79 protein-coding genes and 8 pseudogenes are annotated in these 95,511 nt (G+C 62.5%); 38 read left to right on the top strand and 49 right to left on the bottom strand.

The annotated features are described in order from the left end of the window. From ACQKQA_RS09420 to ACQKQA_RS09365, 12 genes and pseudogenes are all read right to left on the bottom strand, one after another. Positions 1–85, bottom strand: a pseudogene (locus tag ACQKQA_RS09420) (hypothetical protein); the annotation flags it as partial. Between the two features lie 2 nt (positions 86–87). Then, positions 88–267 (bottom strand): annotated as a pseudogene (locus tag ACQKQA_RS09415) (CDP-glucose 4,6-dehydratase); the annotation flags it as partial. Next, on the bottom strand, positions 249–1,022 hold the full coding sequence (rfbF, locus tag ACQKQA_RS09410; RefSeq protein WP_427555907.1) for a glucose-1-phosphate cytidylyltransferase: 774 nt from the start codon (positions 1,020–1,022) through the stop codon (positions 249–251). The gene rfbF and the pseudogene ACQKQA_RS09415, both read right to left, overlap by 19 nt. 305 nt (positions 1,023–1,327) lie before the next feature. Continuing rightward, positions 1,328–4,900 (bottom strand): glycosyltransferase, encoded by a 3,573-nt coding sequence (locus ACQKQA_RS09405; protein ID WP_427555904.1) that lies wholly within the window; start codon positions 4,898–4,900, stop codon positions 1,328–1,330. A 118-nt stretch (positions 4,901–5,018) separates the two neighbouring features. After that, entirely contained in the window at positions 5,019–6,590 is a 1,572-nt protein-coding gene (locus ACQKQA_RS09400; protein WP_427555901.1) for a flagellar hook-associated protein 3, read from the bottom strand. A 13-nt stretch (positions 6,591–6,603) separates the two neighbouring features. Continuing rightward, positions 6,604–8,655: a flagellar hook-associated protein FlgK gene (flgK, locus tag ACQKQA_RS09395; protein ID WP_427555898.1), complete on the bottom strand. Its 2,052-nt coding sequence runs from the start codon at positions 8,653–8,655 to the stop codon at positions 6,604–6,606. A gap of 10 nt (positions 8,656–8,665) precedes the next feature. Next, positions 8,666–9,946, bottom strand: coding sequence for a flagellar assembly peptidoglycan hydrolase FlgJ (flgJ, locus tag ACQKQA_RS09390; protein ID WP_427555895.1), 1,281 nt, complete (start codon positions 9,944–9,946; stop codon positions 8,666–8,668). A gap of 10 nt (positions 9,947–9,956) precedes the next feature. Continuing rightward, entirely contained in the window at positions 9,957–11,045 is a 1,089-nt protein-coding gene (locus ACQKQA_RS09385) for a flagellar basal body P-ring protein FlgI (RefSeq protein WP_427555921.1), read from the bottom strand. A gap of 27 nt (positions 11,046–11,072) precedes the next feature. Further along, on the bottom strand, positions 11,073–11,768 hold the full coding sequence (gene flgH, locus ACQKQA_RS09380; RefSeq protein ID WP_427555892.1) for a flagellar basal body L-ring protein FlgH: 696 nt from the start codon (positions 11,766–11,768) through the stop codon (positions 11,073–11,075). A 52-nt stretch (positions 11,769–11,820) separates the two neighbouring features. Then, positions 11,821–12,606: a flagellar basal-body rod protein FlgG gene (gene flgG / locus ACQKQA_RS09375; protein ID WP_427555889.1), complete on the bottom strand. Its 786-nt coding sequence runs from the start codon at positions 12,604–12,606 to the stop codon at positions 11,821–11,823. A 45-nt stretch (positions 12,607–12,651) separates the two neighbouring features. After that, positions 12,652–13,389: a flagellar basal body rod protein FlgF gene (locus ACQKQA_RS09370; protein ID WP_427555886.1), complete on the bottom strand. Its 738-nt coding sequence runs from the start codon at positions 13,387–13,389 to the stop codon at positions 12,652–12,654. A 322-nt stretch (positions 13,390–13,711) separates the two neighbouring features. After that, positions 13,712–15,277, bottom strand: coding sequence for a sigma-54-dependent transcriptional regulator (locus tag ACQKQA_RS09365; protein ID WP_427555883.1), 1,566 nt, complete (start codon positions 15,275–15,277; stop codon positions 13,712–13,714). A gap of 306 nt (positions 15,278–15,583) precedes the next feature. Between ACQKQA_RS09365 and phhA the strand changes: the two genes are divergently transcribed. The 3 genes from phhA (at position 15,584) to ACQKQA_RS09350 (ending at position 17,997) form a co-directional block, all read left to right on the top strand. After that, positions 15,584–16,375: a phenylalanine 4-monooxygenase gene (gene phhA, locus ACQKQA_RS09360; protein WP_427555880.1), complete on the top strand. Its 792-nt coding sequence runs from the start codon at positions 15,584–15,586 to the stop codon at positions 16,373–16,375. Positions 16,376–16,444: 69 nt separating this feature from the next. Next, on the top strand, positions 16,445–16,801 hold the full coding sequence (locus ACQKQA_RS09355; RefSeq protein ID WP_007930096.1) for a 4a-hydroxytetrahydrobiopterin dehydratase: 357 nt from the start codon (positions 16,445–16,447) through the stop codon (positions 16,799–16,801). Continuing rightward, entirely contained in the window at positions 16,801–17,997 is a 1,197-nt protein-coding gene (locus ACQKQA_RS09350; protein WP_427555876.1) for an amino acid aminotransferase, read from the top strand. Before ACQKQA_RS09355 ends, ACQKQA_RS09350 begins: the two co-directional genes overlap by 1 nt. Positions 17,998–18,103: 106 nt before the next feature. Here ACQKQA_RS09350 and ACQKQA_RS09345 read toward each other — a convergent pair whose 3' ends face one another. Together ACQKQA_RS09345 and ACQKQA_RS09340 are read right to left on the bottom strand one after the other, a co-directional pair. Further along, on the bottom strand, positions 18,104–18,874 hold the full coding sequence (locus ACQKQA_RS09345; RefSeq protein ID WP_427555874.1) for an anti-sigma factor family protein: 771 nt from the start codon (positions 18,872–18,874) through the stop codon (positions 18,104–18,106). Further along, a complete protein-coding gene (locus tag ACQKQA_RS09340; RefSeq protein WP_427555871.1) occupies positions 18,871–19,380 on the bottom strand; it encodes a sigma-70 family RNA polymerase sigma factor in 510 nt (169 codons plus the stop codon). The genes ACQKQA_RS09345 and ACQKQA_RS09340 overlap by 4 nt, the downstream gene beginning before the upstream one ends. A gap of 151 nt (positions 19,381–19,531) precedes the next feature. On the opposite strand from ACQKQA_RS09340, the gene ACQKQA_RS09335 reads away from it, so the two are divergent. The 5 genes from ACQKQA_RS09335 to ACQKQA_RS09315 all read left to right on the top strand — a co-directional run bounded on the left by ACQKQA_RS09335 (position 19,532) and on the right by ACQKQA_RS09315 (position 22,741). Beyond that, entirely contained in the window at positions 19,532–20,503 is a 972-nt protein-coding gene (locus ACQKQA_RS09335; RefSeq protein WP_427555868.1) for a metallophosphoesterase family protein, read from the top strand. Positions 20,504–20,514: 11 nt separating this feature from the next. Further along, complete coding sequence (locus ACQKQA_RS09330) at positions 20,515–20,832, top strand: cupredoxin domain-containing protein (protein ID WP_427555866.1); 318 nt, start codon at positions 20,515–20,517, stop codon at positions 20,830–20,832. A gap of 199 nt (positions 20,833–21,031) precedes the next feature. Next, on the top strand, positions 21,032–21,163 hold the full coding sequence (locus ACQKQA_RS09325; RefSeq protein WP_427555863.1) for a hypothetical protein: 132 nt from the start codon (positions 21,032–21,034) through the stop codon (positions 21,161–21,163). An 81-nt stretch (positions 21,164–21,244) separates the two neighbouring features. Further along, positions 21,245–21,427, top strand: coding sequence for a hypothetical protein (locus ACQKQA_RS09320; protein WP_427555860.1), 183 nt, complete (start codon positions 21,245–21,247; stop codon positions 21,425–21,427). Between the two features lie 114 nt (positions 21,428–21,541). Further along, positions 21,542–22,741 carry an MFS transporter gene (locus ACQKQA_RS09315; RefSeq protein ID WP_427555858.1) on the top strand — a complete coding sequence of 400 codons (1,200 nt, stop codon included), beginning with the start codon at positions 21,542–21,544 and terminating at the stop codon, positions 22,739–22,741. Positions 22,742–22,744: 3 nt separating this feature from the next. On the opposite strand, the gene arfB is transcribed toward ACQKQA_RS09315, so the two are convergent. Then, a complete protein-coding gene (gene arfB, locus ACQKQA_RS09310) occupies positions 22,745–23,158 on the bottom strand; it encodes an alternative ribosome rescue aminoacyl-tRNA hydrolase ArfB (RefSeq protein WP_427555855.1) in 414 nt (137 codons plus the stop codon). 105 nt (positions 23,159–23,263) lie between these two features. Continuing rightward, a complete protein-coding gene (locus ACQKQA_RS09305) occupies positions 23,264–24,685 on the bottom strand; it encodes an amino acid permease (protein WP_427555852.1) in 1,422 nt (473 codons plus the stop codon). Between the two features lie 1,030 nt (positions 24,686–25,715). Between ACQKQA_RS09305 and ACQKQA_RS09300 the strand changes: the two genes are divergently transcribed. Both ACQKQA_RS09300 and ACQKQA_RS09295 read left to right on the top strand, forming a co-directional pair. Then, positions 25,716–25,856: a hypothetical protein gene (locus tag ACQKQA_RS09300; RefSeq protein ID WP_156162045.1), complete on the top strand. Its 141-nt coding sequence runs from the start codon at positions 25,716–25,718 to the stop codon at positions 25,854–25,856. A gap of 70 nt (positions 25,857–25,926) precedes the next feature. Continuing rightward, a complete protein-coding gene (locus ACQKQA_RS09295) occupies positions 25,927–26,886 on the top strand; it encodes a leucyl aminopeptidase (protein WP_427555849.1) in 960 nt (319 codons plus the stop codon). Between the two features lie 67 nt (positions 26,887–26,953). Here ACQKQA_RS09295 and rluB read toward each other — a convergent pair whose 3' ends face one another. From rluB to ACQKQA_RS09270, 5 genes are all read right to left on the bottom strand, one after another. Then, complete coding sequence (gene rluB / locus ACQKQA_RS09290) at positions 26,954–28,165, bottom strand: 23S rRNA pseudouridine(2605) synthase RluB (RefSeq protein ID WP_427555847.1); 1,212 nt, start codon at positions 28,163–28,165, stop codon at positions 26,954–26,956. Positions 28,166–28,347: 182 nt separating this feature from the next. Further along, complete coding sequence (scpB, locus tag ACQKQA_RS09285; protein ID WP_427555844.1) at positions 28,348–29,358, bottom strand: SMC-Scp complex subunit ScpB; 1,011 nt, start codon at positions 29,356–29,358, stop codon at positions 28,348–28,350. A gap of 12 nt (positions 29,359–29,370) precedes the next feature. Further along, the gene (locus tag ACQKQA_RS09280; protein ID WP_427555919.1) at positions 29,371–30,069 is read right to left on the bottom strand and encodes a segregation and condensation protein A; all 699 of its coding nucleotides are present in this window, start codon (positions 30,067–30,069) and stop codon (positions 29,371–29,373) included. A 120-nt stretch (positions 30,070–30,189) separates the two neighbouring features. Next, complete coding sequence (locus ACQKQA_RS09275) at positions 30,190–30,819, bottom strand: L-threonylcarbamoyladenylate synthase (protein WP_427555841.1); 630 nt, start codon at positions 30,817–30,819, stop codon at positions 30,190–30,192. A gap of 13 nt (positions 30,820–30,832) precedes the next feature. Then, a complete protein-coding gene (locus tag ACQKQA_RS09270; RefSeq protein WP_427555838.1) occupies positions 30,833–31,696 on the bottom strand; it encodes a PHP domain-containing protein in 864 nt (287 codons plus the stop codon). Positions 31,697–31,783: 87 nt separating this feature from the next. Between ACQKQA_RS09270 and ACQKQA_RS09265 the strand changes: the two genes are divergently transcribed. The 6 genes from ACQKQA_RS09265 to ACQKQA_RS09240 all read left to right on the top strand — a co-directional run bounded on the left by ACQKQA_RS09265 (position 31,784) and on the right by ACQKQA_RS09240 (position 35,947). Continuing rightward, on the top strand, positions 31,784–32,380 hold the full coding sequence (locus ACQKQA_RS09265; protein WP_427555836.1) for a septation protein A: 597 nt from the start codon (positions 31,784–31,786) through the stop codon (positions 32,378–32,380). 1 nt (position 32,381) lies between these two features. Beyond that, positions 32,382–32,681: a YciI family protein gene (locus tag ACQKQA_RS09260; RefSeq protein ID WP_427555833.1), complete on the top strand. Its 300-nt coding sequence runs from the start codon at positions 32,382–32,384 to the stop codon at positions 32,679–32,681. Positions 32,682–32,791: 110 nt separating this feature from the next. Beyond that, positions 32,792–33,202: a translation initiation factor 2 gene (locus tag ACQKQA_RS09255; protein ID WP_427555830.1), complete on the top strand. Its 411-nt coding sequence runs from the start codon at positions 32,792–32,794 to the stop codon at positions 33,200–33,202. Positions 33,203–33,209: 7 nt separating this feature from the next. Beyond that, on the top strand, positions 33,210–33,887 hold the full coding sequence (locus ACQKQA_RS09250; RefSeq protein WP_427555827.1) for a response regulator transcription factor: 678 nt from the start codon (positions 33,210–33,212) through the stop codon (positions 33,885–33,887). A gap of 217 nt (positions 33,888–34,104) precedes the next feature. Continuing rightward, complete coding sequence (locus ACQKQA_RS09245; protein WP_427555824.1) at positions 34,105–34,542, top strand: Spy/CpxP family protein refolding chaperone; 438 nt, start codon at positions 34,105–34,107, stop codon at positions 34,540–34,542. A 64-nt stretch (positions 34,543–34,606) separates the two neighbouring features. Next, positions 34,607–35,947: an ATP-binding protein gene (locus tag ACQKQA_RS09240; protein ID WP_427555821.1), complete on the top strand. Its 1,341-nt coding sequence runs from the start codon at positions 34,607–34,609 to the stop codon at positions 35,945–35,947. 58 nt (positions 35,948–36,005) lie between these two features. Here ACQKQA_RS09240 and ACQKQA_RS09235 read toward each other — a convergent pair whose 3' ends face one another. Continuing rightward, positions 36,006–36,572 carry a nitroreductase family protein gene (locus tag ACQKQA_RS09235; protein WP_427555818.1) on the bottom strand — a complete coding sequence of 189 codons (567 nt, stop codon included), beginning with the start codon at positions 36,570–36,572 and terminating at the stop codon, positions 36,006–36,008. A gap of 121 nt (positions 36,573–36,693) precedes the next feature. Between ACQKQA_RS09235 and ACQKQA_RS09230 the strand changes: the two genes are divergently transcribed. Further along, a complete protein-coding gene (locus ACQKQA_RS09230; RefSeq protein WP_427555816.1) occupies positions 36,694–38,148 on the top strand; it encodes a TrkH family potassium uptake protein in 1,455 nt (484 codons plus the stop codon). On the opposite strand, the gene ACQKQA_RS09225 is transcribed toward ACQKQA_RS09230, so the two are convergent. After that, positions 38,105–39,166: an AraC family transcriptional regulator gene (locus ACQKQA_RS09225; protein WP_427555813.1), complete on the bottom strand. Its 1,062-nt coding sequence runs from the start codon at positions 39,164–39,166 to the stop codon at positions 38,105–38,107. The two genes, ACQKQA_RS09230 and ACQKQA_RS09225, sit on opposite strands and share 44 nt — an antisense overlap. Before the next feature lie 161 nt (positions 39,167–39,327). Between ACQKQA_RS09225 and ACQKQA_RS09220 the strand changes: the two genes are divergently transcribed. Both ACQKQA_RS09220 and ACQKQA_RS09215 read left to right on the top strand, forming a co-directional pair. Then, complete coding sequence (locus ACQKQA_RS09220; protein WP_427555810.1) at positions 39,328–39,639, top strand: Mpo1-like protein; 312 nt, start codon at positions 39,328–39,330, stop codon at positions 39,637–39,639. Between the two features lie 114 nt (positions 39,640–39,753). Further along, the gene (locus ACQKQA_RS09215) at positions 39,754–40,344 is read left to right on the top strand and encodes an HD domain-containing protein (protein ID WP_427555806.1); all 591 of its coding nucleotides are present in this window, start codon (positions 39,754–39,756) and stop codon (positions 40,342–40,344) included. A 102-nt stretch (positions 40,345–40,446) separates the two neighbouring features. Here the strand turns inward: ACQKQA_RS09215 and ACQKQA_RS09210 are convergent, their stop codons facing one another. Next, complete coding sequence (locus tag ACQKQA_RS09210) at positions 40,447–41,268, bottom strand: UDP-2,3-diacylglucosamine diphosphatase (protein WP_427555803.1); 822 nt, start codon at positions 41,266–41,268, stop codon at positions 40,447–40,449. Positions 41,269–41,399: 131 nt separating this feature from the next. On the opposite strand from ACQKQA_RS09210, the gene ACQKQA_RS09205 reads away from it, so the two are divergent. Beyond that, positions 41,400–42,155 carry an AraC family transcriptional regulator gene (locus ACQKQA_RS09205; protein ID WP_427555801.1) on the top strand — a complete coding sequence of 252 codons (756 nt, stop codon included), beginning with the start codon at positions 41,400–41,402 and terminating at the stop codon, positions 42,153–42,155. A 94-nt stretch (positions 42,156–42,249) separates the two neighbouring features. Next, the gene (locus ACQKQA_RS09200; protein ID WP_427555798.1) at positions 42,250–43,140 is read left to right on the top strand and encodes a DMT family transporter; all 891 of its coding nucleotides are present in this window, start codon (positions 42,250–42,252) and stop codon (positions 43,138–43,140) included. On the opposite strand, the gene ACQKQA_RS09195 is transcribed toward ACQKQA_RS09200, so the two are convergent. After that, on the bottom strand, positions 43,134–43,421 hold the full coding sequence (locus tag ACQKQA_RS09195) for a SelT/SelW/SelH family protein (RefSeq protein ID WP_427555795.1): 288 nt from the start codon (positions 43,419–43,421) through the stop codon (positions 43,134–43,136). The two genes, ACQKQA_RS09200 and ACQKQA_RS09195, sit on opposite strands and share 7 nt — an antisense overlap. 71 nt (positions 43,422–43,492) lie before the next feature. Between ACQKQA_RS09195 and ACQKQA_RS09190 the strand changes: the two genes are divergently transcribed. Beyond that, on the top strand, positions 43,493–45,682 hold the full coding sequence (locus ACQKQA_RS09190) for a patatin-like phospholipase family protein (protein WP_427555792.1): 2,190 nt from the start codon (positions 43,493–43,495) through the stop codon (positions 45,680–45,682). Here ACQKQA_RS09190 and ACQKQA_RS09185 read toward each other — a convergent pair. From ACQKQA_RS09185 to recQ, 3 genes are all read right to left on the bottom strand, one after another. After that, positions 45,660–46,883 (bottom strand): type IV pilus assembly protein FimV, encoded by a 1,224-nt coding sequence (locus tag ACQKQA_RS09185; protein ID WP_427555789.1) that lies wholly within the window; start codon positions 46,881–46,883, stop codon positions 45,660–45,662. The genes ACQKQA_RS09190 and ACQKQA_RS09185 overlap by 23 nt on opposite strands. Positions 46,884–47,012: 129 nt before the next feature. Next, positions 47,013–47,447 carry a MarR family transcriptional regulator gene (locus ACQKQA_RS09180; protein WP_092303228.1) on the bottom strand — a complete coding sequence of 145 codons (435 nt, stop codon included), beginning with the start codon at positions 47,445–47,447 and terminating at the stop codon, positions 47,013–47,015. Between the two features lie 123 nt (positions 47,448–47,570). Beyond that, a complete protein-coding gene (gene recQ / locus ACQKQA_RS09175) occupies positions 47,571–49,697 on the bottom strand; it encodes a DNA helicase RecQ (protein WP_427555786.1) in 2,127 nt (708 codons plus the stop codon). A 276-nt stretch (positions 49,698–49,973) separates the two neighbouring features. Here recQ and ACQKQA_RS09170 point away from each other — a divergent pair, with 276 nt between their 5' ends. The 4 genes from ACQKQA_RS09170 (at position 49,974) to ACQKQA_RS09155 (ending at position 54,815) form a co-directional block, all read left to right on the top strand. Further along, a complete protein-coding gene (locus ACQKQA_RS09170; protein WP_427555783.1) occupies positions 49,974–50,561 on the top strand; it encodes a UPF0149 family protein in 588 nt (195 codons plus the stop codon). A gap of 10 nt (positions 50,562–50,571) precedes the next feature. Beyond that, the gene (locus ACQKQA_RS09165; RefSeq protein WP_427555781.1) at positions 50,572–50,967 is read left to right on the top strand and encodes a YbaN family protein; all 396 of its coding nucleotides are present in this window, start codon (positions 50,572–50,574) and stop codon (positions 50,965–50,967) included. 181 nt (positions 50,968–51,148) lie between these two features. Continuing rightward, the gene (locus ACQKQA_RS09160; protein WP_427555779.1) at positions 51,149–53,089 is read left to right on the top strand and encodes a bifunctional diguanylate cyclase/phosphodiesterase; all 1,941 of its coding nucleotides are present in this window, start codon (positions 51,149–51,151) and stop codon (positions 53,087–53,089) included. A gap of 367 nt (positions 53,090–53,456) precedes the next feature. Continuing rightward, complete coding sequence (locus tag ACQKQA_RS09155) at positions 53,457–54,815, top strand: TolC family outer membrane protein (protein ID WP_427555776.1); 1,359 nt, start codon at positions 53,457–53,459, stop codon at positions 54,813–54,815. 139 nt (positions 54,816–54,954) lie between these two features. On the opposite strand, the gene ACQKQA_RS09150 is transcribed toward ACQKQA_RS09155, so the two are convergent. Together ACQKQA_RS09150 and ACQKQA_RS09145 are read right to left on the bottom strand one after the other, a co-directional pair. Beyond that, entirely contained in the window at positions 54,955–55,572 is a 618-nt protein-coding gene (locus ACQKQA_RS09150; RefSeq protein ID WP_427555916.1) for a tRNA-uridine aminocarboxypropyltransferase, read from the bottom strand. A 22-nt stretch (positions 55,573–55,594) separates the two neighbouring features. After that, entirely contained in the window at positions 55,595–56,488 is an 894-nt protein-coding gene (locus ACQKQA_RS09145) for a LysR family transcriptional regulator (RefSeq protein ID WP_009047635.1), read from the bottom strand. Between the two features lie 372 nt (positions 56,489–56,860). Here ACQKQA_RS09145 and speB point away from each other — a divergent pair, with 372 nt between their 5' ends. The 5 genes and pseudogenes from speB to ACQKQA_RS09120 all read left to right on the top strand — a co-directional run bounded on the left by speB (position 56,861) and on the right by ACQKQA_RS09120 (position 60,880). Then, positions 56,861–57,811: an agmatinase gene (gene speB / locus ACQKQA_RS09140; protein ID WP_427555773.1), complete on the top strand. Its 951-nt coding sequence runs from the start codon at positions 56,861–56,863 to the stop codon at positions 57,809–57,811. Positions 57,812–57,825: 14 nt separating this feature from the next. Further along, positions 57,826–58,019: pseudogene (locus ACQKQA_RS09135) on the top strand (DUF4440 domain-containing protein); the annotation flags it as partial. A 346-nt stretch (positions 58,020–58,365) separates the two neighbouring features. Continuing rightward, entirely contained in the window at positions 58,366–59,745 is a 1,380-nt protein-coding gene (locus tag ACQKQA_RS09130; RefSeq protein WP_427555770.1) for a sodium:solute symporter, read from the top strand. 85 nt (positions 59,746–59,830) lie between these two features. Next, positions 59,831–60,556: an MBL fold metallo-hydrolase gene (locus ACQKQA_RS09125; protein WP_427555768.1), complete on the top strand. Its 726-nt coding sequence runs from the start codon at positions 59,831–59,833 to the stop codon at positions 60,554–60,556. Positions 60,557–60,628: 72 nt separating this feature from the next. Further along, the gene (locus ACQKQA_RS09120; RefSeq protein WP_427555766.1) at positions 60,629–60,880 is read left to right on the top strand and encodes an acyl carrier protein; all 252 of its coding nucleotides are present in this window, start codon (positions 60,629–60,631) and stop codon (positions 60,878–60,880) included. A gap of 130 nt (positions 60,881–61,010) precedes the next feature. On the opposite strand, the gene ACQKQA_RS09115 is transcribed toward ACQKQA_RS09120, so the two are convergent. The 3 genes from ACQKQA_RS09115 to ACQKQA_RS09105 all read right to left on the bottom strand — a co-directional run bounded on the left by ACQKQA_RS09115 (position 61,011) and on the right by ACQKQA_RS09105 (position 63,257). Beyond that, a complete protein-coding gene (locus ACQKQA_RS09115; RefSeq protein WP_009042667.1) occupies positions 61,011–61,139 on the bottom strand; it encodes a PA1414 family protein in 129 nt (42 codons plus the stop codon). A 197-nt stretch (positions 61,140–61,336) separates the two neighbouring features. Next, positions 61,337–62,260: a DMT family transporter gene (locus ACQKQA_RS09110; RefSeq protein ID WP_427555763.1), complete on the bottom strand. Its 924-nt coding sequence runs from the start codon at positions 62,258–62,260 to the stop codon at positions 61,337–61,339. A gap of 160 nt (positions 62,261–62,420) precedes the next feature. Then, the gene (locus tag ACQKQA_RS09105) at positions 62,421–63,257 is read right to left on the bottom strand and encodes a CvfB family protein (RefSeq protein ID WP_427555760.1); all 837 of its coding nucleotides are present in this window, start codon (positions 63,255–63,257) and stop codon (positions 62,421–62,423) included. A gap of 342 nt (positions 63,258–63,599) precedes the next feature. On the opposite strand from ACQKQA_RS09105, the gene ACQKQA_RS09100 reads away from it, so the two are divergent. The 4 genes from ACQKQA_RS09100 (at position 63,600) to ACQKQA_RS09085 (ending at position 66,907) form a co-directional block, all read left to right on the top strand. Next, positions 63,600–63,788 (top strand): hypothetical protein, encoded by a 189-nt coding sequence (locus ACQKQA_RS09100; protein ID WP_427555757.1) that lies wholly within the window; start codon positions 63,600–63,602, stop codon positions 63,786–63,788. A gap of 279 nt (positions 63,789–64,067) precedes the next feature. Further along, entirely contained in the window at positions 64,068–64,937 is an 870-nt protein-coding gene (locus tag ACQKQA_RS09095) for a DUF6279 family lipoprotein (RefSeq protein WP_427555754.1), read from the top strand. 178 nt (positions 64,938–65,115) lie between these two features. Continuing rightward, positions 65,116–65,853: a DUF899 domain-containing protein gene (locus ACQKQA_RS09090; protein ID WP_427555752.1), complete on the top strand. Its 738-nt coding sequence runs from the start codon at positions 65,116–65,118 to the stop codon at positions 65,851–65,853. 106 nt (positions 65,854–65,959) lie between these two features. After that, positions 65,960–66,907 carry an AraC family transcriptional regulator gene (locus tag ACQKQA_RS09085; protein ID WP_427555749.1) on the top strand — a complete coding sequence of 316 codons (948 nt, stop codon included), beginning with the start codon at positions 65,960–65,962 and terminating at the stop codon, positions 66,905–66,907. A 70-nt stretch (positions 66,908–66,977) separates the two neighbouring features. Here the strand turns inward: ACQKQA_RS09085 and ACQKQA_RS09080 are convergent, their stop codons facing one another. The 6 genes and pseudogenes from ACQKQA_RS09080 to ACQKQA_RS09055 all read right to left on the bottom strand — a co-directional run bounded on the left by ACQKQA_RS09080 (position 66,978) and on the right by ACQKQA_RS09055 (position 72,429). Further along, positions 66,978–68,345, bottom strand: a complete 1,368-nt coding sequence (locus ACQKQA_RS09080; RefSeq protein WP_427555747.1) for a hypothetical protein — start codon at positions 68,343–68,345, stop codon at positions 66,978–66,980. Beyond that, positions 68,345–69,769, bottom strand: a complete 1,425-nt coding sequence (locus ACQKQA_RS09075; protein WP_427555745.1) for a DUF6384 family protein — start codon at positions 69,767–69,769, stop codon at positions 68,345–68,347. Before ACQKQA_RS09075 ends, ACQKQA_RS09080 begins: the two co-directional genes overlap by 1 nt. 1 nt (position 69,770) lies before the next feature. Then, positions 69,771–70,898, bottom strand: coding sequence for a merozoite surface protein 3b (locus tag ACQKQA_RS09070; protein WP_427555742.1), 1,128 nt, complete (start codon positions 70,896–70,898; stop codon positions 69,771–69,773). A 495-nt stretch (positions 70,899–71,393) separates the two neighbouring features. After that, the gene (locus ACQKQA_RS09065; protein WP_427555740.1) at positions 71,394–71,804 is read right to left on the bottom strand and encodes a contact-dependent growth inhibition system immunity protein; all 411 of its coding nucleotides are present in this window, start codon (positions 71,802–71,804) and stop codon (positions 71,394–71,396) included. A 14-nt stretch (positions 71,805–71,818) separates the two neighbouring features. Then, positions 71,819–72,136: pseudogene (locus ACQKQA_RS09060) on the bottom strand (hypothetical protein); the annotation flags it as partial. Positions 72,137–72,153: 17 nt separating this feature from the next. Next, positions 72,154–72,429 carry a hypothetical protein gene (locus ACQKQA_RS09055; protein WP_427555738.1) on the bottom strand — a complete coding sequence of 92 codons (276 nt, stop codon included), beginning with the start codon at positions 72,427–72,429 and terminating at the stop codon, positions 72,154–72,156. Positions 72,430–73,114: 685 nt separating this feature from the next. On the opposite strand from ACQKQA_RS09055, the gene ACQKQA_RS09050 reads away from it, so the two are divergent. Next, entirely contained in the window at positions 73,115–73,705 is a 591-nt protein-coding gene (locus ACQKQA_RS09050) for a DUF4291 domain-containing protein (RefSeq protein WP_427555735.1), read from the top strand. 699 nt (positions 73,706–74,404) lie between these two features. On the opposite strand, the gene ACQKQA_RS09045 is transcribed toward ACQKQA_RS09050, so the two are convergent. The 4 genes and pseudogenes from ACQKQA_RS09045 to ACQKQA_RS09030 form a co-directional block, all read right to left on the bottom strand. Further along, positions 74,405–74,854 carry an SMI1/KNR4 family protein gene (locus ACQKQA_RS09045; protein ID WP_427555732.1) on the bottom strand — a complete coding sequence of 150 codons (450 nt, stop codon included), beginning with the start codon at positions 74,852–74,854 and terminating at the stop codon, positions 74,405–74,407. A 169-nt stretch (positions 74,855–75,023) separates the two neighbouring features. Continuing rightward, positions 75,024–75,185, bottom strand: a pseudogene (locus ACQKQA_RS09040) (IS3 family transposase); the annotation flags it as partial. 488 nt (positions 75,186–75,673) lie between these two features. Beyond that, positions 75,674–75,955: pseudogene (locus ACQKQA_RS09035) on the bottom strand (hemagglutinin repeat-containing protein); the annotation flags it as partial. A gap of 65 nt (positions 75,956–76,020) precedes the next feature. Then, positions 76,021–76,431 carry a hypothetical protein gene (locus ACQKQA_RS09030; protein WP_427555729.1) on the bottom strand — a complete coding sequence of 137 codons (411 nt, stop codon included), beginning with the start codon at positions 76,429–76,431 and terminating at the stop codon, positions 76,021–76,023. A gap of 549 nt (positions 76,432–76,980) precedes the next feature. Here ACQKQA_RS09030 and ACQKQA_RS09025 point away from each other — a divergent pair. Further along, positions 76,981–77,250, top strand: a complete 270-nt coding sequence (locus ACQKQA_RS09025; protein ID WP_427555726.1) for a hypothetical protein — start codon at positions 76,981–76,983, stop codon at positions 77,248–77,250. Between the two features lie 293 nt (positions 77,251–77,543). Here the strand turns inward: ACQKQA_RS09025 and ACQKQA_RS09020 are convergent, their stop codons facing one another. The 5 genes and pseudogenes from ACQKQA_RS09020 to ACQKQA_RS09000 all read right to left on the bottom strand — a co-directional run bounded on the left by ACQKQA_RS09020 (position 77,544) and on the right by ACQKQA_RS09000 (position 94,549). Continuing rightward, positions 77,544–77,945 (bottom strand): hypothetical protein, encoded by a 402-nt coding sequence (locus ACQKQA_RS09020; protein WP_427555724.1) that lies wholly within the window; start codon positions 77,943–77,945, stop codon positions 77,544–77,546. A gap of 2 nt (positions 77,946–77,947) precedes the next feature. Further along, a complete protein-coding gene (locus ACQKQA_RS09015) occupies positions 77,948–88,258 on the bottom strand; it encodes a hemagglutinin repeat-containing protein (RefSeq protein WP_427555913.1) in 10,311 nt (3,436 codons plus the stop codon). A 315-nt stretch (positions 88,259–88,573) separates the two neighbouring features. Continuing rightward, positions 88,574–91,138, bottom strand: a pseudogene (locus tag ACQKQA_RS09010) (filamentous hemagglutinin N-terminal domain-containing protein); the annotation flags it as partial. Between the two features lie 139 nt (positions 91,139–91,277). Next, positions 91,278–92,999 (bottom strand): ShlB/FhaC/HecB family hemolysin secretion/activation protein, encoded by a 1,722-nt coding sequence (locus tag ACQKQA_RS09005; protein ID WP_427555721.1) that lies wholly within the window; start codon positions 92,997–92,999, stop codon positions 91,278–91,280. 203 nt (positions 93,000–93,202) lie between these two features. Then, on the bottom strand, positions 93,203–94,549 hold the full coding sequence (locus ACQKQA_RS09000) for a DEAD/DEAH box helicase (RefSeq protein ID WP_427555718.1): 1,347 nt from the start codon (positions 94,547–94,549) through the stop codon (positions 93,203–93,205). 192 nt (positions 94,550–94,741) lie between these two features. Here ACQKQA_RS09000 and ACQKQA_RS08995 point away from each other — a divergent pair. Beyond that, a pseudogene (locus tag ACQKQA_RS08995) lies at positions 94,742–95,419 on the top strand (mechanosensitive ion channel domain-containing protein); the annotation flags it as partial. On the opposite strand, the gene ACQKQA_RS08990 reads toward ACQKQA_RS08995, so the two are convergent. After that, complete coding sequence (locus ACQKQA_RS08990; protein WP_427555910.1) at positions 95,415–95,498, bottom strand: hypothetical protein; 84 nt, start codon at positions 95,496–95,498, stop codon at positions 95,415–95,417. The pseudogene ACQKQA_RS08995 and the gene ACQKQA_RS08990 overlap by 5 nt on opposite strands. Positions 95,499–95,511: the final 13 nt, after the last annotated feature.

Below are 95,511 nucleotides of genomic sequence, written 5' to 3'. Positions count from 1 at the left end.
CCTGTTCCAGTTCGAAGCGGCTGGAACGGCGGTCCAGTTCCTTGAGGGCGTTGATGGTGTCGACGATGTAGTCGCAGGTGCGGTCGCGTGAACCCGCGCCAGCTCGAACAGGCTCGGCTCGGTCGACGGATCGAGGGCAAAACCACTGACTTGCGCGCCGAGGCTCTGCAGCCACAGGGTCAGCCAACTGCCCTTGAAACCGGTATGCCCGGTGACCAGGACCCGCTTGCCGCGCCAGAACTCCGGACTCAGTCCCATTGCTTCCATGGGGCCTCCCCGCTTTGCCAGAGCTGCTCCAGGTGGTTCTTGTCCCGCAGGGTGTCCATCGGATGCCAGAAACCGTCGTGCTGAAAGGCATTCAACTGCCCCTGCCGGGCCAGGGTCGACAACGGCTCGGCTTCCCAGACCGTGTCATCGGCGGTCAGCAGCGGCAGCACCTTGGGCGACAGCACGAAGAAACCGCCATTGATCCAGCCGCCGTCGCCGCGGGGCTTTTCGGTGAAACCCAGGACGCTGTCGCCATCGCGCTCCAGGGCGCCGTAGCGGCCAGGCGGCTGCACGGCCGTGACCGTCGCCTGCTTGCCGTGGGCCCGGTGGAAGTCCACCAGCGCGCCGATATTCAGGTCGGATACACCGTCGCCATAGGTAAAGCAGAAGGCCTCTTCGTTCTGCAGATAACGGCCGGCCCGGCGCAGACGCCCGCCGGTCATGGTTTCCTCACCGGTGTCGATCAGGGTCACGCGCCAGGGCTCGCTGTAGTTCTGGTGCACGTCCATGCGGTTTTCCCGCATGTCGAAGGTGACGTCGGAGGTATGCAGGAAGTAGTTGGCGAAGAAGTCCTTGATCGCATACCCCTTGTAGCCCAGGCAGATCACGAAATCGTGAATGCCGTGGGCGGAGTACTGCTTCATGATGTGCCAGAGAATTGGCTTGCCGCCGATCTCGATCATCGGCTTGGGCTTGAGATGGGACTCCTCGCTGATGCGCGTGCCCAGGCCACCCGCCAAAATAACTGCCTTCATCGTCTCCCCTCTTGTTCGTCACAGGGCTCTGCCAAGCTGTACCGAGCTTTTTGCGGGCCTTCTGGATAAAACTTGTGCCTTGGCGGGGCCGCCCCTGTCGGTGGCAGCGCTCGTTTTATGGCGATATTCCGGGGGACTTGCAGGAAACGCGCCAGCTCCTGCCCGCCTGGACCAAGGCTTCGGCGCGCCAGACAAAGCGCAGGCGACACGACGACAGGGCTCTTGAATCGGGAAAAAACGGCGGATAAACGCCATAAAAAAAGCCAGGCATCGCAAGCCTGGCTTTTTTGCTCCGGATGCCGAGGTCAGTCCGGCAACCAGCCCTGCAGCCACTGGTTCAGGTTGTTGCCCCGCAGCATGTAGTCGCGCAGGACTTCCTCGCGCAGCGCATCGCCCATGCGGTAGCTGGCATCGGGGTCGGCCAGGTGCATGCGGATCGCGTCGATCCATTCCCGGGTGCTGTTGCTCACGACCTTGGTACACGGCAGGTAGCCGCGATAAGCCTCGGTGTCGGTGCAGATCACCGGGTAACCGCAAGCCCCGTACTCCAGCAGGCGCAGGTTGCTCTTGCAGTCGTTGAAGATGTGGAACTCCAGCGGTGCCAGGGCCAGATCGAGGTTGAGGCTGGCCAGCTTGAACGGATAGGCCTGCAGGCTGATGACGGAGTGGAACTCATGGACATAAGGCCGCAGTTCGTCCGGACACATGCCAAAGAACACCCACTCCACTTCATGGGCCAGTTCACGCACCACATCGACGATGATTTCCAGGTCGCCGGTGTGGCTGGTGCCGCCGCCCCAGCCCACCCGCGGTTTGCTCGAGGTGCCGCGGCGACTGGTCAGGCTGCCCCAGGGATCGACCGGCAACATGTTCGGCACGATCCGGATATCGCTGTGCATGCTCGACAAGGCGTCGGCCAGCGGTTGCGTGGTGACCACCACCCGATCGCACAGGGCGATGCTCTGGCGCAGCATTTCCTCGGTATTGACCGGCGTGTTGCGTGCGTGGGTGTTTTTCTTCGGCGCGTTGATCACGTAGTCGTCCAGCTCGAATACTCGCAGGGCATTGGAGTACTTTTTCATGCGCTGGATATCGCTCACCGCACCGCCGCTGTAGCGACACTGCAGAATGATCGAATCAGGGGACAGGCGCTCGATCTCCACGCTCGACGGAGACTCGTAGGCGAATCGGCCGAGCAGCCGCCCTTCTGCTTCCAGCGCCGCGAGAGGCGCGGTCACCCGGTAATGGCCCACGGCCGTTCTGGTGACCGGCAACCCCAGCACCAGCGGCAAGGCGCGGGTCGAGAACGGATTCCAGTTATCGCGCAGCCCCACCTCCAGGCTGAAGCTGGAATAACCCAGGCTCAGGGCCGGGTTATAGGCGGGATCACGGGCAACCAGGGGCATCCAGCGGCGATAGAAGGTGTCGTGTTCCCGCTCCTGTCGCTCCAGGGTTCCGGGTTCTTGCGGCGTTTGCTCGGCGGGCGTCAGCACCAGGCTGGCATAAGGCGTCCAGACCACCAGGTAACCGTCGCGGTTGATCCGCAGGCACAGGTCGACGTCACTGAGACCAAGGGAATAGTCGGCCTCGTCCAACTGGCCAACGCTGTCGAAGACTTCCTTGCGCACCATCAGGCAATCGCCGCTGACCGCGCTCCAGCTCTGCACCACCTGCAAGCGCTGCATATAACCGCGAGCACTGGCGGCCTCACCGGAAAACGGCGAACCGGCAGCGCCAGCCAGGCCAAGGATCAGCCCGGCATGCACGATCGAACCGTCGAGGCCGAGCAGGCGCGCACCCACCACCCCCACTTCCGGACGCTGGGCGTGATTGAGCAACTCGTCCAGCCAGTCGCCAGAGCAGATCAAGGCATTGGCACTGAGCAACAGCAGGTACTCGCCGTGGGCCTGCCGCGCCCCATGATTGCGAATCGCCGCGTCAGTGTCGGGGCCGTCGAACGGCACCACCCGCAACATGCCGGCGCCGAGCTGCGCCATGGCGTCCAGCCAGGCAGCCATGGCCGGATCGCGGCTGCCACTGTCGACGATCAGGATTTCGTAATGGTGGTAGGCGGTCTTTTCGATCAGGCTCTCGGTGCAACGCTGCAAGGCCACCAGGGAATCGCCGGCACGGATGATGATCGAGACCAGCGGCCGCTGCGGGTACCGGTAATCGATGCGATTGAGCAGCGGCAGGTCGTCGTGACGGATCCGATGCTCGACACCGATCCGTTCCAGGTGCGCACTGGTCAGCCGGGCATTGCCTTCGATCACCTCGGGCAGCGACAGCCAGTCGGCAAAATTGAACGGGCTCTCGACCTGGATTTCGGCAATGTGCTCGATGGCCTGCGGCCCCGCCTCTTCCACCAGGCGCCACAGCAGGTCCTGGGGCGCCAGTTCGCCGAATGCCGGATCGAAACCACCCAGGGCCAGGAAGCGCTGGCGCTCGAACGCCAGCGTCCGGCCGACATAGGGGTAACCGCGCATCAGGTCGAGGTTGAAGTCGGGCTTGAACACCGGATCGCTCGACTCGCCCTCGACCAATGCCCCTTCGTCGCTGTAGGCGCACAGCGCGCCAGGGGTGACGGCGATGCGTTCGGCGAGGATCAGCAGCGCCGACTCCTTCAGGGTGTCGCCGGCCCGCAGCAGGTAAAACCAGTGGCAGCCTTCCAGTTGCGGCACCAGCCCATTGAGCTGCCGGCCCCATGACTGCTCCAGCGGTAGTTGCAGCACGCGCTCGCGCTCGGCGTCTTGGCCATTGGACAGCACCAGGATCGCCTGGGGCGCATACAACTGCCCTTCCAGGCTGCGCAGGGTCGACTCCAGCGCGACCGCATCGGACTCGGCATCGACAACGATCGGCACGATCTGCGGCTGCGCCGGCCAATTGCCGATCCGCTGCGGCAGGTGGTGCTTCTCGGTCTCGCTGAACTGCCGGATCGCCAGCCATTCCCGGTAGAAGTCGGCGTAGCTTTCGCTCTCGCCGCCGACCCGGCCGTCCACCACTGTATGGCGGTTACCCAGGACCCGGGTCACACACAGCTCCCCCCACTGCCAGGAAGGCTCGACCATTTTCGCCAGGTCGACAGTACGCACCCAGCCTGCGGCCGGCGCCGATTCGCCGCTGCGCGCGGCGAGCATCTGCGCCAGCCAGTCCCATTCGATCTTCGCCGCCCGCTGGATTTCCGGCTGCTTGCTCAAGCGCTCCGGATACAGGCGCTCGGCGCTCAACACCGTATTGAGCAGCGCCAGGTTGCCACGCCGCATCAGGCACACGAACAGCGCCAGGTCCAGCAACGCGACGAAACCCACGCCCTCCTGGGTCAAGGCGGGCAACAGCTCCAGCACATCGGCGCGGCGCATCAGGGTCGAACTGAAATTGCCGAGGAAGTTGCGCGGCGTGCTCTCGAGAATCGCCAGCATGTCGTCGCCCTTGATCATCGCGTCATTGGGCGACAGCCGGGCGTTCTCGACCCGTGGCGGGAGAATGAAGTTGCCGGCGTCGCTCATCACCCGCAGGGCAAAAACCAGGTTGATCTCGGGGTGATCCACCAGCACCTGCGCCTGCTGGGCAATGCTCGGGGCGAACAGTCGGTCATCGTCGCAAAGAATCTTGATCAGCTCGCCGCGAGCCTCTTCGACACCGCGCAGCAGGTTCTTCTGCAAGCCCAGGCGTTGCGGGTTGCGCAGGTAACGCACCGGATGGGGTGGCTCGGCGATGGCGTCGACCGCCTGGCGGATCTCGTCGCCGGCCGAGTCGTCGCAGATGACGATTTCGATCCGCTCCCAGGTCTGGGCGAGCGCACTCTCGAACGCCTGACTGAAGAAGCGCGGATTGAAGGCGGGGATGACGATGCTGACTAGAGGGCGTTGATTCACGGCGCAAAACTCTCGAGCGGCGGACCCGGCCTGGACAGGCACGGGCCCCGGAACCGCTTAATGAAGACGGCTGGGGCTCGATGGTGCGGTCGCTCCCGAGGGAGCGACCGACTCAGACTCAGACCTTGTTGAACAGGCCCAGCTGAGAAATCTTGCTGAAGGCCAGTTGCGAGGCCTGCAGCATGGTCTGTTGCAGGGTCAGGCGGGTCATCACCTCGGCCGGGTCGGAATCGCGGATCGCCGACTGGGTCTGGGTGTTGGCCGTGCTCAGGCTCATGTTGGTTTCGTTCTGGATATCCAGCGCCGAACCCCGGCCGCCGATGTCGCTGACGGCGCTCGCCACCTGGTTGGCGCCGCTGGCCAGGTTGGCCATCCCCGACTGCAACCCGGCGTTGAGTTTCTGGATCGCGATCGGATCGCCATTGGTCGGTGTATTCAGCACACCACGCAGTTGGCTGATGGTGTCGAGGACGTTCTGGGTCTGGTGATTGTTCACCGCAACCGTGTACTGGTCGCCCGCCGCCGGCGTACCGCTGAAGGTGAAATCCACACCCGAGGCGGTCGCCGTGGAGCCGGCCATGGTGCCGGTGGAAACCGGCTTGCTGTTGGCGGTCAACGGCGAGGCGTACAGCTCGTAGTCGGTGGCGCTGGTGAACTTGATGACCGCGCCGCCGCTCGGGAAGCTGGCGTTGTAGGCGCCGCTGTTGCTGACGCTGGCGCCGGTCACCACCGCGGTCGACGGGTTGCCCGGGCTGCGCGAGACGTTGAACGAGTCGGGCTTGGCCGCCAGGGTAAAGCTGTGGCCGGCGATCACCGTGTCAGGGTTGGTATCGCCGGGCTTCAGATTGATGTTCAGGCGCAGGTCGACGCCACGGAAACTGACAGTCTGGGCCTCAGCCCCCTTGCTGGAGCTGAAGGAGCCATTCTGGCTGGCCTCGGAGGTCACGTCGTTGCCGGCGCTGTCAGTGATCTTGAGCTGGGTGCCGCTGAGGAAACTGACGGTGTACGGCTCGCCGCTGCGGAAGGAGCTGTTGTACTTCGGATCCGAAGACACCTGGCCGTTGGACAGCGTGACCCGACCGTCGTCGACCGCCGGCGCGGTCATGCTGACCTGACTGCGGCTGGTGTTGATGGCCTGCTGGAACGCCGCCCAGCCCGTGGTGTTGGTAGCCATGGACATGGTGTCGCCCACCGGCAGGTTCAGCGAGGTCTGGTCGCCGTTGTAGCTGTAGGTGCCGTCGGAATTGCGGGTGAACGGCACGGTATCGCCCTTGGAACCGGCGAAGATGTATTTGCCGTTCTCGTCCTGGGTGTTCATCAGGCTCAACAGCTGCTCTTCGATCTGCCCCAGCTCAGCGGCGTTGGCCTTGCGGTCCGCGTCGGTGTAGCCGGCGTTGCCGGCCCCGGTCGCCAGTTCCTGGGCACGGGCCAGAACGCTGGTGATGCTGGTCAGGACCGATTCGGCCTGGCCCAGGGTCGCCTTGATCGACGTGGTGTTGGACGAGTACTGGCTCAGCATCGAGGCCTGCTGGCCCAGTTGCAGCAGACGCGAAGCGCCCACCGGATCATCGGCCGCGGTGTTGACGCGAGTCAGGAGGCTGGCCTCTTCGCTGCTCTTGACCGCGTTGGCGAAATTCTTCTGATAGTTGGCTGCCGAGGATTCGTAAAACTGGGCGGTAGAAATACGCATGGACTACGACTCCTTAGAGGCTGTTGATCAGGGTGGAGAAGGTTTCCTGCGCAGCCTTGATGATCTGCGAGGAGGCGGTGTAGTACTGCTGGTACTTGACCAGGTTGCCGGTTTCTTCGTCCAGGTTGACCTTGGATAACGAATCCCGCGCGCCCTTGGCATTGGCCAGGATCGTCTCGGTGGCGGCACCGTCGAGCTTGCCTTGGCTGGCCTTGGCGCCCACGCCCTCCACCAGCTTGCCGTAGGCGTCGACCAGGGTGATGCCCTTGCTGGCCGAACCGGTATCCACGGTCTGTTTGTTCTGCAGGGCCGCCAGCGCGTTGCCGTTGCGGTTGTCGATGGAGCCGGCGCCGTTGAACTTGACGTTCAGCCCTTCGCCGTCCTTCGGCGAACCGGCGACGGTCATCTCCACGGTGAAGGTTTTCTGCACCGGCGGAGTCGCGCCGTCGGTGATCGGGTTGCCGCTGGCATCGACCATCTTGATCTGCAGGTTCAGGGTGTTGTTCTGCCCCGGAACGATGGAACCTGTGCCCATCAACGTGCCCTTGGCATCGTAGTACTTGTACCCCTGGCTACCGCTCGCGGGAGCGTCGAAGACCAGCTTGACCGGCACCGAGTTCTTGATCGCGGTCTGCATCTCGGCGTTGGCGGCCGAGTTGTAGATATCCAGGGCCGGCTTGACGGTCGGCAGGCCCGGAATGCTCAGCGAACCGGTGGCACCTGGCAGCACTTCGGCGTTCAGCGGCGCGGCAATGGCCAGGCGCTTGGCGTCGGTCAGCTCGGTCTTGATGCTGGTGGCCGCGTTGCGGGTCGGGGTGATCTTGAAGCTGTCGCCGGCGCTCATCGCCCCGCCATTGAGGCTCAGGGTGAAACCGTCGATCACCGGTGGCGGCGTGGTGGTGGTGCTGAACGCCCCCAGGCTGGTGCCGTCGGAGCGCTTGACGGTGTAGTCGGTGGCGCTGCTGAAGGTTACCTGGTAGTCGTTGATGGTCAGCTTGCCGGTGTCCTTGATGGTCACATTGAGGTTGCCCGAGCCGGCGCTGTTGTTGCCGTTGGCAATGCTGCGCTGACTGATCAGGGCCGCACTGTTGATGTTATTGAACAGCGACGCGCCGAACTCACCGTTCTTGTCGATGCCTTGTCCGAGCTGGCTGTTGACCTGGTCGGCGATCACCAGGGCCACGCGCCCCAGTTCGTTCATCGCCGGGTCCAGCACCTCGTTGCGATAACGCAGCAGGCCGCCGATCTCGCCACCGGTGATCACCGAGGTCACATCGATAGTGCTCGCGCCGCGATTGAGTTGCAGCGAGGAACGGGTCGGGTCGGTCTTGCCGGCGACCACTTCCAGGCTGCTGGAGGTGTTGCCCACGACCAGCGGCTGGCCGCTGCCCAGGTACAGGTCGATGTTCGGGCCGCGCTCGGAGACGTCCACTTTGACGAAGGTCGACAGCTGGCGCAGGGTTTCGTTGCGCGCGTCGAGCAGGTCGTTGGGCATGCCGCCGCCGCTGGAGACTTCGGAAATCTTCTGGTTCAACTGGGCGATGGTGGCCGCCAGCTTGTTGACCTGGTCAGCCATGCTGCTCAGGTTGCCGTTGATACTGGCGTTCTGCTCGTTCAACTGGCTGGAAACGGAATTGAAGCGGTTGCTCAGCGCTTGCGCATCACTGAGCAGCAGCTGCCGCGAGGCGTCGTCGGTCGGCTTGGCGTTGACGTTCTGCATCGAGGCGAAAAACTTGGTCAGCGCGCCGGTGATGCCAGTGCCGTTGTCCGACAGCATCTTGTCCAGCGGGGTGATCTGCCCCAGGTAAGCGGCGGCATCGCTGTTCAGCGAAGTGGTGGTCTGCAGTTGCGCGTCCAGGTAGCTGTTGTACACCCGGCGCACGTCGGCCAGGGTGGTACCGCTGCCGATGAAGACATTGCCGTACTGGTTCGAAGCCTTGGTGCCCTGAACGGTCTGCTGGCGCGAATAACCGGCGGTATCGGCGTTGGCGATGTTGTTACCCGTGGTCATCAACGACGATTGGCTGGCAGACAGCCCCGACATCCCGATATTGAGCAAACTCATGATTCAGACCTTATAAATTCGTGGAAGCGCCCGCCGCAGCGTAGTTCTCGTAGCTCTTCATCTGCTTGGCAATCTGCGAAATCTTGCTTGCGTAGTCCGGGTCGGTTGCATACCCGGCCTTTTGCAACTCGCGTACAAACTGTTCTGGGTTATCGGCCGACTTCAGCACTTCTTGATAGCGATTGTTGCTCTGCAACAGGGTCACCAGGTCGTGGAAGCTGTCCTGATACGAGGCATAGGAGCGGAACTCGGCCGTCTCCTTGACCATCTGGCCATTTCTGAATTCGCTGGTGATCGCCCGGGCCGAATCGCCCTTCCAGTTGCTGCTGGCCTTGATGCCGAACAGGTTGTGACTGCTGCTGCCGTCCTGGGCACGCATGACCGATTTGCCCCAGCCGGTTTCCAGCGCAGCCTGCGCCACCAGATAACGCGGATCGACACCGATGCGGTCGGCGGCCTGCTGCGCCATCGGCAGCATGGTGGCGACGAATTCGTCCGCCGAGCTGAAGGCTTTCTTCGCCGGCGCCAACGGTGGCTGCGCCACGGCGCGACCGTAGATCTGCATGCGCCCGTGGGGCACCGCGGCAAAGCTGCGCGAACTGTTTTTGACCAACGCATCGGTCGCCGCCGTAGTGCGCTCCGGCAAGGCGCTGCGGTTGGTGGTGGCCGCACTGTCGGCCGAGGGTACGATGCCCGCCAGCAAGCGATCGGTCAGCTTGCTCGGCAGGGAGAGACGCCGCTGGTTGAGCAGCGCCATATCGTTGTGGTGACCACCGGCCGGACGTTCCGGCTCCACCACCCGGGACGTCCATAACGGACGCTGGCCATTGACCCGCGACAGTGGACCGCCCAGGGCGACGGTGCCGGCCGCGATGTCGGTCGGCGTCGCGACCTTCTCAGGTTGCGCGACTTTCTCAGGCTGCGCTCCGGGCAAGGCCGAGGCCGCTGCCGCGACAGTCGGCTTGTTCTTCGACATCTGGCGCATCAGCACATCGGCCAGGCCGATGCCTCCGCCCTCGCGGGACATGGAGACCGCCAACTGCTGGTCGTACATTTCCTGGTACTGCTTGGCCGCCGGCGTATTGAGCGGGTTGTCCTTGCCCAGCGCCTCGGTGGCCGAACGCATGGACTTGAGCATCTCGTTGAGAAACAGCGACTCGAACTCCTGCGCCACCTTGCGCATGTTGGCGTCGCTGTTCTTGTCGCCGACCTTGAGCTGGTTAAGCCGGTTGAGGTCCGAGTAGGAACCCGAATCCCCACCGCTGATCAGACCGCTCTTGCGAATATCCATGGCCCCTACCTCAAATCACGATCAGGTCGGCTTGCAGCGCGCCGGCCTGCTTCAAGGCTTCGAGGATCGCCATCAGGTCCCCCGGTGCCGCGCCGACCTGGTTCACCGCACGAACGATCTCGTCGAGGGTGGTGCCCGGGCCAAACTTGAACATCGGCTTGGCTTCCTGCTCGGCGTTGACCCGCGAGCGTGGCACGACCGCGGTCTGGCCATTGGACAACGGGCCCGGCTGGCTGACGATCGGGTCTTCGGTGATGGTCACGGTGAGGCTGCCGTGGGTCACGGCGGCCGGCGAAACCTTGACGTTCTGACCGATGACGATGGTGCCGGTACGAGAGTTGATGATGACCTTGGCCACCGCCTGTCCCGGATCGATTTCCAGGTTCTCGAGGATCGACAGGTAGTCGACGCGCTGGCTCGGATCGAGCGGCGCGGTGACCCGGATCGAACCGCCGTCGATGGCCTGGGCCACGCCCGGGCCGAGCATGTCGTTGATCTTGTCGACGATGCGCTTGGCGGTGGTGAAGTCGGAACGGTTGAGGTTCAGGGTCAGGCTGTTGCCCTGGTTGAAACCGCTCGGTACCGCCCGCTCCACCGAGGCACCGCCCGGAATGCGACCGGCCGACGGAACGTTGACGGTGATCTTCGAACCGTCACGGCCCTCGGCATCGAAACCGCCCACCACCAGGTTGCCCTGAGCGACGGCATAGACGTTGCCGTCGATACCCTTGAGCGGCGTCAGCAGCAAGGTGCCGCCGCGCAGACTCTTGGAGTTACCGATAGAGGACACGGTGACGTCGACCTGCTGCCCCGGTTTGGCGAACGCCGGCAGATCGGCGCTGATCGACACCGCCGCGACGTTCTTCAACTGCACGTTGCCGGAACCTGGCGGCACCTTGATACCGAACTGCGACAGCATGTTGTTGAAGGTCTGCAGGGTGAACGGAGTCTGGGTCGTCTGGTCGCCGGTGCCGTTAAGCCCGACCACCAGGCCGTAGCCGATCAACTGGTTGGAGCGCACGCCGGAAATACTGGCGATGTCCTTCAGCCGTTCGGCTTGAGCGTTGCAGGCCGCCGACAGCAACAGCGCGGCCAGCATGAGGCGTTTGAAATTCAACGTAGCCACCTAGAAAGGGAACAGCGGGCTGAGGAAGAAACGGTCGAACCAGCCCGGCTGGCTCGCATCGGCAAAGGCGCCGGTACCCGAGTAGGTGATGCGTGCGTCGGCAACGCGGGTCGAGGACACCGTGTTGTCGGTGGCGATATCGTCGGCGCGCACCAGACCGGCAATCCGTACCAGCTCGTCGCCGGTGTTGAGGGTCAGCCACTTCTCGCCGCGCACGGCGATGATGCCGTTGGGCAGCACATCGGCCACCGTCACGGTGATCGAACCGGTCAGGCTGTTGCTCTGGCCGGACTTGCTATCGCCCTTGGTCGCGCGATCGCCTTCATAACCGACGTTCAGACTCAGGTCACCATCGCCGAACGGGTTATTGGTATTCGGCGTGCTGCCGAACAGCGACGTCAGGCCAAGGCCGGCCTTGCTGTTCTTGGCCACCTGGGAGTTGGCGTTCTTGCTCGCCTGGGTCCGCTCGTTGAGGGTGATGGTGATGATGTCGCCCACCCGGAACGCCTTGCGGTCGGTGTACAGGTTCTGCTCGAAGCCGGCCTGATAGATCGAGCCGTTGTTGGCGGCGGCCGGCAACGGCGTGCGCGGCAACACCGGAGCGTAATACGGGTCATTGGGCCTCGGCGTCGGGGCGACGCAGCCCGCGAGAACGACGACCCCACTCAGTGCGAGAACGGATACAAAGCGATTCATGACCCTACCTCATGGTGTTGCAGGCGGCCCCAGGGCCGCCCCTAGGACTGGATTACAGATTCTGCGTGACGAACGAGAGCATCTGGTCGGCGGTGGAGATCACCTTGGAGTTCATCTCGTAGGCGCGCTGGGTGGTGATCATGTTGACCATCTCCTCAACGGTGCTGACGTTGGAGGTTTCCAGGGTGTTCTGCAGGGTGGTGCCGAAACCGTTGAGGCCCGGAGTGCCGACCTGTGGCGCGCCGCTGGCCGCGGTTTCCAGGAACAGGTTGTTGCCCGTCGCCTGCAAGCCGGCCGGGTTGATGAAGTCGGCGGTCTGCAGGTTGCCGATCACTTGCGAGGCCGGGTTGCCGACGGTGGTGATCGATACGGTGCCGTCCTGACCCACAGTGAAGGTCTTGGCATCGTTCGGGACCACGATCGCCGGTTCCAGGGCGAAGCCGTTGGCGGTCACGATCTGGCCGTTGGAGTCCAGGTGGAAGGTACCGTCACGGGTATAGGAGGTGGTGCCATCCGGCTGCAGGACCTGGAAGAAACCGCGGCCGTTGATGGCCATGTCCAGCGGCTGCTCGGTGGTCTGCAGGCTGCCGGCGGTGAAATTCTTCTGGGTGCCGACGATGCGCACACCGGTACCCAGTTGCAGGCCCGACGGTAGCTCGCTGTCCTGGGTCGACTGGGCGCCAGGCTGACGCTTGATCTGGTACAGCAGGTCCTGGAACTCGGCGCGGTCACGTTTGAAACCCGTGGTCGACACGTTCGCCAGGTTGTTGGAAATGGTGGTCAGGTTGGTGTCCTGGGCGGACAGACCTGTTTTGGCAACCCACAGAGCCGGAAGCATTCGATTCTCCTCGTGCGCCTGTTTTACGGCGCGACGTACTGGTAATTAGATCTGCAAGACCCGAGCCATGGCCTGGTCGTCTTCTTTGGCGCTATTCATCATCTTGATGTGCAGTTCGAACTGCTTGGAGAGCGCCAGCACCGAGGTCATTTCCTCGACGGCATTGACGTTGCTCGACTCGAGGAACCCCGAGACCAGTTGCACATTGGCGTCGGCCGGTGCCGGCTGGCCGTCCTTGGTATGGATCGAACCGTCCAGCCCCTTGGTCATGTTCTTCAGGTCGGGGTTGACCAGCTTGATGCGGTCCACCTCGGCCATCACCCGCGGGCCTTCGCCCATGGCGCGGATGCTGATGGTGCCGTCTTGGCCGACTTCCACCTGCTGCTCCGGCGGTATGGCGATCGGGCCGCCGTTGCCGATCACCGGCATGCCGTTGCCGGCGCGCAGCACGCCCAGGGCGTCGATATTCAGGCTGCCGGTGCGCACATAGCTTTCACCGCCATCCGGGGTCTGCACCGCGATCCAGCCCTTGCCGCTGACCGCCACATCGAGGTCGCGACCGGTTTCCACCAGGGAGCCCGGGGTGAAATCGGTAGCCGGACGCTCGGACATGGCAAAGGCCCGCGCCGGAAAGCTGTCGCCAAACACCGGCATCGAACGCGCCTGTTCCAGGTCGCGCTGAAAACCGTTGGTGGAGATGTTCGCCAGGTTGTTGGCATGCGCCTTCTGCGCCAGCGCATTCTGGCTGGCACCGGTCATGGCCACATAAAGGTACTTGTCCACAATCTTTCCTCTGCATGTCGGACGTTTGCCGCCCACCGCGGTATTGCTCAGCCATAAGCAATAAGCGCACCAACTTGTTTTTTGGCAGGTCGGAAGCAGGAAATACGGGAACTTGAGGGTGATCGAAGGGAATCCGACGATTGTGTCAAAGACGAAAAACCGGCGCCGATATGCCGCTTACGGCAAGGCTCGACCTCTTTGGCATGGGGCGGCTTCCGTAGCCGCTGCCACAGACTGCGATCTGGCCAAGGCAATGCGCCGCCAGCCTTGCGAGTCCTGCGGACTCGATCGCAGCTTCGCGTTGCTCGGCAGCGGCTACAGTTCAGCTTTCGTCGGCGTTTTTGCCGACTTCGTATTCGCGCAGCTTGTTGGCGATGGTGGTATGGGATACGCCCAGGCGCTTGCCCAGCTGACGGCTGCTGGGGTGTTCGGAATACAGGCGCTCGAGCACGGCCTTTTCAAAGCGCCCGACGATTTCGTCGAGGCCGCCTTCCAGGGAGAAGTCGCCAAGGGGCTGGCGCACGCCGTAGTCCGGCAGGCGGATATGCTCGGCCTTGACCGTACCGCCGTCGCACAGGGACACCGCCTGGAACAGCACGTTCTCCAACTGCCGTACGTTGCCCGGCCAATGGTAATGACTGAGGCGCTCCATGGCCGCCGGCGCCAGTTTCGGCAGCACACAGCCGATCTGCCGGCTGGCCTGGTCGAGGAAGTGCTCCACCAGAGGCGTCAGGCCGTCCAGGCATTCGCGCAGCGGCGGAATATGCAGCGACAGGACATTGAGCCGGTGGTACAGGTCCTGGCGGAACTCGCCGCGGGCGCACAGCTCGGACAGGTCGACCTGGGTCGCGCAGATCACCCGCACGTCCAGGTACACCTCCTCGTCGCTGCCGACCCGGCGGAAGCAGCCGTCCTGCAGAAAGCGCAGGAGCTTGACCTGCAAGCGCGGGCTCATCTCCCCTACCCCATCGAGGAACAGCGTGCCGCCGGCCGTCAGCTCCAGTAACCCGAGCTTGCCTTCGGCCCGCGCCCCTTCGAAAGCCCCCGGGCCGTAGCCGAACAGTTCGGTCTCGGCCATGGACTCCGGCAGGCCCGCGCAGTTGAGCGCCATCAGCGGCGACTGCCCGCGCGGGCTGGCCAGGTGGCAGGCCCGCGCCAGCAACTCCTTGCCGGTGCCGGTCTCGCCCTCGATCAGCAACGGCGCATCCAGCGGCGCCATGCGCCGGGCTTCGCGCACCACCGCGGCCATGACTTTCGAGCTCTGGAAGATGCTGTCGAAGCCGCGCAGCTCTTGCTTGCGCACGTTATAGATGCGCTCGCCGACCCGGTCCGCGCGGTGCAGGGTCAGCACCGCGCCGGCCATGGCCTCGCTGTCGTCGTGCTCCGATTGCAGCGGCGCGATGTCCGCCAGAAACACGTCGCCCTTGACCTTGACCCGCAGGCCGTTGATCCGCGACTTGTTGGCCCGCACCAGCTCCGGCAGGTCGAAGTCCTCGGCATAACGCGACAGCGGGATCCCCGGCACCTCGTCCACCCGCACCCCCAGCAGCTGCGCCGCGGCGCGGTTGGCAGCGACGATGGAACCGCCCATGTCGATGGACAGCACCGGAAACTCCAGCGCCCCGAGCAGGGCATTGAGCTCCATGTGCCGCCGCTCGCTGGGCATCAGCCCGACCCGTTTGACGCCGAACACCCCGGCGATGGATTCGAACTTCGGCCGCAGTGCCTGGAACTGCAGGTTGATCAGGTTCGGACAATGCAGGTAGATGGCGTTGCCGTGCTCGCCGCCCACCTCGCCCCGGGCGACGTTGATGCCGTACTCCACCAGCAGGTTGAGAATGTCGCGCAGGATGCCGATGCGGTTCTGGCAGTGGACTTTGATACGCATATAAGGGAGGCCCGAGACAAATGATGGAGGGCGTGAACGCCAGAAAGCGGCGCTTTTGCCACCCTCTGGCGTGAACTTTCTGCAGTGTGACGCAGATAATCGTCAAGATTATGTGACAGGCGCCGGTCTTTTCAAATCGACTATGCTCAGTATTAGCGGGCTCTCATTGTTTTCGTAACGAATACTTTACGAATTCACCCCCGATTCACCCATTACGTTCACGTCAAGCTGCTGTACAGGCCGGCACCCTGGGTTATCTCTAGTGTCAACTGATAACAAGAACGCAGCCCCTGACAGGAGAGCAGCATGAAGCAGACGCAGTACGTGGCCCGCGAGCCCGATGCGCAAGGTTTTATCCACTACACCGATGAAGAACACGCGGTGTGGAATACCCTGATCACCCGTCAGATGAAAGTGGTCGAAGACCGCGCGTGCCAGGAATACCTGGACGGCATCGAGAAACTCGGCCTGCCCCACGACCGCATCCCGCAGCTGGGCGAAATCAACAAGGTGCTGGGCGAGACCACCGGCTGGCAGGTGGCCCGGGTGCCGGCGCTGATCCCCTTCCAGACCTTTTTCGAATTGCTCGCCAGCAAGCAGTTTCCGGTCGCGACCTTTATCCGCACCCGCGAAGAACTGGACTACCTGCAAGAACCGGACATCTTCCACGAGATCTTTGGCCACTGCCCGCTGCTGACCAACCCCTGGTTCGCCGAATTCACCCACACCTACGGCAAGCTCGGCCTGCAGGCCACCAAGGAAGAACGGGTGTACCTGGCGCGCCTGTACTGGATGACCATCGAGTTCGGCCTGCTGGACACCCCGCAGGGCCAGCGCATCTACGGCGGCGGCATCCTCTCCTCTCCGAAGGAAACCGTCTACAGCCTGTCGGACGTCCCCGAACACCAGGCCTTCGACCCACTGGAAGCGATGCGCACCCCGTACCGCATCGACATCCTGCAACCGGTCTATTTCGTCCTGCCCAACCTCAAGCGCCTGTTCGACCTGGCCCATGAAGACATCATGGCCCTGGTGCACCAGGGCATGCAGTTGGGCCTGCACGCGCCCAAGTTTCCGCCCAAACCCAAGGCGGCCTGAGCGCGTCACCCTCGCTTAGCGTGCATAAAACCCGTAATTTCCAACAAGAATCCACCTCAGGAACCCACCATGACCGCTCTGAACCAAGCCCATTGCGAAGCCTGCCGCGCCGACGCCCCACAGGTCAGCGACGAAGAACTGCCGGTACTGATCAAGCAGATCCCCGACTGGAACATCGAAGTCCGCGATGGCGTCATGCAACTGGAAAAAGTCTTCCTGTTCAAAAACTTCAAATTCGCCCTGGCCTTTACCAACGCAATGGGTGAAATTTCCGAAGCGGAAGGTCATCATCCAGGCCTTCTCACCGAATGGGGCAAGGTCACCGTGACCTGGTGGAGCCACTCCATCAAGGGCCTGCACCGCAACGACTTCATCATGGCCGCTCGCACCGACGAAGTGGCCAAGACCGCAGAAGGACGCAAGTAATGCATTTCGACGCCATAGGCCGAGTACCCGGCGACCCGATTCTTGGCCTGATGGAGGCCTATGCGTCGGACAGCAACCCACGCAAGTTCGACCTCGGCGTCGGTGTCTACAAGGATTCCCAGGGCCTGACGCCGATTCCCCAGGCAGTCAAGCTGGCCGAGCAGCGGCTGGTCGACCGGCAGGCCACCAAGACCTACATCGGCGGTCACGGCGAGCCGGCGTTCGGCAAGGTGATCAACGAGCTGGTGCTGGGCGCCGATTCGAAACTGATCGCCCAGCACCGCGCCGGCGCCACCCAGACCCCGGGCGGCACCGGTGCGCTGCGCCTCGGCGCCGACTTCATCGCCCACTGCCTGCCGGGCCGTGGCGTGTGGTTGAGCAATCCGACCTGGCCGATCCACGAGACCATCTTTGCCACCGCCGGCATCAAGGTCAGCCATTACCCTTACGTCGGCAGCGATAACCGCCTCGACGTCGAGGCCATGCTGGCGACCCTGAACCTGGTACCCAAGGGCGACGTGGTGCTGCTGCATGCCTGCTGCCACAACCCCACCGGTTTCGACCTGAGCCACGACGACTGGCACCGGGTGCTGGACGTGGTGCGCAGCCGTCACCTGCTGCCGCTGATCGACTTCGCCTACCAGGGCTTCGGCGACGGCCTGGAACAGGATGCCTGGGCGGTCCGGCTGTTCGCGGCGGAACTGCCCGAGCTGCTGATCACCAGTTCCTGCTCGAAGAACTTCGGCCTGTACCGCGACCGCACCGGCGCGCTGATCGTCTGCACCCAGGACGCCGACAAGCTGCTGGACGTGCGCAGCCAGCTGGCCCACATCGCCCGCAACCTGTGGTCCACCCCGCCGGATCACGGCGCCGCGGTGGTCGCCACCATCCTCGGCGACCCGGAGTTGAAAAGCCTCTGGGCCGACGAAGTGGAAGCCATGCGCCTGCGCATCGCCCAGTTGCGCTCGGGCCTGGTGGAAGCGCTGCAACCCTTCGGCCTGGCCGAACGTTTCGCCCATATCGGCGTGCAACGCGGGATGTTCTCCTACACCGGCCTGACGCCGGAACAGGTGGGCAAACTGCGCGACCAGCACAGCGTGTACATGGTCAGTTCCGGCCGGGCCAACGTCGCCGGCATCGACGCCACGCGCCTGGACCTGCTGGCCGAAGCCATCGCCGCCGTCTGCAAGGACTGAAGCCGGCCCCCACCGACATACCCGGTATCGGTACCCTTGTGTCGATACCGGGCATGCCTTCATCGAAGCCCATCGGTCAGCTCTCCCTTCCCCCGCCCCTCCCCCTTCAAGGTCCTTTCTGGATCAACCGCCCCAGTGCCTCCAGCTCACCCTGTTCCAGGTCGGAAACCAGGATGAAACGCAGGTGGTTGTGCCGCCAGGCAACCAGGTTGTAGCCCCGCAACGACAGACGCTGCAGCGCCGCATCGGAGTCCGTCGTGGGCAGGATGAACAGGTTGATCAGGTGCCGCGCACGGCCGTAAGTCAGGGCCGCCGCGCTCTGCTGTTGCAGGTAGTCCAGGCGCCCGCCCAACAGCGGATACCCCTGTTCGCTGAAGTCGAAAACCGGCGGGGCAAAGTCCAGCTTGCCAGTGAACCAGGGCTTGACCGTATGCCGGTCCGACGACGCTACATCATTCAGGTGATCGACCATGAGCGAGCGCACATGGCTGGACACCGCCTCCTCCAGCCACGGCCGCTCGCTGGAAGGCGCCGCCAGGTAGAGCACCAGGGAAAGGGCCAGCGCCAGGCTGGAAAAGCCAGGGGCCAGCCAACGCATCCCGCCTCCTCCCAGCAGCCGCTGGAGCAGGCCGGCGCGCGGTGACGCGGGCGCTTGGCCCCCGACCGGCAGGCGCCGAGCCAGGGCCTGCGGCGCCACGTGATAGGGCGTGTGAGCCTTGACCTTGGCGATCAGGCTTCGCGCCTCGGCGTACTCCCGGGCGCATTCGGCACAGTGGCGCAGATGCTCCGCCACCGCGGTGGCCGCACTCACCTCCAGCTCATTGTCGAGATAGCCGTGCAGCCATTCGCGACAAGACTTGCAGCCGATGTCGTTCATGATGGGCAAGACTTCTGCAGTTGCAGCCTGAGCAGCCCCCGGGCCCTGGCCAGACGCGACATCACCGTCCCCAGGGGGATATCGACGATCTTCGCAATATCCTTGTAGGACATGTCTTCCAACTCCTTGAGCACTATCACTTCACGAAAGGCCGGAGCCAACGCCAGCAGCGCCTGCTGCAACTGTTCGGCCTCCTGCCCCTGGATGAGCTGCCATTCCGGCGTTCGCAGATCGGCCAGCAGCGGATCGCCCTCCGGACAGGCCTCGTCGAAAGCCACCGCGCCCTGGCGGGCCGAGGCCTTGAGCCAGTTGTAGCTTTCGTGGCGGACAATGGTCAGGAACCAGGCCTTGGCATTGCCACCGTCGAACCGATGGAGGAACTTCACCGCCCGATAGGCGCTTTCCTGCACCACGTCCTGAGCAGCGCTGTCGTTGTCGGTAAGCCAGCGCGCGAGGTTATAGGCCGCATTCAGATGCGGCAGGAACAGTTCCTCGAATCGCGTCATGGTGGCTCCGTTTCCGTTGCACCCTATAACGGTGAAAGCCGCTGTTTTATTCCCGGAACAAAAACTGTTTTTTTCCGGAATAAAGCGCTGCACCGCACGGTTTTACAAGAGGTGAGACCCATCACTGTAGACCGCTACCGAGGGCGCCCCCATGGATACTCATGTCACACCCCACACCCGCAGCACCGATGAGCCCCAGAACCCCGACCGTCGAACCTTGCTCAAATGCTCGGCCTGGGCCGGCGCCGGAGTCCTCTGGGCCTTGAGCGGGGGCATTCCACGGGCCTTCGCCCTGGACCAGGCAGGCCAGCCAACCGACCGCGCCGCGCTGAACAGCAGTTTGCACTTCGTGCAGATCAGCGACTCGCACATCGGCTTCAACAAAGAGGCCAACCCCGAACCGACCAAGACCCTGCAAGTGGCCATCGACAAGGTGCTTGCCCTGCCCAAGCCACCCTCGCTGATCCTGCACACCGGAGACATCACCCACCTGTCCAAGCCCGAGGAATTCGACACCGCTGCGCAGTTGCTCAAGGGGCTGCCATCGACCGTGCACTACGTGCCCGGCGAGCACGACACCCTCGATGAAGGCGCCGGCCAGCTGTATCTGCAACGCTACGGCAAAGGCACCAAGGGCAACGGCTGGTACAGCTTCGACCAGCAGGGCGTGCACTTCGTCGCCCTGGTGAATGTCTTCAACTTCCAGGCCGGCCACGAGGCCACCCTGGGGGCCGAGCAACTGGCCTGGCTGGCGGACGATCTGCGGGCAGTGAGCGACAGCACGCCGGTCGTGGTCTTCACCCATATCCCCCTGTGGACCATCTACCAGCCCTGGGGCTGGGGCACCGAGGATGGCGACCAGGCCATCGCCCTGTTGCGCCGCTTTGGCTCGGTGACCATCCTCAATGGCCATATCCACCAGGTGATCCAGAAGGTCGAGGGCAACATGACCTTTCACACCGCCCGCGGTACCGCCTATCCACAACCGGCGCCGGGAGCCGCGCCCGCACCTGGCCCGATGACCGTGGCCGCCGACCAGTTGCGCAACTACCTGGGCATCACCGAAGTCCGCGCCAGCCAGGGCGACCACCCGCTGGCCCTGCTCGATTCCACCCTGATCTGAAGGCCCGGGCGATGAAGACTCTCCTGCAATTACTGCTTCTGGGCTGCCTGACGACACCGGCCTGGGCCGCTGACGTGAAGATCGATATCCGCGAGTTCATGTACAGCCCGAAGGATGTACAGGTAACGGCCGGCACCCGCGTCACCTGGGTCAATGACGATCAGATCCCCCACACGGTGGCCGAAACCCACAAGCTGTTCCATTCCGCGGCACTGGACACCAACGACAGCTTTTCCTATGTGTTCGAGACCCCGGGCACCTACGAATATTTTTGTGTCCTGCACCCACAGATGATCGGCAAGATCATCGTCAACCCGTCCACCCCTTAGCGACGCACCACCACGCCGGGCCTGGCCTCGGGAGGCCAGGCTCCGGCAGGGCACGCCACGAAAGATCCGACGACCGTGGGTCGATCGGGGGGAAATTAAAATCTTTCTGTCATTTGTACTGCTGTATCCTGCCCAGGCTTTTTAAAAGCGCGGATCTACCCAGCGATTTAAAAAACAGACTTTGCGAGGAGCAACGAACATGCACGAGATTCCTAATCTCCCCTTCCCGAGCCTGCACGAAACTGAGCAGAAAACCCCGCAACAAGCCGGCGCCCGACAGCCCGAGCCGAAAGAAGCCGCTTCAGGCCGCAAGGCCGACAGCGAAGACTGACCGCAACCCCCAGACCGTGTGGAAAGCGCTCCTCGATGCGCTTTCCACACCGCCTGAAACCCGCTTTCGAGAACCGCCTCCATGACCGACACCTTCAACGAAACCCAGGCCAGTGTGCTGATCGGTACCGCCGAGAAGATGATCGAGATCTGGAGCCGCCTGACGCCGGAAAAACAGGCCGCCCTGCTGGCCCGCTTCGGCACCCAGGAAAACGCCCTGGCCGCCCTGGTCACCACGCAACTGCTGGCACCTGCCCAGGCCTGAGCCCACGGCCGGCAAAAACCTTCAGCAACGCGTCGATTTCCCCACCTGAATCGTTTCAACCCCCGGTATCATAAGCAGCCTATCTATCTCTGCCGCGTCCGTGGACCTTTCCCCATGCCAGATACCCAGCGCCCCTTGGCGGTCACGCTGCAAGTCGTTTCCATCGTCCTGTTCACCTTTATCGGCTACCTGAATATCGGCATTCCCCTGGCCGTGCTGCCGGGCTACGTGCACAGCGAACTGGGCTTCGGCGCGGTGATCGCCGGCCTGGTGATCAGCGTGCAATACCTGGCCACCCTGCTCAGCCGCCCCTATGCCGGGAAGATCATCGACAACCTGGGCAGCAAGCGCGCGGTGATGTACGGCCTGGCCGGCTGCGGCCTGAGCGGTGTGTTCATGCTGCTGTCAGCCTGGCTGCACAGCATGCCGGTGCTGAGCCTGATCAGTCTGCTGACTGGCCGGCTGGTGCTGGGCAGCGCCGAGAGCCTGGTGGGCTCGGGTTCCATCGGCTGGGGCATCGGCCGGGTCGGCGCGCCGAATACCGCCAAGGTGATTTCCTGGAACGGCATCGCCAGCTACGGCGCCCTGGCGGTCGGCGCGCCGCTGGGGGTATGGCTGGTCGGCCGGCTGGGGCTGTGGAGCATGGGAGCGAGCATCATCCTGCTGGCGCTCCTGGGCCTGGCGCTGGCCTGGCCGAAACGGGCGGCGCCGATCGTCGCCGGCGAGCGCCTGCCGTTCATCCATGTGCTGGGACGGGTATTCCCCCACGGTTGCGGCCTGGCCCTGGGCTCGATCGGTTTTGGCACCATCGCCACCTTCATCACCCTGTATTACGCCACCCGGGACTGGTCCAACGCAGTGCTGTGCCTGAGCCTGTTCGGCGCCAGCTTTATCGGCGCGCGCCTGCTGTTCGGCAACCTGATCAACCGCCTCGGCGGCTTTCGCGTGGCGATCGCCTGCCTGTCGGTGGAAACCCTGGGCCTGCTGCTGTTGTGGCTGGCGCCGGATGCCCACTGGGCCCTGGCCGGCGCGGCGCTGAGCGGCTTCGGTTTCTCCCTGGTGTTTCCGGCATTGGGGGTGGAGGCGGTCAACCTGGTCCCGGCCTCCAGCCGCGGCGCGGCAGTGGGCGCCTACTCGCTGTTCATCGACCTGTCGCTGGGGATCACCGGGCCGCTGGCCGGAGCGATCGCCGCCGGTTTCGGCTTTGCCTCGATCTTCCTGTTCGCCGCCCTCGCCGCCTGCGGCGGTCTGCTGCTGAGCCTGTACCTGTACCGCCAGGCGCCGAAATACCGCCAGGAGCGCAGCGAGCGCTAAGCGCTAATAGTCGACCTTGCCGCGCCCGGCCTTGATGCTGCCGCGTTTGGCCTTGGACTCCAGGCGCCGGGTCTTCGAGCCCAGGGTCGGCTTGGTCGGCCGGCGCTTCTTGAGCACCTGGGTGGCGCCGCGGATCAGTTCCGCCAAACGCTCCAGGGCATCGGCGCGATTCTGTTCCTGGGTCCGGTATTGCTGGGCCTTGATGACGACCACCCCGTCGCTGGTAATGCGACTGTCGCGCAGCGCCAGCAGCCGCTCCTTGTAGAACTCGGGCAAGGATGACGCCGGAATGTCGAAGCGCAGGTGCACCGCACTGGAGACCTTGTTGACGTTCTGCCCACCCGCGCCCTGGGCGCGGATGGCGGTCCATTCGATCTCGGCATCCGGCAGATGCACGTTGTTGGAAATCACCAGCATGGAAAAGGAATCCGCTTTCAGGGCGTTCAGGATACCGCGAATGGCGGATTTCCAGCGCCCACAAAAAACCCGGCCGAGGCCGGGTTTGTCGTTACTGCGCGGTTGTCACTTCACTGCAGCGCTGGCCGCCTGCAGGCCCTGCTGCGCGCTGCGCTTGTTCTTGATGCCGTAGCAGACCCACATGAAGGCGACCCACACCGGAATCGCGTACACCGAGATCTGGATGCCCGGGATCATCAGCATGATGCCGAGGATGAACACCACGAACGCCAGGCAGATGTAGTTGCCGTAGGGGTACCACAGCGCCTTGAACAGCGGGGTCTGCCGGGTGCGGTTCATGTGCTGGCGGAACTTGAAGTGCGAGTAGCTGATCATCGCCCAGTTGATCACCAGGGTCGCCACCACCAGGGACATCAGCAGCTCCAGCGCGTGCTGCGGGATCAGGTAGTTGAGCAGCACCGCAACGAAGGTCACCAGGGCCGAGGCCAGGATCGACATCACCGGCACGCCGCGCTTGTCGATCTTCGCCAGGACTTTCGGCGCGTCGCCCTGCTCGGCCATGCCCAGCAGCATGCGGCTGTTGCAGTAGGTACCGCTGTTGTACACCGACAAGGCCGCGGTCAGGACCACGAAGTTGAGGATGTGCGCCGCGGTGCCGCTGCCCAGCATCGAGAACACCTGGACGAACGGGCTGCCGCTGTAGGCGTCGCCGGAAGCGTTCAGGGTTTCCAGCAGGCTGTTCCATGGGGTCAGGGACAGCAGTACCACCAAGGCGCCGATGTAGAAAATCAGGATGCGGTAGATCACCTGGTTGATGGCCTTGGGAATCACGGTTTTCGGCTTGTCGGCTTCGGCCGCGGTGAACCCGAGCATCTCCAGGCCACCGAAGGAGAACATGATGATCGCCATGGCCATCACCAGGCCGCTGACGCCATTGGGGAAGAATCCGCCGTGTTCCCACAGGTTGCTCAGCGACGCCTGCGGGCCGCCGTGACCGCTGACCAGCAGGTAGCTGCCCAGGGCGATCATGCCGACGATGGCCACCACCTTGATGATCGCGAACCAGAACTCGGCTTCACCGAAGACTTTGACGTTGGCCAGGTTGATCAGGTTGATCAGTACGAAGAAACCCGCGGCCGAGGCCCAGGTCGGCACGTCCGGCCACCAGTAGTGCACGTACTTGCCGACCGCGGTCAGCTCCGACATGCCCACCAGGATGTACAGGATCCAGCAGTTCCAGCCCGACAGGAAACCGGCGAAGCCGCCCCAGTACTTGTGCGCGAAATGGCTGAAGGAGCCGGCCACCGGCTCTTCGACGATCATCTCGCCGAGCTGGCGCATGATCATGAAGGCGATGAAGCCGCAGATGGCATAGCCGAGGATCATCGACGGACCGGCCGACTTGAGGACGCCGGCGGAGCCCAGGAACAATCCGGTACCGATCGCGCCGCCCAGGGCGATCAGTTGAATATGGCGATTCTTCAGGCCGCGTTTCAGCTCGCCTGAATGCGAGTTTTGTCCACTCATGAAAAGGGTCTCACGCAAGGTTTGATGATGTTCGATAGACGTTGCAGCCGATGGCCGGCTTAAGCAGCGCGGATCAAACCCCAGCGCAGGCACCAGGAGTTCAGCCTTTGTTTAACGGTCATGCGTCACCTGTTTGTTTTTATCTGTGACGAAATCGAACCCACCACGCTTGTGGCGCGGCGGAGTGAACAAGGCGGATAGCCTTGAGATTCTTGGCCTTAGGAAGTGTTCCGAGCCTTCGGAGCCGGGGCTCGCCATGCATCGAAACCCGTCGTTGGGGCGCAAAGTGCGCGGATACGCAGTTGGGTCACAGTTAAAACGCCGCGCATTGTACACCCCTGACTCCCTGCCGCCAGACGCGGCTTATCAGCGCGTCGGGAGCCGGAATCGCACGGGGCCTGCTCGATGCTCGGCATCGGCGGCGGGATTCGGGACAGACCCGTCGGGGTCGTCGACGAAGGCGCGACAGGGATCGCCCTTCGGTGAGAGTCGGTTGAGGTGAGTCACGGCGTTCATTGCGCCTCCTTCTTGTTATTCACCTGCACATAGGCATGGGCTGCATGACACCCGCCTTGAGCCCGCGGAACAAGCGGCTTGCGCCGAGGAAACCAGTGCGATCGCAGCGGTGCCGGCAGGTTTTTCTTACAGCTTTGGGCGAGGGTCGATTCCATGACCTGAACCGGCGTTTTCCGTCAGTATTTCCTTACAATGTGTAACGTATTTTTTCCACGCCAGATCAGCGCCATCGGTGACTGAGAATTGACGGACAGCGGTTTTTTTCCTGTCTCATCGCTCAGCTTTTTGTTTTTTCTTGATAATTTTTCCGCACAAAAACAGAACAAAAAGTTCAATAAAAATAATTCAATTATTTTTTTGCATTTCAAAAAACCCTGGTCTAGGTTTCCAGCCACTTGTCAGGCCACCCGCCGGCAAGCCGAACGACTCGGGCCTTCCGGCAATACACACTCCCCGCGGAATGTCCGGGCCGTCCTACAGACTGCTTTATCCGAAATAGTCATCTAGGAGATTCATGATGCAAGCACTGGAAAAAGACTTGGACACTGAACTGCAACTGGACGATTGGTTTGAAGCGGCGACCCACGAGGCCGCGGTGGAAATGATGCAGGCCGACGCGGTCGTACCGTTCGGCACGGCGATGTGGCCTCTGTAACAAGGGCCAACAGGCAGGAGCGACCCGGCGGTCGCCCCTGCCGCCATTCGCTGTCCGTCAGGGAGGATCCATGGACAACACCGCTGCCATCCGCCATTTCCTGTACTACCTCGAACATCACCCGGCCCTGGTCGGCAACCCGTCCGCCAAGGTCCTGATCGGCCACACTGCCGAATACGCCGCCACCAGCGCCGCCATCATCGAGCAGGCCGGTGCGCCCTTTCACTTCGAAGCCCTGCGCCTGGATCTGGAACCGACCCCGGTGCTGACCCAGGCCATCGACGACTGCGATCTGTATATCTTCTTCTACGACTCCTCGACCCTCTCGCCGCCCCGCCCCCAAGGCCCGGTCTTTATCCAGGCGCTGCAAGGGGTGATGGCCGAGCACTGGAAGAAGTCGCTGCTGTTCAAGGACTACGGCGACTACTTCTACGACACCTTCAGCGTCGAGCCGCAACGCATCGCCGAGCTCAATGCGACCCTGATCCGCCACATGTCCGAAGCCACCACATTGAGCTTTCGCGACGACCACGGTTCGTACTTCGAAACGCCGCTCGACAGCATCAAGAAGTGGACCAACATCAACGGCGTGGGCAACTACGACCTGGCGCCCGGAGAAGTGGCCAGCCACAGCGAGGCGATCAATGGCCGGGTGAAATTCGTCGGCACCTTCCTCGGCACCATCCCCTTCGCCCGCAAGTACGGTGTGCTGCAATCGCCGCTGGAGCTGTGGATCGAGAACTCCACCATCAGCCGCATCGCCACCGACGTGCCGGGGCTGGAGGAGGACTTCAACAAGTACCTGGATGCCAACCCGTCCAACCGGCGCATCGAGGAACTGGGTATCGGCACCAACGAAGGGGTGAAAGACCTGTATGCGCGCAACTCGGGCTTCGAGGAGCGCCATTGCGGCCTGCACCTGGGGCTGGGCGGCGGCGCCAAGGGCAGCCATCACCTGGACCTGATCTTCGCCAGCGGGGTGCTGGCGCTGGATGACAAGCCGGTGTTCGATGGCCGGTTCGTGTTCTAGCACTGCTGTCAGGGTCAAAAAAAACGCCAACCCTGAGGTTGGCGTTTTGGTTTTTCCGGCTCAGCCCTTACTCAGGCTTGCGGCGACCGAAGCCCGGACGCTGGCCGGAACCGGCCGGCGCGCCGCGGCGCTTGCCCGACGGTGCATCCTTGTCGACCAGGACGATGTCCGGACGCTTGGATTTCGGCGCTGGCTTGGCTGGGCGCTTGGTGTCGCTCGGACGCTCCGCTACCGGCGTGCCACGGCCCGACTCGTTGCGGCCGGCCGCCGGGCGCGGTGCCCGTGGCGCGCGCTCGCCATCCTGGCGGGCCGGCTTGCGGCCTGGACGCTCGCCGTCGATCTGCGGCTCGCGCGCCGGGCGTGGAGCACCGGCGGCAGGCGCGCCATGGGCGGGACGCAGGGTACGCACGCGCTCGCTCTTGCCCACCGGACGCGAGGACTTGCGCTGCAGACGCTCCAGCTTGTCCTTGCTCTTGGCGTTCAACTGCGGCATCGCCACCGGGGTCAGGCCGACCTCGGCGCTGAGGATGTCCACTTCGTACTGGCTCATTTCGCGCCAGCGGCCCATCGGCAGGTCGGAGTTGAGGAACACCGGACCGAAACGCACACGCTTCAGGCGGCTGACCACCAGGCCCTGGGATTCCCACAGGCGACGTACTTCACGGTTACGGCCTTCCATCACCACGCAGTGGTACCAGTGGTTGAAACCTTCGCCACCGGGCGCCTGCTGGATGTCGGTGAACTTGGCCGGGCCGTCTTCGAGCATCACGCCGGCTTTCAGGCGCTCGATCATCTCGTCGTCGACTTCGCCGCGCACACGCACCGCGTACTCGCGGTCCATCTCGTAGGACGGGTGCATCAAGCGGTTGGCCAGTTCACCGTCGGTGGTGAACATCAGCAGGCCAGTGGTGTTGATGTCGAGGCGACCGATGTTGATCCAGCGGCCTTCTTTCGGACGCGGCAGCTTGTCGAACACGGTCGGACGGCCTTCCGGGTCGTCGCGGGTGCAGATTTCGCCGTCGGGCTTGTTGTACATGATCACGCGGCGGACCGATTCGGACGCCTCTTCGCGCTTGATCACCTTGCCATCGATGGAAATGGCGTCATGCAGGTCGACGCGCAGGCCAAGGGTGGCCGCAACGCCATTGACCTTGATCCGGCCCTGGCTGATCCAGGACTCCACGTCGCGGCGCGAGCCGACGCCGATACGAGCGAGGACTTTCTGCAGCTTTTCGCCTGCTGGACGGATTTCCTGGTGGTCTTGCTGATCTTCACTCATCTGGGCACCTCCCGGTGTGTCGATTCAGGCTCGAGCAGCCTGAACGCTGGTAAAAACAGGTCTTGTGGCGAAGGGATCGCCAAAGGGTCGCGAATCATACGCTCATGGCACCGGTTGCGCATCACAGACTAGCCGATAAGTGTCGGCCTGCCGGTTTTTCCGCCGGCCGGTGACAGCTCGGACTAGTCGTCCTGCCACTGGCGTCTTTCGTTCTCGATGGCCTCGGCCAGCGCCAGGGCTTCGGCTTCTTCGTCGCTCAGCTCCGGAGCCGGCGGTTCCAGGGCCGCCACCGCGGCCAACAGCTTGGCCCGGGCTTCGGCGACGCGGAGCACATCGTCTTCGGGGGCCTGCTCATGATCGTCGCCAGCAGCCGTTTCCGGCGCGGCGCCATGTTCATGCTCGGCTTCGGCTTCGGCTTCGATCATGAAGTCCGCCTGGGCGCCTGCGACAAGATCGGCGTCGGGCGCATCGGGCGCGCCATCGCGATGCAGGTCATCGAAATCGGTCTTGATGCCCTCCTCCATCGAATCCAGCTCCAGCAGCAAGGTGTGGAAACTGGTCTCTTCCTTGGGCTCTTCCGGCTCGGCGCTGGCGTCGGCCAGGGCTTGCAGGCTGGCGGGCACCGGCGCGTCGTCGAAGTCCAGGGCCGGCTCGGTTTCGATCTCCCGCAACTCGGCCAGGGTCGGCAGCTCGTCGAGGCTCTTGAGGTTGAAGTGATCGAGAAACGCCTTGGTGGTGGCGAACATCGCCGGCTTGCCCGGCACGTCCCGGTAACCGACCACCCGGATCCACTCGCGCTCCAGCAGGGTCTTGACGATCTGGCTGTTGACCGCCACGCCCCGCACATCCTCGATCTCGCCACGGGTGATCGGCTGGCGGTAGGCAATCAGTGCCAGGGTTTCCAGCATCGCCCGGGAGTAACGCTGGGGCCGCTCTTCCCACAGGCGGCCGACCCAGGGCGCGAACTTTTCCCGCACCTGCAGGCGATAACCGGAGGCCACTTCCTTGAGTTCGAAGGCCCGCCCCTCGCAGGATTTGCCGAGGATCGTCAGCGCTTTCTTGAACACCGCCGGGTCCGGCCGCTCGCCCTCCTCGAAGAGTTCGTACAGGCGTTCCATGGATTGCGGCTTTCCCGAGGCCAACAGAAAGGCTTCAAGCAGTGGCGCCAGCTCGCGAGGTTCGGTCAGATTCATTGTTTTTGCTCGTTATTCGGCTCGCGCCCGCACATGGATAGCCGCGAAAGGCTCATTCTGCACCAGCTCGACCAGGGATTCCTTGACCAGCTCGAGGACCGCCATGAAGGTCACCACCACCCCCAGGCGCCCCTCCTCCGCGGTGAACAGCTCGACAAAAGGCACGAAGCCACCGCCCTTGAGACGCTCCAGCACATCGCTCATGCGCTCGCGGGTCGACAGCGCCTCGCGGCTGACCTGGTGGCTTTCGAACATGTCGGCACGGCGCAGCACCTCGGCCATGGACATCAGCACCTCTTCCAGGGCCACATCCGGCAGCAGCTTGCGCGCTCGGGCTTCCGGGGCGTCGAGCCTGGGCACTATCACGTCGCGGCCGACCCGGCTCAGCTCGTCGATGCCTTCGGCGGCGGCCTTGAAGCGCTCGTACTCCTGCAGGCGCCGGATCAGTTCGGCGCGGGGGTCTTCTTCGTCCTCTTCCACCTCGGCCGAGCGCGGCAACAGCATGCGCGACTTGATCTCGGCGAGCATGGCCGCCATCACCAGGTATTCGGCGGCCAGCTCCAGGCGCACCGACTGCATCAGCTCGACATAACCCATGTACTGACGGGTGATTTCCGCCACCGGGATGTCGAGGATGTCGATGTTCTGCTTGCGGATCAGGTACAGCAGCAGGTCCAGCGGGCCTTCGAAGGCTTCGAGATAGACTTCCAGGGCATCCGGCGGGATATACAGGTCCAGCGGCATTTCCATGACCGCCTGGCCGTACACCATCGCGAAGGGCAGTTCCTGTTGCGCGCCGGCCTGGTCGTCGACGTGTTCTACTGCGGACATCTAGGCCTCGGCCATGAAGGGGGTCGGGTCGCCGCAGCCGACGCGGATCACTTCCGGCTCGCCATCGGCCAGGTTGATCACGGTGGAGGCCTCGATACCGCCAAAGCCGCCGTCGATGATCAGGTCGACCTGATGCTCGAGCAGTTGGCGCATTTCATAAGGGTCGTTCATCGGCTCGGTTTCGCCGGGCATGATCAGGCTGACGCTCATCAGCGGTTCGCCGAGTTCGGCCAGCAGCGCCAGGGCGATCGGATGGCTCGGCACCCGCAGGCCGATGGTGCGCTTCTTCGGGTGCAGCAACAGCCGCGGGACTTCGCGGGTGGCGTTGAGAATGAAGGTATAGGGCCCCGGCAGGTGGGCCTTGAGCAAGCGAAAGGTGCCGGTATCGATCTTGGCGAACAGGCCCAGCTGCGACAGGTCGCTGCAGATCAGCGCGAAGTTGTGCTTGTCGTCCAGCTGTCGCAGGCGCCGCACGCGCTCGACCGCGCTCTTGTCGCCGATCTGGCAGCCAATGGCGTAGGACGAGTCGGTCGGGTAGATCACCACGCCACCTGCGCGGATGATTTCGACAGCCTGTTTGATCAGGCGCGGTTGCGGGTTTTCCGGATGAATCTGGAAAAATTGACTCACATTCTCTACCTGTTCAGACGGCGGCAATAATTGGGTCATGCTTGAACCGACACCAAAGCGGCGGCAGATCCTCCGGAACAGGGCGATACTCACCTATCTCGGACCAGCCTCCTGGACCATGAAAATCACTGCCGGCACTCACCAGCAGACCGAACTCCCGGGCAAGGATCGCCAGGCTGCCCACCTGTTCGGCGGGCTGATGACCGTTGACCACCTCGATGGCCTGGCCACCCGCTTGAATATAGTCGGCAATCAGCCGGCGACGTTTGCTGCGGGTGAAATCGTAGTGCCAGGGATGGGCCAGGCTGACCCAGGCGCCCGCCGCGCGCAGCGTCCCGACGGTTTCCTCGAGGGTCGGCCAGTGCTGCTTGACGTCACCCAGCTTGCCGGCCCCCAGCCACTTGCGAAACGCTTCGGCGCGGTCCTTCACGAAACCGGCGCGCACCAGGTAATCGGCGAAATGCGGCCGGGCCGGCGCATTGCCGCTGTCGCCCAGTTCCCGCTGGATCGCCCGGGCCCCTTCGAGGGCGCCCGGCATGCCTTTGAGGGCGAGCTTGCGGCCTATCTCTTCGGACCGCAGCCAGCGGCCGTCGTGCAGCTTTTCGATGGCCTCGACCAATGGCGGCGCATCGACGTCGAAACCGTAACCCAGCACATGAATGGTCGCCCCACCCCAGGTGCAGGACAACTCGACGCCATTGACCAGTTGCATGCCCAGTTCCTGCGCCGCGAGGCGTGCCTCGGCAAGGCCTTCCAGGGTGTCGTGGTCGGTCAGGGCCAGGACTCGCACGCCGTTCTCGTAGGCACGCGCAACCAGAGCCGCAGGCGCCAGGGCGCCGTCGGAGGCCGTGCTGTGGCAGTGCAAATCGACATTCACGGGACTGTTGAACCTCAAGTCAGCTGGCGCTTTCGCTGCCATGGATGTTTGTTATTATGCCGGCACATCCTGCTTCTGGCTGCCACTGTGAAACAATTCATCGACTTCATCCCGCTGTTCCTGTTCTTCATCGTCTACAAAATCGATCCCCGAGTCGTCGACATTGCCGGTCAGCAACTGACCGTAGGCGGTATCTACAGCGCCACCGCGGTGTTGATCGTCAGTTCCCTGGTGGTATACGGCGCGCTGTTCATTTCCCAGCGCAAGCTGGAAAAAAGCCAGTGGCTGACCCTGGTCGCCTGCCTGGTCTTCGGCAGCCTGACCCTGGCCTTCCACAGCGAAACCTTCCTCAAATGGAAGGCCCCGGTGGTCAACTGGCTGTTCGCCCTGGCCTTTATCGGCAGCCACTTCATCGGCGACCGCCTGCTGATCAAACGCATCATGGGCCATGCGCTGACCCTGCCGGAGCCGGTCTGGACCCGCCTGAACATCGCCTGGATCGCCTTCTTCCTGTTCTGCGGCGCCGCCAACCTGTTCGTCGCCTTCACCTTCCAGAGCATCTGGGTCGACTTCAAGGTCTTCGGCAGCCTGGGCATGACCGTGCTGTTCCTGGTCGGACAGGGCATCTACCTGTCGCGCCATCTCCACGACACCGAACCCACCACTCCGAAAACCGAGGACTGACATGCTTTACGCAATCATTGCCACAGACGTCGCCAACTCCCTGGAAAAACGCCTGGCCGCGCGCCCGGCGCACCTGGAGCGGTTGCAGCGGCTCAAGGATGAAGGTCGCGTGGTCCTGGCCGGGCCGCACCCCGCCGTCGACAGCAATGACCCGGGCGCCGCCGGCTTCACCGGCAGCCTGATCGTCGCCGAGTTCGACTCGCTGGGCGCCGCCCAAGCCTGGGCCGATGCCGACCCCTTCGTCGCCGCCGGCGTCTATGCCAGCGTCGTGGTCAAGCCGTTCAAGCAAGTCCTGCCGTAAATCCTCTCCCGCGCGGTGAACCTTATCGGTCCGCCGCGCTCTCAATCGCTCATTATTCTCGTTTGACTGCCGACAACTTGCCCAACACTCGATTGGAATCAGGAGTTCCGATGCGCCAAGGTTCGTTGTGCCTGTTGTTGGTCATGTTATCCATCGGGGCGCCTGCCTCAGCCGAAGAAACCGCGGAGACCGGGCATTCGACCCCCTTCTCCCTGAGCGCCGGCAGCCAGATCAGCGAATTGCAGCAGCGCCTCAAGGACAGCGAGCGCCAGCGCGAAGAGCTGAGCCGGCAACTGCAGAGCGCCGACGGCGAGCGGGAAAGCGCCCAGCTGAGCCGCCTGCGCCAGGAGAACCAGCGTCTCAAGCTGCAACTGCGCGAAGCCCAGGCCAGTGGCGTGCCACGCCTGCTGACCGATCAGCAGCAGTGGTTCGTCACCGGCGCCGGGGTAGCGCTATTGGCCCTGCTCTGCGGTATCTTCGCCAGTGGCGGGCATAGAAAGCGTCGACAATGGCTAAATTGAGTGATTCATGAGCGACCTGTTACTGATTGACGATGACCAGGAGCTGTGCGAGCTCCTGACCAGCTGGCTGGGCCAGGAAGGTTTTCAGGTACGGGCCTGCCACGATGGCTTGAGCGCCCGCCGCGCCCTGGCGGAACACGCGCCGGCCGCGGTGGTGCTGGACGTGATGCTGCCCGACGGCAGCGGCCTGGAACTGCTCAAGCAACTGCGCAGCGAGCACCCGGACCTGCCGGTGCTGATGCTCTCGGCCCGCGGCGAACCCCTGGACCGCATCCTCGGCCTGGAACTGGGCGCCGACGACTACCTGGCCAAACCCTGCGACCCCCGGGAACTTACGGCCCGCCTGCGCGCCGTACTGCGCCGCAGCCACCCGGCCGCAGTGTCCAGCCAGATGGAGCTGGGCGACCTGTGCTTCAGCCCGGTCCGTGGCGTGGTCAGCATCGACGAACAGGACATCACCCTCACCGTCTCCGAAAGCCGCCTGCTCGAAGCCCTGCTCAAGCAACCGGGCGAGCCGCTGGACAAGCAGGAACTGGCGCAGATCGCCCTGGGCCGCAAGCTGACCCTGTACGACCGCAGCCTGGACATGCACGTCAGCAACCTGCGCAAGAAGATCGGCCCGCACCCCGACGGCCGCCCGCGCATCGTCGCCCTGCGCAGCCGCGGTTACTACTACAGCCTCTGAACACGCCCCCGCTCCGGTCGCCGCTGCCGCCGGCCCTCCGAAGATCCCCGCGACCGCGCCGGTCGTTCGCCGGCTCGGCCGCGGCTAGCGGGCTTATGTCAGTTTCGCCAAAAAACCTCTTTACCCAAGCTTTACGCTTCACTGACCGCCGCTGACCTTGATCTGCGTAACCTGCACTCATCCGGAACTGACCGGGAACGAGACAAGGAGATACACCATGCGCAAGACCCTGATCGCTCTGATGTTCGCCGCCGCACTGCCGACCGTGGCCATGGCCATGCCCGAAGGCGCAGGTCCCATGGGGCCGATGGATGGCCCGCACCACAGCGAACACATGCGTGGCAAAGGCCCTTACAGCCAGCTGGACCTGAGCCGCGAACAGCGCCAGCAGATCCGCAAGCTGCTGGGCGAGCAGATGCACGAGCGCAAGCAGCTGGTGCAGAAGTACCTGGAAAAACTGTCGCCGGCGGACCAGAAAGCCATGCAGGACGAGCTCGCCGCCAAGCACCAGAAAACCCAGGCGGATATCCGCGCCCTGCTCAAGCCGGAACAACAGAAAGAGTTTGACGCCATTCAGAAGAAGCAGGCCGAACGCCGCGCGGAATGGGCCGAGTTCCAGGCCTGGAAAGCGCAGCAACCGAAAAAAGCGCAATAATGCTCTAGCGCTAGCTCCAGCCCAGTGGCTTCCCCACTGGGCTTTCTTTGTTTGAGGACTTCCCGTGCGTTCATTGTTCTGGCGCATCCTGGCCAGTTTCTGGCTGGCCATCGCCCTGGTTGCAGGGCTGTCGATTCTGCTGGGGCACATGCTGAACCAGGACGCCTGGATCCTCAGTCGCCATCCCGGCCTCAATACCCTGGCCGAGGAATGGACCCAGACCTACGAAGAACAAGGCGAGGATGCCGCGCAGGAGATCCTCCAGCAGCGCAAGCGCCAGTACCACATCGATGTGCAGGTCCTCAACGAAAGCGGCGACCCGGTAGTGCGCGGCACCTTCCCGCGCCGCGCGGCCGCCTTCGAGGCCCGGCAGAACAACGACGACCGGCGCCTGCCCTGGCGGCGCCTGACCACCGAATACACCAGCCCGAAAACCGGCGACACCTACCTGATGATCTACCGGATCCCCCACCCGGAACTGGGCGCCTGGCACCGTGACAGCCTGATCTGGCCGTTGAGCGCCCTGACCATCGCCCTGGTGGTGCTGACCCTGTTCAGCCTGCTGGTGACCCTGTCCATTACCCGCCCCCTCAGCCGTCTGCGCGGCGCAGTGCATGAACTCGGGCAAACCACTTACCAGCAGAACAGCCTGGCCCGCCTGGCGGCCCGCCGCGACGAGTTCGGCGTGCTGGCCAAGGACTTCAACCGCATGGGCTCGCGCCTGCAAAGCCTGATCGGCAGCCAGCGCCAGTTGCTGCGGGATGTCTCCCACGAACTGCGCTCGCCCCTGGCGCGCCTGCGTATCGCCCTGGCGCTGGCCGAACGCGCCAGCGCCGAGGAGCGGGAACGCCTCTGGCCGCGCCTGACCCGCGAATGCGACCGCCTGGAAGCCCTGATCAGCGAAATCCTGGTGCTGGCCCGGGTCGACTCCGACAACGCCAGCGCCGAGGACGTCGACCTCAATGCCCTGCTCGGCAACCTGCAGAAGGACGCCCAACTGGCTTGCCCGGAACAGCCGGTACAGATCAATGCCGAGTCGCAGCTCAGCCTCAAGGGCTGGCCCACCATGATCGAACGGGCAATGGACAACCTGCTGCGCAATGCCCAGCGCTTCAACCCGGTCGGACAACCGATCGAGGTGCTGGCCTTGCGTCAGGGCGACAGGATAGTGCTCAGCGTGCGGGATCACGGGCCCGGTGCGGAGGTGGAGCACCTGAGCCTCTTGGGTGAGCCGTTCTACCGGGCGCCGGGCCAGACCGCAGCCGGGCATGGACTCGGCCTGGCCATCGCCCGGCGCGCCGCGGAACGCCATGGCGGCAGCCTGATCCTGGACAATCATCCCCAGGGTGGCTTTATCGCCAGCCTGGAGCTGCCCTTGGTGCCTGGGGTTCCTCCTCAGGCCTGAACGGCTTCGCGGGCAAGTCGGACCGCCGCCCGCGATTGGCTACAACAGGGTTCTACGCTCAGGCCTGGCCCGACCAGGCACTGACGAACTCCGCCGTATCCACCTTGGGCGCGACCCGTGGCTCGTTCTGCGGCGTGCCCAGATAAAGGAACGCAATGATTTCCTCGTCCGCGCCCAGGCCAAGCCCCTTGGCCACATGGGGCGAATAGGACAGTTCACCAGTGCGCCACACCGCGCCGATCCCCTGGGCATAGGCCGCCAGCAGGATGCCGTGGGCGGCACAGCCGGCCGCCAGCCGTTGCTCCGACTTCGGCACCTTGAAGTGCTCCTGCAGGCGGGCCACCACGACCACCACCAACGGCGCGCGCAGTGGCATGGCCCGGGCCTTGTCCAGGGCCGCCTGGGTCACTTCGCCGCCCTGCAGTTGCACCGCCTCGACCAGCAGCTCGCCCAACTGCTCGCGGGCCGCGCCCTCCACAGTCAGAAAGCGCCATGGCCGCAGCTGGCCGTGATCCGGGGCACGCAGTGCCGCCGCGAACAGCACTTCCCGCTGCGCCGCCGTCGGCGCCGGGTCCAGCAAACGCGGTACGGAAACACGGTTGAGCAATGCGTCGAGAGCCTCCATCGGCCACCTCCTGAAAAAAATGTCCGGCCATTCTACCGATAAGTGCCTCCCGGATGCCGGTTTACATGCTTTGCCCCGCAGGTAGAATGGCGCCCTCTTTTATCAGCCCCGAGTGGACCTCATGGCGTTGCCGACCCTACGGATCATTGGTTTCATCATCGGCATTTTCCTGATTACCCTGGCCATCGCCATGGTCATCCCGATGGCGACTCTGGTGCTGTTCGAGCGTACCGGCGACCTGCCCTCCTTCCTCTGGGCCAGCATGATCACCTTCGTCGCCGGCCTGGCCCTGGTGATCCCCGGCCGCCCGGAACATGTGCACCTGCGCCCGCGGGACATGTACCTGCTGACGGTCTCCAGCTGGCTGGTGGTGTGCATCTTCGCCGCCCTGCCCTTCCTGCTGACCCAGCACATCAGCTACACCGACTCGTTCTTCGAAAGCATGTCCGGCATCACCGCCACCGGCGCCACCGTGCTCAGCGGCCTGGACACTATGTCGCCGGGCATCCTGATGTGGCGCTCGCTGCTGCACTGGCTCGGCGGCATCGGCTTCATCGGCATGGCGGTGGCGATCCTGCCGCTACTGCGGATCGGTGGCATGCGCCTGTTCCAGACCGAATCCTCGGACCGCTCGGAAAAGGTCATGCCGCGCTCGCACATGGTGGCGCGGCTGATCGTGGCGGCGTACGTCGGCATCACCATTCTCGGCAGCCTGGCCTTCTGGTGGGCCGGGATGAGCCCGTTCGACGCGATCAACCACGCGATGTCGGCGATTTCCACCGGCGGTTTCTCCACCTCCGACGCCTCGCTGGCCCACTGGCCGCAGCCGGCGGTGCACTGGGTCGCAGTGGTGGTGATGATCCTCGGCAGCCTGCCGTTCACCCTGTATGTGGCCACCCTGCGCGGCAACCGGCGGGCGCTGCTCAAGGACCAGCAGGTCCAGGGCCTGCTCGGCATGCTGCTGGTGACCTGGCTGGTGCTCGGCACCTGGTACTGGTGGACCACCCAGTTGCATTGGCTGGAAGCCCTGCGGCACGTCGCGCTGAACGTCACCTCGGTGGTCACCACCACGGGGTTTGCCCTGGGCGACTACAGCCTGTGGGGCAACTTCTCGCTGATGCTGTTCTTTTACCTGGGTTTCGTCGGTGGCTGCTCCGGCTCGACCGCCGGCGGGATCAAGATCTTCCGCTTCCAGGTGGCCTACATCCTGCTCAAGGCCAACCTGAACCAGCTGATTCACCCGCGCGCGGTGATCAAGCAGAAGTACAACGGTCACCGCCTGGACGAGGAGATCGTCCGCTCGATCCTGACCTTCTCGTTCTTCTTCGCCATCACCATCTGCGTGATCGCCCTGGCGCTGTCGCTGCTGGGCGTGGACTGGATGACCGCCCTGACCGGCGCCGCCAGTACGGTATCGGGGGTGGGCCCGGGCCTGGGCGAGACCATCGGCCCGGCGGGCAACTTCGCCACCCTGCCGGACGCCGCCAAGTGGATCCTGTCCCTGGGCATGCTGCTCGGCCGGCTGGAAATCATCACCGTATTCGTGTTGTGTATTCCGGCGTTCTGGCGTCACTGACCGCGGCCGGGGACTCCAGCAGCCGCGCCCGGTATTCGCCGGGCGTGACGTCGAACCAGCGGCGGAAGGCGCGGAAAAAGTTGCTCGGGTCGGCGAACCCCAACAGATAGGCGATCTCCAGCAGGGTCATGCGCGGCTGGGCCAGGTACTGCTCGGCCAGCTCGCGGCGGGTGTCGTCGAGCAGGGTCTGGAAACTGGTGCCCTCCTCCTGCAAACGCCGCTGCAAGGTCCGTTGCGACAGGTGCAGGCTCTGGGCCACCACCTCGCGCTTCGGCTCGCCCTGGGGCAGCAACCGGCACAGTGCCTGGCGCGCCTTGTGCGTCACTCGGCTTTCGGAGAACCGCGCCAGGTACTCACCGGCAAAGCGGTCATGCAGCAGCGCCATGGCCTCATTGGCGGTCGGCAACGGCGCCTCCATATCGGCCCGCTCGAAAATCAGCGCATCGTAAGGCGCGTTGAACACCAGCGGCGCATGAAACGCCTTCTTGTAGGGCTCCAGATCGACAGGCTGAGCCCCCTGCATCAGCACCTGGCGCGGTTGCAGCGTACGCCCGGTCAGCCAGCCGCACAGCGCCAGCGCACAGGCCAGCGAGGCTTCGGCACTTTGCCGGGTGGGCGGCAGATGATCGCCATGCACCGTCAGAATCAGCGCATAACCTTCGGGTAACAGTTGGAAACTCAAGTCAGCGCTTTCCGCGATGATTCGCTGATAACGCACCAGCCGCTGGAAACCCTCGACCAGGGTCCGGCTGGACATCAGGGCGTAGCCGGCGACATTGAAGGAGGCCGGGCGCACCACCTTGCCCATGTTCAGACCGATCGCCGGGTTGCCCGACAGCGCCTCCGCGCGCTGCCAGAGGCGCGTCATGGAATCCTGGGGGAAGCGGGCATCCGGATCCTCCAGCGCGGCGTAGTCGAGCCCGACTTGCTTGAACAATGCACGGCAATCCAGGCCGTCCATCTCCAGAGCTTTGACAATTCCCAGTGCCCAGCTTGCAGAAGTCGTTCGTTCGCTCATGGTGGGGTCTTTACATGATGAGCCGCATGCCACGGCCGATTTCCCAAGGATACTAAAGTGGCGCCCATTGTCACTGGCGACAGCCACTGATGACTCTAGACTCAAATAAGCGCCCCGCCGAGCCTCCCGCCGACAGAACAAAAACCACAGAGATCGCAGTCGTGGATAACATCAAGCCATTCAACAGCTTCGCTGAGTTCTATCCCTATTACCTGGGCGAACATAGCAACAGCACCTGCCGTCGCCTGCACTTCCTCGGCACCAGCCTGGTGATCTTCATCCTCGCCTTCGCCATCGGCAAAGGCGCCTGGCTCCTGCTTTTGGCCCTGCCGGTGGCCGGCTACAGCTTCGCCTGGGTCGGGCATTTCTTCTTCGAGAAGAACCGCCCGGCCACCTTCCGGCATCCGCTCTACAGCCTCCTGGGCGATTTCGTCATGTACCGCGACATGCTGCTGGGCAAAGTACCGTTCTAGCTCACAGGCCACGAGGCTCGGCCGGACAGCAAGCCGTCTCGCGCAGACAGTGCAGGGTTGGATCCAAGGCATACACTCGAATCGTTGCCCACCAAAACAACAAGAGGATTGCCGATGAACGCCCATGCCCGCTTCACCCACATGAAAGATGGCACCCAGGAAGACTGGGCGATCATCGCCGCGGATTTCAGTGCCTACGCCAAGCAGCTGCCAGCACGCATCGTGGCGCACCTGAAGTTGCTGGAGGGGGATTTCGGCGGCTTTCCGGTGGACCGCCTGACCCACTCGCTGCAAACCGCCAGCCGGGCCTGGCATGACGGCCGCGACGAGGAGTACGTGGTCTGCGCCCTGCTCCACGACATCGGCGACACCCTGGGTTCCTACAACCACCCGGATATCGCCGCGGCGATCCTCAAACCCTTCGTCAGCGCCGAAAACCTGTGGATGGTGGAAAAGCACGGGATCTTCCAGGGCTACTACTTCTTCCACCACCTGGGCATGGACCGGCACCTGCGCGAGCAATTCAAGGAGCACCCGCTGTACCTGCGCACCGTCGAGTTCTGCGCCAAGTACGATGCCGCGGCGTTCGATCCGGACTATGACAGCCTGCCCCTGAGCTTTTTCGAACCCATGCTCGAACGCCTGTTCGCCCAGCCGAAAAACTCGATCTACAAGGCGGCCCTGCAGGAACCTGCGCCGGCCTGATCCCGACGCCTGCTGCACAGGCCATCGCGGGCAAGCCTCGCTCCTACGGTTTCAAGCAGGCGAGGCTGGCCCGCGATAATGCCCGCTCGGGCGACAACACCCTCAAGCCAGCTCCGCCACCTTCGCCTGCTCCGCCTTGCGCTGCGCCTCCCGGGCCTGGGCATCGGCCAGGCGATACAGCTCGATGGTGCCGTCCCAATGTTCGATCAGGGCGCTGCACGACTCGACCCAATCCCCGCAGTTGAGGTAGTCCACCTCGCCGACCTTGCGGATCTCGGCATGGTGGATGTGCCCGCACACCACGCCGTGCAACTCGCGCCTCACGCATTCGTGGGCGATGGCCTCTTCGAAGTCGCTGATGAAGCTGACCGCGGTCTTGACCTTGTGCTTGAGGTAGGCCGACAACGACCAGTAACCGTAGCCGTAGCGTGCCCGCCAGTGATTCAGCCAGCGATTGAGGGTCAGGGTGAATTCGTAGGCCGAGTCGCCGAGAAAGGCCAGCCAGCGGTGGTAGCGGGTGATGACATCGAACTGGTCGCCGTGGATCACCAGCAGGTGCCGGCCATCGGCCGTGACATGCACCGCCTCGTCCACCAACTGGATATTGCCCAGCATCAGCTTCGAATAGCGGCGCAGGAATTCGTCATGATTGCCGGTGACATAGATCACCTCGGTGCCGCGTTTGCTCATGGTCAGCAGACGGCGGATGACATTGGTATGGGCCTGGGGCCAGTACATGCCGCTGCGCAGCTTCCAGCCGTCGATGATATCGCCGACCAGGTAGATCCGATCGGCGTGATAGCCCTTGAGGAACTGCGACAGATGCTCCGCCTGACAGTCCCGGGTGCCCAGGTGCACATCGGAAATCCACAAGGTGCGCACGCGTTGTTTACGGCTGGGTCTGGCGAGTTCGGCACTGGTCATGGGCACGCTCCTGCATTTTTTGCGAGCTTGCACCCCAGCGATTAATCGCCCATGACAGAAATACGGCAGTCCGGTGACAGCCCTGGCCGCGGGCCGCCGGTGTAGACTGCGCGTCTGCCAAGGAGACCGTGATGAGACCGATCCTCACGCTACGCCACTACAGCCACGACCTGATCGTCCACAGCCACGAACACGCGCAACTGGTGTTCGGCCTGTCGGGCCAGCTCGACTTCGAGGTCGACGGCCGGGGCAGCCAGGTGGTCCAGCAGAGCGTCGCGGTGGTGCCCTCCGGCGCCCACCATGCCTGCGGCAGCCCCAACGGCAGCCGCTGCCTGGTGCTCGATGTCCCCGGCGAGCATTGGCTGGTGCAGTCCCTGGGCGCTCACGCCGATGCCAGCCGACGCCTGCTCGACAACGCCGGGCGCCTGCCCCTGGATATGGCGCAGAGCCAGCTGGTCGACTGGCTGGCCGGCAGCCCGGTCAACGACCCGCTGATCGCCCAGCAAGGCGCCGTGCTGTTATTGGCCAGCCTGAACCAGGTCAGCCCCGCCACCGTCGGCGGCCGGCGCCTGCCCTATGCCGCCCTGAATGAACATATCGACCGCCACGCCGCCCACCCGCTGCAGGTGGCGGACCTGGCGCGAATCGCCGGGCTGTCCAGCGCCCGCCTGCATGCGCGATTTATCGCCGAATGCGGGCAGACGCCGATGGACTACATCCGCAGCCGGCGCCTGCGGATGGCCGCCGGCCTGTTGCGCGAGTCGGCGCTGCCCATCGGCGAGATCGCCAGCCGCGTCGGCTACAGCTCCCAGAGCGCCTTCGCCGCAGCGGTGCTGCGCGAGTTCGGTGTCTCCCCCGGGCAACTGCGGCGAGCTGGCAAGCGCTAGGCTGCCGACAAAAAACGCGAGGATCGCGACAGACCGAAGCCGGCCCGGGCCCTTAGACTGGCAGCGCTCCGCTCAACTGTTTTGAAGGATTGAAATGACTCCGCGTACTGCCCTTGGCGCCCTGCATATCGGCGCACTGATGTTCGGCCTCACCGGTGTATTCGGCAAACTCGCCGCCGCCTCGCCCGCCATCATCGTGTTCGGCCGGGCAGCGTTCGCGGTGCTGGCCCTGGCGTTCTTCGCCCGTCTCTCCAGCAGCATCCGCTGGCAACGCCTGCAAGCCACCGACTGGCGCCGCCTGCTGCTCAGCGGCCTGCTACTGGCCGGACACTGGGTGAGCTTTTTCATCGCGGTGAAAGTCGCCGGCGTGGCCATCGCCACCCTGGGTTTCGCCAGCTTTCCGGCCTTCACGGTGATCCTCGAGGGGCTGATCTTCCGCGAGCGGATCCGCCTCAACGAGATCGTCCTGGTGCTGTTGGTCAGCGTCGGCCTGGTACTCGTCACGCCGGCATTCGACCTCGCCAGCGAAGCCACCAGCGGGCTGCTCTGGGCCGTGGGCTCGGGCCTGCTGTTCGCCTTGCTGTCGCTGAGCAACCGCGCCAGCTCCGCGCGCATTCCGGCGGTGCAAGCCGCTTTGTGCCAGAACGTGGTGGTCGCCCTGTGCCTGCTGCCGGTGGCGGCGCCGGGGCTGAGCGAGGTGCGCGCCATCGACTGGCTGTGGATCGGCCTGCTCGGCATCTTCTGCACCGGCCTGGCCCACAGCCTGTTCGTTGCCAGCCTCGCGGTGATCAAGGCGCGCACCGCGGCGGTGGTGTTCGCCCTGGAGCCGGTCTACGGGATTACCGTGGCCTGGCTGCTGTTCGGCGAGACACCGACGCTGCGCATGCTGATCGGCGGGGCCTTGATCATCTTTGCCATCGTGGTCTCCAGCAGCCTGTCCGGCTCAGGCAAGAAAGCCGTGGTGCAGGAACCCGCGTCTCACTGAGTACGGTCGTTGTGCCCCAGGTCGCGCTGCGGATCGATCTGGTCGCGTACCCGCTGCTTGAGCACCTTGGCCTCGGGGAAACCACCATCGGCCTTGCGCTCCCAGATCTGCACGCCATCGCAGGTGATGCGGAACGTACCGCCGGTGGCCGGTTCCAGGGACACCTTGCCCAGGTCGTCGCTGAAGGTGCTCAACAGCTCCTGGGCCAGCCAGGCGGCGCGCAGCAGCCACTGGCACTGGGTGCAATAGGTGATGATCACTTCGGGTTTACGTTCTGTCATGGTGCTGCCGACTCCGGGGCTCAAGGGCGCCGTTATAATAACCGCCTTTATCGCTCGCCCCGAGATCCGTGATGCGCCGTCTGCTGTCCTGCCTGTGCCTGTGTTTGCTGCCCCTGTTCCTGCACGCCGCCGAAGCGCCACGGCCGAAGATCGGCCTGGTGTTGTCCGGCGGCGCCGCCCGCGGCCTGGCCCATATCGGCGTGCTCAAGGCCCTGGAAGAGCAAGGAGTGAAGATCGATGCGATTGCCGGTACCAGCATGGGCGCGGTGATCGGCGGGCTGTACGCCTCGGGCTACAAGATCGACGAGCTGGAAAAACTGGCCCTGAGCATCGACTGGAAACAGGCGCTGTCCGATGCCCCGCCCCGGGAAGACATACCCTTTCGGCGCAAGCAGGATGACCGCGACTTCCTGGTGAAACAGAAACTCAGCTTCCGCGACGACGGCAGCCTGGGTCTGCCGCTGGGGGTCATCCAGGGCCAGAACCTGGCCCTGCTGCTGGAAAGCATGTTCGCCCACGCCAGCGATACCCGGGACTTCGACAAACTGCCGATCCCGTTCCGCGCAGTGGCCACGGACATTTCCAGCGGCGAGAAGGTGGTGTTCCGCAAGGGCCACCTGCCCCGGGCGATTCGCGCCAGCATGTCGATCCCGGCGGTGTTCGCCCCGGTGGAGATGGATGGCCGGCTGCTGGTGGACGGCGGCATGACCGACAACATTCCGCTGGATGTAGCCCGCGACATGGGCGTGGATATCGCCATAGTGGTGGACATCGGCACCCCGCTGCGTTCGCGCCAGCAGTTGGCGAACGTGGTCGATGTGCTGAACCAGTCGATCACCCTGATGACCCGGCGCAACTCCGAAGAGCAACTGGCGACCCTGCACAAGAATGACGTGCTGATCCAGCCGCCCCTGGCCAGTTTCGCGGTCACCGACTTCGGCCGCGCCCAGGAGATGATCGACGCCGGCTACCGCGCCACCCGCATCCTCGACGCGCGCCTGGCGCAGTTGCGTCCGGCCGAAGCGCTGAACGCCGAATTGAACGCCGCGCGCTCGCCCGGCCAGCGCACCCCGGTCATCACCGCGATCCGGGTGGAAAACGATTCGAAAGTCAGCGACGACGTGATCCGTTACTACATCCGCCAGCACATCGGCGAGCCCCTCGACCTGGGCCGGCTGCAGACCGACATGGGCACCCTGTACGGCCTGGACTACTTCGAGCAGGTACAATACCGCGTGGTCCACAAAGGCGATGAGCACACCCTGGTGATCAACGCCCGGGGCAAACGCGCCGGTACCGATTACCTGCGCCTGGGGCTGAACCTGTCCGACGACATGCAAGGCGACAGCGCCTTCAACCTGGGCGCCAGCTACCGGGTCAACGGCATCAACAGCCTCGGCGCCGAATGGCTGACCCGGGTGCAGATCGGCGATCATCAGGAACTCTACAGCGAGTTCTATCAGCCACTGGATATTGGCTCGCGCTACTTCATCGCGCCGTTCATCGGCCTCGAATCGCAGAACATCGAAGCCGTGCTGGACAACGACCCGATCGCCGAATACCGCCTGGAGCGCTACGGTTTCGGCCTCAATATCGGGCGCCAGATCGGCAACAGCGGCGAGATCCGCTTCGGTGTCGGCGAAGCCTGGGGCAAGGCCAAGGTGCGCGTCGGCGACCAGAACCTGCCCAGCGAAAGCTTCAGCGAGGGCTACTACGAGCTGCGCTACTCGTTCGACTCCCTGGACAACGTGTACTTCCCCCATGAAGGTGAGGACATCGGCCTGTCGCTGCGCCAGTTCGAACCCGGCCTGGGCTCGGACAAGCGCTACCGGCAGTGGGAATTCAAACTGGACAAGGCCCTGAGCAGCGGCCCGAACACCTTTATCCTCGGCGGCCGCTATGGCCGGACCCTGGATGAAGCAGAGGTGGTGACTTCAAGCTTCGTGCTCGGCGGCGCCCGGCAGTTGTCGGGCTTTCGCGAGAACGCCCTCTCGGGCCAGAACATCAGCCTGATGCGGGGCGTCTACTACCGGCGCCTGACCCCACGCTCCTATTTGCCCCTGGACTTCCCGCTGTACATCGGCGGATCGCTGGAGCGTGGCCGCGCCTGGAACAACGACAACCCGTTCGACAGCGGTTACATCAACGCCGCGAGCATCTTCCTCGGTTTCGACACGCCGCTGGGGCCGCTGAATTTCAGCTACGGCTTCAACGACGACAACCAGAAAGCGGTCTACCTCAATCTGGGCCAGACCTTCTGATTCCCGCCGCCCCGCTCGGTTTGGGTGCTGGAGGCGGCTCGTCCGGCTCCTCCAGGCGCCAGACGATCGAGTCGGCATCGAAGGGGGGCGGTGATACGACGGCAGGAGGCGCCGGCACGCGGGCAGGCTCGGCGGGGGCGATCAGGTCCCAGTCGACATCGAACGACGGCTCGCGAGCGGCGCGCCGATCCTCTGTCGCGGGCGGCTGTATCGGCGTCACAGGGGGCGTCGATCGGAGCGGCGCCCCGGCAGCCACAGTCGTCACTGCACTGGCCTGCGCCCGCGAAGGTCGACTATCAGAAGGCATCTGTGCAGCGACAGGCGCCCCCGCCAGGGTCGCGGCCTGACGACGGCGGCGCGTCACCAGCAACACCAGCAAGACGCTCAATAGCAATGCGGCCACCATCAGCCAAGGGTTCGCGCCCTCGACCTTGGGTGCCGGTACGGCTGCCTGGGGAGGACTGGCGGCGGCTGGCGTTGCAGGTGCTTCGGATACAGGCGCGGGCGTACCGGTGGGTTTGCTCTGGACCTCGGCCAACCGACGTTGCAGTTCCCCCAGCTGTTGCTGCTGGCGCGCCAGTTGTTCGTCCCGCAGTTGCAGCTTGTTCTGCAGCTCTTGCGCCTGGTTCTGCAATTGCTGGTTGGCCCGCATGGTCTGCGCCAGTTGCCCGGCCACGGGATCGAGCACCTTGGCTGGCGCCTGGCTGGCCATCGCGAGTTCAGAGCCCGTGACTTCCCTGACCGGAGCCGGGGCCGGCACTATCTCGGGACTTCCGGGGGGATCGATCAACAGCATGTATTCGCGCAGCTGCCGGCCATTGGCCTGGTTCACCTGCAACAGAAAATCCAGGAAAGGTTCGTTCACCGGCTTGCTCGACGCCACCCGGATCACCCGGCGCTCCCCCTGCAGGATCGGGGTGAAGCGCAAGTCATCGAGAAACGGCAAAGGCTCGACCCCGGCCTGCTTGAACTCCTCGGCCGTCGCCAGGCTGACCGACAGCTCGTCCTCCCGCAGGCCTTGCGCCTGCTCCAAGGCGATCTCAGCCTCCAGTGGCTGGTTCAGGGCCGAATGCACAGTGATTTCACCCAGCCCCACCGCCGAAGCCAGGGACGAATACAGGGCGGAGGCCAGGGACAGAGCAGCGCCGAGGCCAAGCAAGCGGACGGAGCCGCGCAAAGCGGCCAACGGACTCTGGAACATGAGCATCCTTTTCGATAACCGAAAGCGACCACAGCGGCGATACGCTGACTGCGCATGCCGCTGTGGACCTGGTAGTTCTTATAGTCTGCCGGTGTCGCCCGCTCAAAAATCCGCGGCGTCAGTTATGCCTCAAGACTTTTCCAGATTGGCCAGGATATGGGCGTGAACCCGCATGCATACGCGCATGTCCTCTTCATCGACACCGACGAACAACTCCCGGCGCAGGGCGGTGGCAATGGTTTCGATCTGTTCGATCAAGGGCAGCGCCGGGGCGCACAGGACGATCTTCTTCGCCCGACGATCCTCGACCACCGATTGCCGTTGCACCAGCCCCTGGGTTTCCAGGCTGTCGAGCAGCCGCGCCAGGGTCGGTCCTTCGACGCCGACACTCTGGGCAAGTTCACGCTGGGTCGGGGCTTCATCGAAACGGGCGAGATGCAGCAGCACCAGCCAGCGGGCCTGGGACAGGCCAAGTCCGGCCAGGCGGCGATCCAGTTCGGCGCGCCAGCCTCGGGACATCTGCGCCAACTGCATGCCAAAACGGTGTTGATCGGTTAACGGCATAAACAACTCATGGTTAGTAGACTGAAAATTAAGGAAAACTAATTATTAGTCAGCTAAGCATGACAGTTGCCTATAGGCAAGGCTTGGCATGAACTGAATCGTTACATCTTGCCGCCCGGACACTCACATCTCGAATTCCGATTCCAGCGCCGCACGCACGCAATACAACACCCCTTCAGGCACGCGACCGGCAAACAGCTCGGCCACTTCGCTCACCGATGGCAGCTCGCCTTCGCCGTCGAGAAAGGCGTCCTGGATCTCGCCGAGCAGGTCTTCGGGCAAGTCCAGCGCCTGCTCCAGGGACAACTGCTGCTTGCCCACGGCTTCGGCCAGCATGGTGTAGACATTCTTCTCCGAGCACTGCAGCTGCCCGGCGATCTGCAGCGGTGTCATGCCGGCGCGGGCCAGGGTCATCAGTTCGTGGCGAATGTCGGCCACCACTTTCGGCGTCTCGGCCTGGCCGCCCAGCACTTCGAGGAAGGCCTCGCCGTAACGCTCCAGCTTGCGCGCGCCAACGCCGCTGACCCGGGCCATTTCCGCCAGGGAGCCGGGCTGGCTGCGGAGCATTTCCAGCAAGGTGGAGTCGGGGAAAATGACATAGGGCGGCACCCCATGCTCTTCCGCCAGCTTGCGCCGCAAGGCACGCAGGGCTTCCCACTGTTCGCGCTCCTCGCCACGCACCAATTGGCTGGCCTGGCTGGTGCTGCTCTTGGTGGCGCTCTGCGGCTTTATGTCGCGGCGCAGCTCCAGGGTCACCTCGCCCTTGAGCAGCGGTCGGCAACTGTCGCTCAGACGCAGGCCGCCATAACCTTCCAGGTCAATATCGGCCAGGCCACGGGCCACCAGCTGGCGGAACAGCGAGCGCCATTCGCCTTCGCTGCGCGCCTTGCCCACGCCGTACACGGAAAGGTGCTGATGGCCGAAGCTGCGGACCTTTTCCGTGTCCTTGCCCAGCAGCACGTCCACCAGGTGGCCGACGCCATAACGCTGGCCGGTGCGATAGATCGCCGACAACGCCTGGCGCGCCGGCTCGGTGGCATCCCAGGTCTGCACGCCGTCGACGCAGTTGTCGCAATGGCCACACGGCTTCGGCATGTCTTCATCGAAATAGGCCAGCAGGCTCTGGCGACGGCAGCGGGTTTCCTCGCACAGCGCCAGCATGGCATCGAGCTTGTGCTGCTCCAGACGCTTATGGCGCTCGTCGCCCTCGGAGTTCTGCAGCATCTGCTTGAGCATCAGCACGTCCTGCAGGCCGTAGGCCATCCAGGCATCGGCGGGCAGGCCATCTCGGCCGGCACGGCCGGTTTCCTGGTAATAGGCCTCGAGGGACTTGGGCAGGTCCAGGTGCGCCACGAAACGCACGTTGGGTTTGTCGATGCCCATGCCGAAGGCGATGGTCGCGACCATGATCAGCCCTTCCTCGTTGAGGAAACGCTTCTGGTGATAGGCCCGCAGGTCGCTGGGCAGCCCGGCGTGGTACGGCAGCGCCGGGAAGCCCTGCTCGCAGAGAAAGGCGGACACCTCATCGACCTTCTTGCGCGACAGGCAATAGACGATGCCGGCATCGCTGCGTCGCTCGTTGAGGAACGCCAGCAGTTGCTTGCGCGGCTGCTCCTTGGGAACGATGCGGTAGAAAATGTTCGGCCGGTCGAAACTTGAGAGGAAACGCTCGGCGTTCTGCAGGTGCAGGCGGTTGACGATTTCCTCGCGGGTGCGCTTGTCGGCGGTGGCGGTCAGGGCGATGCGCGGTACCTGGGGAAACATTTCCGCCAACTGGCCCAGTTGCAGGTACTCCGGGCGGAAATCATGCCCCCACTGGGACACACAATGCGCCTCGTCGATGGCGAACAGGGCGATATCCAGGTTCTGCAGGAACGCCAGCATCCGCGGCTGCACCAGGCGCTCCGGCGCCAGGTACAGCATCTTCACTTCGCCACGCCGGATGCGTGTGGCCAGGTCGCGCTGCTGCTCGGCGCTCAGGGTGGAGTTCAGCGACGCCGCGGCGACCCCGAGTTCCTCCAGGGTGGCGACCTGGTCGTCCATCAGGGCGATCAGCGGCGAAACCACCACCGCCAGGCCATCGCGCAACAAGGCCGGAACCTGGAAGCACAGCGACTTGCCGCCGCCGGTAGGCATCAGCACCAGGGCATCGCCGCCACTGGCCACGCGCTCAATGATCGCACCTTGGCGGCCACGGAAACTGTCGTAGCCGAAGATGTCCTTGAGGACGCGTTGAGCCTGTTCGAGCATGAAAAACTCCAAAAATCGCTGAAATCCCTGGGTGCAGGCTGGCCGAAAAGACCGCGGTTTTCACTGACAAATCCGTTAGCGGACTTTTCCTGAACCGTCACGACGCCTGCCGGGGCATCACAAAACGCGCAAGTATACCCGAGCCCTTGCTGGCGAAGGGGGGCGGCAACGGACCGTTGGTAACTTCAAGAACCGCTCAAATCTGCGCGGCGGCTGGCCTGGGCGCTCAAGAAAGCCTAGAATTCAGCATCGTTTATTCTCCAAGGTAGCCCTTCAATGTCCTTCGCTGAGCAACTAACCCGCCTGCAAGCCTTCCTCGACGCCGATGAGCTGCATGACGAGGCGCTGGACTACGTGGCCGCCCATGGCTACCTGACTGCGCTGTCCATTTGTTCCGAAAGCGTTCCCGACCGTGAGTGGATCGACGCCCTGTTCGCCGAGGAGCCGCACTACCGCGACGCCGCGCAGCGCGAAGAGATCGAGTCCACCCTGATCGCCCTCAAGGCCCATATCGCCCGCCAACTGGCGTCCGACGAAGAATTCGAGCTGCCGTGCGACCTCGATCTCGGCGACGAGCCAGACGATTCCGAGCTGCGCGGCTGGTGCATCGGCTTCATGGAAGGCGTGTTCCTGCGCGAAGAAGCCTGGTTCGAAACCGCCGAGGAAGAAGTCAGCGAGATGCTCCTGCCAATCATGGTCGGCTCCGGCCTGTTCGACGAACAACCCGAGTTCTCCGACATCGCCAGCGATGCCAACCTGATGGACGACATGATCGTGCAGATCCCGGAAGCCCTGACCGCTCTGTACCTGCTGTGCAACGCGCCGGACGAAAAACCGGCCATTCTCAAGCCTCGTCACCACTGAGTCGTTGCCTATGGCCAAGCCCATAGGCAACCGCCCCCTGATCCTGCGTTACGTTCTGCTGGCCATCGGCTGGCTGAGCGTAGCGCTGGGGGTGATCGGCATCTTCCTCCCGGTCTTGCCCACTACCCCCTTCCTGCTGCTGGCCGCTGCCTGTTTTGCCCGCAGCTCGCCGCGCTTCTATCGATGGCTGGTGGATCACCCGCGGCTCGGCCCGTGGGTCCGCGACTACCTGGACGGCCATGGCATCCCGCTCAAAGGCAAGGCCTACGCCATCGGCCTGATGTGGCTGAGCATTGGCTTGTCCTGCTACCTGGTACCGCTGCCCTGGGCTCGTGGCTTCATGCTGACCAGCGCGGTGCTGGTGACGATTTACATCCTGCGCCAGAAAACCCTGCACAGGACCTGAACCCGGCGCCACCCCGTCTGCTCCATACTCTCCCCGGCCAGCCGACCAGCTGTCCATGTCCGCAAAAAATACCGCCTAGACTTCAGACACCGGCATTCGAGCAGCCCGCCACGCCCCCCAGCCCGTATCACCTCGACTGGACACTGCTCCGGCAATGGCTGATCCGACAAGGGAGTGTCGCATGTCGCTCATCAAGCAACTGTTTCTTGCCATTTGCCTGTTCCTTCTAGTGGCCTTCAGCGGCAGTTTTATTGTCAGCCTGGAAAGCTCCCGCGAGCAGATGCTCGGCCAGCTTCGCTCCCACGCCCAGGACGCGGCCACGGCCCTGGGCCTGTCCCTGACCAGCCAGTTCGACGACCCCGCGCTGATGGAGCTGATGGTCAGTTCGATCTTCGACGGTGGCTACTACAACAGCATCCGGGTGGTGAATAGCACGGACGAAAGTATCCTGATGGCGCGCTCGGCGGCGGCCAGCGTCGAGGGTGTGCCCGACTGGTTCGTCCGCCTGGTGAACCTGCCCCCCCAAGGCGGCGAAGCCCGAGTAATACGCGACGGGGAACCGATAGCGCGGGTCGAAGTGGTGAGCAATCCGCAATTCGCCCTGGCCCGGCTCTGGGACAGCAGCCTCGGCGCTCTGGTCTGGCTGCTGGCCTGCGGGATGCTCAGCGCGATGTTCAGCGGCTGGCTGCTGCGGCGCCAACTGCGCACGCTGGACGCCATGGTCGAGCAGGCCGAGGCCATCAGCCAGCGCCAGTTTCTCCGCCTGCCGAATATCCCCCGCGCCCCCGAACTCAAGCGGGTGGTCCTGGCCATGAACCAGATGGTGGAAAAACTCGAAGCCCTGTTCGCCGAAGAAGCCGCACGCAGCGAGAAACTGCGGACCGAGTCCTACCAGGACAGCCTGACGGGGCTGGCCAACCGGCGCTTGCTGGACGAACAGCTCGGCGACCAGTTACTGCACAACGAGCAGAGCACCGATGGGTATCTGCTGATGCTGCGGGTCAATGATCTCGGCGGCCTGAACCAGCGCCTGGGCGGCCAGCGCACCGATGCGCTGATCGGCAGCATCGGCGAGCTGCTCAAGCGCATCAGCGCCCAGGCCGAGCGGCGCCACTGGCTGGCGGCGCGCAATCGCGGCGGCGAATTCAGCCTGCTCACCCCGGGGCTGGATGCCCGCGGCGCCGAGCGCCTGGCCATGGAAATCAGCGCCACCCTGGAGAACCTGCGCCTGACCGGCGCCAGCGACTGCACCCCGGTGGCGCACCTGGGCATTGTCGCCTACCAGCCCGGGGAACAACTGGCGGACGTATGGCTGCGCCTGGATCAGGCGCTGGCCCAGGCCCAGCACCGCCCCGAACGCCCCTGGGCGCTGCTGCGGGACTCCACCGCCGGCCCCAGCCAGCCCCAACATGACTGGCGCGCGTGGATCGACGATGCCCTGAGCCATGGCAAGTTGCAGCTGTATTTCCAACCGGTGGTGCAGTGCGCCGACACCAGCGAAGTGCTGCATCACAAGGTGCTGGCCCGGCTGCTCGACCCACAGGGCGAAGCCATCGCCGCCGGGCACTTCCTGCCGTGGATCGAGCGCCTCGGCTGGGCCGCACGCTTCGACCTGGCCATGCTCGAACACACCTTGGATTATCTGGTCGAGCATGCCTGGCCGCTGGCCCTGAGCCTGTCCGGCAGCGCCCTGCGCGACCCCGACGCCTTGCGGCAGATCCTCGCCCAGCTCGAGGCCCTGCCCGAGATGGCCAGGCTGCTGACCCTGGAGATCGACGAACGCCAACTGCACTCGGCCAGCGAGTTGCAGCGCTTGAGCCAGCACCTGCGCGGCAGCGGCTACCGGATCGGTCTGCAACACTTCGGTGGCCATTTCAGCCAGGTCGGCAACCTGGCGCACCTGGGCCTGGCCTACCTGAAAATCGATGGCAGCTACATCCGTGACATCGACCGGCAAAGCGACAAGCAGCTGTTCATCGAGGCGGTGTTTCGCACCACCCACAGCATCGACCTGCCGCTGATTGCCGAACAGGTGGAAACCCGGGGCGAACTGGACACCCTCAAAGCCCTGGGGCTGTTCGGGGTCATGGGGCGACTGATCGGCCCACCGGCGCCGATGTAGCCGATTCCGCAGACGGCGACACCCAGGCCAGAAGTGCTGCGCGCGACAGAAAAATGTCGCACCAAAGGCTGTGCCACCCTCTTCTGTATCGCTCCCCCTCCCGTCCTGCCTGGGCCCCTTTCATCGCGTCGTCCTGACCCAGGGAAACCGCTCTAGAACTTGTAATCGAGGAATTTTTCGGAGGAAAGGACCAGCGGTTTTTCATGCAGCTCATAAGTCAGTTTCGAAATAAACCTTATGAGAAATCATTCTTAGCTTCTCCTCAGGATGTTCTTAGATCTGTTGTCGCAAACCTGAAACAGGTTACCCGGCAAATTCGTCATTTTTTTGGCAACTGAAAAGCGACATCATGAAGGAGATGTACCCCATGCGCGTTTTCCACCCCCTCAGTAGCGCGATCTTATTAGTCATGGCCTGCACTCATCAGGCCCAGGCCATGTCCCTGACGGAAGCGATTCAAAGCACGCTGGACAACCACCCGGAGCTGCGCGCGAGTCAGGACAGCCGTCTGTCGGCCGATGAGGATATAAAGGTCGCCAAAGGGGGCTTCTACCCATCGCTGGACGCGAATGCGGGCTATGGCCGTGGCTACAGCGACAACACCACCACCCGTGCGCAGGGCAACCATCACACCGAGACCCTGACCTATACCCAGTCGGAGTTGCGCCTGCGGCAAATGCTCTTCGACGGTTTCAGTACCGCCAACGAAGTCGGGCGCACCCGGTCGGTCTCCAACTCGCGGGCCTACTACACCCGCGGCACCGCCGAGAGCCTGGCCCTGCGCACCATCGAGGTGTACCTGGAAGTGCTCAAGCGCCGCGAACTGGTGACCCTGGCCAAGAACAACCTGCAGGCGCACCTGCGGGTCAACGACCAGATCGGCCTGCGCAGCGAACGCGGCGTCGGCAGTACCGCCGACCTCGATCAGTCCAAGGCGCGGCGCGCCCTGGCGGAAAACAACTACGACACGGCCCAGGTCGACCTGGCCGACGCCGAGGCCAGCTTCTTCAGCGCCGTGGGGCGCATGCCCGACGAGCTGGAAAGCCTGCCGTCGGTACGCGGCGAGCTCCCCGGCAGCCTGCCGGACGCCCGGCAAAGCATGCTGGAGAACAACCCCTACCTGAAATCGGCCCAGGCCGACGTGCAGGCCGCCGAGAGCCAGTACGAGGTCGCCAAGTCGCCGTTCTACCCACGCTTCGATGCCGAGGCCGCGGTGGGCGCCAACGACAACGTGCAGGGCGACAAGGGGCATGACAATGAATGGCGGGTGGGCGTGGTGATGAACTACAACCTGCTGCGCGGCGGCAGCGACAAGGCCCGCCTGCAATCGAACGCGCACAAGATCAACCAGGCCATGGACATCCGCAACAACGCGCTGCGCATGCTCAACGAGAACATCACCCTGGCCTGGAACGCCATGGTCAACGCCAAGAAACAGACCCCCGCCGCCCGCGAATACGCCGAAACCACCACCCGCGTACGGGCCGCTTACCAGGATCAGTTCGGCCTCGGCCAGCGCACCCTGCTCGACCTGCTGGACAGCGAAAACGAGCTGTACAACGCCAACCGCCGCTATACCGAAGTGCGCTACACCGAGGAGTTCTCGATGTACCGCGTGCTGGCGAACATGGGCGAGTTGCTGAACAAGGAGAAAGTCGTGGTGCCCGCCGAAGCGATCGCCCAGAGCGAAGTGAAAAGCGAAGCCCGTCTGCCGGAAATGCGTTAAGGCCTCGAAAGCTCAGGCGTCGTGCCTGAGCTTCCCCGCCTCAACCTGTAGCCGCTGCCGCAGGCTGCGATGGGCTGCGCAGCAGCCCCGAACGGCCCATCACGCACCGCCTGAAAAAACCCAAACCCCACGCCAACGGCTACAAGGAATCGTCCTGCGCCTTAAGGTGGTTACGTCGATAGGTCTCCTCCCCCATCGCCGCGATCTGCCCCTCGATCAAGGCTTCGAAGGGTTTGAGCAAAGGCTCGAACGAGGCCGGCGCTTCCAGGGTCTCCAGGGCCTGGGCGATGGCCTCGACAGTCGACAGAGCCCCCGGCCCCGGCGCCTTGCGCAGCCGGTAACGGGACTCCGCACCAGCGCCCAGGGTCACCCGGGGCAACGCCGCCAGCAGCGGGTTGAGGTGCAGCAGCTTGCGCGCCTTGCGCCAGGTGCCGTCGGGCACTACCAGCAGCAAGGGCTGGCTGTCCGGCTCGCTGGAGTACGCCTGCAACGGCTGCGCGTCCTCCGCCGGGAACAACAGGCGCGCCTGATAGCCGGGGCGATTCAGCAGCGTCGCCAGGTCGGCGAACACCTCACCGACGATCAGTTCGGCATTGTTCAACCCCAGCGCCGCCAGGCGTGCGGTATTCAGCGCGTGGTTCACTTCACTGGGGTGCTGCAACAGCAAGACCCGGGTGCGGCTATCCAGTTGGGGAATCAACGGACACAGGCAATGGGTATGCGGGCGCAGACAACGTTCGCAGCGGGCTCTTGATATAGCGGGGGACATGCGGGCCTCCTCAGACCTGGTTGAGCTGCGCCTTGAGCAGGTCGCGGAACGTCTGGATCAGCGGCTCGCGGCTGCGCCCACGGCGCACGATCATCGAGAACGGCGCCTGATAGCCGAAGGTGGCCGGCAGCAGCACGCGCAAGTCGCCCTTGTCGGCCCAGGCCTGGGCGTAATGCTCCGGCAGGTAGCCGATATAGGCGCCGGACAGCACCAGGATCAGTTGCGCCTCCATGCTCTCCACTGTCGCCGCGCTGTGCTTGAAGCCGTGGCGCGCCAGTTCGGCCTGGCTCCAGTAGCCACGACCGACCATGCGCTGCTGGGTGATGACCTGCTCGGGGATGCGCCGCTCGTTGAACAACGGGTGCCGGCTGCTGCAATACAGCCAGTGCTGCTCGCGGTACAGCGGCATGTACACCAGCCCGCTCATGCGCGTGGAGAAGGCGCCGATGGCCAGGTCCAGGCGGTTGTCCTGCACGCCGAGCTGCAATTCGTAGGGGCTGAGCACCGACAGGTGCAAATGCACCGCCGGGTGTTCCTGGCTGTAGGCGCCGATGGCTTCGGCGAACGGCAGGGCCTTGTCGCTCACCGTCGAGTCGATCACCCCCAGGTTGAGGGTGCCACGCAGTTCGCCCTTGAGCGCCGCGGCATACTGCTCGAAACCTTCGAGTTCGCCCAGCAGGCGCAGGGTTTCCTGATGGAACAGCTCGCCCTTGCTGGTCAGGCTGAAACCGCCGCGGCCACGGTGGCACAGCACCAGCCCCAGCGCCGACTCGAGCTGGCTCATGTAGGTGCTGATGGCCGAGGTGGAGAGGTTCAGTTCGTGCTGGGCATTGGCGAACCCCTGATGCCGCACCACGCTGACGAAGATGCGTAATAGTTTCAGATCAGGTAAAGCGTTGGCCATGGGCGCTCCATCCGGTAAATCGACAACGATGATCGGGTATCAGGGTCATCCGGACCTCATTGACGCTCCTTCATGGAGGGCCTGGCGGCCGGCATTACGGCCAATCGCGGGCAAGCCTCGCTCCTGCAGAAGCATGTGGTCCTGTAGGAGCGAGGCTTGCCTGCGATGACGTCAGCACGGCCCCCGCCGCTCTCGCAGGTCCGAAGTCTATCCTTTACAGCCGCCATTAGTTTAGAAAAATCTGAACTAAGTATTTGCCCGTAGCGATTCTTCCCGCCCACTACATTTCGCAGAATCGGCTCCACTCGGTTTCGCCGGCAGCCGCTGCCGCGCCGCAAACCCCATAAATAAAACAACGATGAGGCCAATCCCGTGGACAAGACTCTCCACCAGCCACTGGGCGGCAACGAAATGCCGCGTTTCGGCGGCATCGCCACCATGATGCGTCTACCCCATGTGCCAACCCCGGCCGGCCTGGATGCCGCCTTTGTCGGCGTACCGCTGGACATCGGCACCTCGCTGCGCTCCGGCACCCGCTTCGGGCCACGTGAAATCCGCGCCGAATCGGTGATGATCCGCCCCTACAACATGGCCACCGGCGCCGCGCCCTTCGACTCGCTGAACGTGGCCGACATCGGCGACGTGGCGATCAACACCTTCAACCTGCTGGACGCCGTGCGCATCATCGAAGAAGCCTACGACGACATCCTCGAACACAACGTGATCCCACTGACCCTAGGCGGCGACCACACCATCACCCTGCCGATCCTGCGGGCCATCCACAAGAAGCACGGCAAGGTCGGCCTGGTACACATCGACGCCCACGCCGATGTCAACGATCACATGTTCGGCGAGAAGATCGCCCACGGCACTACCTTCCGCCGCGCCGTGGAAGAAGGCCTGCTCGATTGCGACCGCGTGGTGCAGATCGGCCTGCGCGCCCAGGGCTATACCGCCGAAGACTTCAACTGGAGCCGCAAGCAGGGTTTCCGCGTGGTGCAGGCCGAAGAGTGCTGGCACAAGTCGCTGGAACCGCTGATGGCCGAAGTCCGCGAGAAGGTCGGCAACGGCCCGGTGTACCTCTCCTTCGACATCGACGGTATCGACCCGGCCTGGGCGCCAGGCACCGGCACCCCGGAAATCGGCGGCCTGACCACCATCCAGGCGATCGAGATCGTCCGGGGCTGCCAGGGCCTGGACCTGGTCGGCTGCGACCTGGTGGAGGTTTCGCCGCCCTACGACACCACCGGCAACACCTCGCTGCTGGGCGCCAACCTGCTGTATGAAATGCTCTGCGCCCTGCCCGGCGTGGCGCGTCGCTGAGACCCGGCGGTGCTGCCCTGCAAGGCGGCGCCGCTGTCGTTATTCATGACGCCGCCAGCGAGCCGCGCATGCAAGGGGAGCAACACTTGAGCCAGGAGCACGAGACCCGCGTTTTTACAAACCTGGGTCCGACGCACAATGACAAGGCCTATGGCTGGCCTGCCACGAACTTTTGTCCGCCATGCCGGAAGGGCTGCCGCCCCCTTAGCCAAACAGGTGACGCTCACCCACGATGAGCGCGCCTCGATGATCGGAGCAGATCATGAATAACAATAAAGAAAAATGCCTTAGCCCCATCCAAACCAACGGGATCGGACCGATCCCGGCCCCCGAGCGCGCGCGTCGCCCCGACGATCCACGCCGCGAATCCCTGAACTCACGCCATCGAGCCGTGATTCGCCAGACAGCCTGATCCACCCCATCGCGGTGAAACAACGCCCGCGGCGAGGACGCATCCTCTCGCCACGGAGCAGGGACGCAGCACACAACAACAAAAGTTTCGCCGTCACGTTCCACCTGGTTCTGCCATAAGAAAGATAATCGGAGACGCCAACATGGCTTTAGATCTATTCGTCGTACTCATCTATGCCGCCGGCATGCTGGTGCTCGGCTACTACGGCATGCGCAAGGCCAAGACCCACGAGGACTACCTGGTGGCCGGGCGCAACCTGGGCCCGAGCCTGTACATGGGCACCATGGCCGCCACCGTGCTGGGCGGTGCCTCCACCGTCGGCACCGTACGCCTGGGCTACGTTCACGGCATCTCCGGCTTCTGGCTCTGCGCCGCGCTGGGCCTGGGCATCATCGCCCTCAACCTGCTGCTGGCCAAACCCCTGCTCAAGCTGCGGATCTTCACCGTCACCCAGGTCCTGGAAAAGCGCTACAACCCGATGGCCCGCCAGGCCAGCGCGGTGATCATGCTGGCCTATGCGCTGATGATCGGCGTGACCTCGATCCTCGCCATCGGCACCGTGCTGCAAGTGCTGTTCGGCCTGCCGTTCTGGATCTCGGTGCTGCTGGGCGGCGGCGTGGTGGTGATCTACTCGGCGATCGGCGGCATGTGGTCGCTGACCCTGACCGACATCGTCCAGTTCGTGATCAAGACCGTCGGCCTGATGTTCATCCTGCTGCCGATCTGCCTGTACCGCGTCGGCGGCTGGGATGAGCTGGTGGCCAAGCTGCCGGCGGCGAGCTTTAGCTTCACCACCATCGGCTGGGACACCATCGTCACCTACTTCATGATCTACTTCTTCGGCATCCTGATCGGCCAGGACATCTGGCAACGGGTGTTCACCGCCAAGACCGAAAAAGTCGCGCAATACGCAGGCACCGTCGCCGGCTTCTACTGCATCCTCTACGGCCTGGCCTGCGCCCTGATCGGCATGGCCGCGCATGTCCTGCTGCCGGACCTGGACAACGTCAACAACGCCTTCGCCGCCATCGTCAAAGCCTCGCTGCCGGACGGCATCCGCGGCCTGGTGATCGCCGCGGCCCTGGCCGCCATGATGTCCACCGCCAGCGCCGGCCTGCTGGCCGCCTCCACCACCCTGACCGAAGACCTGCTGCCGAAGCTGCGTGGCGGCAAGCAATCGAGCCTGGGGGTCAACCGCCTGTTCACCCTGCTGACCGGCTTGGTGGTACTGGGCATCGCCCTGGTGGTCAACGACGTGATCAGCGCCCTGACCCTGGCCTACAACCTGCTGGTGGGCGGCATGCTGATCCCGCTGATCGGCGCGATCTTCTGGAAACGCGCGACCACCGCCGGCGCCATCGCCAGCATGGGCCTGGGCTTTGTCACCGCGCTGGCGTTCATGTTCAAGGACGGCCTGGACGCCAACACCCCGATCTACTACAGCCTGGCCGTCGGCCTGGTCAGCTTCGTGGTGGTCAGCCTGCTGTCCCGGCGCCCGGCGCCACTGGCGAACGCGATCTAACCTCAGGTCAGACGCCGTACATTTTTCTTCGGCGGGTGCAGCGTCGGTGGCTGCACCCGTTTTTTTTCGCCTGGAGGAAAGCCCGATGAAGATTGTCAGCCGCGACCGCTGGTTCGAAGTCAAAAGCCTGAGCGACGGCATCCGGCTGATTCACGAGCCCTACATCCGGCCGTTCTATCGCTGCAACCTGTGGCATATCCAGGGCCGCGACCGGGACCTGCTGCTGGACAGCGGCTCCGGCCTGGTCAGCCTACGCGAACAGTTGCCCTGGCTTACCGAACGGCCCTTGCTGGCGGTGGCCAGCCATTGCCATTTCGACCATATCGCCGGGCACCACGAATTCCCCGAGCGCCTGGTACACCCCGCCGAAGCGCAGATTCTCGCCGCGCCCGACGGCGCCAATACCCTGTCTGCCGCCTATGTCGGCGACGAGATGTTCGAGGCCCACCCGGATTGTCCGCTGTGCTACGCCGAGTACCGGGTCAAGGCCGCCCCGGCGACGCGCCTGATCGAGGAAGGCGACGTGCTCGACCTGGGCAACCGCCAGCTCCAGGTGTTGCACACGCCCGGCCATTCCCCCGGGGGCATCAGTCTGTGGGAAGCCGCCAGCGGCACCCTGTTCAGCGGCGACATCATCTATGACGGCCCGCTGGTCGAAGACGCCTACCACTCCAACCTGGACGATTACGCTACCAGCCTGAAACGCCTGTACCAGCTGCCGGTACGTACCGTGCACGGCGGCCATTTCGGCAGTTTTTCGGGTGAATTGCTGCGCGCCATGATCGAGGATTGGATCCGTCGGCACCCATGAAGCTGTGCTGTACTGCACACAGTCCCGCCCGCCTCTCGAAGCAGGCACAGGTCCCCTGCTGAAAGAGCCGAAATGAAAAGAGCCGAAGTTCGACAAACCGTGCATGACTTCATCAGCCGGCTGCTGGAGGGCAATGACAGTTTTGTCGACGATGCGAGTCTGCAGGAACTGGGGTTGGACAAGCAGGATATCGAGGACCTGATCTTCCACCTGGAAGATGAATTCGGCCTGACGGCCTTCACCCACGAAGAGGACCAGATGCTCAAGACGGCGAACAGCGCCAATGACCTGAGCCGGTTTCTATTGAAGATTGCCCGGCACTGAGGGCCGTTGGCGGGGGTAGAGTGATCGGGGGTCGATCAGAAGGTTGCAACCGATCGCGAGCGGATCCGCTTTCGCGCGGCTGAAAAATGACGGGAGCAGGCCCGATGCCTGCTCCACTCCCGAGCCGATATCAACGCCGACGCTGTTGCCGACGCCGTTGTTCGTCGTCCGTGCGGATTGGCACCGGCTGCAATGGTGGCTCGATCAGTCCCAGTGCGACCCCGAGGTCGTGAAGCCAGTTCTGCAGTTTCTCTTTCATAGTGCCCCCTTAAGGGTCGTGCCCAGCGGCAGGGTTCTGGAGCCGCTTGGGTTGATAATAGCGCTAAGTTTCAGGCAATGCTCAACCAGGTTCGCAATGATCTGTTACCGGATTAATCTGAATCGCCCCGGCGATTCATCCCGTGATTTGCAGCGCTGGGCGGCGATCGCTCTAGCCCGCCACTGCCTGGCCGAGCGCTACAGCCAGCTGCGAATGCGCCGGCGCAACCACTGCTCGGCGCTGACGAAGGTGATGCCCAGCAACACCAGCACCGCACCGACCACGAAATTGAGGCTCAGGGGCTCGCCCAGCAACAGCACGCCGAAGGTGACGCCGAACAGCGGCGTCATGAAGGAAAACACCGCCAGGTTCGAGGCCAGGTAACGGCGCAACAGCCAGAACCAGGTCAGGTAGCTGAAGAAGGACACCACCAGCCCCTGGAACAGCACGCTGGCCACCGCCACCGGCGTCAGGCTGACATGGGTGGCCTGCCCGCTCAGCACCGCGATCAGCAGCAGGCCGACGAAACCGACGATCAACTGATAGAACAGGGTCAGGGTCGCTGGCGCCTCGGACAGGCGAGAGGCGCGCACCACTACTGTGGTCGCGCCCCAGGCCAGGCCGGCGAGCACGCCCAGGGCGTCGCCGAGCAGCATGCGGGTGTCCAGGTTGTCCAGCGAGATACCGCCGGCGAAGGCCACACCGATGCCGATGAACGCCAGCACGATCCCCAGCCACTGCAGGGGCCTGAGGCGTTCACTGGGCAGCAACCAGTTCACCCCCAGGGCGGTGAAGATCGGCGCGGTATAGAGAAACACCGACATGTGCGCCGCGCTGGTGAGCTTGAGGCCTTCGGCGATGAACAGAAACTCCAGGCCGAACAGGCTGCCGGCCAGCAGCCCACCGCGCCAGGTGCTGCCAATCTGCGCCCAGCCACCCTTCCAGCACATCAGCAAGGCCACTAACAATGCCGAAATGCCCGAGCGGGCGGCGGCCTGCATCACCGGTGCGATATCCGCCGCGGCCCACTTGATCATCACCTGCTGCACGCCCCAGATCAGGCACAGCCCCAACATCACTTGCAGGGCGAAACCATCGGCGCTGCGCCGTTCGATACTCACCGCAGACCCTCGGGCAGATTCATGGACATGACAGTTACTCGATAGAAACGAAAAAACCCCGGAACCGGTCCGGGGCGAAGAAGAATGTACCGTCGATTATCGACCAAGCGGACAGAAAAAACCGCTACCAGAGTGGGCAGCGGTGATGGGCACCCCGTACTCAGGTCAGTTCAATACGATCGGCATGAATGACGATCTGGCCACTCTTGTACAAGGCGCCGATGGCCTTCTTGAAGTTGCCCTTGCTGACCCCGAACAACCCGCTGATGACCGCGGGATCGCTCTTGTCGCTGACCGCCAGGGTGCCGTTGTTTTCCCGCAACTTGGCGAGGATCTTGGCATTCAGGCCGCTGGCCAGTTCTTCGCCCACCGGTTGCAGGCTGAGGCTGATCTTGCCGTCGGCGCGGATCTCCTTGATGAAGCCCTTTTCCTGTTTGCCCGGGCGCAGGAACTTGAACACTTCGTTCTTGTGGATCAGGCCCCAGTGCTTGTTGTTGATGATGGCCTTGAAGCCCATGTCGGTGGTTTCGGCCACCAGCAGGTCGACTTCCTGGCCGACCTTGTAGGTCACCGGCGCCTTGTCCAGGTAACGGTCCAGGCGGGCCGTGGCGGTGATGCGGCGGGTGTGTTTGTCGAGGTAGACGTGCACCACGCAATAGTCGCCGGCGTTCAGCTGGCGCTTTTCTTCGGAGTACGGCAGCAGCAGGTCCTTGGGCAGGCCCCAGTCGAGGAACACGCCGATGCTGTTGACTTCCACTACTTTAAGACTGGCGAATTCGCCTACTTGAACTTTGGGCTTTTCGGTAGTTGCAATTAACTTGTCGGCACTGTCCAGATAAATAAAAACATTCAGCCAGTCTTCATCTTCACTGGGAATATCCTTGGGAATATAACGATTGGGCAGCAATATTTCGCCGTCTGCCCCACCGTCCAGATACAAACCGAAGTTAGTATGTTTAACCACTTGCAAACTGTTGTAGCGCCCGACTAAAGCCATTTCCAGAACCCTCATTGCGTGGGCGGCATTCTACCCGGTTTTCCGTGCCGGGTTGGCCGGGGCGCCGGAAATTTTGCTGAAAACCTTGAGATTCATGGCTTTGCGCCAAGCATCGGCGCCGCTCATCAGACCACCGGCCACCCACCTGCGCTGGAGCGTCCCCAGGCAAGCCCCTCTCGGCTTCATTGTCTTTATTTAAAACAGTAGGTTACGGGGATATTCCCGACATCAACTTAGGATTAATCAGAAATCCTCCGGAATTATTTCAGCGGGGATATTTGTCCGGCAATTTCCCGGCAATTCATGTATGATGCCTGGCCAATTTAATTTCCTTGAGGATTAATGGCCGCCATGCGCGTAAAAGCATCCAACAGCAAAGCAAAACCAGCCCCAGCCGTTGAAACCAGCGAATCGATCAACGAACAGATTGCGGCGTTCCTGAAGTCCGGCGGCGAGATCCAGAAGATTGCCAAAGGCGTCAGCGGCCAGACTGCCGCCCCGTCCCGGCAGATCAGCCTGGGCAAGAAATAATCCCCCGCCCCCCCTCCTGGTCCCTACGCGCTTTGAGCCTCAAAGCGCTAGGACTGGACACTCCCCCCTTCCTCCCCCCTTCCTCCCCCCTTCCTCCCCCCAAACCGCTCCACAACGACGCCCACCTCAACGGCAGCGCTGGTTCGCCTATTCTGGACATAACGCGCAATGCGAGCGCCTGCTCACCGTCAAGGCCGAGCCCGGGTTGCATTGAGCGACTGAACGGCCGGAAGCCTTCCGGGTTCAGATAAGTACCCCATGCCTTCGCCAGGATTCGCCATGTCGCGCCGGTTGCAACGCCTCACCCTGTTAGTGCTACTGAGCCTGGTGCTGACCGCCTGCAACCGGGTCGGCCTGGCGTATCGCAACCTCGATGTGATCATTCCCTGGACGCTCAACGACTACCTGGAAATGAACCGCGAGCAGAAAATCTGGTTCAACCAGCGCCTCAAGGAACACCTGGCCTGGCACTGCAGCACGCAATTGCCCGGCTATCTGGACTGGCTCGACCGCGTGCAGCAGATGGTCGAGCGCAATCAGGTCAGCGATGCCGCGCTGCAAGAGCACATCCGCGAGGGCAAACAGGCAATCGCTCAGGTCGCCCGGGCGATCGCGCCTTCGGCCATCGAGTTGCTGCGCGGCCTGGACGATAAACAGGTCGCGGAAATGAAGGCCGCCTTTGCCAAGGACCTGCGCGAACGCCAGAACAAATACGTCAAGCCGCCCCTGGAGCAGCAGATCAAGCTGCGCGGCGAGCGCATGGAAAAACGCCTGACGACCTGGCTCGGCCCCCTCAGCCCCGAGCAAACCCAGCGGGTGGCGGACTGGTCGAGAAGCCTCGGCGAACAGAACCGCCTGTGGATCGCCAACCGCGCCAACTGGCAGGCGTATTTCACGGCCGCCCTGGAACAACGCCGGAGCAGCGACTTCGGCCCCCGCATCGAACGCCTGCTGGTCGATCGCGAAAGCCTGTGGAGCCCGGATTATCGCCAGGCCTATGCCAATACCGAACAGGCGGTGCGCAGCCTGCTGGTGGACCTGATGGCCGAAAGCACGCCAGGCCAGCGTGAACATTTGCGCAACAAGATCCAGGGCGTGCGCGGTGAGTTCGAGGCCTTGAAATGCATGAAGGCCGCCCGCCTGGAATAACCCCGGGCGGTTTTCGCCAGGGCGTTCGCCCCTGTACCTCCCGATAAAAGCCCCTTTGCTCGAGCAGACGCACGACCGTTGGGCGGGACCGCCGGGCGGCTGTCGATTTGCCCGCGGACGAAACGACTAGCCTGTGTAGGCACTGTCGCCCCGCCCCCTAGCCGCAGGAGAAGACGTCATGCACCTCAACGATCATCCGGTCGTATCCCGGGAACAATGGATACAGGCCCGCAAGCAGCACCTGATTCACGAAAAGGCCTTCACCCGCCAGCGCGACCAGCTCAGCGCCGAGCGCCGCGCCCTGCCCTGGGTGAAAATCGACAAGCCATACCGCTTCCAGGGCCCGCAGGGCGAACTGAGCCTGGCCGAACTGTTCGGCGGTCGCAGCCAACTGGTGGTCTACCACTTCATGTTCGCCGAAGGCTGGGACGAGGGTTGCCCGGGCTGTTCCTTCCTGGCCGATCACTTCGATGGCGCCAACCAGCACCTGGCCCACCACGACATCGCGCTGGTGGCGGTGTCCCACGCACCGTTCGCCGAGTTCCAGGCGTTCAAGCGGCGCATGGGCTGGAAGTTCGACTGGGTCTCGTCCGCTGGCAACGATTTCAACTACGACTTCGGGGTCTGCGCCCGGGCCGACGAGGTCGCCGCCGGCACCGCCACCTACAACTACGAAAAAACCGACGGCGCCGAAGAAGAGCTGCCCGGCCTCAGCGTGTTGTACCGCAACGATGCTGGCGAGATCTTCCACACCTACTCCACCTACGCCCGAGGCCTGGACCTGCTGGTGGGGGCCTACAACTTCCTGGACTTGACGCCCAAGGGGCGCAACGAAGAGGAGATCATGGAATGGGTCCGGCACCATGATCGTTATGACGACAAGCCTGCCGCCAGTTGCTGTCACGGCGCTGCCTGAGCCCAGCTGCGATCGCGAGCAGGCTCGTACCCACAAGGCCGGGTGTGTTCGCCCGGCCCGCAAAAAAACCGGCCAGCCCTGGCCCGTCCCCGGCTAAGCTTGTCTCATGACCCCTGCCTACCACAGCCTCCACGAATACACCCAACGCATGAACCGGGTGCTGGAGTATATCGACCACCACCTGGACCGGCCGCTGGAGCTGGCCGAACTCGCTCAGGTCGCCCATTTTTCGCCCTGGCATTTTCATCGGCTGTTCGCTGCCTGGGTCGGCGAAACCCTGGGCGACTACCTGCGCCGGCGGCGCCTGGCCTTTGCCGCCTACCACCTGGCCAGCCATCCCGAAGCCAGCATCCTGGACGTGGCCCTGGCCGTCGGCTTCAGCTCCGGAGAAGCCTTCTCCCGGGCCTTCAAGCAACATTTCTCGGTCTCCCCAAGCACCTGGCGCAGCACCGAACCCAAACGCTGGCACCGCCGTCTCAGCGATATCCGCGAACGGCGCCTGCGGGAATTGAGCAATCCTGATCAGACGCATATCCCGGCTTTCGACGATCCTGACGCCTTCATCCACCTCAAGGAGCTCACGATGAAGGTCACAATCAAGGAACTGCCACCGGTGCGCGTCGCCTACCTGCGTTATATCGGCCCCTACGGGCCGGGTATCGGCACCTTCTGGCGCCAGACCGTCTTCCCCTGGATGGTCGAGAACGGGCTGCCGGGCCGCGCGCGCTACGGCATCGGTCATGACGACCCCTACGTCACTCCGCCCGAGAAATGCCGCTACGACGCCTGCATCGAAGTCCCCGCCGACTTCAAGGCCCAGGCGCCCGCCGTCGTCACTACCCTGCCCGGCGGCCTCTACGCCACCACCCATTACCAGGGCAAAGGCCCCGATATCGCCGACGCCTGGACCGAACTGTGCCGCGACTGGCTGCCCAAAAGCGGTATGCAGCCCGACGCGCGACCAGCCTTCGAACAGTATCCGGTGGATGCCAGATACGATGCGCAGACCGGTGAGCTGGAGTGTGAGATCTGTTTTCCGGTGAGGGCCTTGTAAGTCGCGACGGAGCTGGGCGAAACGAAACGGGACAGCCAAGGCTGCCCCGTTTTTATTCCTCGAGCATGCTCTAGAGGCTGTCGCTGGTGGAGAACCCACCGCCCCCCGTCGACCGGGAGGAACTGAACGAGCTGCTGGAGCTTGAGCTACTGCTCGAGGAACGGCTTGGACGGCTGCTGGAATGACTGCTCGAGCTGCTGGAACCGCTGCTCCAAAGGCTCGGAGCCGGCCGGCTTGCGCGGCGATTGCTCTCCACCTCATTCGCCACCTGGGAGAGGGACAGCGCGTCCTGCATGAAGCCGGCCACCAACGCATCCAGATTCAGGCTTGCGGAATAGCTGTAGCTAATGCTGACGGACCCACCCGAAAGCAGATCGCGCTCAAGCTGCTTGGCCCTCCCATAGTCGTGCTCGGCATCCCGGCACTTCATCTCCAGGAACGGCACCCGCAGCCGCAGGTCATCGAGTTCAGCGCGTAATCCACCCAGCTTGCGCACCAGTTCGTCGTCCTGCGCCGTCGCTGTTTGTCTGGCCAGGCGCTCGAGCGTGGCATCGTCCATCTCGACCAGTTGCCGGGACAACAGCTCGGCCGCCTGGGCAAAGTGCTCGTCGCCCTTGGAGAGAAACAGCCCCAGGCGTTCATGAACGGCATTGGCCTGGGCCTTGCCAGCTTCCACGGCCTCGCGCTCCGTTTTCAGGCGCGCCTCCAGCACCGACAACAGGGTGCCCGCCAGGGCCTCCTGATACAGCCGCGCCAGCTCGGCCTCCTGGACGGCCCGCTGGCTGTCCCGTTGCCACTGGGCACCTTCGTTGGCTTCCTGCATGGCCAGCAGGCTCTGCTCGGTCGCACTGTTCTGCGGGAAATTGCACAGGCGGGCAATCCACCGATCCAGCTCTCGAAAGAACGTCCGGCCCACATAACGATCGGTGCCGTACCCACGGCCTTTCAGATAGAGGTACAGCGGTTCGTTCTGAAACACCTGAAGCTTGCCGCGGCACTCGTCACGCAGCTCCCGGTAAGACGCCGCCGCCTCGTCGCCCCGCTCGACGGCCTCGGCGAGGAGTGCGGCTTGCCGTTGGTACGCCGGATCCACCGTCAACTGCAGGTCGACATCCGCAATGAGGGCCTCGATTTCCTGGGAAACCGTCGACATCTCCTGCAGGTGCTTGGCCACCTCCGCCTCTGCCTGCGCCAATTGCTCACGCAACCCGGACTCGGTCCGCTCCCGCTGCTCCAGCAAGCGCTGGACCTCGCCCGACAGCCGAGCGCCACCGGCCAACTGCAGATTGGCGATCTGTGGAAACACGCCAGCGATCTGCTGTTGGAGGCGCAGCTCCTGCTCGTGGGCAGTGGACAACTCGAGCTGGAACCTGCGCAGTTCGGCCTCGTATCGCCGGGAGTTCTCGCCAAGGGACGCCATCATGCTGCTCGCGTTCATTACCACTCCAGGATGTAATCAGGTTTGGTTTTGACCGGCCCTTTGACGAAGGTGAAGGTCAGCGAATTGGCAGCCTTGCGGCCCATCAGGCGGTCGTCGACATGGCCATCCTGCAGCTTGTCCTGCTTGGCCGCCTGATAGGTGGCCTGACTGACGCGCACGCCAAAAATCGAGGCATAACGCCGTTCTCCGCTCTCGATGCTGGTGATGGGTACCGCCACCACATTGCCCGAGGCATCGCTGGCCTCGGTCAGCAGGTACCAGCTCTTGCCCCCAGTGGGATCGTAGTTGCGCTCGATCATCGACTTCTCGCCGGTACGGCTGACCACTTCCAGGGTCAAGGGTGTGGCCGCGACGGCTCGCAGTCGTTCGACCTCTTGCAGGCCATGCTCGGCCGCCGCCGTATTCAGCCCCAAGACAGCCTCATTCACCGCTGCCAACAGGGGTTGAAACTGAACCAAGTCCTCTGCGCTCAAGCCCATCTTGCGGACCCCGTTCTGTGCATCCTGCAAGCGGGTGAGATAGGGGCTGATCATGTCGATTCGGGAGATCAGGGCGCCCAGTTTATCGACCGCCGTCCGCGCCGCCGGTACACCTTGGGTGTCGGCATGGTCCAGCGCGGATCGCGCATCGCCAGCCTGGGTCATCAATTCTGGGAAGGTACTGCTGAGTGAGGTGTACGGGGCAGAGGCCAGCAGCTCTCTCAATTTCGCCGCAGCCGCCAGGAGCTGCGACAGGTCATTCAACCCAGCCTCGATAGCCTGGAGATCAGCAGTGCCCTGTTGCAAGTTCTTGTTCGCCTGGTCGACCAGTGCAAGGTCATTTTTCCGGCTCTCGGCGGAGACCTTCGACGGGAGCGTGATCCGCATCAGGCCACGCACCTGATCCAGCCGTTCTCTAGCCAGCTCGAACAGGCGCTCTGCCGCCGGCACATTTGCCGCGAACATATCGGCCTCAAGCGCGGTCAGCCGACTTTGCAGTTGTCCAAGCTGCACAGCCTCACTTTGTGCAAGCTCCTGGGCCCGGTTGACCTTATTCTGGGCAAGGCTGGTCTTCATCCCGCCCAAAAAACTCGACGAGAAAGAAAAGCCGAATACCACCACCCCGCTCAGGACAAAAGCGACGGACGCAGGTCCGAGCCATTTACCGCGACTGATGTAGAACTCAGCCAGCAGTCTTGACCAGAAGCCGAGCGGTGGGGGCTGGTAGGCAAAACGGGCCGCAAAGAAAGTGCGCACCCCCTCCTCGACCAGGGCATCCTCGACCTCGATCCCCCGGGAGCGGTAGTACTCGCGAATCCGCTCGGCCACCAACAGCCGGTGCCGGGGCAGGTCCAGGTGTTTCTGCACCTCGGCCTGGCTGTGCCTCAGCTCGTCGATCAGAGCCATGGCCCCCATCTGTTCGGTGAGGGAAACCTGGCTCACCTCAGAGCCCCTTTTGCAGGAGTGCGCTGAAGCGACGCTTGCTGTCCTCGGTGATCGACTCGATCTCGGCGGCCGCCGAAGCGGACTCTTTGCGCAGCTCCTGGATCAGGCTCAGGCTGCTGGCCTGGAAGTCGACCACGGCTTCGGCCAGGGCCTTGACCGAACTGACCTTCAGGTTGGTCCCATAGCCTGCTTTCAACGCGGCCTCGAGCTGCTCCCCGCCCACCTTGGCCTGGGCCTCGAGGCTGGAGTTGATGCCGTCGTTCATGGCATTGAGGGTCTGGGTGACCTCGGCCAGCCCGCCGGACGACGTGAAGCCCGCCGCCAGCCCGGTGAGCACGATTTCATTGGTGGCGAAAAAACTCACGGCGCGCTGGTAGAGGCGCTCCTTCACCGAGTGGTACTGGCTCAAGCGCGCGAACACCAGCTCCGCCGCGTTGTAGCCTGCCTTCAGTTGATCGGCGATGTCGGTGATGATCTGGTAGCGCTTGTCTTCGTCCTGCAGATCGCGCAGCGCCACATCCCGCGCCAGCTCCAGCTTCACCCGCTCGGCCGCCTCCAGCTCGGCCACCTCCAGCGCCGCGCCGGCGTCCGCCAGGGTCTTGCGCCCCGCGTCCAGCTGCGCCTGGGCCACCTTCTGCACCTCACAGGCATCGACCTCGGCCGACTTCATGGCCAGGCGATAATCCTGGTACGCCTCCAGGATCAGGGTTTCCAGCTGGATCTGCTCATTGGCCGACTTGGCCACCGCCAGGTAGTTCTTGCGAATGTCCTCGAAACGATCCGGAATCGAGCCGCGGCGCATATTCAGCCAGGCCAGCTGGATACGCTCGGAGAACTGCAGCTTGCCGTCGGCCATCCACTCCATCATCTGCTGCGCATCGGTCTGGATCGAATCGAAACTGGCGGCGATATCGGCATAACGGGTGCTGATATCCATGCTCTGCAACTTGTCGCGCACCGAAGCGTTGAACACCGTGGACTGCTGCAGGGTCGCAGCGATATGGGTCACCCGGTTGGCGTCGTACACCGACACCTTGTCCAGCAGCGCCAACACGGGCACCTCCTGGACGGGAAAGTCGATACCGACCGAGCGGAGGGCGGACATGGAGCGTTCGAGGTAGTTCATAAGCGTATTCCCAGTGTGGAACCTTGGTTCAAAGGCTCCATCATCCTTTGACAGGTGAATAGGCGAAGGGGCTTCCACCCCTCGGAATCGGGTACAGACAAGAACAGCGAAAGCACCGCGAAAGAGGCGATGCCGTCTGGAAATCAGGAGGCTATGCGCACCCAGCCCGCACAGGGCGTTACCCGGGACAGACCGCAGCCGGAACCGCTGAAACAGCCGCCACAAGCCCTGCCGAGCGGATGCGCGCGCCGCATGGTAACAGAGCTTGAGACTGAAAGTTTCCGGTTGGATCCAACACTTTTAGCAAAGTGCCAGTATTGCCTGGAGCCATTCGCGGGAAGCTCTGTTCTGGAAAGTGGACGGGGCTTTTAAGTGGGGATTGGAGCTGCCTGCCAAGCCGACAGCGTCCTGCTGGACTAATCAGAAAAGCCCTACAGCCTGCAGTGCGCTTCCCTTATTTCTGCCTACCACAAGTCTATTCAGATGCCCCCCTACCTATTTAGCCAAGACCTCTCGCAGTTTAACTTCCAATTTTTTAGCCACAAGCAACGTCTCAGGTTCCTCACTCAGCAAGTGTTTACCCTTAACAAGAACAGACAAGAGTCCTTGAGCTAAAAACTCACTATCAAACCAGTAATTCGTTGGCAAATCATTAATCAAAGCCAGCAATTCACCATCATCAAAAAAGCCTGAGAGCAGGTCTTGGGAAAGAACATCAATAGCAACTGGCAGTAACTCCAACAAGAATAAGCCCTGCCTCAAAGCCCGACATAGATCTTCAAGCTCAAGTTCCTCAATAGGTATATCGCGAACGGACAAGTACCACTGAGTCAAGGACGAAGGTTCACTTTCCGACTCCCACTTAGTTCCCATACCGGCTGCTATTGAACGAAATGTCTTGCTCATATCCCCACTCCCTTCAGATAGACCTTGCTTCGCTCTGGTGTAAAGGTGCTTTTCAGCGGGCCGCAACGATAGGTATCTCCGACGCCCCTATCATACGAATATCCCGACACCTCAAAAGGCTTATCAGCATCGGCCTGTACTTCCAACTGTGGGAAGCGTTTAACCATGGCACTGTTAGCCACTTCGTTGAGATTGGCGATCCAGTCGAACACCTTACCCCGGCCTGAATCCACCACGGTCCCCAGCACCTCCATTCGTTGGTCAGAATCTGTCGCACGACGGACCGAGAACTCTACTGGAAATATATAGCCTGATGCTTTCATGAGTACTTTGAGTGGCCCCATCAGCCCTATCCAAAAATAGGGTCCCACAGCACACGTTTAGCATATGCCCGGGCCTCATCCTCAGAATCGAAACCCATGACTTCACACTCGTCATTCAACAGCATTTCCTTCCAGGAAACCGATTCATCCTCAAAAGCCTCGAGCAATTCTTTTTCAACCTCCCCTCTCTTACCTGCGTTATCAACCGCCTCCTTATAAAGGTCAATCGCCATGACCTCTGAAAATCCAAAATCAGCAGAAAAAACAGTCTTCAAAAAACAACTCAAATTTACATACTTCATAGCACTACCTATGGTTTGGGTGCAGGAAAAATGGAAATGGTTTCCTATACGTTGTTTTCAGGGTTTAACATGCCCCCTCAATACGCCTCAAATTATCCACCTTTTCCAGAGTCTCAAAAGTATCTGAACTCTGACAAGGTTGCCTGATCCGTAGATACACCAAGATCAACACCAAGGTCTCCAGTGTCCGCCACAGTGCCCCTTACTACATTTCTCCCAGGCTCTCATGCGATTGTCCTTTGCAAAGCCTCGTTGGCTCGCACCGTTTGATCCACGAACACTAACAAATCATCGCTATGAAAAGCTGACGAGAGTGGCAGGACGGAAGGCCCTGCATTTGCATCCGGCTTAATTGCCGACTCTGCACGATAAATCAGCTCCCCCTCCGTAACGCTTCCTCCATGCACCGATACTCCATGAGCATTGTCGATTGATACCCAAACACCTATCGACCTGCGGCACGACGCAGCGGCCTATCGCATTCGTGCAGTGACTCATCTACTGGAAAGTTTTGCAGAACCTAAAAATTGGAATCGACCCTGTAGTCCTTCAGGAGATAACATTGGTCTACACCATATTGTTGCACAGCAGATGTGTGACAACATGACGATTGCAAGAACAGCTAGTGTTCTAAACAGAAGCAGGTGACTTGACAGTCGCTCGCTTGATTTCATAAGGAGAAACCATGCATACAACCGGTTCAGAAATACCCCTGCGCCAAATAAGAGCGGTTTACGACGCAACGACCATTCGCGTCTACCAAGCCTATTCAGACACCATTGCTGACTCCGCGTTAGCCCATGGAACATTCGTTTCTCCGCCATTCAAGATGGAGCGCATGACCTGGATTAAGCCCTCTTTCCTGTGGATGATGTATCGCGCAGGCTGGGGTTTTAAGGACGCGGGCCAGAAGCGCATCCTGGCCATCGACATCAGCAGAGAGGGCTTTGAATGGGCTTTGGCAAATGGATGCTTGAGTCATGCCGACGGCTCGATCAATAAGGAGGAGTGGCTGAAACTGAAAGACAGATCACCGGTACGAATTCAATGGGATCCGGAAAGGGATTTGTACTTGCGACCGCAGGAACACAGAGCGATTCAAATCGGCCTCAGCAAAGAGGCTGTGGAGCTGTACGTCAACCAGTGGATAAAACGAATTACTGATATCACCCCATTGGCACACTCGATATACGAACTAGTTCAAGAGGGCGAATTGGATAAAGCCTACAGCCAGATGCCACAAGAAAAAGAATATCTGCCAAAGCTCCAGCCATGACCGCTCCCCCCACAAAAGTTCTGCGCCCCATAGCCCTCACTTTATACGCCCCACATAGAGCCCCCGTGCCTACCCCAGACAAGGCGTCACGAACACTTGCAACGGACGCTTATGGGCATTCATGGTTTTTCCTTATCGACCTACTCGCGCCTCAATACACGACTGACGAAACCGACTGGCACACTTGAGCGAGTAGCAGGGCCAACAGCTAAAGGAAAAGAGTCGTGACAATAGCCGAATACAGCCTGTAGTCGCTCAACCACAGGAATGGTGCGGCCTACAGCCAAAACTGTAGTCTTCACGCCCATATCAGCCCTTATTAGCGTTACTTCTATCGTTAACGACATTGGGATTATAGGGGCCGCCATCAACCGTCGGCTTCCCACCACTAAAGTCTTTTCTAGGCAGCCGACCATGAAAATTATTAGGTAGCTTACCAACATCGGCCTTTAATGCTTCAAGTACTCTGCCCCATTCACTCGGAACCAAATTCTCACCAAGATACTCATTCAATGCACTAGCTGTTCTTTTATTGAGAGTATTACCCTCTGCTTGCAAAACACCAGGGACTCGGTCAGACGCACCTACGCGGGAGGAACAGGTACTGTTTCTCTAAAACTGTTAGAGAAACACCTTTCGTTCCTTCCAAAATCGCCTGCCTCTTTTTGCACCTTGCCACTCTTAATAGCTTTTGGAGGCTCAGTTATCTGCACGCCAGACGACTAGTTCCTCAACATACTTAAGCTTATCCAATATAAAACCAGAAAAATCCGTCGACAACACTTTAAATCCATCTTCCTCAGAACTGATCTCCACCACCGACCAATTATTCCTAGAGTCAAAAGCATATAGCGCATCACTTGAATTACCAGCAAACACGTACATACCCTCATACCCTTCTATTTCTCTACCAGATATAGAAGAATACTTTACTGGACCGTCATCCACATAAAACGCAGCGTCTAGCTCACCGAATCCAAAATCTGCAAGAAACTCCAGATAATCAGCAGGCACGCCTTTTCGGTCCGAATCGTCGACACCGCTCAGTATGGCATCAACATTAGATATACAGTCACCATAGTCCCCTTCATAAAGCTCAGCGGATATTATTACGTCTATAAGCTTTCGCATTTCTACTGAATTTTTCACAGTTATCTACCAAATAATTTTTCTGCTGGACCGTCTGCTCTATGGATGCCGCCCTGATGCTCTACACCTCGCATCGCAGGTGTAATGTTCCACCATTCAGCCTTATCACCAAATTTATTCTCTATCACATGATGAGCATCGTAACTTCTGATTTTCACATTTGTAGTGGTCAACTAATCCCGGACACGACGTTAAGTTTGTTCTCAGCCTGAGCTGGGGCCAGCCCACCGTTGAATTGGTGGGGCCGGATCCAGTTGTACCTATGCATCAGGTAATGACTGATGTCCCGGTGCGCTTCTTGAGCCGTCATGTAGCCCACGGCCGGTATCCATAGCTGAAGCCTCACATCGAGAACCAGTCATTCTTCAGGAGCGATATTGGTCTGCACCATCCTGCTACGCGATGGGTGTGACTTGATGGATGTGATAACACGACGACTGCAGAAACAGGCAGTAGATCAATGCCCGAACCGGCCATTTCATCCCTGAAACTTTTTAATAGCGCTGTGCCAGTAATCAGGTCCTGATTGCCGGAAATGCTTAACCACTTCCCGTAAACCTTGATCTTGTCGACGGCACTTTGAGCCTCCAAGAACTCTTTCCCGAACTGCACCAACTGCTGCGTCGCCAACCAGTTGTTGTCGACGTTCGCTATCGCCGCGTTAGTCGCCGCAGCCACACCGTTCGGGTTGCTCATCGCGGCGATGCCAGTCACCACCGAGGCGATGATATTGCGTTTCGCTTCACGCTCTTCGTTAGTTTCGTTCGGGCTGGTTTCGGTAAACGACCCAGCCAGCACGCTGCTAGCGGAGCCGCCCACCTTGGCCTGGACTTGTCCGCCCGTGACTACAGCACCTTTGAGATTGGTGTCGCTGCCACTTTCAAGCCGTACTGTCTGCCCGGCCTTGATCGAAGCATTGGTTTGTGTAACGTCATCGCCGTTAGAATTCCCACGGCTCTTGTTGGTGGCAAGATCCAACGAGAATCCGTTTTGTGGTCCGCCGAAGCTGAAACCGATCCCTGCGCTCCAGCCACTATTTGATGCTTGCGCGCCAGTTGGCAGAACAATATTGGTGGCAGTACCACGCGAGTTATCAACCAACCACCTTTTTAATTCGACAACACCCTTAAGCGAACTCCAAGGAACTTCGTAAAAAATCTAGACATTTACCGCACACCACTATATGGATCGCCAACAGTATCCCCAAACTCAGCTATTGCAGCTCTAATCTCAGCAGCGACTTCGAGCGATAAGTTATCAGCGTCCTGAGTAGAAAAAAACTCAAACACACCTACAAGACCAAGCCTTGCAGTAATAGCAATGACATCTTCAGCAACTGCCAAATCACCACCATCCCACAGCGATACTAAAATACCCTCTATTTTCTTTCTTAAAGAATCACATAAAACTGTATACGTATGCCATTGGCGATCAGAAAGCTCAAGAATTATTCTTAAAGAGTCAGTCTTATTACACTTAACACGAGAAAAACCCTCGAGAAACTCACGAAACTCAAGATACAACTCTTCACTAGACATAGAGTCTGGTAGAGAACAGTAATACAAAAAATTCTTCATTCTTAAAAGTCCACTGGAATGTGAGTAACATTTGAGGGTTTTCTGTACAGCTTGCCATCTTGCCCCAGCAATCCGCCTAGTTCACCAGGTTGTTGCCGGCCAGCAGATCCAGACGGTTGTTGGCTTAGGTCAGGGCCGCGACCTGCTCGGAGGTCAGCGAGGTGCCGACCGCCAGGTTGAGCTTCTGCTTACACCCAGGCAGATGAACTCATTCACAGATGCATCTCACCGGACTAATCAGAAAAGCCCTACAGCCCAGAGTGCACTCACCTTATTCCTGCCAACAACAAGTGCGGCTTACAGTCGACGGGTCGCCCAGATGGCGACCGGGTTTGGCGACCTGAGAGACACAAGTAGGCTGCGTATTCTGCAATGAGGCAGAATACGTCGCTGCGAGCACAGCCCTTTGCTTTATGGCAGCTGTGCGTGGGAGACCTTCGGGTCTGCCGGTTTCTTGTGTCGCCGGTTCGCCAACCTGCGTACAGCCGCCACCCATTCGTTTGGCGACGGATGAGTAGCGACACTCAGACAGGCACAAGGATATAAATCATGAATCGCTACATGCCCATTACCGGCCACGACTGCAATATTCCCTACCTGCTTATCGATACCCAGGCACCTATTGACGTACTGCACGATGCGGCTGCTTATCGCATACGCACGGTGACCCAGCTGCTGGAAAGCTTTTCGGTAGCGGATGCCCCTCGTCATGAACCTGTTCTTCAGGAACTGACATTGGTTTGCAGCATCATGCTGCGCGATGGGTGTGATTTGATGGATGTGGCGGGGCGGAAGCTTCAAGAACGTTTATCGGTATAAATAGAAATGGGCGGTATCGGGCCGCCCATTTTTAATCCGTTAGGTTCGAGAGTTGAAAGCCGCAGCCAATTACTCTTTACCCCATAAATTTCCTGCCGGCGCATACTCATCATTTTTCAAGAGAGCTCTTTGATACCGCTACATCGGCTTACTTACCCATACATCTTCACAGTGCTCTAAACTATCATTCACCGAGGAAGTGCAGGCGCCCGAAAGCCATATAAACCCAGTAGCAATTTAGCGCAATTTATTATGGAGACGAGTCTATCCACCCTCTACCAACCTCGTACATTTCAAAGACTACCAACCAGATGCTTATACCTTTCGCAAATCAAAGCATAGGATAAAACCGAATCATCCACATCATGTAAAATACAGTTCCAGACCTTAGCAAAACCCAGTACAACATCAAGATACATCACTCTAGACCTTTGAGTATGATCCAATCTAATTTCGATGATTGTCTGCGGAGCAGACCCTAGCATGCTCTGCCATTCAAGTAGATCTTCATCATCATAAAATGCATTAAAATCATCCTTTGACAACATTGCCAGCCAGATGTCTGCCCCACCATCACTTACTACTCCTCGCGGGGGCTTCATGTGTTTAACACAGCCAGAAAAATCATTTAAAACCCGCTGAAAATCATCAACAGTCAAGACATCCGAAGAAACAATCATTGCTGAGTCACCCATGATCAAAGTCCTCCTTTGCTTGCGCCATACTCAAAAAGCTGCTCAACACTATTAACAACCTTAATTCCTATTTTTTCGTATGCTTTTATCTGTTGAGCTTTAACTACATTCGGGGCAAACAGAATAACCTCTTTACGATCCGGATTAAGCAAGGTGTTGTTTTTTAGCTTCAGCAGCTGATCAATTTTTCCTGGTTTTGCACTACCCGCCACCTCAATTATAAAACGTGGAGTTTCCGCATCAATCTCTCCAACGCCCACTGGCCTTCCATCTAGAAAACCAGACCGAAGCTTACTTTGATAGTCCAATAGCACCCCTTTTTCACTAAGGGCCTTACCTACCTGCCCTTCTAATACCTCTCCTGGAACACTCGACTTCAAGGCCTGCTCAATCTGAGCAGAAAACTTGCCTGACTGAATGTCTATAGACTTACCAGGAATACCTGCTTCGCTATCTGCCAATCCAGCTAGATTTCTATTGTTAGAAGACGGCACGCCGTCTATTGCACCAAGAGCCTCCGCCTCTGCCGCAGCCTTCTTCGCCGCCCGCCTTTCTACTACGGCTTCCAATATCGTCTTGAGAGTAGCCTTACCTCCAACCACTCCACCCAGCGACAGGATGACATCGTCGATAATACTCACCGACTCCGTATTCTTCACCGCCAGCGTCAATATCCGATCAGCGGCATTTTTTGAGGCCAGATTGTTACTCGAAAAGTCCAGGATTTCCTTGCTGTGTGCCTCAGCCTGATCCTTCCCATACTGCTTCCATTTTTCGGCCGCCGTCAGCTCTCCGTAATACCCCTTCCCAAGGCCGTTGAATAAACTCGAGTCATTAAACTGCTCTGGTGTCGAGGCGAACGCATAGACCGGGGAACCATGGGCGATAATCGGCTTGCCATCTGCCCAGGTCAGCGGGATCTTTTGATCCGCCAGCTGTTTTATGGCGTTTTTTGCAACATCCAGATCGCGCTTGAACCAATCCGTGGTCGGATCATTCCCCCACTTCTCGACCAAGGCATCCAAGCGAGCCTTTTCAACCTCATCAATTGCTGCACCACTAGCGAGGAGCATCAGGTCCTCCCACAGGGCATCAGACTTCGGCTTACCCAGTGTCTGCTCCAGCTCCTCGGCTTTTTTCTTCAGCAGCGGAAGTTCTTGGTCGCGATGATGTTGGCGGTTATTGACCTCAACCCCAGCCCCGCTACCGCCACCTGCAATTGCCCCGGCTGTGCCTCCGCCTCCAAGGGACCCGGCCGTCGCCCCAAGCCCTGTGGCAATGAGGGTTGCAATGGCTTCCTGATTGCGTTGTTCGATACCACTTTTGCCCAAGACCTCTGCAATCGCAGGCATCAGCGCCGCCGACGCCCCCGCCCCCAATGCGCCGCTTCCAGCATTACCACTAGACAACCCCATCGCCGCACCAGCCAAAGCATGCAGCAATACCCGGGCAGCACCACCTTCAGCCCACGCCGCTCGGCTGGTGTCATCAGTAGCATTGCGCTTCTGCGCATCGGCGTAATCGCCGATCTTTGTGAAGGTGTCATTGGCCGTGGTATTGGCAACGATGCCAACTGCAGTCGTGCCACCAACACCTCCAAGGCCCGCCGCGATCAAGCCCGAGGCAATGTCGGCCATGATGCGTTTGTCACCACCGACGCTCCAGCTAGCAGCATCCGCAAGGGCCGTGTTGGCCTTCTCCTTCTCTTCAGAAGTTTTGGCTTTGCTTAGCAGCTCTTTAGCGGAATCCGCCTTGGCTTTTGCTACCAGATTGATGGTGGTACTCGCCAGCTGCGCAGAACTCTGGATCAGGTCCATGCGCTCCTGCATTTTCTTCTCGTCCGGCCGGTCGAGATGCTGATTCGCATTGCTGGTATCGCGATTCAGCCCTACCAGATCCTGCGAGCCCGCTGGATCACGGATCGTGATCGTCCCCTCGCTGACGGCACTGCGGGTGCTGCTGTGATCGGACTCCTTGAGGGCCAGCGGCAAGGTGCCGCCAGTTTCCGAATGCGCCCATTTTCTTTCACTGTCCGGCGTCTTCGGTTGCCCCGGTTTGTCCCACTTGGTACTGGTGTAAGAAGCACTCAGGCTGGCCGACTGGCTTTTGATCTCGCTGGTGTTCTTGATGTCGCTGACAATCAGGCGACCGGTGTCGAGATGGTTCTTGTCGGCACTGGCTTCACTGGCAATCACCGCGCCTTGCAGTTGGGTGTTGGTCCCGACATAAATGTCGTAACCACCTTTACCTGCGTACAAGCCCGTCTGGTCGGTTACGGCCTTGTAATCGCTGTTCATCTTGCTACCAGCAATATTGCCGCTGGCGGTCACCATGGAGCCGTAACAGAACGGCGGCACACAGATGCTGGCGCCGAAACCACCGCTTGTTTGCCGGTTTTTCTGATCGGCTTCGTCCTGTCGGGAGACGATGTTGAGGTTGCCTCCCACCTCCGCCTTGATGGTATCGGCCCGAACCTGCGCTCCGGCCAGGGTGGTGTCCTGACCGCTTTTCAGCACGAGCAGGCCGGTATCCAGCGTGCTGTTGACCTGGGTGACCGAATGGCCCTTGCCCATGCCTTTGGCCAACTGCGCCCCGAGATCCAGGGTGAAGCCGTTCTGATCGCCAATATTGAAGCTGGCACCGATACTGGTCTTGCTGTTGTGGCTCTGGTTATTCCATTGCGCACGGTCCTGGGCGCTTTCCAGAGTGATGTCGTTTTTCGCCATCAACAGCGTGTCTTTCGCCTTAAGGCTGCTGCCAATGACATGAACATCACCCTGGGTACCCGCCGCGTCCCCTACAGCCGAAATGACCAGACCCGCACCGCTGGTCAAGCTCGATTGCTTGGCCGTTTCACTGCTGTATTCGCTGGTACTTTTGCTTCGGGTCGAACCCAGTTCAGTGCCGATCTTGATAAGCGAGCCACTGCTGTTGGCCGGCTTGCCCTGCGATTGGTTAGCCGCATCGGCACTGAAGTTCTCTGCCGCGTTGTAGGCCGACAGTAATGCCTGGGCGCTTTTCACTGCTTTAAGGCGACCGTCGTCGGCATCCTTGGCAGCGCGAATATCGCTGCGAATACTCTTGACGGTATCAACCACGGCACCACCGACGACACGCCCCACGGCAAGGCTCTTGGACTTGTCCGTGCTGCTCTGGGTCGACGTTTCGATACCCGCTGCAATCGTTACGTCAGCGCCGGTCAGGTGCATATCCTTGGTACTGACCAGATCACTGGCCACCACCTTCAACTCACGCCCCGCCTCAAGCTTCACACTGCCTTCGCTCGAACCCACCGTGCTGCCGGTCAAGGTGGTTTGCGCCGCCTTGCCGGTGTGATTGCTGCTGCTGATCGACAGGTGCTGGTTACCGGTGATGTCGTCCAGGCCCATGTTGTTGGCGGTGAGCACGCCCATCAGGTCGCGGTTTTTCTGCTTGTGCAGCTCGCTGCGGGTGAAGGTGTTTTCGGCCGCATCGATAGTGAGGTCGTTGCCGGCCTGAACGCTCAGGTCTTTGGTGCTGACCAGAGCAGAACCGGTGACGGTGGCATCGTGCTTGGCAACTACATCCACGGTATTGCCGGAAATGATGCTGCCGACTGCCTTGGTCTGGGTTTCCGCCAGTTTGTCCTGGACCTTGCTCGACTTCAGGCCACCCCAGCCACTCTTGCTTTTACTGCTCTCGTGGCGCGCGCTGTTGGAGTCGCTAACGGCCAGGATTTGCACGTCGTTGCTAGCCGTCAACCGGACGCCGCCTTTGTCGGCGGCGACTTCACTGCCCTTGACCACCAGGTCGTTCCCAGCAACCAGTACGCTGTTGGTGCCCGAGGTGACGGAACTGGCGATATTGGTCGTACTCGCCACCTCATCCAGCCGGCTCTTCTTGCCCGACGAACTCTTCTTGGTCTTGCTGTAGAAGCTGTAATTGCTGTCTTCCGCGGACTCCAGCGCCAGGTTGCCACCGGCCACCAGATACGCCTCGTCTCCGGCACTCACCCGACTGGCAATCAGTTCCAGATCCTTACCGGCACTGAGCGCCACGCTACCGCCGGCAGTCACGGAGGTGGAGACCTGGCTGACTTTGTCGGACTGGCCCTTGTACTTCTTGGAGCTGGAATACGAGTGTTGTTCGTCCGCCGCCGAGGCCAGGGTCAGGTCGCCGGTGGCGGCCAGGGCGAGGTTGCGTTTGGCGTCGATCTGGCTGGCGATGGCCGACAGGTCGCGGCTGCTGTTGATCGTCAGGTCGCGACCGCTGGTGACCGTCGAGCCGTGCTGGACGGTGCTGGCACGCAGGAAGTTGGTGCGGGTCTCGTTGTCCTGCTGTTCGACGGCGGTGAGGTGGGCATCGCGGCCGGCGTTGATGGTGGTGTCGTGCGCCGCTTGCAGCACGGCGCCGGCGTTGTTGAAGTCGCGACCGGCCTTGAGCGTCAGGTCGTTGGCGGCTTCGATGCGCGCGGCACTGTCGAGGAAATCGCGCCGCTGTTGCAGGTCGCCGCCGCTGTTCTCGTGGCGGGTGACGGTACGTTCGTTGATCAGGTCGCCGTTGGCGGTCAGGCTCACGTCGCGGCCGGCGATGATGCCGCCCGCCTTGTTCACCAGGTTGTTGCCCGCCAGCAGGTCCAGGCGATTGCCGGCTTCGATCAGCCCGCTGTTGACCAGATCGTTGCCCGCCTTGGCCGAGAGGTTGTTGCTCGCGCGCAGGGTGCCTGCGTTGAGCAGGTCCTTGCCGGCGATCAGGTTGACGTCCTTGCCGGCGATCAGCGCGCCGTTGGCGGCCAGGCGGTTGTTGGCGTGGGCCATGTACAGCACCGGTACCAACACGTTCTCGCCGTTGACCTGGTGCGATTCGAGCCAGACGATGTCGTGGGTCAGGGCCGCGACCTGCTCGGAGGTCAGCGAGGTGCCGACCGCCAGGTTGAGCTGCTGCTTGCTCTGCAGCGCGTTGTCCATCAGGTACTTGAACAGCTTCTCGTCGGAGTCCTGGCCATCGATGAAACGTTGGCCAGTGCGGGCGACCACCGCCTGCTGGATCAGCCGTTGTTCGTAGAAACCGTCGCCCAGGCGCTTCCAGCTCTCGTCCGGGTTGTACCCCAGGTTCGACAGCAGGTAATCCGAGCTCATGAACTGTTTCTGGTTGGTGAGCACCGGGTTGGTTTCAATCAGGTATTTGTGGGCTTGCGGGGGATGGTCAAGCGTCGGAATGCCCTGGACCCGCACGATACTGCCCTGCACCTGTTCCGCCGGGGTACGGCTGTATACCGGCGGCTGGGCAGTCGCTGCGCTATCCGTCGGGGTCGCGACGACAACCGTCGGCTGGCTGACATCGACCCCAGGCTGCACCGCGTCAACCTGCGCCAGCGTGCGCTCGGTCGCCGCCACCGGGGTCACGGGAGCAGCCTGTAGAACCCGCGCCTGACTCTGGGCAAGGTTCTGCTCGCGCTCGGCGAATCTCAGGCTGCTGCTGCCCATGCTCCAGGCCATAGGCACCGGGTTGCGCTGGGCCGCCGTGGTGTCGCCGGCCCCTTCGCTGCTCAGGCGGAACAGGCCGTGTTGCCCGACCGGCAAGGTAAAGCCTGGCAGGGCCAAGGGGTTGACCTGCTGTTTGGCCAGGTCCGGCGGCAATTGGGAGTTGATGTAGATCGGCGTCGAATACTGACTGCCCGCCGAGGTATCGCCGGTCTTCTTGCCGCCGCCGACATAGGCGTAATAACCGCGCACTACGCCGTTGTCGATCTTCTCCGAGGCGTTGAGCTGGACGTTGGCCCCGGACTGGATGATGGCGTCGAAGCGCTTGCCGTCGCCCGCCAGAGTTCTGGTACCACCACCGGGGAGTCTGCCGCCGGTCATCTGTGCATTGAATGCCGCCAGGTCAGCTTCGAAAGTACTGGAAGGTTTGGTGGCATTTCTCGCATTGAAGGCAGCCGCCGCGGCGATCGCGCCTTGGTACTGATACACGAAGTTGTATTTGATGGTGGTGGTTTCAATGTCCTGGGGCACCACCCCCTTGTTCTTGATGCTGGCGGCATTGATCGCCAGGTCGCCGGAAGAGGCAATGAAACTACTTTCGTTGCTCAGGTCCCGGGCGCCGATGTTCAGTTGCCCGCCGCTGGAGATGCTGGCGGCCGCCGTACTGGCCGTCACCTGCAGGCGATCGCGCTCGGTGAGCTGCCAGACCGCATTGCGCCGATTGCCTTTTTTCTTGACATGGCACACACCGAAGGGGGCGCACGACAGTTGAGTAATCGCGGCGTAGTACTTCTCGTGCTCCGAGTAGCGGAGGATGTCCATGACGTTCTTCACCGTCATGGCGCGAATGGTCATGTTGCCCAGGCTTTCGATCGTCCCGGAGCGGTTTTCCAGCAGGCTCGACTGGGCCTGCGCGGCATTGGCGGCCACCAGCAGGCTGCCCATGCTGAACACGTCGGCATAGCGATTGGTGAAGCTGTTCCCCAGCAACTGCATGTCGCCGCCGCTGAAGATCGAGCTGTGCTCGGCATCGCTGACACCAGAGTTGAGCAGCGTCCCGGCATTGAGGGTCAGCGCCCCGGCGCTACCGAGCGAACCGTAGTTGTTGATCGCCCCGGCATTGACGGTCAGCCCCTGGCCGGAACTCAGGCGTCCGCGGTTGGTGAGCAGCCCGCCGACATCGATCCGGGTGTTGCCGCCACCGGCGATAGTCGCGGTGCCTGGCAGGTCGACCTGGGCGGCGCCGAGGCTCATGCCGCCCAGGCTGCTCAGACGGCCATTGCCGCCGTAGGCGCCCGACAGTTGCAGGTTCAGGCTGCCGTCGCTGGCGATCAGGCCATCGTTGCTCCAGTTGCCGCCAACGCCTTCGAAGCTGTCGGAGGCCAGCAGCTGGCCGCTGGCACTCTGGTAGAAGTTGTTGACGTTGACCTTCAGGCGTCCGGCCTGGATGACGCTGGTGTTGTTCCACGAATCGGCCGCGAGGGTCAGCCCCCCTTGGGTGACCAGGGTGCCGCCCGCCCCGCTGACGTTCGCCATCGAGATATCGAATTGCCCTTTGCCGGAGTGCAGCAGGGTGCCGCCCGTATTCAGGAAGCTGGTCGCCGCCAGGCCCAGGTCGGTGCTGGCCACTTCGATGCGACCGTTACGGTTGTCCAGCAAGCCGCCGATCTGGAACAGGGTCTTGCCGCCGCTCCCGGAAGCCCTTAGCTGCCCCTGGCCGTTGTCGATACTGGCCGCGCGAATGAGCAGAGCGCTGTCGCTCTCGATGACCCCCAGCCGGTTATTCAAGGCGCCGCTCAAGCCGAGATCGACCCCTTGACCGCCGACCTGCCCGCCTTTGTCGCCACCGTTGTCGAACGCCGTGGCGGTGACAGCCACCTGGCCGCTGGCGTAGAGCCCGCCATTACGGTTGTCGAAGCCGGCGGTAGTGACAGTGGCATCGCCCTGACGCGCCGCGATGCGGCCGCCGTTGTTGTTCAACCCGGCCAAGGCACGCAGGGTCAAGCGCTGGGCTTCGATCACCCCACGCTGGCGTTGGTCGTTCAGGTCATAGCCGTTGAGCAGCACGCCACTGATGTGGGTTTCAAGGGCGTCCTTGAGGCTCGACAGCACCCCGCCACGGTTGTCGAGGCTGGCCGCGGTAATGCTCACCGCGCCATCCTGGGCGATGACTTTGCCGCCCTGGTTGTTGAAGTCGCCGCCGATATTCAGGGTCAGGCCGTTCCGGCTTTGCACCGCGCCCCGGGTGTTATCGAGGCTGGCCGCATTCAGCAGCAGGCCCGCATCGCGGCTGTGGAGCAAACCGCCCTGAGCGTTCTGCACCGCGCCTGCGACGGTCAGCGTGGCTTGCTGATTGGCCGCCACGGTGCCCTGGTCACGGTTGTCCAGGCTGTCGGCGTTGAACGTCAGCAAGTCCTGGCCGATCAGCTTGCCACCGCGGTTATCGACGTGGGCCGCGCGCTTGAGCAGCAAGGCGCCGTCACTGCTGAGAGTGCCCTGGGCATTGCCCAAGTTGCCTGCCACGTCCAGCGTCAGGGCGCCCTTGGTCGACAGGCTACCGCCACCGTTATCCAGGCTGCCGACGCGCAGGTCGGCCGCTTGCAATGCACTGACATTGCCGGCCCGGTTGTTCAGGGTTGCCGCCGTGAGATCGAGGGTGGCGCCGCTGTCGATCAAGCCGCCGGCCGCGTTATTCAGCAGGCCGGCGACGGTGAGCGTCTGTTTGCCGACACTGGAGACCACCCCTTCGTCGCTGTTGTCCAGGCTCGCGGCGTTCAGCTTGAGCGTGCCATTGCTGGTCAGCGCGCCGGCACCGCGGTTAAGCACCGCGCCGCTGACATCGATGGCCAGGTCGCCCTCCTTGCTGGAGAGCGTCCCGTGGTTGCGGTTATCCAGGCTTGCCGCCTCGACGGTCAGGCCCTTGAACCCCGACACCAGGCCATTTTCGTTCAGCAATTGGCCGGACGACACGACCCCCAGGGCCGCCTCGCTGATCAACTTGCCCTGGGTGTTATCCAGGGTGCGCCCCGTCAGGGTGAAACCCTCACGGCTGGACAGTAGGCCCTGCTGGTTCTTCAGGTCCCGCAGCCGCTCGATACTCAACAGGCCTTTGGCGTTCAATTTGCCGAGGCTGTTGTCGAGATCGCCATTGGCCAGGTCCAGGGTCACCGCGCCGTCGCCCAACAGGCGACCGCCACGCTGGGTCAGCCCCGTGACCTTGAGGTTCATGTCCCCCTTGGCCGAGACCTCGCCTTGATCGCTGGAATCCACCTGCTGGGCGGTCAGCGTCAGCGTGCCTTTACTGTTGATCAGCCCGCTGTCGGTGTTGTCCAGGGCCTTGGCCGACAGGCTCAGCCAGTCCCCCGCCAGGAGCGAACCGTGGCGGTTGTTCAAGTCGCCGCTGTCGATGCTCAAGCCATTGATGGCGTTGATCACCCCCTGGTCCTGGTTGTTCAGTAGCCCCTGGACCTTCAGTTGCAGCCCCGAGCGGCTGGTCAAGGCGCCGGCGCTGTTATCCAGGCTGGCGGCCTGGACCTCCAGCGCCGCGGCCCCGATCTTGCCCTTGATGGAGCTCAGCGCCTGTTCGATGCGCAGGGTCAGCGCCTGGTTGCCGAGCAACTGGCCGCCGTCGTTGTTCAGGCTCTTGGCGTCGAGTTCGTAAGTCTCGTCACTGGAGATTTCCCCGTTGCGGTTGTCGACGTCACCGAGATTTTTCAGCAGCAGCGCACCCGGCGCGTGGATGAAACCGTCCTGGTTGTTCAGTCGGCCATGGTTCAGGTCCAGGCTCAGGTTGGTGTTGCTGAAGAATTTGCCGCCCTGTTGATCGAGGCTATCGACCTTCGCGGTCAGGGCCTTTTCGCTGCCGATGCGCCCGCTGGTATTGGTCAGTTTGGCCGTCGTCAGTTTTAGGGTGGCGCCGCTGTCGAGGCTGCCGTCCTGGCTGTTATCGAAGTCGCCGGTGGTGACCTGGACCGCGCCCTTGCCGCTGATCACGCCTTTCTGGCTGTTGTCCAGGCTGGTGCTGCGCAACTGCAGGCCGCCCTCGCTCACCAGCTTGCCGCCCACGTTGGTCAAGGCGCCACCCGCGCCGAGGTTCAGCGCCGCCGCGCTCATCAGGCGGCCGTAGCGGTTGTCCAGGCCGGCCGCGGCCACATCCAGGGTGCTTTGGCTATCGATCAACCCTTGCTGGTTTTGCAGGTCGCCCTTGAGGGTGAGGTCCAGGCCCTGCTGGCTTTGGACTTTCCCGTTGCGGTTGTCCAGACGCTCGCCGGTAATCGTCAGGTCGGCCAGCGCGTTGATCCAGCCGGCGCTCTGGTTGATCACCTCGTCGACCTTGAGCACCAGCGGGCCATGGGCCTCGACCAGACCCTTGTCGCTGTTATTCAGGTGCTGGCCTGTCAGGTTCAGGCCGGCCTGGGTCGACAGCTCGCCGCCGCGGTTGTCGAGCCTATCGACGTCGAGTTCCAGCGCTTTTGTCGCCCCTACCAGGCCGCCTTGACGGTTATCCAGGCTCGCCCCTTTCAGGTCCAGCGCCCCGAGGGTGGCAATCAACTTGCCGCCCTGGTTGTTCAGGGTGCCGATCCGGGCGGTCACCTCTTGTTTGCCGGAGATATCGGCCGCGCGGTTGTCCAGGCTGGCGGCCGTGAGCAGCAATCCACCGTCGGCAGCCAGGGTGCCGCGCTGGTTATCGAATACGCCATCGACCTTCAGTTCCAGGTTGCCGGTGCTGCTGAGCACGCCATCGGTGTTGTCCAGGCTGGCGCTGTGGCTATCGATGGAGCTGGCGCTGACCAGGCCCTTCACGTTGCTCAGGGCCTGGGCGATGCGCAGGGTCAGCCCCTGGTCGCTGATCAGCCTGGCGCCGTTGTTGTCGAAGCTTTGCGCGATCAGGCTGAACGCCTGGGCGCTGGAGATCTCGCCCTGATGGTTATCGACGCCCTTGAGGTTCTTCAGCAGCAGGGCCCCAGGGGCACGGATGTGGCCGCCCTGGTTATTGAGCTGACCGTTGTTCAGGTCCAGGGTCAGGCCGGCCTTGCTGAACAGTTCCCCGTGTTGCTGATCGAGCCCGGTCACGCTGGCCGTGAGGTCCTGGGTACTGCTGATGCTGCCATCGGCGTTGTTGACCTGGGTGGCGACCAGGTCAAGGCTGCCTTCGCTGCTCAGGCGTCCGCCCTGGCTATTGTTGAAGGTCGTCGCGGTGATCCCCGTGGCCTGCTTCCCGGACAGCAGGCCCTTCTGGCTGTTGTCGAGATGGCCACTGGCGACAGTCAGGCCCTGGTCGGACTTGATCGAGCCGCCCTGATTGAGCAGTTCGCCACGGCTGGTGAGCGACAGGGCTTCCACGCTGTTGATACGACCGGCGGTGTTGGTCAGGGTGCCGCTGCCCAGGGTCAGGGCGTTATCAGTGCGAAGCAGCCCGCGGGTGTTGTCGAGCCCTGCGGCCAGGGTGATCTTCAGCCGGTTGCGGCTATCGATCACGCCATCGGTGTTATCGAGGCTCTGGCCGCTCAGCGTCGTGGCGCCCTTGCCCTGGACCAGCCCCTTGCTCTGATTGATAAGGCGCGCAACCTTGAGCTCCAGATCGCTACCGGCCAGGACTCTGCCGCCGTCGCTGTTGTCGAGCAGTTGGCCCTCAACCTCGGTATTGGTCCCGCTGGAAAGTTTTCCGGCGCGGTTGTCGATGTCCTGGACCTCGAGTTTCAGCGCTTTTGTCGCCACGACCAGACCGTCGCCGCGGTTGTCGAGAACACCGCCGCGCAACGTCAGGTTGCCTTGTGCCACCAGGGTGCCGCCCTGCTGCTTGAGGCTGTCGACGGTCGCCTGTACATCGCCTTCGCTGGCGATCCGCCCCAGAGCGTTTTCCACGTCCTTGACCGTCAACGTCACCGGGCCGACGGCACTGAGCAAGCCGCCGCGGTTGTCCAGCAGGCTGCCGCTCAGACCAATCCCCGCCTGGCTGGTGAGCTGGCCTTTCTCGCGATTGTCCAGCTGCTGGACATCGAGTTGCAGGCCCTTGTCGGCACGGACCTTGCTCCCGCGGTTGTCCAGTACAGCAGTGTTCAGGATCAGCCGATCCTTGCCGACCAGGCTGCCGCCACGGTTGTCGAGTTTGCCGGCCCGCAGGTCCACCAGGCCCTTGGCACCCAGGGCTCCCGCGCTCTGGTTATCGAACAGGCCCACGATCCGCGTGGTCAGGCTGCCATCGCTGTCCAGGCTGCCGGCATGGCTGTTATCCAGGCTGGCGGCGCTGATGCTCAACTGCTTGCCGGAGCCCAGGACGCCGCCCTGGTTGTTCAGGGCGCCGCTCAACCCGATGTTCAGTGCCACGTCACCGCTGACCTGGCCGCCGCGGTTGTCGAGGCTGGTGGCCGTCAGTGTGGCGATGCCGGCACTGGAGACTTCGCCCTTGTGGTTATTCAGGTGGCCCACTGTGGCCGTGAGGCTGCCGTCGCCGGAGATCAGGCCCTGGTTGTTGAGCACCTGGTTGGCCGTGACGTTCAGCGCGCCACTGCTCAGCACATGCCCCTGGTTCTGGTTATCCAGGGTTGCCGTGGTGATGCTGGAGGTTTGCCCCGCGCTCAAGGTGCCACCCTGGTTGTTCAGGCTCTGCGCCGCATTGACCGTCAGGTTGCGGCTGGCCACCAGGCTCTTGCCGCTGTTATCGAGGGCCTGCGCATTGAGGGTGATATCGCCGTTGGCATTGCGGCTGCCGTCGACACTGAGCCCGGCTTCGATGATGCCGCTGTTGCTCAACCGGCCGCCGGCGCTGAGGGTGATGCTGTCGCGCGCGGCCAGGGTTTTCCGGTTGTACAGGTCGCCCTGGGTCTGGACGTTCAGGGCGGTACCGGCATGGACCGGCCCCTGGGCGTCGAGGCTGGCGGCCTTGAGCTTGACCGCACCATTGGCCGCCGCGGCGTCGACCATGCGCAGCTGGCCGTTGGCGTCGAGCTGGATATCGCCGCCGCTGGCGATCAGCTTACCGTCGAGTTTCACCCCGACCCCGGCTTCGGTGCCCACCAGCTTGATCGCCCCGGCGTACATGCCGCCCAGGGACGAGGAGTCGATGGCCAGTTCCGGCTTGGCGCTGCCGTCGGCGGCGCGGGCGGTGGCGTTCAGGGTGCGGGCGTCGACGTCGTTGCGCCCAGTGACGATGCTCAGGTTGTTCGCCTGGATCTCGGCGTTGATCCTGGCGCTGCGGGTAATGATTTCGAAGCGGTCGACGTTGCTCGCGTTGAGCTGCGGGCCGTCGACGGTCACCTGCCCTTGGTCGACCTGATAGCGCGTGAGCTGGCCGTTCTCGATCACCGGCTTGCCGGTGGTCAGGGTGGCCTGCGGCGTATTGATGAAGCCGCAGCCGTTGCAACTGATGCCGTAGGGGTTGGCGACGATCACATGGGCCGACTGCCCCGCCACTTCGGTGTAGCCGCGCAGCTGGCTGGGGCTGCCGCCGTTGACTTCGTTGAGGATGACCTGCGCCGCCGCGCCCTTGAGGTTCGGGTTGCCGAGGATGATCCCGCCCAGTTGCGTCTTTTGCATGCGCTCGGCGACGTTGTTGAGGATCACGCCCTGCTGGCCGACGTTGTAATCGTGGAACTGGTTATGCGACAGGCCGCTGCCGTTGGGCGTGGCGATATTGACGATGGGCACGCCATTGCCGGCCTGGCCCAGGCTGGTGCCCGGCGCGCTGACCACTATGCCCTCCGCCTGGGCCCACAGCGGTTGCCAGAACATGGCGTTGGCCAGGATGAACGCCAGCCCGCGCTTGGGCATGCCCCAGAAGTACTCAGGTTTTTTCAGGGCAAAAGAAGGCTGACGGGCCGGGAAGGCCAATGGGCGAACATCCATGTGGAAACTCTCGGGAAACGCTGAATCAGAGGAAGAAGTCCAGGCGGAAGTAGATCGGCGCTTCGCGCTCGGTCAGGACATCCGGACGTTCAAGGGAATGGGCGAAGGTCACGCTGGCGGCGACATGCTGGCCACGGGCGAACAGCTCCAGGGAATTGCTCGACATGCGCCCGTGCCGGTCGCCGTTGTAGCGGTCGCCGCGGATCACGCCCTGGTCGTAGCCCAGGCTGCTGCCGTACTCGGCGAACACCGGCCGCAACCAGCCGAGGCTCACCGGATGGCTCCAGCGCAGGTCGTTGCGCCAGTAGCCGCCGCTGTCGCCGGACAGCGACTGGTCCTTGTAACCGCGAATCGACGACTGCCCGCCGAGGCTGGTGCGCTGGGGGCTGAACAGCACGTCTTCGCTGCGCTGGCCGGTCATCAGGCTGCTGAAACTCAAGGACTCGCCCCACAGCTTGAACGGCTGCAGGTAGCTCAGGGTGGCGGTGTATTTGCGGTAGCGCGCATTCGGTTCGCCAGGGCCGGGGTGGCCGTTGTCCTGGGCATCGAAGGCGCCGATGCCCTGCTGCATCCCCAGGTCGAGGTTGACGAAAGCGCTGCCGACCCGGCGGCCGTGGTTGATGCCGAACTGGGCTTCGCTGAGGCGGTTGCTGCTCAGCTTGAGCTTGCTGTCTTCGATGAAGTTGTTGGTGCGCAGGTAGGCCAGGCCGGCATTCAGCGAGGTCTTGCTCACCGCGTCGCGCAGGATCACCCGCTCGGCGCGCAGCTGGTGGTTCTGGCTGTCGCCGGTCTGCTTGAAGTTGAAGCCGTTGGCCTGGGCCAGGGAGCGGTACTCGCTCTGGCTGTAGGTGTAGCTGAAGGTCCACCAGCCCCAGGGCAGGCTGTAATTGAGCATGGCGTTGTTGGACGTGTGCTGGTGGTCGCTCATGGCGTCGTGGCCACCGCGCAGCATCAACTGATCGGCCAGCCCCAGCGGGCTGTCCCAGTCGAAGGTGGTGCCCCACTGCTGCTCGCCGGTGCTGCGCTGGCCCTCGTTGCTGCGCGACAGGCCGGCACGCCAGGGTTTCTGCGGGGTGTTCTTGACCAGCACTTCGCTGCCGCCGATTTCCTTGCCGGGAGCCAGCTCCATCTGCGCCTGGTTCGACGGCAGGCGGTTGAGCTGATCCACCAGTTGTTCGATTTCCCGCAGGTTGACCCGTTCGCCGACCTTGCCGGGAAAGGCCATGGACAGTTCGCGGTCCGATAGCCGGCTGCCCTCGGCCCCCTTCAGGCCTTCGAGCCGACCCTCGACCACCAGCACCTGCAGATGGCCCGTGGACAGGTCCTGCTGCGGCAGGTAGGCGCGGCTGGTGACCAGGCCTTTTTCGAGGTAGAGGTCGGTGATGACCTTGAGCAGTTCGTTGAGCTGACTGACACCCAGGCACTGGCCGATATAGGGCTTGAGCAGGCGTTCCTGCTCACTGGCGGACAGGCTGTCGGCGCCCTTGAGCTCGATGTCCTTGATCGGAAAACAACGGGTGTCGGCAGGGGCCGTCGGCGCCGTGGGGGCTGCCTCCTTGCCCGGCAGCTCCTTGAGTTCTTCGAGGCGTCGCTGTTGCTCTTCCAGCAGGCGGTTCTGGCGCTCGCGGATCAGGTCCTGGTCGCCGGGGTTGCTCAGCGGGGCAGCCGAGGCGGTGGGTAGCGGACTGGCCAGCAACAGGCAGGCAAAAGCACAAGACAACCTCATTGCGCGGGGTGACAGCGACATATTCAGTCCTTTGAAACTACGGCAAGAGCAAGAAAGGTGCGCGATATTAATGTGCCATCATCCTGACGTCAATTAACCTTTCCCCCCTCTATACAGGCCTGTTTTCCGGGCCAGGAAACCCGTGGGCCAAGGCCGCTACCACTCGCCGGCCAATAAAAAAGCCCGGGCAAGGCCCGGGCTTTTTTGTGTTGCGCTACGACGACTTATTCGGCCGCAGGCGCTGCCGGCTTGCGCCGCTTGAGCGGCGCCATGCCGTCCTGGCTGACCAGGGCCGGGGCGTCGCTTTTCGGCCGGTTGGCGGTCTTGCGTTTGGTTGGGGTCTTGGCCACGGCTTTTTTCTTGTCGCCCTTGGCGTCGGTCTTTTTCTTCTTGGTGCCCGCGGCCTTGCCGGAGGCCTTGACCTTCTTCGGTCCGCCGTAGGTGCCTTTGACTTCCTTGATGGTGCGGCGCTCGAAGTTCTGCTTCAGGTAGCGCTCGATGCTCGACATCAGGTTCCAGTCGCCGTGGCAGATCAGCGAGATGGCCAGGCCTTCGTTACCGGCGCGCCCGGTACGGCCGATGCGGTGCACGTACTCGTCGCCGCTGCGCGGCATGTCGAAGTTGATCACCAGGTCCAGGCCGTCGACGTCCAGGCCGCGGGCGGCGACGTCGGTGGCCACGAGGATTTTCACCGCGCCCTGCTTCAGGCGGTCGATGGCCAGCTTGCGGTCCTTCTGGTCTTTCTCGCCGTGCAGGACGAACGCCTTGTAGTCCTGGGCCACCAGGCGGCCGTAGATGCGGTCGGCCATGACCCGGGTGTTGGTGAAGATAATGGCCTTCTGGTAGGTCTCGTTGGCCAGCAGCCAGTTGACGATCTGCTCTTTGTGCTGGTTGTGGTCGGCGGTGATGATCTGCTGACGCGTGGTGTCGTTCAGCTGGCTGACCGCGTTGAGCTGCAGGTGCTCGGGGTTGTTCAGGACTTTGGCGATCATCTCGCGCAGGCCCGAGCCGCCGGTGGTGGCGGAGAACAGCATGGTCTGCTGACGGTTCGGGCATTCGTCCACCAGGCGCTGCACGTCGTCGGCAAAGCCCATGTCGAGCATGCGGTCGGCTTCGTCGAGGACCAGCACTTCCACTTCCTTCAAGTCGAGGTTGCCGGCGTTCAGTTGCTCGATCAGACGGCCCGGGGTGCCGATCAGGATGTCCGGCACCTTGCGCAGCATGGCGGCCTGGACCTTGAAATCTTCGCCGCCGGTGATCAGGCCGGCCTTGATGAAAGTGAACTGCGAGAAGCGCTCGACTTCCTTCAGGGTCTGCTGCGCCAGTTCGCGGGTCGGCAGCAGGATCAGGGTCTTGATGCTGACGCGGATCTTCGCCGGGCCGATCAGGCGATTGAGGATCGGCAGGACGAAAGCCGCGGTCTTGCCGCTGCCCGTCTGCGCCGTCACCCGCAGGTCACGCCCCTGGAGCGCGAGCGGAATGGCCGCTGCCTGCACCGGCGTCGGCGCGACAAATTTAAGCTCGGCCACGGCTTTGAGCAGGCGTTCGTGCAGGGCGAATTGGGAAAACACGGGTGCTACCTCGAAGATATGCAAAAAAACAGCTGCATAGGGTAACGGTTTCGAGCGCGAAGGCCGAGTTTCTTTCATGCAAACCCGGGTAAAGAGTTGGTTTTTGTTTGCGATTTGTCCTTAACGGTAACTTTCGACAGTTTAAATGTTCTAATCGATCCGTCCCGTCTCATAGAGGAAGCTACTTGCCCCATGGATTTCCAACAGCTCTGGCTCAACGTTCAAGACCTCTGGGGGGCGCTCGACGAGCACCCGCTCCTGCACTCCAGCCTGGCCCTGGTCCTGCTGCTGGTGGTGGCGCTGCTCGTCGGACGAGTGGCGCGTTACGTCATCCTGCACGGGGTCAAGCTGCTCGGCCGCCAGCCGGCCCTGCACTGGCTCAACGACCTGCGCCAGAACAAGGTGTTCCATCGCCTGGCGCAGATGACGCCGTCGCTGGTGGCGCAATTCGGCCTGCACCTGGTGCCGGAACTCGGCAAGACCAGCCTGGTGTTCCTCGGCAACCTGGCCCTGGCCTTCACCATCCTGTTCCTGGTGCTGGCCATCAGCGCCCTGCTCAACGCCCTGCTGGATATCTACGCCCGCACCGAACACGCCCGCACCCGCTCGATCAAGGGCTACGTGCAACTGGCGAAGATGGTGCTGTTCGTGTTCGGCGCGATCATCATCGTCGCCACCCTGATCGACCGCTCGCCGCTGCTGCTGTTGTCCGGTCTGGGCGCCATGTCGGCGGTGATCCTGTTGGTCTACAAGGACACCCTGCTGTCGTTCGTCGCCAGCGTGCAGCTGACCAGCAACGACATGCTGCGGGTCGGCGACTGGATCGAGATGCCCCAGGTCGGTGCCGACGGCGACGTGGTCGACATCACCACACCGCCAGCACTTCTTCCACCGCCCCCTTGCAGATCAGCAGGTGCGGCCGCTGTTTCTCGGCCACCACCACCGACATGCGCCGCCGGTTG

This window comes from Pseudomonas sp. NPDC089530 (assembly GCF_050280705.1).
GTDB lineage: Bacteria > Pseudomonadota > Gammaproteobacteria > Pseudomonadales > Pseudomonadaceae > Aquipseudomonas.
This window is presented reverse-complemented; position numbering and strand designations above follow the sequence as displayed.

What these genes read in the sequence shown, in the direction of transcription:
- rfbF (WP_427555907.1), bottom strand. Translation starts at nt 1,022, where the DNA reads ATGAAGGCAGTTATTTTGGCGGGTGGCCTGGGCACGCGCATCAGCGAG.
- ACQKQA_RS09400 (WP_427555901.1), bottom strand. Translation starts at nt 6,590, where the DNA reads ATGCGTATTTCTACCGCCCAGTTTTACGAATCCTCGGCAGCCAACTAT.
- flgK (WP_427555898.1), bottom strand. Translation starts at nt 8,655, where the DNA reads ATGAGTTTGCTCAATATCGGGATGTCGGGGCTGTCTGCCAGCCAATCG.
- flgJ (WP_427555895.1), bottom strand. Translation starts at nt 9,946, where the DNA reads ATGGATATTCGCAAGAGCGGTCTGATCAGCGGTGGGGATTCGGGTTCC.
- ACQKQA_RS09385 (WP_427555921.1), bottom strand. Translation starts at nt 11,045, where the DNA reads ATGCTGGCCGCGCTGTTGCTGTCGGCGGCCTGCAACGCTCAAGCCGAA.
- flgH (WP_427555892.1), bottom strand. Translation starts at nt 11,768, where the DNA reads ATGAATCGCTTTGTATCCGTTCTCGCACTGAGTGGGGTCGTCGTTCTC.
- flgG (WP_427555889.1), bottom strand. Translation starts at nt 12,606, where the DNA reads ATGCTTCCGGCTCTGTGGGTTGCCAAAACAGGTCTGTCCGCCCAGGAC.
- ACQKQA_RS09365 (WP_427555883.1), bottom strand. Translation starts at nt 15,277, where the DNA reads ATGCGTATCAAAGTCCACTGCCAGAACCGCATCGGCATCCTGCGCGAC.
- phhA (WP_427555880.1), top strand. Translation starts at nt 15,584, where the DNA reads ATGAAGCAGACGCAGTACGTGGCCCGCGAGCCCGATGCGCAAGGTTTT.
- ACQKQA_RS09355 (WP_007930096.1), top strand. Translation starts at nt 16,445, where the DNA reads ATGACCGCTCTGAACCAAGCCCATTGCGAAGCCTGCCGCGCCGACGCC.
- ACQKQA_RS09350 (WP_427555876.1), top strand. Translation starts at nt 16,801, where the DNA reads ATGCATTTCGACGCCATAGGCCGAGTACCCGGCGACCCGATTCTTGGC.
- ACQKQA_RS09345 (WP_427555874.1), bottom strand. Translation starts at nt 18,874, where the DNA reads ATGAACGACATCGGCTGCAAGTCTTGTCGCGAATGGCTGCACGGCTAT.
- ACQKQA_RS09340 (WP_427555871.1), bottom strand. Translation starts at nt 19,380, where the DNA reads ATGACGCGATTCGAGGAACTGTTCCTGCCGCATCTGAATGCGGCCTAT.
- ACQKQA_RS09335 (WP_427555868.1), top strand. Translation starts at nt 19,532, where the DNA reads ATGGATACTCATGTCACACCCCACACCCGCAGCACCGATGAGCCCCAG.
- ACQKQA_RS09330 (WP_427555866.1), top strand. Translation starts at nt 20,515, where the DNA reads ATGAAGACTCTCCTGCAATTACTGCTTCTGGGCTGCCTGACGACACCG.
- ACQKQA_RS09325 (WP_427555863.1), top strand. Translation starts at nt 21,032, where the DNA reads ATGCACGAGATTCCTAATCTCCCCTTCCCGAGCCTGCACGAAACTGAG.
- ACQKQA_RS09320 (WP_427555860.1), top strand. Translation starts at nt 21,245, where the DNA reads ATGACCGACACCTTCAACGAAACCCAGGCCAGTGTGCTGATCGGTACC.
- ACQKQA_RS09315 (WP_427555858.1), top strand. Translation starts at nt 21,542, where the DNA reads ATGCCAGATACCCAGCGCCCCTTGGCGGTCACGCTGCAAGTCGTTTCC.
- arfB (WP_427555855.1), bottom strand. Translation starts at nt 23,158, where the DNA reads ATGCTGGTGATTTCCAACAACGTGCATCTGCCGGATGCCGAGATCGAA.
- ACQKQA_RS09305 (WP_427555852.1), bottom strand. Translation starts at nt 24,685, where the DNA reads ATGAGTGGACAAAACTCGCATTCAGGCGAGCTGAAACGCGGCCTGAAG.
- ACQKQA_RS09300 (WP_156162045.1), top strand. Translation starts at nt 25,716, where the DNA reads ATGATGCAAGCACTGGAAAAAGACTTGGACACTGAACTGCAACTGGAC.
- ACQKQA_RS09295 (WP_427555849.1), top strand. Translation starts at nt 25,927, where the DNA reads ATGGACAACACCGCTGCCATCCGCCATTTCCTGTACTACCTCGAACAT.
- rluB (WP_427555847.1), bottom strand. Translation starts at nt 28,165, where the DNA reads ATGAGTGAAGATCAGCAAGACCACCAGGAAATCCGTCCAGCAGGCGAA.
- scpB (WP_427555844.1), bottom strand. Translation starts at nt 29,358, where the DNA reads ATGAATCTGACCGAACCTCGCGAGCTGGCGCCACTGCTTGAAGCCTTT.
- ACQKQA_RS09260 (WP_427555833.1), top strand. Translation starts at nt 32,382, where the DNA reads ATGCTTTACGCAATCATTGCCACAGACGTCGCCAACTCCCTGGAAAAA.
- ACQKQA_RS09255 (WP_427555830.1), top strand. Translation starts at nt 32,792, where the DNA reads ATGCGCCAAGGTTCGTTGTGCCTGTTGTTGGTCATGTTATCCATCGGG.
- ACQKQA_RS09250 (WP_427555827.1), top strand. Translation starts at nt 33,210, where the DNA reads ATGAGCGACCTGTTACTGATTGACGATGACCAGGAGCTGTGCGAGCTC.
- ACQKQA_RS09245 (WP_427555824.1), top strand. Translation starts at nt 34,105, where the DNA reads ATGCGCAAGACCCTGATCGCTCTGATGTTCGCCGCCGCACTGCCGACC.
- ACQKQA_RS09235 (WP_427555818.1), bottom strand. Translation starts at nt 36,572, where the DNA reads ATGGAGGCTCTCGACGCATTGCTCAACCGTGTTTCCGTACCGCGTTTG.
- ACQKQA_RS09230 (WP_427555816.1), top strand. Translation starts at nt 36,694, where the DNA reads ATGGCGTTGCCGACCCTACGGATCATTGGTTTCATCATCGGCATTTTC.
- ACQKQA_RS09225 (WP_427555813.1), bottom strand. Translation starts at nt 39,166, where the DNA reads ATGAGCGAACGAACGACTTCTGCAAGCTGGGCACTGGGAATTGTCAAA.
- ACQKQA_RS09215 (WP_427555806.1), top strand. Translation starts at nt 39,754, where the DNA reads ATGAACGCCCATGCCCGCTTCACCCACATGAAAGATGGCACCCAGGAA.
- ACQKQA_RS09210 (WP_427555803.1), bottom strand. Translation starts at nt 41,268, where the DNA reads ATGACCAGTGCCGAACTCGCCAGACCCAGCCGTAAACAACGCGTGCGC.
- ACQKQA_RS09205 (WP_427555801.1), top strand. Translation starts at nt 41,400, where the DNA reads ATGAGACCGATCCTCACGCTACGCCACTACAGCCACGACCTGATCGTC.
- ACQKQA_RS09200 (WP_427555798.1), top strand. Translation starts at nt 42,250, where the DNA reads ATGACTCCGCGTACTGCCCTTGGCGCCCTGCATATCGGCGCACTGATG.
- ACQKQA_RS09195 (WP_427555795.1), bottom strand. Translation starts at nt 43,421, where the DNA reads ATGACAGAACGTAAACCCGAAGTGATCATCACCTATTGCACCCAGTGC.
- ACQKQA_RS09190 (WP_427555792.1), top strand. Translation starts at nt 43,493, where the DNA reads ATGCGCCGTCTGCTGTCCTGCCTGTGCCTGTGTTTGCTGCCCCTGTTC.
- ACQKQA_RS09185 (WP_427555789.1), bottom strand. Translation starts at nt 46,883, where the DNA reads ATGTTCCAGAGTCCGTTGGCCGCTTTGCGCGGCTCCGTCCGCTTGCTT.
- ACQKQA_RS09180 (WP_092303228.1), bottom strand. Translation starts at nt 47,447, where the DNA reads ATGCCGTTAACCGATCAACACCGTTTTGGCATGCAGTTGGCGCAGATG.
- recQ (WP_427555786.1), bottom strand. Translation starts at nt 49,697, where the DNA reads ATGCTCGAACAGGCTCAACGCGTCCTCAAGGACATCTTCGGCTACGAC.
- ACQKQA_RS09170 (WP_427555783.1), top strand. Translation starts at nt 49,974, where the DNA reads ATGTCCTTCGCTGAGCAACTAACCCGCCTGCAAGCCTTCCTCGACGCC.
- ACQKQA_RS09165 (WP_427555781.1), top strand. Translation starts at nt 50,572, where the DNA reads ATGGCCAAGCCCATAGGCAACCGCCCCCTGATCCTGCGTTACGTTCTG.
- ACQKQA_RS09160 (WP_427555779.1), top strand. Translation starts at nt 51,149, where the DNA reads ATGTCGCTCATCAAGCAACTGTTTCTTGCCATTTGCCTGTTCCTTCTA.
- ACQKQA_RS09155 (WP_427555776.1), top strand. Translation starts at nt 53,457, where the DNA reads ATGCGCGTTTTCCACCCCCTCAGTAGCGCGATCTTATTAGTCATGGCC.
- ACQKQA_RS09145 (WP_009047635.1), bottom strand. Translation starts at nt 56,488, where the DNA reads ATGGCCAACGCTTTACCTGATCTGAAACTATTACGCATCTTCGTCAGC.
- ACQKQA_RS09130 (WP_427555770.1), top strand. Translation starts at nt 58,366, where the DNA reads ATGGCTTTAGATCTATTCGTCGTACTCATCTATGCCGCCGGCATGCTG.
- ACQKQA_RS09125 (WP_427555768.1), top strand. Translation starts at nt 59,831, where the DNA reads ATGAAGATTGTCAGCCGCGACCGCTGGTTCGAAGTCAAAAGCCTGAGC.
- ACQKQA_RS09120 (WP_427555766.1), top strand. Translation starts at nt 60,629, where the DNA reads ATGAAAAGAGCCGAAGTTCGACAAACCGTGCATGACTTCATCAGCCGG.
- ACQKQA_RS09115 (WP_009042667.1), bottom strand. Translation starts at nt 61,139, where the DNA reads ATGAAAGAGAAACTGCAGAACTGGCTTCACGACCTCGGGGTCGCACTG.
- ACQKQA_RS09105 (WP_427555760.1), bottom strand. Translation starts at nt 63,257, where the DNA reads ATGGCTTTAGTCGGGCGCTACAACAGTTTGCAAGTGGTTAAACATACT.
- ACQKQA_RS09100 (WP_427555757.1), top strand. Translation starts at nt 63,600, where the DNA reads ATGGCCGCCATGCGCGTAAAAGCATCCAACAGCAAAGCAAAACCAGCC.
- ACQKQA_RS09095 (WP_427555754.1), top strand. Translation starts at nt 64,068, where the DNA reads ATGTCGCGCCGGTTGCAACGCCTCACCCTGTTAGTGCTACTGAGCCTG.
- ACQKQA_RS09090 (WP_427555752.1), top strand. Translation starts at nt 65,116, where the DNA reads ATGCACCTCAACGATCATCCGGTCGTATCCCGGGAACAATGGATACAG.
- ACQKQA_RS09085 (WP_427555749.1), top strand. Translation starts at nt 65,960, where the DNA reads ATGACCCCTGCCTACCACAGCCTCCACGAATACACCCAACGCATGAAC.
- ACQKQA_RS09080 (WP_427555747.1), bottom strand. Translation starts at nt 68,345, where the DNA reads ATGAACGCGAGCAGCATGATGGCGTCCCTTGGCGAGAACTCCCGGCGA.
- ACQKQA_RS09070 (WP_427555742.1), bottom strand. Translation starts at nt 70,898, where the DNA reads ATGAACTACCTCGAACGCTCCATGTCCGCCCTCCGCTCGGTCGGTATC.
- ACQKQA_RS09065 (WP_427555740.1), bottom strand. Translation starts at nt 71,804, where the DNA reads ATGAGCAAGACATTTCGTTCAATAGCAGCCGGTATGGGAACTAAGTGG.
- ACQKQA_RS09055 (WP_427555738.1), bottom strand. Translation starts at nt 72,429, where the DNA reads ATGAAGTATGTAAATTTGAGTTGTTTTTTGAAGACTGTTTTTTCTGCT.
- ACQKQA_RS09050 (WP_427555735.1), top strand. Translation starts at nt 73,115, where the DNA reads ATGCATACAACCGGTTCAGAAATACCCCTGCGCCAAATAAGAGCGGTT.
- ACQKQA_RS09030 (WP_427555729.1), bottom strand. Translation starts at nt 76,431, where the DNA reads ATGAAGAATTTTTTGTATTACTGTTCTCTACCAGACTCTATGTCTAGT.
- ACQKQA_RS09025 (WP_427555726.1), top strand. Translation starts at nt 76,981, where the DNA reads ATGAATCGCTACATGCCCATTACCGGCCACGACTGCAATATTCCCTAC.
- ACQKQA_RS09020 (WP_427555724.1), bottom strand. Translation starts at nt 77,945, where the DNA reads ATGGGTGACTCAGCAATGATTGTTTCTTCGGATGTCTTGACTGTTGAT.
- ACQKQA_RS09005 (WP_427555721.1), bottom strand. Translation starts at nt 92,999, where the DNA reads ATGTCGCTGTCACCCCGCGCAATGAGGTTGTCTTGTGCTTTTGCCTGC.
- ACQKQA_RS08990 (WP_427555910.1), bottom strand. Translation starts at nt 95,498, where the DNA reads ATGTCGGTGGTGGTGGCCGAGAAACAGCGGCCGCACCTGCTGATCTGC.